This is a genomic window from Proteus sp. STS61-E (assembly GCF_040932335.1).
GTDB lineage: Bacteria > Pseudomonadota > Gammaproteobacteria > Enterobacterales > Enterobacteriaceae > Proteus > Proteus mirabilis_B.
This window is the reverse complement of the sequence record NZ_JBFQGE010000002.1, coordinates 288358-403700: the sequence shown is the minus strand read 5'-3', so window position 1 is coordinate 403700 and position 115343 is coordinate 288358. Positions and strand designations below refer to the sequence as shown.

General features: G+C 38.5%; 104 protein-coding genes, 1 riboswitch and 1 other annotated feature (1 of these 106 running past the window's edge). Of the genes, 43 read left to right on the top strand and 61 right to left on the bottom strand.

Annotation, left to right across the window (positions count from 1 at the left end):
* Positions 1-136 precede the first annotated feature (136 nt).
* Complete coding sequence (gene uvrB, locus AB4J89_RS07665; protein ID WP_088493382.1) at positions 137-2146, top strand: excinuclease ABC subunit UvrB; 2010 nt, start codon at positions 137-139, stop codon at positions 2144-2146.
* A 188-nt stretch (positions 2147-2334) separates the two neighbouring features.
* A complete protein-coding gene (locus tag AB4J89_RS07660; protein WP_088493381.1) occupies positions 2335-3285 on the top strand; it encodes a DUF1266 domain-containing protein in 951 nt (316 codons plus the stop codon).
* A gap of 105 nt (positions 3286-3390) precedes the next feature.
* Here the strand turns inward: AB4J89_RS07660 and yvcK are convergent, their stop codons facing one another.
* Positions 3391-4329, bottom strand: a complete 939-nt coding sequence (gene yvcK / locus AB4J89_RS07655; protein WP_088493380.1) for a uridine diphosphate-N-acetylglucosamine-binding protein YvcK — start codon at positions 4327-4329, stop codon at positions 3391-3393.
* Positions 4330-4608: 279 nt separating this feature from the next.
* Positions 4609-4751, top strand: a riboswitch (molybdenum cofactor riboswitch).
* Between yvcK and moaA the strand changes: the two genes are divergently transcribed.
* From moaA to AB4J89_RS07630, 5 genes are all read left to right on the top strand, one after another.
* Positions 4741-5721: a GTP 3',8-cyclase MoaA gene (gene moaA / locus AB4J89_RS07650; protein ID WP_368468800.1), complete on the top strand. Its 981-nt coding sequence runs from the start codon at positions 4741-4743 to the stop codon at positions 5719-5721. Its footprint overlaps the riboswitch before it by 11 nt.
* Positions 5722-5760: 39 nt before the next feature.
* Positions 5761-6240, top strand: coding sequence for a cyclic pyranopterin monophosphate synthase MoaC (moaC, locus tag AB4J89_RS07645; protein ID WP_072062889.1), 480 nt, complete (start codon positions 5761-5763; stop codon positions 6238-6240).
* A complete protein-coding gene (gene moaD / locus AB4J89_RS07640; RefSeq protein WP_023581222.1) occupies positions 6237-6482 on the top strand; it encodes a molybdopterin synthase sulfur carrier subunit in 246 nt (81 codons plus the stop codon). Before moaC ends, moaD begins: the two co-directional genes overlap by 4 nt.
* Before the next feature lies 1 nt (position 6483).
* Positions 6484-6945, top strand: a complete 462-nt coding sequence (gene moaE, locus AB4J89_RS07635) for a molybdopterin synthase catalytic subunit MoaE (RefSeq protein ID WP_088493378.1) — start codon at positions 6484-6486, stop codon at positions 6943-6945.
* A gap of 194 nt (positions 6946-7139) precedes the next feature.
* Positions 7140-7850 (top strand): Bax inhibitor-1/YccA family protein, encoded by a 711-nt coding sequence (locus AB4J89_RS07630; RefSeq protein ID WP_088493377.1) that lies wholly within the window; start codon positions 7140-7142, stop codon positions 7848-7850.
* Positions 7851-7956: 106 nt separating this feature from the next.
* On the opposite strand, the gene AB4J89_RS07625 is transcribed toward AB4J89_RS07630, so the two are convergent.
* Positions 7957-8610: a transcriptional regulator gene (locus AB4J89_RS07625; protein ID WP_368468797.1), complete on the bottom strand. Its 654-nt coding sequence runs from the start codon at positions 8608-8610 to the stop codon at positions 7957-7959.
* A 189-nt stretch (positions 8611-8799) separates the two neighbouring features.
* Here AB4J89_RS07625 and AB4J89_RS07620 point away from each other — a divergent pair, with 189 nt between their 5' ends.
* From AB4J89_RS07620 to AB4J89_RS07610, 3 genes are read left to right on the top strand one after another with little or no spacing between them, the layout of a single operon-like run.
* Positions 8800-9174 (top strand): RidA family protein, encoded by a 375-nt coding sequence (locus AB4J89_RS07620; protein ID WP_368468881.1) that lies wholly within the window; start codon positions 8800-8802, stop codon positions 9172-9174.
* A gap of 12 nt (positions 9175-9186) precedes the next feature.
* The gene (locus AB4J89_RS07615; protein WP_368468795.1) at positions 9187-10425 is read left to right on the top strand and encodes an MFS transporter; all 1239 of its coding nucleotides are present in this window, start codon (positions 9187-9189) and stop codon (positions 10423-10425) included.
* A 46-nt stretch (positions 10426-10471) separates the two neighbouring features.
* On the top strand, positions 10472-11446 hold the full coding sequence (locus AB4J89_RS07610; protein WP_368468793.1) for a sugar phosphate isomerase/epimerase family protein: 975 nt from the start codon (positions 10472-10474) through the stop codon (positions 11444-11446).
* Positions 11447-11637: 191 nt separating this feature from the next.
* On the opposite strand, the gene AB4J89_RS07605 is transcribed toward AB4J89_RS07610, so the two are convergent.
* From AB4J89_RS07605 to cecR, 8 genes are all read right to left on the bottom strand, one after another.
* The gene (locus tag AB4J89_RS07605) at positions 11638-12072 is read right to left on the bottom strand and encodes a VOC family protein (protein WP_368468791.1); all 435 of its coding nucleotides are present in this window, start codon (positions 12070-12072) and stop codon (positions 11638-11640) included.
* A 16-nt stretch (positions 12073-12088) separates the two neighbouring features.
* On the bottom strand, positions 12089-12724 hold the full coding sequence (locus tag AB4J89_RS07600; RefSeq protein ID WP_368468789.1) for a retron system putative HNH endonuclease: 636 nt from the start codon (positions 12722-12724) through the stop codon (positions 12089-12091).
* Positions 12699-14129 (bottom strand): AAA family ATPase, encoded by a 1431-nt coding sequence (locus tag AB4J89_RS07595; protein WP_368468787.1) that lies wholly within the window; start codon positions 14127-14129, stop codon positions 12699-12701. Before AB4J89_RS07595 ends, AB4J89_RS07600 begins: the two co-directional genes overlap by 26 nt.
* Before the next feature lie 65 nt (positions 14130-14194).
* Positions 14195-15304, bottom strand: coding sequence for an ABC transporter permease (locus AB4J89_RS07590; protein WP_368468785.1), 1110 nt, complete (start codon positions 15302-15304; stop codon positions 14195-14197).
* Positions 15305-15317: 13 nt separating this feature from the next.
* Positions 15318-16469 (bottom strand): ABC transporter permease, encoded by a 1152-nt coding sequence (locus AB4J89_RS07585; RefSeq protein WP_088493373.1) that lies wholly within the window; start codon positions 16467-16469, stop codon positions 15318-15320.
* Positions 16462-18231, bottom strand: coding sequence for an ATP-binding cassette domain-containing protein (locus AB4J89_RS07580; RefSeq protein WP_368468782.1), 1770 nt, complete (start codon positions 18229-18231; stop codon positions 16462-16464). Before AB4J89_RS07580 ends, AB4J89_RS07585 begins: the two co-directional genes overlap by 8 nt.
* 13 nt (positions 18232-18244) lie before the next feature.
* Positions 18245-19231: a secretion protein HlyD gene (gene hlyD / locus AB4J89_RS07575; RefSeq protein ID WP_088493371.1), complete on the bottom strand. Its 987-nt coding sequence runs from the start codon at positions 19229-19231 to the stop codon at positions 18245-18247.
* Positions 19232-19242: 11 nt separating this feature from the next.
* On the bottom strand, positions 19243-19941 hold the full coding sequence (gene cecR, locus AB4J89_RS07570; RefSeq protein WP_088493370.1) for a transcriptional regulator CecR: 699 nt from the start codon (positions 19939-19941) through the stop codon (positions 19243-19245).
* Between the two features lie 372 nt (positions 19942-20313).
* Between cecR and rhlE the strand changes: the two genes are divergently transcribed.
* From rhlE to AB4J89_RS07555, 3 genes are all read left to right on the top strand, one after another.
* Complete coding sequence (gene rhlE / locus AB4J89_RS07565) at positions 20314-21729, top strand: ATP-dependent RNA helicase RhlE (RefSeq protein WP_368468780.1); 1416 nt, start codon at positions 20314-20316, stop codon at positions 21727-21729.
* 9 nt (positions 21730-21738) lie between these two features.
* Entirely contained in the window at positions 21739-22671 is a 933-nt protein-coding gene (gene dusC, locus AB4J89_RS07560) for a tRNA dihydrouridine(16) synthase DusC (protein ID WP_088493368.1), read from the top strand.
* A 201-nt stretch (positions 22672-22872) separates the two neighbouring features.
* A complete protein-coding gene (locus AB4J89_RS07555) occupies positions 22873-23121 on the top strand; it encodes a GlsB/YeaQ/YmgE family stress response membrane protein (RefSeq protein WP_088493367.1) in 249 nt (82 codons plus the stop codon).
* Between the two features lie 76 nt (positions 23122-23197).
* On the opposite strand, the gene sseA is transcribed toward AB4J89_RS07555, so the two are convergent.
* The 4 genes from sseA to metC form a co-directional block, all read right to left on the bottom strand.
* Positions 23198-24040, bottom strand: a complete 843-nt coding sequence (gene sseA, locus AB4J89_RS07550; protein WP_088493366.1) for a 3-mercaptopyruvate sulfurtransferase — start codon at positions 24038-24040, stop codon at positions 23198-23200.
* A gap of 13 nt (positions 24041-24053) precedes the next feature.
* The gene (locus tag AB4J89_RS07545; RefSeq protein ID WP_174704117.1) at positions 24054-24242 is read right to left on the bottom strand and encodes a hypothetical protein; all 189 of its coding nucleotides are present in this window, start codon (positions 24240-24242) and stop codon (positions 24054-24056) included.
* Between the two features lie 282 nt (positions 24243-24524).
* Positions 24525-25892 (bottom strand): C4-dicarboxylate transporter DcuC, encoded by a 1368-nt coding sequence (gene dcuC / locus AB4J89_RS07540; RefSeq protein ID WP_098943813.1) that lies wholly within the window; start codon positions 25890-25892, stop codon positions 24525-24527.
* A gap of 34 nt (positions 25893-25926) precedes the next feature.
* Entirely contained in the window at positions 25927-27102 is a 1176-nt protein-coding gene (gene metC, locus AB4J89_RS07535; RefSeq protein WP_088493364.1) for a cystathionine beta-lyase, read from the bottom strand.
* Positions 27103-27505: 403 nt separating this feature from the next.
* On the opposite strand from metC, the gene purB reads away from it, so the two are divergent.
* On the top strand, positions 27506-28873 hold the full coding sequence (gene purB / locus AB4J89_RS07530) for an adenylosuccinate lyase (protein WP_088493363.1): 1368 nt from the start codon (positions 27506-27508) through the stop codon (positions 28871-28873).
* Positions 28874-28954: 81 nt separating this feature from the next.
* Positions 28955-30343, top strand: coding sequence for an MmgE/PrpD family protein (locus tag AB4J89_RS07525; protein WP_368468776.1), 1389 nt, complete (start codon positions 28955-28957; stop codon positions 30341-30343).
* 100 nt (positions 30344-30443) lie between these two features.
* On the opposite strand, the gene fabZ is transcribed toward AB4J89_RS07525, so the two are convergent.
* The 3 genes from fabZ to AB4J89_RS07510 form a co-directional block, all read right to left on the bottom strand.
* Positions 30444-30869: a 3-hydroxyacyl-ACP dehydratase FabZ gene (fabZ, locus tag AB4J89_RS07520; protein WP_368468774.1), complete on the bottom strand. Its 426-nt coding sequence runs from the start codon at positions 30867-30869 to the stop codon at positions 30444-30446.
* Positions 30870-31054: 185 nt separating this feature from the next.
* Positions 31055-31936 carry a dihydrodipicolinate synthase family protein gene (locus tag AB4J89_RS07515; protein WP_088493360.1) on the bottom strand — a complete coding sequence of 294 codons (882 nt, stop codon included), beginning with the start codon at positions 31934-31936 and terminating at the stop codon, positions 31055-31057.
* A 74-nt stretch (positions 31937-32010) separates the two neighbouring features.
* Positions 32011-32919 carry a LysR family transcriptional regulator gene (locus AB4J89_RS07510; RefSeq protein ID WP_088493359.1) on the bottom strand — a complete coding sequence of 303 codons (909 nt, stop codon included), beginning with the start codon at positions 32917-32919 and terminating at the stop codon, positions 32011-32013.
* 252 nt (positions 32920-33171) lie between these two features.
* Here AB4J89_RS07510 and dinG point away from each other — a divergent pair, with 252 nt between their 5' ends.
* Positions 33172-35286: an ATP-dependent DNA helicase DinG gene (dinG, locus tag AB4J89_RS07505; protein WP_102949392.1), complete on the top strand. Its 2115-nt coding sequence runs from the start codon at positions 33172-33174 to the stop codon at positions 35284-35286.
* A 63-nt stretch (positions 35287-35349) separates the two neighbouring features.
* Here the strand turns inward: dinG and dps are convergent, their stop codons facing one another.
* Together dps and rhtA are read right to left on the bottom strand one after the other, a co-directional pair.
* Entirely contained in the window at positions 35350-35856 is a 507-nt protein-coding gene (dps, locus tag AB4J89_RS07500; protein WP_023581243.1) for a DNA starvation/stationary phase protection protein Dps, read from the bottom strand.
* Between the two features lie 274 nt (positions 35857-36130).
* On the bottom strand, positions 36131-37021 hold the full coding sequence (gene rhtA, locus AB4J89_RS07495; RefSeq protein ID WP_088493358.1) for a threonine/homoserine exporter RhtA: 891 nt from the start codon (positions 37019-37021) through the stop codon (positions 36131-36133).
* A 329-nt stretch (positions 37022-37350) separates the two neighbouring features.
* On the opposite strand from rhtA, the gene AB4J89_RS07490 reads away from it, so the two are divergent.
* Complete coding sequence (locus AB4J89_RS07490; RefSeq protein ID WP_088493357.1) at positions 37351-37929, top strand: TIGR00730 family Rossman fold protein; 579 nt, start codon at positions 37351-37353, stop codon at positions 37927-37929.
* Between the two features lie 9 nt (positions 37930-37938).
* Positions 37939-38403, top strand: coding sequence for a GNAT family N-acetyltransferase (locus AB4J89_RS07485; RefSeq protein ID WP_088493356.1), 465 nt, complete (start codon positions 37939-37941; stop codon positions 38401-38403).
* An 89-nt stretch (positions 38404-38492) separates the two neighbouring features.
* Here AB4J89_RS07485 and AB4J89_RS07480 read toward each other — a convergent pair whose 3' ends face one another.
* From AB4J89_RS07480 to moeA, 3 genes are all read right to left on the bottom strand, one after another.
* Entirely contained in the window at positions 38493-40193 is a 1701-nt protein-coding gene (locus AB4J89_RS07480; protein WP_311755138.1) for an amidohydrolase, read from the bottom strand.
* A 268-nt stretch (positions 40194-40461) separates the two neighbouring features.
* A complete protein-coding gene (gene moeB, locus AB4J89_RS07475; RefSeq protein WP_368468769.1) occupies positions 40462-41229 on the bottom strand; it encodes a molybdopterin-synthase adenylyltransferase MoeB in 768 nt (255 codons plus the stop codon).
* 5 nt (positions 41230-41234) lie between these two features.
* Positions 41235-42476: a molybdopterin molybdotransferase MoeA gene (moeA, locus tag AB4J89_RS07470; protein WP_368468767.1), complete on the bottom strand. Its 1242-nt coding sequence runs from the start codon at positions 42474-42476 to the stop codon at positions 41235-41237.
* 209 nt (positions 42477-42685) lie between these two features.
* Here moeA and AB4J89_RS07465 point away from each other — a divergent pair, with 209 nt between their 5' ends.
* The 3 genes from AB4J89_RS07465 to yeiB all read left to right on the top strand — a co-directional run bounded on the left by AB4J89_RS07465 (position 42686) and on the right by yeiB (position 45830).
* Complete coding sequence (locus AB4J89_RS07465; protein WP_368468765.1) at positions 42686-43855, top strand: YbfB/YjiJ family MFS transporter; 1170 nt, start codon at positions 42686-42688, stop codon at positions 43853-43855.
* Positions 43856-44003: 148 nt separating this feature from the next.
* Positions 44004-44663: a GTP cyclohydrolase I FolE gene (gene folE / locus AB4J89_RS07460; protein ID WP_023581251.1), complete on the top strand. Its 660-nt coding sequence runs from the start codon at positions 44004-44006 to the stop codon at positions 44661-44663.
* A gap of 15 nt (positions 44664-44678) precedes the next feature.
* Positions 44679-45830, top strand: a complete 1152-nt coding sequence (gene yeiB / locus AB4J89_RS07455) for a DUF418 domain-containing protein YeiB (protein WP_368468763.1) — start codon at positions 44679-44681, stop codon at positions 45828-45830.
* Here yeiB and sanA read toward each other — a convergent pair.
* From sanA to metG, 6 genes are all read right to left on the bottom strand, one after another.
* Positions 45827-46558 carry an outer membrane permeability protein SanA gene (gene sanA / locus AB4J89_RS07450; RefSeq protein WP_088493350.1) on the bottom strand — a complete coding sequence of 244 codons (732 nt, stop codon included), beginning with the start codon at positions 46556-46558 and terminating at the stop codon, positions 45827-45829. The two genes, yeiB and sanA, sit on opposite strands and share 4 nt — an antisense overlap.
* A gap of 141 nt (positions 46559-46699) precedes the next feature.
* Positions 46700-48397 (bottom strand): NAD-dependent malic enzyme, encoded by a 1698-nt coding sequence (locus tag AB4J89_RS07445; protein ID WP_088493349.1) that lies wholly within the window; start codon positions 48395-48397, stop codon positions 46700-46702.
* 213 nt (positions 48398-48610) lie between these two features.
* Positions 48611-49495, bottom strand: a complete 885-nt coding sequence (gene cdd, locus AB4J89_RS07440) for a cytidine deaminase (RefSeq protein WP_088493348.1) — start codon at positions 49493-49495, stop codon at positions 48611-48613.
* A 199-nt stretch (positions 49496-49694) separates the two neighbouring features.
* A complete protein-coding gene (locus AB4J89_RS07435; protein WP_102949522.1) occupies positions 49695-50390 on the bottom strand; it encodes a CidB/LrgB family autolysis modulator in 696 nt (231 codons plus the stop codon).
* A 2-nt stretch (positions 50391-50392) separates the two neighbouring features.
* A complete protein-coding gene (locus AB4J89_RS07430; protein WP_088493347.1) occupies positions 50393-50866 on the bottom strand; it encodes a CidA/LrgA family protein in 474 nt (157 codons plus the stop codon).
* A 134-nt stretch (positions 50867-51000) separates the two neighbouring features.
* On the bottom strand, positions 51001-53028 hold the full coding sequence (gene metG / locus AB4J89_RS07425) for a methionine--tRNA ligase (protein WP_311755143.1): 2028 nt from the start codon (positions 53026-53028) through the stop codon (positions 51001-51003).
* 204 nt (positions 53029-53232) lie between these two features.
* Between metG and apbC the strand changes: the two genes are divergently transcribed.
* From apbC to dcuC (AB4J89_RS07400), 5 genes are all read left to right on the top strand, one after another.
* A complete protein-coding gene (gene apbC, locus AB4J89_RS07420) occupies positions 53233-54345 on the top strand; it encodes an iron-sulfur cluster carrier protein ApbC (RefSeq protein WP_075672537.1) in 1113 nt (370 codons plus the stop codon).
* A 220-nt stretch (positions 54346-54565) separates the two neighbouring features.
* A complete protein-coding gene (gene udk / locus AB4J89_RS07415) occupies positions 54566-55207 on the top strand; it encodes a uridine kinase (protein ID WP_023581260.1) in 642 nt (213 codons plus the stop codon).
* A gap of 67 nt (positions 55208-55274) precedes the next feature.
* Positions 55275-55856, top strand: a complete 582-nt coding sequence (dcd, locus tag AB4J89_RS07410) for a dCTP deaminase (protein WP_006537532.1) — start codon at positions 55275-55277, stop codon at positions 55854-55856.
* Positions 55857-55902: 46 nt separating this feature from the next.
* Positions 55903-57837 (top strand): outer membrane assembly protein AsmA, encoded by a 1935-nt coding sequence (gene asmA / locus AB4J89_RS07405; RefSeq protein ID WP_311755144.1) that lies wholly within the window; start codon positions 55903-55905, stop codon positions 57835-57837.
* Between the two features lie 275 nt (positions 57838-58112).
* The gene (gene dcuC, locus AB4J89_RS07400) at positions 58113-59474 is read left to right on the top strand and encodes an anaerobic C4-dicarboxylate transporter DcuC (RefSeq protein ID WP_088493344.1); all 1362 of its coding nucleotides are present in this window, start codon (positions 58113-58115) and stop codon (positions 59472-59474) included.
* 113 nt (positions 59475-59587) lie between these two features.
* Here dcuC (AB4J89_RS07400) and AB4J89_RS07395 read toward each other — a convergent pair whose 3' ends face one another.
* Both AB4J89_RS07395 and AB4J89_RS07390 read right to left on the bottom strand, forming a co-directional pair.
* Entirely contained in the window at positions 59588-59887 is a 300-nt protein-coding gene (locus AB4J89_RS07395) for a hypothetical protein (RefSeq protein WP_368468758.1), read from the bottom strand.
* Positions 59888-59963: 76 nt separating this feature from the next.
* The gene (locus tag AB4J89_RS07390) at positions 59964-61544 is read right to left on the bottom strand and encodes a TerC family protein (protein WP_088493342.1); all 1581 of its coding nucleotides are present in this window, start codon (positions 61542-61544) and stop codon (positions 59964-59966) included.
* A 244-nt stretch (positions 61545-61788) separates the two neighbouring features.
* Here AB4J89_RS07390 and gndA point away from each other — a divergent pair, with 244 nt between their 5' ends.
* The gene (gene gndA, locus AB4J89_RS07385) at positions 61789-63195 is read left to right on the top strand and encodes an NADP-dependent phosphogluconate dehydrogenase (RefSeq protein ID WP_023581264.1); all 1407 of its coding nucleotides are present in this window, start codon (positions 61789-61791) and stop codon (positions 63193-63195) included.
* 206 nt (positions 63196-63401) lie between these two features.
* Here gndA and AB4J89_RS07380 read toward each other — a convergent pair whose 3' ends face one another.
* The gene (locus tag AB4J89_RS07380; RefSeq protein ID WP_075672530.1) at positions 63402-63770 is read right to left on the bottom strand and encodes a helix-turn-helix domain-containing protein; all 369 of its coding nucleotides are present in this window, start codon (positions 63768-63770) and stop codon (positions 63402-63404) included.
* A gap of 98 nt (positions 63771-63868) precedes the next feature.
* On the opposite strand from AB4J89_RS07380, the gene nfsB reads away from it, so the two are divergent.
* Positions 63869-64522, top strand: coding sequence for an oxygen-insensitive NAD(P)H nitroreductase (gene nfsB / locus AB4J89_RS07375; RefSeq protein ID WP_088493341.1), 654 nt, complete (start codon positions 63869-63871; stop codon positions 64520-64522).
* A 145-nt stretch (positions 64523-64667) separates the two neighbouring features.
* Here the strand turns inward: nfsB and AB4J89_RS07370 are convergent, their stop codons facing one another.
* Together AB4J89_RS07370 and AB4J89_RS07365 are read right to left on the bottom strand one after the other, a co-directional pair.
* A complete protein-coding gene (locus AB4J89_RS07370; protein ID WP_193775118.1) occupies positions 64668-66020 on the bottom strand; it encodes a dicarboxylate/amino acid:cation symporter in 1353 nt (450 codons plus the stop codon).
* Between the two features lie 648 nt (positions 66021-66668).
* Entirely contained in the window at positions 66669-67166 is a 498-nt protein-coding gene (locus AB4J89_RS07365; protein ID WP_088493340.1) for a YbaK/prolyl-tRNA synthetase associated domain-containing protein, read from the bottom strand.
* 313 nt (positions 67167-67479) lie between these two features.
* Here AB4J89_RS07365 and yiaY point away from each other — a divergent pair, with 313 nt between their 5' ends.
* Positions 67480-68631: an L-threonine dehydrogenase gene (gene yiaY, locus AB4J89_RS07360; RefSeq protein ID WP_088493339.1), complete on the top strand. Its 1152-nt coding sequence runs from the start codon at positions 67480-67482 to the stop codon at positions 68629-68631.
* A gap of 126 nt (positions 68632-68757) precedes the next feature.
* Here yiaY and nadS read toward each other — a convergent pair whose 3' ends face one another.
* From nadS to hisG, 10 genes are all read right to left on the bottom strand, one after another.
* Positions 68758-69060, bottom strand: coding sequence for a NadS family protein (gene nadS / locus AB4J89_RS07355; RefSeq protein WP_088493338.1), 303 nt, complete (start codon positions 69058-69060; stop codon positions 68758-68760).
* Between the two features lie 37 nt (positions 69061-69097).
* Positions 69098-69421 carry a type II toxin-antitoxin system RelE/ParE family toxin gene (locus tag AB4J89_RS07350; RefSeq protein ID WP_368468753.1) on the bottom strand — a complete coding sequence of 108 codons (324 nt, stop codon included), beginning with the start codon at positions 69419-69421 and terminating at the stop codon, positions 69098-69100.
* A 146-nt stretch (positions 69422-69567) separates the two neighbouring features.
* Complete coding sequence (gene hisIE, locus AB4J89_RS07345; RefSeq protein ID WP_088493336.1) at positions 69568-70188, bottom strand: bifunctional phosphoribosyl-AMP cyclohydrolase/phosphoribosyl-ATP diphosphatase HisIE; 621 nt, start codon at positions 70186-70188, stop codon at positions 69568-69570.
* Positions 70185-70958 carry an imidazole glycerol phosphate synthase subunit HisF gene (hisF, locus tag AB4J89_RS07340; RefSeq protein ID WP_368468751.1) on the bottom strand — a complete coding sequence of 258 codons (774 nt, stop codon included), beginning with the start codon at positions 70956-70958 and terminating at the stop codon, positions 70185-70187. Before hisF ends, hisIE begins: the two co-directional genes overlap by 4 nt.
* The gene (gene hisA, locus AB4J89_RS07335; RefSeq protein WP_088493335.1) at positions 70940-71677 is read right to left on the bottom strand and encodes a 1-(5-phosphoribosyl)-5-[(5-phosphoribosylamino)methylideneamino]imidazole-4-carboxamide isomerase; all 738 of its coding nucleotides are present in this window, start codon (positions 71675-71677) and stop codon (positions 70940-70942) included. The genes hisF and hisA overlap by 19 nt, the downstream gene beginning before the upstream one ends.
* A gap of 6 nt (positions 71678-71683) precedes the next feature.
* Positions 71684-72274, bottom strand: coding sequence for an imidazole glycerol phosphate synthase subunit HisH (gene hisH / locus AB4J89_RS07330; RefSeq protein WP_088493334.1), 591 nt, complete (start codon positions 72272-72274; stop codon positions 71684-71686).
* The gene (gene hisB, locus AB4J89_RS07325) at positions 72274-73341 is read right to left on the bottom strand and encodes a bifunctional histidinol-phosphatase/imidazoleglycerol-phosphate dehydratase HisB (protein ID WP_088493333.1); all 1068 of its coding nucleotides are present in this window, start codon (positions 73339-73341) and stop codon (positions 72274-72276) included. Before hisB ends, hisH begins: the two co-directional genes overlap by 1 nt.
* Positions 73342-73390: 49 nt before the next feature.
* Positions 73391-74473 (bottom strand): histidinol-phosphate transaminase, encoded by a 1083-nt coding sequence (gene hisC, locus AB4J89_RS07320; RefSeq protein WP_088493332.1) that lies wholly within the window; start codon positions 74471-74473, stop codon positions 73391-73393.
* On the bottom strand, positions 74473-75792 hold the full coding sequence (gene hisD, locus AB4J89_RS07315; protein ID WP_368468748.1) for a histidinol dehydrogenase: 1320 nt from the start codon (positions 75790-75792) through the stop codon (positions 74473-74475). The genes hisC and hisD overlap by 1 nt, the downstream gene beginning before the upstream one ends.
* A gap of 6 nt (positions 75793-75798) precedes the next feature.
* Entirely contained in the window at positions 75799-76698 is a 900-nt protein-coding gene (gene hisG, locus AB4J89_RS07310) for an ATP phosphoribosyltransferase (protein WP_088493330.1), read from the bottom strand.
* A gap of 44 nt (positions 76699-76742) precedes the next feature.
* Positions 76743-76872: a sequence feature (His leader region), on the bottom strand.
* 357 nt (positions 76873-77229) lie between these two features.
* Here hisG and AB4J89_RS07305 point away from each other — a divergent pair.
* The gene (locus AB4J89_RS07305) at positions 77230-78051 is read left to right on the top strand and encodes an SDR family oxidoreductase (RefSeq protein ID WP_088493329.1); all 822 of its coding nucleotides are present in this window, start codon (positions 77230-77232) and stop codon (positions 78049-78051) included.
* Between the two features lies 1 nt (position 78052).
* Here the strand turns inward: AB4J89_RS07305 and AB4J89_RS07300 are convergent, their stop codons facing one another.
* The gene (locus AB4J89_RS07300) at positions 78053-78673 is read right to left on the bottom strand and encodes a glutathione S-transferase family protein (RefSeq protein ID WP_088493328.1); all 621 of its coding nucleotides are present in this window, start codon (positions 78671-78673) and stop codon (positions 78053-78055) included.
* 157 nt (positions 78674-78830) lie between these two features.
* On the opposite strand from AB4J89_RS07300, the gene AB4J89_RS07295 reads away from it, so the two are divergent.
* Positions 78831-80033 carry a serine hydrolase gene (locus AB4J89_RS07295; protein ID WP_311755148.1) on the top strand — a complete coding sequence of 401 codons (1203 nt, stop codon included), beginning with the start codon at positions 78831-78833 and terminating at the stop codon, positions 80031-80033.
* Positions 80034-80183: 150 nt separating this feature from the next.
* On the opposite strand, the gene AB4J89_RS07290 is transcribed toward AB4J89_RS07295, so the two are convergent.
* The 4 genes from AB4J89_RS07290 to ybjG all read right to left on the bottom strand — a co-directional run bounded on the left by AB4J89_RS07290 (position 80184) and on the right by ybjG (position 86549).
* Positions 80184-81854, bottom strand: a complete 1671-nt coding sequence (locus AB4J89_RS07290) for a formate--tetrahydrofolate ligase (protein ID WP_368468745.1) — start codon at positions 81852-81854, stop codon at positions 80184-80186.
* A 363-nt stretch (positions 81855-82217) separates the two neighbouring features.
* A complete protein-coding gene (locus AB4J89_RS07285; RefSeq protein ID WP_088493325.1) occupies positions 82218-83582 on the bottom strand; it encodes an L-serine ammonia-lyase in 1365 nt (454 codons plus the stop codon).
* Positions 83583-83707: 125 nt separating this feature from the next.
* Entirely contained in the window at positions 83708-85024 is a 1317-nt protein-coding gene (locus tag AB4J89_RS07280; RefSeq protein WP_311755150.1) for an HAAAP family serine/threonine permease, read from the bottom strand.
* Positions 85025-85937: 913 nt separating this feature from the next.
* Entirely contained in the window at positions 85938-86549 is a 612-nt protein-coding gene (gene ybjG / locus AB4J89_RS07275) for an undecaprenyl-diphosphate phosphatase (RefSeq protein WP_194952129.1), read from the bottom strand.
* Between the two features lie 238 nt (positions 86550-86787).
* Here ybjG and AB4J89_RS07270 point away from each other — a divergent pair, with 238 nt between their 5' ends.
* Positions 86788-87213, top strand: a complete 426-nt coding sequence (locus AB4J89_RS07270; protein ID WP_088493322.1) for a secondary thiamine-phosphate synthase enzyme YjbQ — start codon at positions 86788-86790, stop codon at positions 87211-87213.
* A 253-nt stretch (positions 87214-87466) separates the two neighbouring features.
* On the opposite strand, the gene AB4J89_RS07265 is transcribed toward AB4J89_RS07270, so the two are convergent.
* A complete protein-coding gene (locus tag AB4J89_RS07265) occupies positions 87467-87730 on the bottom strand; it encodes a GrxA family glutaredoxin (RefSeq protein ID WP_088493321.1) in 264 nt (87 codons plus the stop codon).
* 171 nt (positions 87731-87901) lie between these two features.
* Between AB4J89_RS07265 and AB4J89_RS07260 the strand changes: the two genes are divergently transcribed.
* From AB4J89_RS07260 to AB4J89_RS07245, 4 genes are all read left to right on the top strand, one after another.
* Positions 87902-88204 (top strand): YbjC family protein, encoded by a 303-nt coding sequence (locus AB4J89_RS07260; protein WP_088493320.1) that lies wholly within the window; start codon positions 87902-87904, stop codon positions 88202-88204.
* Positions 88205-88371: 167 nt separating this feature from the next.
* Positions 88372-88890: a YbjN domain-containing protein gene (locus tag AB4J89_RS07255; RefSeq protein ID WP_368468741.1), complete on the top strand. Its 519-nt coding sequence runs from the start codon at positions 88372-88374 to the stop codon at positions 88888-88890.
* A gap of 30 nt (positions 88891-88920) precedes the next feature.
* On the top strand, positions 88921-90054 hold the full coding sequence (gene rlmC, locus AB4J89_RS07250) for a 23S rRNA (uracil(747)-C(5))-methyltransferase RlmC (RefSeq protein ID WP_368468739.1): 1134 nt from the start codon (positions 88921-88923) through the stop codon (positions 90052-90054).
* 105 nt (positions 90055-90159) lie between these two features.
* Complete coding sequence (locus tag AB4J89_RS07245; protein WP_088493317.1) at positions 90160-91359, top strand: multidrug effflux MFS transporter; 1200 nt, start codon at positions 90160-90162, stop codon at positions 91357-91359.
* Between the two features lie 118 nt (positions 91360-91477).
* Here AB4J89_RS07245 and artM read toward each other — a convergent pair whose 3' ends face one another.
* The 6 genes from artM to AB4J89_RS07215 all read right to left on the bottom strand — a co-directional run bounded on the left by artM (position 91478) and on the right by AB4J89_RS07215 (position 96870).
* Positions 91478-92146, bottom strand: coding sequence for an arginine ABC transporter permease ArtM (gene artM / locus AB4J89_RS07240; protein ID WP_075672481.1), 669 nt, complete (start codon positions 92144-92146; stop codon positions 91478-91480).
* Entirely contained in the window at positions 92146-92850 is a 705-nt protein-coding gene (gene artQ, locus AB4J89_RS07235) for an arginine ABC transporter permease ArtQ (protein ID WP_088493316.1), read from the bottom strand. The genes artM and artQ overlap by 1 nt, the downstream gene beginning before the upstream one ends.
* Positions 92851-92867: 17 nt before the next feature.
* Complete coding sequence (gene artJ, locus AB4J89_RS07230) at positions 92868-93602, bottom strand: arginine ABC transporter substrate-binding protein (RefSeq protein WP_023581291.1); 735 nt, start codon at positions 93600-93602, stop codon at positions 92868-92870.
* 14 nt (positions 93603-93616) lie between these two features.
* A complete protein-coding gene (gene artP / locus AB4J89_RS07225; protein WP_088493315.1) occupies positions 93617-94345 on the bottom strand; it encodes an arginine ABC transporter ATP-binding protein ArtP in 729 nt (242 codons plus the stop codon).
* A 112-nt stretch (positions 94346-94457) separates the two neighbouring features.
* Entirely contained in the window at positions 94458-95915 is a 1458-nt protein-coding gene (locus AB4J89_RS07220; RefSeq protein WP_368468735.1) for a DUF2867 domain-containing protein, read from the bottom strand.
* A 52-nt stretch (positions 95916-95967) separates the two neighbouring features.
* Positions 95968-96870 carry a lysine exporter LysO family protein gene (locus AB4J89_RS07215; protein WP_075672475.1) on the bottom strand — a complete coding sequence of 301 codons (903 nt, stop codon included), beginning with the start codon at positions 96868-96870 and terminating at the stop codon, positions 95968-95970.
* 342 nt (positions 96871-97212) lie between these two features.
* Between AB4J89_RS07215 and AB4J89_RS07210 the strand changes: the two genes are divergently transcribed.
* From AB4J89_RS07210 to macB, 3 genes are all read left to right on the top strand, one after another.
* Positions 97213-98889 carry an ATP-dependent endonuclease gene (locus AB4J89_RS07210; RefSeq protein ID WP_088493313.1) on the top strand — a complete coding sequence of 559 codons (1677 nt, stop codon included), beginning with the start codon at positions 97213-97215 and terminating at the stop codon, positions 98887-98889.
* A 129-nt stretch (positions 98890-99018) separates the two neighbouring features.
* The gene (gene macA, locus AB4J89_RS07205) at positions 99019-100128 is read left to right on the top strand and encodes a macrolide transporter subunit MacA (protein WP_102949391.1); all 1110 of its coding nucleotides are present in this window, start codon (positions 99019-99021) and stop codon (positions 100126-100128) included.
* Entirely contained in the window at positions 100128-102074 is a 1947-nt protein-coding gene (gene macB, locus AB4J89_RS07200) for a macrolide ABC transporter ATP-binding protein/permease MacB (protein ID WP_088493312.1), read from the top strand. The genes macA and macB overlap by 1 nt, the downstream gene beginning before the upstream one ends.
* Before the next feature lie 139 nt (positions 102075-102213).
* Here macB and cspD read toward each other — a convergent pair whose 3' ends face one another.
* The gene (cspD, locus tag AB4J89_RS07195) at positions 102214-102423 is read right to left on the bottom strand and encodes a cold shock domain-containing protein CspD (RefSeq protein ID WP_023581298.1); all 210 of its coding nucleotides are present in this window, start codon (positions 102421-102423) and stop codon (positions 102214-102216) included.
* A 288-nt stretch (positions 102424-102711) separates the two neighbouring features.
* On the opposite strand from cspD, the gene clpS reads away from it, so the two are divergent.
* A complete protein-coding gene (gene clpS, locus AB4J89_RS07190; RefSeq protein ID WP_075672467.1) occupies positions 102712-103026 on the top strand; it encodes an ATP-dependent Clp protease adapter ClpS in 315 nt (104 codons plus the stop codon).
* A gap of 30 nt (positions 103027-103056) precedes the next feature.
* On the top strand, positions 103057-105348 hold the full coding sequence (gene clpA / locus AB4J89_RS07185) for an ATP-dependent Clp protease ATP-binding subunit ClpA (RefSeq protein WP_102949390.1): 2292 nt from the start codon (positions 103057-103059) through the stop codon (positions 105346-105348).
* 122 nt (positions 105349-105470) lie between these two features.
* Here clpA and infA read toward each other — a convergent pair whose 3' ends face one another.
* From infA to trxB, 5 genes are all read right to left on the bottom strand, one after another.
* A complete protein-coding gene (gene infA / locus AB4J89_RS07180) occupies positions 105471-105689 on the bottom strand; it encodes a translation initiation factor IF-1 (protein WP_004244560.1) in 219 nt (72 codons plus the stop codon).
* Positions 105690-106028: 339 nt separating this feature from the next.
* Entirely contained in the window at positions 106029-106721 is a 693-nt protein-coding gene (gene aat, locus AB4J89_RS07175) for a leucyl/phenylalanyl-tRNA--protein transferase (RefSeq protein ID WP_088493311.1), read from the bottom strand.
* Between the two features lies 1 nt (position 106722).
* Positions 106723-108474, bottom strand: a complete 1752-nt coding sequence (cydC, locus tag AB4J89_RS07170) for a cysteine/glutathione ABC transporter ATP-binding protein/permease CydC (protein WP_311755159.1) — start codon at positions 108472-108474, stop codon at positions 106723-106725.
* Between the two features lie 2 nt (positions 108475-108476).
* Positions 108477-110246: a cysteine/glutathione ABC transporter permease/ATP-binding protein CydD gene (cydD, locus tag AB4J89_RS07165; RefSeq protein ID WP_088493309.1), complete on the bottom strand. Its 1770-nt coding sequence runs from the start codon at positions 110244-110246 to the stop codon at positions 108477-108479.
* A gap of 140 nt (positions 110247-110386) precedes the next feature.
* Entirely contained in the window at positions 110387-111346 is a 960-nt protein-coding gene (gene trxB, locus AB4J89_RS07160; protein ID WP_023581304.1) for a thioredoxin-disulfide reductase, read from the bottom strand.
* A 543-nt stretch (positions 111347-111889) separates the two neighbouring features.
* Here trxB and lrp point away from each other — a divergent pair.
* Together lrp and AB4J89_RS07150 are read left to right on the top strand one after the other, a co-directional pair.
* Entirely contained in the window at positions 111890-112384 is a 495-nt protein-coding gene (gene lrp, locus AB4J89_RS07155; protein WP_004244566.1) for a leucine-responsive transcriptional regulator Lrp, read from the top strand.
* 132 nt (positions 112385-112516) lie between these two features.
* Positions 112517-115343, top strand: the 5' portion of a protein-coding gene (locus tag AB4J89_RS07150; protein WP_368468726.1) for a DNA translocase FtsK 4TM domain-containing protein. It continues 884 nt past the right edge of the window; only the first 2827 of its 3711 coding nucleotides appear in the window; it begins with the start codon at positions 112517-112519; its stop codon lies off the right edge, out of view.

Here is a 115343-nt window from a genome sequence, read left to right as displayed (position 1 = left end):
GTTGCTTTTTGGAAAAAATCCCAGTTCCAAAACTGGGGATAACTTATGCTAATTATTCATACAAATTTTATGAGATAGAGATTGAAGCTGGATTTTTATCCAGTATCATAAGGAGTGTCAGCGAGGAGAAGAAAATATGAGCAAAGATTTTAAACTGCATTCTGAATTTAAACCGGGTGGCGACCAACCTGCCGCTATTACCTCACTTTGTGAAGGATTAGATGATGGTCTTGCTCATCAAACTCTTTTAGGGGTAACTGGTTCAGGTAAAACCTTTACGATTGCCAATGTGATTGCCAATCTAAATCGTCCGACTATGGTGCTTGCGCCAAATAAAACATTGGCAGCACAGCTTTATAGTGAAATGAAAGAATTCTTCCCTGAAAATGCAGTGGAATACTTTGTTTCTTATTATGATTATTATCAGCCTGAAGCGTATGTTCCAAGCTCTGATACCTTTATTGAAAAAGATGCTTCTGTTAACGAACATATCGAACAAATGCGTCTATCAGCCACTAAAGCCTTGCTAGAACGTAAAGACGTTATTGTTGTGTCATCAGTTTCTGCTATCTACGGTTTGGGTGATCCTGATAGCTATTTAAAAATGATGCTTCATTTGACTAACGGCATGATAATCGACCAACGTGCCATTTTACGTCGCCTCGCTGATTTACAATATACACGCAATGATCAAGCCTTCCAGCGCGGTACATTTCGAGTTCGTGGTGAAGTGATTGATATCTTTCCTGCTGAATCTGATGATTATGCATTACGTGTTGAGCTCTTTGATGAAGAAGTTGAACGTCTTTCACTGTTTGATCCTTTAACTGGGCAAATTCACTACAATGTGCCTCGTTTTACTGTTTACCCCAAAACGCACTATGTCACCCCGCGTGAGCGTATTCTTGAAGCGATGGAAGAAATTAAAAAAGAACTCGCAGATAGACGCAAAGTACTTTTAGCTAACGATAAACTTGTAGAAGAGCAACGTGTGACACAGCGTACTCAATTTGATCTCGAAATGATGAACGAATTGGGATATTGCTCCGGTATCGAAAACTATTCCCGCTATTTGTCAGGTAGAGGTCCTGGTGAGCCACCTCCAACCCTGTTTGATTACCTTCCTGCTAACGGTTTATTAGTGATTGATGAATCACACGTTACTATTCCTCAAATTGGTGGAATGTATAAAGGCGACCGCTCGCGTAAAGAAACCCTAGTTGAATATGGCTTCCGTTTACCTTCTGCTCTTGATAATCGCCCATTACGTTTTGAAGAGTTTGAGGCGTTAGCACCACAAACTATTTATGTTTCGGCAACGCCGGGTAAATATGAGCTTGAAAAATCAGGTGATGAAATTGTCGAGCAAGTTGTAAGACCAACAGGTTTACTTGACCCCATTGTCGAAGTGCGACCAGTTGGAACGCAAGTTGATGATTTACTTTCTGAAATTCGTATTCGTGCGGCAAAAAATGAACGTGTACTGGTCACAACACTGACAAAACGAATGGCTGAAGACTTAACAGAATATCTTGAAGAGCATGGCGAGCGTGTTCGCTACTTACACTCTGATATTGATACTGTTGAACGTGTCGAAATTATTCGTGATTTGCGCCTAGGTGAGTTTGATGTCTTAGTGGGTATCAACTTACTTCGAGAAGGTTTGGATATGCCTGAAGTCTCTTTGGTGGCGATTTTAGACGCTGATAAAGAGGGCTTCTTACGTTCAGAGCGCTCATTGATTCAGACAATTGGTCGTGCAGCACGTAACCTAGAAGGTAAAGCGATTTTATATGGCGATAAAATTACTGATTCAATGGCGAGAGCCATAAGTGAAACAGAACGCCGTCGTGAGAAACAGCAACAATTTAACCTTGAGCATGGCATTGTGCCTAAAGGGTTAAATAAGAAAGTGGGCGATATCCTTAAGATTGGTCAGCCTTCTCAAGGACGTAATAAGAAAGGGCATAAAGCAGCGGATATTCATGAAAATTATCCGTTGTTGTCAACGGCTGAATTGGAGAAAGAGATCCAACGCTTAGAAGCTGAAATGTATCAATATGCAAAGGATCTTGAATTTGAGAAAGCGGCGAGTACTCGTGATAAGTTGCAAGCATTACGGGCTCAATTTATTGCTAACTCTTAATCAGAGAAATTAATCTCACAAATTGATAAAGGGATATCCGTATTTTTACAGGGATTATCCCTTTTTATCTTCTATCTTCCATTTTTTGCCTTGTTTGATATTCCCTTAATGGCGTTCAACTGTTTAAATACCACAACAAACAAAGCGTCAATTATTTACAAAGATAAAAAAGACATTAAGGACAGTGAATGAGTGGTTATGTTTATGCAGGGTTTCCCAGCTCTGCAGGGGTAATTCTTGGTGTTATTCTTCTTATTATGCTTTTTAAATGGCTACGCAGATTTGCTGTACAAGATAGTGAGTTGCAAAAACCATCAACAGCAGGGCAGGAGCCCATTTTATCTGAAGCAGAAAATACGTCAGGTCAGTTGTTGCCCAATGAATGGGGTTTATATGTTGCAGCACCTTATGCCGCAATGAATGAGTGGGCATATAACGAATACGATCAAGGTAAAGATGATGGTGGATTATCAGCAGGTTGGGGAATTAACGACCGTTGGGATTTAGTCTATCAACTATTTTGGTTGCTCACTCAAGGTCACACTAATGATTTTTATCAGCTACGTGACCAAATTTTGGACGGCAAAGAAGACGATGTTCAGTCATTAAAAAATGACATTTTGCTTTCTGAGTTAACTGAACATGATAAAAATGAGCGTTTATGGCAAATCGATATGATGAGCACAAATCGCATGAATATCCAAAATGTGAAATATCTTATTTGGGATCTCTGCCGTTTTAACAAGCTCTGTTTAGAAGGTTGCCAGCAAGGTTATATTACTCAACAAGAAGCCCAAACATGGTCATTAATGAGCGCATCAATGTTGCGTCGAATTTATGATGGTTGGGAAGATATGTGGAGAAACTTTATTGCAGCTCGTTGGTTTTGGGCAAGTGGTGATCAAGATTGGGTATCTTCTCATCAAGCGTTTACGGATGTTATACAAAATATTCTAAATGCTGAAGATACACTGGCAACAGAAGAGAATTGGATCATGGATTTACCGCCATTAGATTTAATGTCGTTTTCTCGTACTGTGGCGGGTCTTGGTCTGATGAAAAATGATGTACCAATGACACTTGATGAAATTGAAGAAGCGATTAGCCAGCGTATTACATTAAAACAGCTTAATAGCTAATAACGTATTGAAAACCAATAGTGATATTGTGTTTTTATCGACAAAAAACCGCACTCGCTGTTTATTGCAGATGCGGTTTTTTTAATGGAAATAGGTAGTTAAATTCTATTTAACGGCTTGAGCTGATGCATTACGTTGCCCTAATTGTTGCAATGTTAACTCAATAGCTTTACCTAATAGATGGCGGTCGTGACGATACGGAATATCTTTGGCTTCCAATTGCGCTTGTACAATTAATCGACCTTTCATCGATTCATATTGAGTTTCAGGGCTAATAATCACTGCATCTATTGTTTGTAAACCAATATAATTCTCCATCATGGCGATTTTATCAGACATCGTCATACTGGCAGCCGCAGGGCTTAGCTCTTTGCCTAAATTACCAATATAAATCGTTGTTGCACTGCTACGGCGCAATGCTTGTGCCAGTTCTGGCAGTAATAACAGAGGCATTAAGCTGGTAAAAAAGCTACCCGGACCAATTAAGATCAAATCTGCTTGTTCGATTGCTTCAATGGCTTCTCGAGTAGTCGGAACTTTAGGGTAGAGATCAAGCTTTTGGGGGATCTTAGGTAAAATATCAACATTGACCTCACCATAAATCTCATTTCCTTGGTCGTCTATAGCCATAAGATCAACGGCTTGTTCAGACATAGGAATAAGGTGAGCATTCACTCTTAATAATCCACGAATAAGATTAATGGCTTCCAAAGGGCGAACACTTAAGTTATCTAGGGCTTTAAGCATTAGATTACCTAAATTATGTCCAGCCAGCTCACCTGTACCAGAAAAACGGTATTCGAACATCGCAGAAGCAACAGAAGGCTCAGTAATTAACTGATTAATACAATTGCGCATATCTCCCCACGCAATCCCTCCTTCTTCTTGGCGAATACGGCCAGTAGAACCGCCATTGTCTGTTGTTGTAACAATACCAGTAAGACGAGAGCCTAAGTAGGAGAGTGCTGAAAGCACACGTCCAAGGCCATGACCACCACCAAGGGCAACAACACGATCTAAATCACTTAGCGTGCGATTTCGCATATTTGTTCTACTCATCTTTAAAAATTTGCCGCTAATTTATCACAATTAAATTTTAAGCCTATGATCACGACGTGATTTCATCACATTCCTAGTTTAATTTTACTTTTGATAGCCTAATATTTAATCAATGAAAGTGTTTTTACTTATGTTATTAGAGTGACTAAAGTGTCGTAAGTCGTTGTATTATAAATTATATAGCGAAAACATTATTCGCTTTTTGAAAAATTAGCAGGTAGAATCCACAATAAATATATAGGTATTAGAAACCTGTGAAAAACAGGTAAAGATTAACTCCTAGCCTTAACGTCTAAGTCGTGTGTTTACAAGATATGATGTTCTGGCCGTGACGAAACAAGTCACCAGGGTGCAAGGTAGAAATGCCAGCATCTCCCGATTTGGAAAGGTGTTACTATGCAACAACTCGTTGATGCGTTTTCCCGCAAATTTTTCTATTTACGTCTTTCAATTACAGACGTGTGTAATTTCCGTTGTACTTATTGCCTACCTAATGGTTATAAGCCTAACGGTCATAAATCATTTCTTTCGTTAGATGAAATCAGCAGACTGACACAATCTTTTGCCGCATTAGGGACAGAAAAAATTCGCCTAACAGGTGGTGAGCCTACAATGCGTCGTGACTTTACTGATATTATCGCAACCATTAAAGACAATGCGGCTATCAAAAAAATCGCAGTAACAACCAATGGCTATCGTTTATCTCGAGATGTTGCCCAATGGCGTGATGCCGGTTTAAGCGCAATTAATGTGAGTGTTGATAGCCTCGATCCTCGTCAATTCCATGCTATTACTGGGCAAGATAAATTTAGCCAAGTGATGGAAGGGATTGATGCTGCATTTACTGCGGGTTTCGAAAAAGTAAAAGTTAACGTTGTGCTAATGCGCAATGTGAATGATAAAAACCTCCCTGATTTTCTTAATTGGATCAAAGACAGACCTATCCAACTGCGCTTTATCGAATTAATGGAAACTGGCGACGGTAGTGATATTTTCAACCGCTTTCATTTATCTGGTGAAGTTATTCGCCAACGCTTACTCAATGAAGGTTGGTTACAAACTCCTCGCGCTCGTAGTGACGGGCCAGCTCAAGTATTTACCCATCCTGATTATCAAGGTGAAATTGGTCTTATCATGCCTTATGAAAAAGACTTTTGTTTAACTTGTAACCGTTTACGCGTTTCCGCTATTGGTAATCTCCATCTTTGCCTATTTGGTGAAAATGGTATTCCTCTACGCGACTTACTTGCTGATGATAGTCAACAAGAAGCATTACAACAGCGTATTCAGGGTGGTCTTCTTCATAAACGAGAAACCCATTTTCTTCATCAAGGCGATAGCGGTATTACACCGAACTTATCTGTTATTGGTGGGTAGTTTTTCGCTCTGTTATTTCGTTAATTTCAGGAGTTGTGCATGTCTCAACTAACTCATATTAATGCTGCCGGTGAAGCTCACATGGTGGATGTTAGCGCTAAAGCTGAAACAGTGCGAGAAGCGCGTGCTGAAGCCTTTGTTGAAATGTCAGCAGAAACATTAAGCATGATCACCGAAGGCAAACATCATAAAGGTGATGTATTTGCGACTGCAAGAATCGCAGGTATTCAAGCAGCAAAAAGAACATGGGAATTAATCCCGTTATGCCATCCGCTGTTATTAACTAAAGTTGAAGTACGTTTAGAAGCACTCACTGAATCTAACCGTGTACGCATTGAATCTGTTTGTCGTTTAACGGGTAAAACAGGCGTTGAAATGGAAGCATTAACTGCGGCATCAGTAGCAGCATTGACCATTTATGATATGTGCAAAGCTGTTCAAAAAGATATGGTGATTGGGCCTGTACGTTTATTAGAAAAAACAGGTGGCAAATCTGGTCACTTTAAGGTGGAAGCATGATTAAAGTTCTTTTTTTTGCTCAAGTCCGTGAATTAGTTGGCGTTGATTCTCTTGAATTAGATTGTGAATACCACACAGTAGATGATTTACGTAAAGCATTAATCACCAAAGGTGAACGTTGGTCACTCGCGTTAGAAGATGGCAAGTTACTCTCTGCGGTAAACCAATCCTTTGTTCAAGGCTCTCACGTTATTAATGATGGTGATGAAATCGCTTTTTTCCCACCTGTTACAGGAGGATAAGATGAGCGCATCAACTCGTATTTCAGTACAAACCGAAAATTTTAGCGTTGGTGATGAATACCAATGGCTTTCAGAGTGCGACAGCGATGGCGCTGTTGTGACCTTCACCGGTAAAGTTCGTAATCATAATCTCGGTGATAAAGTGAGTACGCTCACACTTGAACACTATCCGGGAATGACTGAAAAAGCACTGACAGATATTGTAAACGAAGCCCGCTCTCGCTGGCCTTTACAGCGTGTCAGTGTTATTCACCGCGTAGGAACTTTGCATATTGGTGAAGAGATAGTGTTTGTCGGTGTAACCAGTTCTCATCGTAATAGCGCCTTTGAATCCGCCGAATTTATTATGGATTTCTTAAAAACACGCGCGCCATTTTGGAAAAAAGAAGGGCTTTCTGAAAATAACGATAGATGGGTTGATGCACGTCAAAGTGATTATGACTCGGCTGAGCGCTGGGAATAAATCACCACACTCAATTAAACACTACATTACTTTACCTAAATTTATTTTATGGTGACATTTCATACAGTTTATTTCATGGAAATGTAAAATCAGTGTGATAAAATTAAATTCTAATGAGCCCATAATGGGCTCTTTACTGAAATAAACGTTATCGTTAAACCTAACGTTATCACTATGATTAAAGGGTAATCATCATGGATCGATTTTCACGTTCAAATGATTCAATCGTACAGCGCACAGGTTCTGGCCTACAAACCTTTATGGCTCAGGTTTATGGTTGGATGACTGTAGGTCTGTTATTAACTGCATTTGTTGCACTCTACGTTGCATCAAGCTATGAATTACAAGAAATGATTTTTTCTAGCAAGGTCGTCTTCTTTGGTCTGATCATTGCTCAATTAGGGTTAGTTTTCGTGTTATCCGGTATGGTTCATAAAATGAGTGGTGCAATGGCAACCTCATTATTTATGCTCTATTCCGTGTTAACGGGTGTGACTATCTCGAGCGTATTACTGCTTTACACCAAATCTTCAATTGCGAGCACATTCTTTATTTGTGCGGCAATGTTCGGCGCATTAAGCATTTACGGTTATACGACTAAGCGTAGCTTAACGGGTATGGGTAGCTTCCTGTTTATGGGGCTTATCGGTATCATTATCGCTTCTATCGTTAATATCTTTATGCAAAGCTCAATGATGAGCATGGTTATCTCTTACGCAGGTGTGTTAATTTTTGCAGGTTTAACTGCTTATGACACACAAAAATTAAAAGATATGGGTAATGAGATTAACCAAGAAGATAAAGAAAATATGCGCCGTTACTCAATTATGGGTGCATTAACGCTTTATTTAGATTTCATCAACCTGTTCTTAATGTTACTGCGTATTTTAGGCGACCGTCGTTAATTTTAACGATATTTGCGGATAAACGTAGTTTAAAAACAGCATAAAAAATAAATCCCATAACTTTATAAGTTGTGGGATTTTTTTATGTGAAATAACATTAAGAATACTATTCTTGAGAATTTATTTTTCTAATATGCTTATAAATTGTCGCAGAGCTTATTCCTAATTCTGTTGATACAATTTTATGTGCAGCTGAAAATTCAAACATACCGCTATCATGCAACTCTTTGATTATTTCGTAATTTTTATTCTTGCTAGGTATGTTTTTATTAGAATAAATCGTATTTTTGATAGGCTCTAAGTGATCTAATATGAGTTTATTAACATCTTGAGAGAAGTTTTCATTTTTGGAATTATTATTTGAATTCATTAATTCCACCATCGCATTTAAAGGCATGTCCACTGCCAAATTCATACATACCATACCGATAGGCTTATCATCTAGGTTTGTAATTAGCGTTGATGAAGAGCGGAAAGGGCGAATATTTTTCATATTAAAATAAACTTCCCAAGATGAATGTTTCTTTTTAAATCCCGCTAATTTTTCTAGCGCAATATTGGTAACAGGGGCTCCTATGGTTCTCCCTGTAATATGCCCATTAGCAATATGAATAACAGAACTGTGTAAATCTTCAAAGCTATGTAAAACAACTTCACAGTAAGGACCAAAAAACTCCCCTAAACAATCGATCATAGGGATATAAGATCGTAAAATTTTACGGTCATCTTCTGTAAATACATGATTTATATTCATATCCATATCAAATTACCAGTTTGAATTTTTTATAATTCTATAAAAAACGGTCAATTTATTCAATACTAAGATTATAAAAACACTATTGAGTAAAGTATTTTTTTACTAAATCAAAAAATTGACGCCAATCACAGATGTTAAGTAATGACTATGGTTTAATGCATTCCAATGAAAACACATACAGAAGGTTCAAAAATGATTATCTCAACAGAAAATGCACCAAAAGCGATTGGCCCTTATTCACAAGCAAGAAAAGTTGGCTCAACACTGTATATATCAGGTTGTTGTCCTTTTTCTCCAACTGATGGTTCTGTAGTTGGTGAAAACATTGTTGAGCAAGCTCATCAAGTGATGATGAATTTACAAGCGATTGTGGTTGCTGCGGGTTATTCGATGAATGATGTTGTTAAGACAACCTGTTTTATTAGTGACATGAGTAACTTTGTCTCTTTCAACGAAACATATAAATCTTACTTTAATGAAGGTGTTTACCCAGCACGCTCTTGTGTAGAAGTTTCTCGGTTACCAAAAGATGTATTAATCGAAGTCGAAGCTGTTGTTGCAAATTAATAGGGTAGCCTTATGAACAAGTGGATAAAACTCAGTTTTCTAATTTTAGGTGGCGGAACAATTTTTAAATTGTCTAGTATGAAAGACGTTTTTTATGTTCCGATGCAGCAAGATTGGGGGCTGACAAATGCTCAAATTGGTTTTGGTTTTACCGTTTACACCATAGTCCAAACTATAGGTCTTTTTTCATCACTCTATATTGCGGATAGATTTTCTAAAAAGATCTTGCTACCCGTTGGCCTTATCGGGGTTGGATTATGTGGAGCATATTTATCCACTCTTCCTTCCTTTACGGGGTATCTTATCAGTTTTGCCGTAATGGCACTTTTCGCTGATGTCATATATTGGCCAGTGTTATTGAAGGCAGTTAGACTATTAGGCAATAAAGAGGAACAAGGGCGCTTATTTGGCTTTTTAGAAGCAGGGCGCGGTATTGTCGATGTTATTATTGCCTCTGGTGCTCTCTATGTTTTCGTCTTATTTGGCGAAGGTAAAGAAGGGATGCAAGCAGGTCTTATCTTCTATACGGTAATAACGATTGTTATTGGTATTATTACTTATTTTATTGTTGATGATGATAAAAAAGTGTCTGATAACACGGCTGATGCTAATAAAAAAGTCTTAGAAGGGATTAAAAGTGTAATTAAATGCCCTAATTTATGGCTTGCATCAATGACCATATTTTTCATTTACTCAGCATATTGCGGTTTAACTTACTTTATTCCATTCCTCAAAGATATTTATGCATTACCAATCGCGTTAGTTGGTGCGTACGGAATTATTAACCAGTATGCATTGAAAATGGTCGGCGGACCAGTGGGTGGATTTTTATCAGATAAAGTATTTAAATCACCCACTAAGTTTTTACAGTTCACATCATTACTTGCCGCTGTTGCAATGGGTGTCTTCATGTTCTTACCACATGAAACCATGAATGTTTATTTAGGTATGGCAGCAACATTAGGATTTGGGGCAATTATTTTCTCACAAAGAGCAATATTCTTTGCACCAATGGAAGAGATTGGAACTAAACGTGAATATGCAGGTTCTGCAATGGCATTCGCTTGTATTTTAGGTTATATGCCAGCAATGTTTGCTTATGCTATTTACGGTTCATTCTTAGATAACTATCCGGGAATTAAAGGCTATAACTTTGTTTTTAGTATGATGATCATGTTTAGCTTATTAGCATATACAACAGCAAAAATATTATCTAAACGAATTAAAGTAAGAAATGAAATTCAGTCATAATAAAAAATAACGACGAATTAAAGTAAAAATATTTGAGGTAAATACCATGACACCGATTGAAGCAAAAAAAATAATTGAACGAGCAGACACTATACCTTTATATTTACACGCTTATGCTTTTCATTTAAATATGAGAAAAGAACGTGTTTTACCTAATGATTTATTAGAGATTGCTAAACAAAATTCACTTACAGGTGTAAAAATTCATGTTGAAGATGGCGAAACTCAATCTTTATGCATGATGAATGATGAACAGCTAAATGCTTTTGGTGAGAAAGCCCAAAAATACGGTTTAGATCTTAAAATTGAAACCAGTTCTTCAGAAGCAAAAGCAATAGATAAAGCAGTTGATATCGCATTAAAAACAAAAGCAAGTTCCATTCGTTTTTATCCACGATATGAAGGGTACTTGAAAGATGTTTTAGCAAAAGTGAGCTCAGATATTCAGTATATTAAAAAACAATATGAAAAAACGGGATTAAAATTTGTTATTGAACAACATGAAGATTTAAAAAGTTATGAATTAAATCAACTTGTTGAGGAAGCTAATTTCCCTAATTTTTCATTGTTATTTGATTTCGGTAATATGTTTAATGCGAATGAACTGCCTTTAGAAGCATTTGATAATATGAAAAATAATATCACTCAAGTGCATATGAAAGATGCGGTGCAAGTACCTGAAGGAAAAGGTTTTGGACATAAAGCAAGCCTTTCTGGAGAAGGGGATGTTCCTGTTAAAAAGTTACTACAACAATTAATTTGTTTAGGTGAAGATAAACCTCAAGTTGAATCATTTGGTTTAGAAGAAGAAGTTGATTATTACGCACCTGCATTTCGTTTTGATGATGAAGGCGATAATCCGTGGATACCTTACCGCGGTGCGAGCGAAACACCAATGCCAGTAGAAGGTTTAGATGCTCGTTTAGAAAAAGAAATTAAAGACGCAATGAATCAAATTAGTTTTATTCGAAATATTGTAAAAGAATTAAAAGCTGAGGCTAAAAACGAATTAAATATGTAATTTTTCACTTTTAATTTTAGAGATGAGTTAAATCTGTAGTATCGTTTTTCACTTTATTGAAATAATTCTATTCTATATATAATTGTTTCTTCTGGCTGTTATTTTGCACTATCAATATATCGTACTCACTATATTGATAGTGCTTTTTTATTATTAAGATAAATCAACATGTAATTTATTTTAATAAATATTTATCGCAGCCAAGGTGTAATAGTTAAACCGACTAAAGCGCCTTCTGGACTTAATAAACGAGTGACTGTTTGCCCCCAAGGTTCAACGCGATTATCAACCAGCATTTGATAGCCTTTTTGCTTTAGAGCCTCAGTCGCACTATCAATATCTTCCACTTCAAACTCAACCCAATATTGTGGCACAGGTAGAGTGTCAGTCCATTTATTGCTACCGAAGCAAGACATTGCCGCTTGATCTAAAGGCCATAGTGCAAAATGTTTAACACCTTTTAACTCACCTTCTGATATTGATAAATAATCACTATTACCTTCCATTGGTTTTAACGGCAGATTAAGTGCATCTTTATAAAATAGCTGGCTTTGTGCATTATCATGCGTAATCGGACCAAAGCCAGCAACAAAGAGAATGTTAATACCAGAAATAAAAGGAGTCATAAAAATACCCTTATCATTAAGTTAACCACTGTTTCAATATATTGATAATAATGGGTGAAAAGCTTTCTAGTTTTCCATCATCATTAGGCTTTGCTAGCTCTACAATTAAATCATTAAGTAAATCGTCATCTTCTAACCCTTCACTAGGATTAATTCCATTAATAAAGAGGATTTGCTCAATAGCGTTTTTTCTTTTATTGATTAATAAGTTATTGGGATGAGTGCTAGAGCCTAAATTTAATATTTCAATTGCCTTTTCAGCACGGGAAGTTACACCGTTAACTCTACCACTAATTGAAAACTTTAATTCAGTCTCACATTCATCCATAAGTGGAGTGAGTGGAAGAGAGTGATGTTTATGAGAATCACCGCACTGTTTCTTAGCATTACAACTGGCGATAAGATTAGTAAAATCAAGCGTTCTTTTTTGTGCTAATTGTTGTGGTTCAATATGTTCATTGTGACAGTCATGAACTGATTTTATTTGCTGGCAACAATGACCACATAAATAGAACTGCTCTTCTAGCAACTCTTCTCTTATTTCTGTTCGAATTTCTGAGGTTAAATCAGCGTATTTTTTATGTTTATTTTGCCTTTTCCATTGAGTTAAACTTGCGGGTTCATAATCATTTCTTTTGCTGATCCTTCTCAAGCTGAACTTCCTTTTTCTTTAGTAATAATCGTGCTTTAACTAGCTCAATATTATTTGTTGAAACATCTTGTTCTAATTCAGCTAATAAATTTTTTGCTGTTGCAATATCGGCATTTTGAATCGCATCAAGAATATCGCCGATTTGGCTTTGCACTTTTTGATTGATAAAGTCAGTATCCATAATTTCTGACAGTACGCTATTGATATCTTGCCCATAAAGTGAAGAGACTTCTTCAACCTGACCTTTTTCAATGCTATAGACCAAAATATCTTTATGATCACTGATTAATAATGGTGAGTGTGTTGTTAATACAAATTGGCAATTTGGAAAAGTTTTATCCAATAAGGTGATTAATCGACGTTGCCATTGGGGATGTAAATGTACATCAGGTTCATCAATTAAGATAATACCTTTGCCTTCTAAAGGATTATTCAACGTTGGATTTAAAAGCGTTAAACGGCGCGCTATATCTCCAATCATTGCTAGCAACGACTTTTCACCATAAGAGAGTTGATCAATAGAGAAATGTATGCCGTCTTTTACCACTTTCATGGAAAGATCGGGTGTACGCTCAATATAGATATTTTCAATCGCAGAACTATCATCAGATAAGAAAATTTTAATGGCTTCACGTACAGCAGTTAGTGCTTTATCTTGCAGTTTTTTCTGCTCAGCCAACATACTTTGATAGATTTCACTGTTTACATCGGTGTGTTTTTCTAGCAACTTCATAATGCTAGTGTGAGGAGCCGTTTCATTCTCTACATCTTCCCGATAACGAAACCAAGCAAAGAAATCAGCATAATCTGTTTTAGCCTCTAAAGCCCCTTTATAGGCGGATAAAATGTCAAATTGATGGCTATTATTAGGCTGAATTGCACTATTGATTGTTGAGTCATAAGTATGGCGAGTTGCACCATAGTAGGCAGCAATAGGAAAATTTTTTTTAGATTTTGATATTGGCGTTATAGCGCCACGAAAAGGTATGGTAAAAGAGATTATATCTGAGTCTTCGCATTTATTATGATTCTTATCATCTTTAATAGCATTACGTATAGTTTTTAGTTCTAAAGATAAATCATCTGGATACATCGATATAAAAGATGTATTCATCATAATAGGTTCGAGGTTTCTTTTTTCAAAAGAAATAGAACAGTAATTTGCTGATAAATTTATTTTAGATTTGTTTGCAAAATTACCTTTAGCCTCTTTATCTTCCAACTTTGCTACAAACCAACTCAAACCTGTTGCGATCGCATCTAAAATACTGGTTTTACCTGAACCATTATTACCAATAAACACTGTAATATTAGAACCGTCCTCTCTACCATCCTTTGTGGCTAACGTGAATTCAGCATCAGTAAAAACACCATAATTTTCAAGTCGTAGTTTGCTGATTTGCATATTGCATGCCTATTGATTTTTTCTTTGGGATCAGTCTATTAGAGTTAGTTATCAAAGTACAGATTTTAAGCAATTTTCCTTTGAAAAAGATAATATGCAAAAGTACCAGTACCTGCGGCAATCACCAATAAAGGCCATAAACTGTGCCATATAACGGTGATATCAGCATTTTTAAGGTAAATCTGTTTTGTGATATCAGTGAAATGACGAATTGGGTTTATCCATGTGGCATGTTGTAGCCAAACGGGCATATTTTCTACCGGTGAAATATAACCTGATAATAAAACCGCTGGCATCATAAATACGAAGACACCAATAAAAGCCTGCTGTTGGGTCGAACTTAATGCCGATATTAATAAGCCAAAACCCACCAGCGATAAGCCATAAATAAGCATGGTAAAGTAAAATAGGACTAATGAACCTGAAAATGGAATTTGATAACCGAATATCCCAATAATTAATACGATGGTACCTTGAACAGCGGCAACAACCATTGCTGGAATCGCCTTGCCGACAAAAATTTGCCATGTTGATAGTGGCGAAACTAACAGTTGATCTAATGTGCCTTGTTCGCGCTCTCTAGCAACAGAAAGTGAAGTGACTATCATCACGCCAATGGTAATAATCAACGCCACTAAAGAAGGCACAATAAACCATTTGTAATTTAAATTCGGGTTATACCAATTACGAACAACAAGTTCTGTTTTATTCAGTAAAGAAGGTGTATTACCTACTAATTCAGTTTGATAGTTTTGTACGATTTGTTGCACATAATTAGCGGCAATTTGAGCACTATTAGAATTTCGACCATCTAGGATTATTTGCAATTTAACAGGAACCTGGCTTTCTAGATCAGCACTAAAATTCTGCGGAAAACGAACTAATAAAAGCGCTTTGCGGTTATCAATCGTCTCTTTTATTTCATGTTCATTTTTAAGTAAAAGAGTTTGAGAGAATGCACTCGCTTTGGCGATACGTTGGGTTAACTCAATAGATTGTTTACCATTATCCTCATCAAAAATGGCAATAGAAGCATTGGTAACATCTAACGTCGCGGCAAAAGGGAATAAGATCATCTGAAAGATAACCGGCATTATTAAAATAATACGCGTTTGAGGCTCTTGTAATAATGACTGTAACTCTTTCATTATCAGGGTGAGAAGGCGATAAAACATGAAGACTCTCCCTTTAATCTAATCGACGACGTGTTGCTAACGCCGTTAATCCAATAAAAAATATTGCCGATACAATTAATAGCCACATATCTAGCATCAATATCAACGGAATATCGCCAGCTAAAAATAGCGTTTGCAAACTACTCACAAAATAACGCGCAGGAATAAAATAGGTCACCACTTGAATAAAGATGGGCATACTATCAATTTCAAAAACAAAGCCTGATAACATAATTGCGGGTAAAAATGCGGCATTTAACGAAATCATCGCGGCATTAAATTGATTACGTGTTAGCGTGGAAATAAGTAATCCCATCCCTAAAGCAGTAGCTAAAAAGAGCGATGTGATCCCGCCTAAAATCCACAACGAACCTCGATAAGGCACGCCAAGCACAAACACGGTGACGACCATACATAACACCATGACAAAACTACCTAACACTTGGTAAGGAATAAGCTTTGAAAGTAAGAGTTCTGTGCGTGTTATTTGGGTGGAAAGTAGGGCTTCCATAGTGCCTCTTTCCCATTCGCGAGCAATCACTAACGAGGTAAGAATAGCGCCCACTACCGTAATAATAATAGTGACAGCACCCGGAATAATATAATGCTGGCTAATTGCTGCTGGGTTAAACCAATAGCGAGGCTCTATTTCAATTAATGGTGTAGTATCAATCCCTTTACTGATAGCTTGCTGTTGCAACCAAATTTGCCAAACTCCTTTGGTATAAGCTTGAACAAAGTTTGCAGTATTGGGCTCGCTGCCATCGGTGATCACTTGAATGGGGGCTTTAGTATCTTGCCGAGCGAGTAATTCGGCAAAATTAACAGGAATAACCACAATGCCTCGAATTTGTCCTGCCTGCATTTTATCAATGAGTAATTGTCGATTATCGCTAATAGTTGCATTGATATACGGTGAATTAGTGAAGGTATAAACCAGCTCTTGCGCAGGTTGGCTTTGTTGATTAGTTAAAATACCAATATTTAATTTGCTTGAGTCTAAATTAATGCCATAACCAAAGATAAACAGCAAAGTAAGTGGGATAACAATAGCAATTAAGGCACTACTGGGATCACGAGTAATCTGCTTTGTTTCTTTTAAGCATAGGGCATATAAACGTCGCCAAGAAAAGCGAGCATGAGATGATTGAGCTGAATTACGCATGTTTTTCGCTCCCTTTATCATTTTCACTTTCAAGTTTTTTATCGTAATCCAGCACTAAACCAATAAAGGCATCTTCCATTGAAGGGGTTGGATTATCGTTACTAGCAACCATTTTTTTGAGAGAATCAGGCTCGCCAGCCGCAATGATTTTTCCGCGATAAACCAAACCAATACGATCACAATATTCTGCTTCATCCATAAAGTGAGTGGTAACCATCACGGTCACTCCTTTATCAACCATGCCATTAATATGTAGCCAAAATTCTCGTCGGGTTAGTGGATCAACCCCTGATGTGGGTTCATCTAAAAAGAGAATATCAGGCTCGTGCATTAATGAGCACGCAAGGGCAAGGCGCTGTTTATAACCTAAAGGCAAGGTTTCAGTGATTTGGTTTACCATCGGCTCTAAGCCAAAGGCAGTTATCATATCGTTGATTTTATCTCGCTGTTGTTTGCCATGTAAGCCATAGACACCAGAGAAGAATTTCAAGTTTTGTCCCACTTTTAAATTGCCATAAAGTGAGAACTTTTGTGCCATATAACCTAAATGTTGACGTGCTTTACCTGAGCTCTCTTTTAAATCCATACCTAACACAAGTGCTTTGCCACTAGTGGGGACTAATAAACCACACATCATTTTGAAGGTTGTCGACTTGCCTGCACCATTAGGGCCCAGCAAACCGAAAATTTCACCACGCTTAACTTGGAAATCAACATGATCGGTTGCTGCAAATTGACCAAACATTTTGGTTAATTGTTGTGCTTCAATTACCGTTTCATTAGGTGCAGGAGGGATCTGCGGCATAATTTCAGCTAATTCAGATTTATGAGAAGGACCGCCTCCTAATAAATCTATAAAAGCATCTTCAAAGCGTGGTGTTGCGGGAATAAGCTTCGCATCAGGTTTACCCAAAGCGTTCAGTAATTCAGTTTGATTACTCTGTTTTTTCAAGATCAAACGAACGGATTGCCCTTGAATAACGCCATCAGTAACTTGAGGTTGAATAATTGCTTGTTGCAATACTTTTCTACGTTGATGACCTTCAACATTGAGCAAAAAAGAACGACCTTCCATTTTTGCTGTTAAATCTTGAGGAATACCACTGTAAAGCAGCTCTCCTTTGTTAAGTAAGAGAATGTTTTTACATTGTTCTGCTTCATCAAGATAAGAGGTGCTCCACAGTATCAACATACCATCGCTGGCTAAAGCATGTACCATTTGCCAAAGTTCACGGCGTGCAATGGGATCGACCCCTACGCCGGGCTCGTCAAGAAGCAGAACTTTAGGGTTACCTAATAAAGTACAAGCAAGACCCAGCTTTTGTTTCATCCCTCCGGAAAGGTTTCCTGCAAGGCGAGAGGTAAAGCGAGTGAGATCGGTAAAGGTGAGCAGTTGGTGATAAACTTTTTTGCGCTCATCTCCGATGACATTTTTTAAGTCAGCATAAAGATTGAGGTTTTCTAATACCGTTAAATCTTCATAAAGACCAAATTTTTGTGGCATATAGCCAAGAATAGCTCTGACATCAATACTCTGCTTTTGCGGGTCCATTCCTAAAATATGAATATCACCCGCATCAGGCTTTAATAAACCTGCAAGCATACGGATTAGGGTTGTTTTTCCTGCACCATCAGGGCCAACTAACCCCGTCACAGAGCCACCGGTAATGGTGGCTGTTAATGACGAAACTGCGGGGCTTTCCAGTCCTGCAAAGCATTTCTCAACACCTTGAAGCTCAATAGTGTAATTAGTGTGTTCCATTTTTCCCCCACACTTAATGAGAGGAGGCAAATTTTAAGGTGACAGGCATACCTTGGCGCAGAGCGTCATCAGCATCCGTTACAACTACTCTGAGACGATAAACTAAATCCGTTCTTAACTCCGGTGTTTCAACACTTTTTGGGGTAAATTCGGCTGTTGGTGAAACAAATCCAATCGTACCGTGATAAGGCTTATCTTTACGCCCATCGGTGTATAGATAAACTTCTCGATTAGGAACGGCTTCGCTTAAATGAGTTTCGCTGATATAAGCTCTGACCCAAACAGGGTTAGTTAATGACACCGTAAATACAGGGCTTCCAGCGGATAATATCGTCCCTGGCTCTACTGCTCGAGTTAATACAGTACCTTGTGATGGAGAGATTAATTGCGTGTCTTGGAGGTTTAATTCAGCTTGAGCAACAGCGGCTTTAGCTTGCATAACTTGTCCTCTCGCTGCATCAATGTCTTCTTTCCGATAACCATTTTGATACTGATTTAGCTTATCTTGCGCCGCTTTCAATGCCGCTGCCGCTTGATTGCGATTATTTCTTGCGCTATCTAACTCATTGGCTGAAATGACTTTTCGGTTAGCAAGATCTTGCTGGCGTTTATAAAAGCTATCTGCGTATTGCCAAGCGGCTTGCTTTAATGACACATCAGATTGCGCTTGCGCGATTTCCTCAGCGCGGTATCCCGCTTCCATTAAAGATAGCGAGGCAATGGCACTATCACGCTCACCATAAGCTTTATTTAGTGCATTGCGATAGGGCGCATCATCAAGCTTGCCTAATAATTGCCCTTTTTGGACAGGAGCACCTTCATCAACTTGTAATGTGTCTAATCTTCCAGCAACACGAAAACTAAGGTTGACTGTACGTATATCGACATTGCCATAGAGTACTAATTCAGACTCTTTGTTTTCTTCGTAATAATAGATACCTGCAACAATACCGATAATAATCATTAAGATAATAAAGAAACTGACTTTTTTAGTTTTCATAATAACTCTATTTATGCGTGATGAGTGTTAGTGTAAATCTCTCTTAATCCATTGAGTAATAAAGTAATATGAGTTTTTAAGGTGTTGGAGATAATCTGATACTCATTTTTACCAATTCTATCCCATCCAGTTTGTCTTAGGATAGTTTCCCTAACTAAACGAAATGATAACACTTCTCCCAATATAGCGTGAGTATGTAACATTGTTGTAGGTAGTGTGGCATCTAAGCCAATATAGATAGCTAATAGTTTGTTTACACGCGTTAAAAGAGGCGATAACGCTTGCTGGTGGATCAAGGAATATGCTTCGGTTGGAACAAGCTGTTCTCTTGCCATAATGCGGCTAAGATGAATATTGGCTTTATCAAGTACCAGTTGAGCATATTGTAAAAAGCTATCTGTGATCAGCGTTTGTAGCAATGGTAGATGCTCTGTGGGATTGGGCCGCTCAAGAAATTCGTCAAGAATGGCAACGGTAGGCTCAAAATCAAGGCGAATAAGATCAGCAATATGTTGTGCAACGGCGAGATATAACCCTTCTTTGGAACCAAAATAATAAGCGATAGCGGCAATATTTTGTTGAGCAGCTTGTGCAATTTGGCGTGTTGTGGCGGCATCTGGCCCATTTTTACCAAAGATCTCACATGCCGCTTCCAATAATTGTCGTTTTGCTAGTTCACCGCGCGTCGTCTTCTGTTGGGTGTCTGACATAATAGAAGATACCTTACTTAAGTAAAATGTAACAAAACCAATGATATTAAAAACAGCGATAACAAGGCGTATTATATTAGATGATATTGAACAATAGGGAAAATTTGTGATAAATAATCGAATAAAGGTGATGTGTAATAAAAAAAGTGCAATCTATTATTGAAAATTATTTTTGTATTCTGAATACAGCAAAAACTGTTAGAATAGGGGTTATTAGGTTAACCTAACAAGGTTCATTCTCTTTCATCACTGTCTATATCGAGAAATGATAGTACCTATAGAGTAATATTACCTATAGATTGACAGTATGAAAGCCCGTCATTTTAATTTCAATCACCGTGTTATACGTTCTGGTTGTAGGAGACTACTGTTTTGACCGATTTTACATCGCTTGGTTTAAGTGAGGCGCTTCTCCGCGCTATTGATGAACAAGGGTATAAAACCCCAACCCCTATTCAACAACAGGCGATTGAGCCGATTTTGGCGGGTAAAGACGTATTAGCGAGTGCACAAACGGGCACAGGTAAAACAGCAGCTTTTACATTACCAATATTGGAAAAGTTGTCTCAATCAGCAGAAAAAACAAAAGGTCGTCAACCGGTTAAAGCGCTGATTTTGACACCAACACGTGAGTTAGCAGCTCAAATTGCTGAAAACGTAAAAGCGTATAGCCGTTATATTCCAATTCGTTCGTTAGTCGTTTTTGGTGGAGTAAGCATTAATCCACAAATGATGAAATTACGCGGCGGTGTTGATGTACTGATTGCAACACCGGGACGTTTACTCGATCTTGAACACCAAAATGCGGTTGATCTTTCTCGCGTTGAAGTTTTAGTGCTTGATGAAGCTGATCGCATGTTAGATATGGGCTTTATCCACGATATTCGCCGTGTAATTAATAAATTACCGAAAAAACGTCAAAATTTACTATTTTCAGCGACATTCTCTAAAGAGATCACTGGTCTTGCCAATTCGCTATTAAATGATCCTGTGAGTATTTCTGTTGCACCAAGAAATTCAGCTGCTGAATCTGTTGATCAACATGTGCATTTAGTTGATAAAAAGCGTAAAACCGAGCTGTTATCACATTTAATTGGTTTAGAAAATTGGTCCCAAGTACTGATTTTCACTCGTACTAAACATGGTGCGAATAAACTTGCTGAACATTTAAATGCAGATGGTATTAAATCAGCTGCTATTCACGGCAATAAAAGCCAAGGTGCGAGAACTCGCGCATTAGCTGATTTTAAAGATGGCAAATTAAAAGCATTGGTTGCAACAGATATTGCTGCTCGTGGTCTTGATATCGACCAACTGCCATATGTCGTCAATTTTGAATTACCGCAGGTCGCAGAAGATTATGTTCACCGTATTGGTAGAACGGGTCGTGCTGCCGCAACGGGTAAGGCTATTTCACTTGTTTGTGTTGATGAACATGGTTTATTAGCTGATATTGAACGTTTATTAAAACGCGAGATCCCACGTTTAGCGTTAGAAGGTTACGATCCTGATCCTTCAATTAAAGCAGCACCTTTGCATAAAAAACCAAAGAATAATGCACCGCGTAGAAGTGGTGGTCGTGCAGATATTCGTGGTAAAGACAATCGCAACGACAGTCGTAAAGACGGCGATAGCGAAGGTAAAGAGTCTGGACGTAATAAAAGCAAAGAAAACTACCGTAATAAAGATGGTTCTCGTACCGGAAAATTAGGGCCTCGCCGTTCACGTAAAAGTGATGAAGGTAGTGATAATCAAAGCCCTTGGTCGAAAGCTAGAAAAGAGTTTTGAGGTTAAAAAGTGCGAGTTCTATTAGCGCCAATGGAGGGGGTTTTAGACCCCCTAGTGAGAGAATTACTCACCTCGATTAACGATTACGATCTCTGTATTACAGAGTTTGTACGAGTTGTAGATTCATTGCTGCCCACGAAAGCCTTTTACCGCTTATGTCCTGAATTGCAGACAGAAAGCCGTACTAAAAGTGGAACACTGGTGCGAGTGCAATTATTAGGACAACACCCACAATGGTTGGCTGAAAATGCTTTTAGAGCCGTATCTTTAGGCTCTTGGGGTGTTGATTTAAATTGTGGTTGCCCTTCAAAAACAGTCAATGGTAGTGGTGGTGGTGCTTCTCTTTTAAAACAGCCAGAAACGATTTATCAAGCAACAAAAGCAATGCGTGATGCCGTGCCTTTAGAGTTGCCTGTATCTGTTAAAGTGAGACTTGGCTGGGATTCTTCTGCGTATAGCCATGAGATTGCAGATGCTGTGGTACAAGGTGGTGCTACGGAAATCACCGTACATGGCAGAACAAAAGAAGATGGCTACAATGCTGAAAAAATTAATTGGCAGGCGATTGGAGATATTCGCCAAAGACTTTCAATACCAGTGATTGCTAATGGCGAAATTTGGGATCGTGAAGATGCATTAGCCTGCTTAGCCACAACAGGTTGTGATGCGATAATGATTGGTCGCGGTGCAATGAATACCCCTAATTTAAGCCGTGTTGTGAAAGGCATAGAAGCTAGAATGCCTTGGCAAGAGGTTATTGAATTATTAAAGCGTTATGTTCGATTAGAAAAGCGTGGAGATACGACGATTTATCATGCATCACGTATTAAGCAGTGGTTTAGCTATTTACGAAAAGAATATCCAGAGGCAGATGAGTTATTTAGGCAAATTAGAACATTAAAAACCTCGCCAGAAATTGCTGTGGCAATAGAAGCGTTATAGTTTAAAAATAATCTTATCCGATAAAAAATAGCGCTAATTAATCAGCGCTATTTTTGTTTATTAAGAAATAATCCATCTATTTATCCTAAATATTATGTAATTCATTCCTAATAATTGGAAAAAATCACTCTTTCGACTTACACTCAATAAGTGACATTTTTGGATATGTTGTTTATATCATGACTATTTTTAGGGGGAAATATGGGGATTATTGCTTGGATCATCTTTGGTCTGATCGCAGGTATTTTGGCGAAATTCTTAATGCCAGGCTCTTATGATATTGGTCTGATATGGACTTGTATTCTGGGTATTGTGGGTGCTGTTGTTGGTGGTGCGATTAGTAACTTTTTTGGCAAAGGTAAAGTTGATGGGTTTAACTTTGGTAGCTTTGTGGTTGCTATCATCGGTGCCATTGTCGTGCTCTATCTTGCAAAAATCTTCGCAAGTTAATACCTTCACACCCAATAGATATTGATAATAAACCCGCATTATGCGGGTTTACTTTTTTAAAGCATCAACAGATTAATTAGCATTCACAAGGAAGGGCACTTTCAGCACCCCATTGCGCCCAAGAGCCGTCATAGAGTGCAATAGATTGGCAACCCAATACAGTTAACGCTAAAAATAAAATTGCCGCAGTCATACCTGAGCCACAGGTAACAATAATAGACTGTGATAAATCAACACCTGCTTGTTCAAATATCTGCTTTAATTCAATTTTTTGTTTTAATTGCCCATTAATAACTAACTCATTCCACGGAACGTTTTTACTGCCGGGAATATGCCCACTGCGCAAGCCCGGGCGAGGCTCCGGCGCTCTACCATAAAAACGATCAGCAGAGCGAGCATCGATCATCTGTTTTTGCTTAGTCTCTAAATTATCAAGAAGTTGCTGTTTATTGGCATAACGTTGTGCGTGACGTTCAACCACAAAAGGAGACTGAGCAGGTACTTTTATTGCCTCACCTTGTTCTGTTGTAAATCCAGCATCAACCCATGCTTGTAAACCACCAGCAAGAATACGCACATTACGACAACCTAGTGTTGTTAATGTCCACCAACCTCTTGGTGCTGAAAATAAGTTACCTTGATCGTAAATAATTACGGTCGAAGTATTGGAGATCCCTAATTGCGTCAGTGTTTCTGAAAACAGTGCATCAGAAGGGAGCATATGTGGTAGTGGCGTGGTTTTATCTGCGACTTCATCAAGATCAAAAAAATGGGCATGTGGAATATGACGTTCAAGGTAAAGCGCTTGATAGTCAATCTGTTGAGTTGGCATTGGTGCGCTTACATCAAGGATCACAAGATCAGCATCATTTTGATGTTCAAATAACCATTGGGGAGTAACAAAGTAATCGTATTCCACGGTGCGACCTCATTTATTTAGCAGAAGGTGAGCTGTCTGGGATAGCCGGAAATTGCTGTGTAGGTGATGTTTCAGGTTGAGTCTGCTCTGTTTCTATTGGTGTCGTGGAGCGTGTATAGATATTTAAGCCCGCAAGGAAAACACCACCGATAGAACCAAAGGCAAGTAGCGCGATAATCACAATAATTATTTTTTTCATAATGTTCATTTGCAGATGAATGTTGCGCAAAAGTATATCGAGATATGAAGTTGAAACAAGTACTAAGTCGGTTTAATCAGCAAATGATAGTAGCTAAAACGTCTTATTTTTAGGCAAAAAAAGGAGTGGATAGATAAATAAACAGGCTATTTACTTTTTATAAATAGCCTGAGTAGAGTTAATGTTGACGTTAATTATTTCAATCAAAGGTTACAGTCAATGATAAGAAAAAATCCCTTAAACTCAGGAGTAAATGAGTTTAAGGGCAAGGGTAACGCAACTTAATTAGGAATATAAAAACCAGAATGTCATTGCTAAGTTCACAATAGCCGCGACAGCCATAGGAATGGCGGTACGTTTAACTATTTGGAAAGGTGAGACATTCGCAATACCTGCAATGGCGACAATGGCTGCGGTAATGGGTGAAACAGTACGGCCAAAGCTGGTCATAATTTGCATTGGTAAAATCAAAGTAATGACATCGACTTTTAAGAAAGCGGCAATTTTGGGTGTTAAGGCGGCAAATGAGAAGAATGCTGCATTACCTGAACCCATTAAAAATGCCGCTAATGCAAGAATGGCACTCATTACAATGATCATCGCTGCAATACCAAAACCTGCGTCTTGAGCGGAGCTAATTAGCGTATCGACGGCACCACTTTTAAGTAAACCATTGGCAAAGAACTCACCAGATACAATTAACGATACCACTAAGACAAATTGCTTACCCATTCCTTCAAAGAACAACATAAAGCTATTCATTACGGCTTTTGCATCGCGTAAGCGAACATATTCAAAAAGAAGTGCAATCACGGTACTAATAATCATTGCTGTGGTGACTTCTAATTTAATATACGGGTGTAGCAAAGGGCTGAAGCCAATAATCAGAATTAAAGGGATCACCGGTAATAAGGCATAAGACAGTGGAATTTTATTGCCTTCTTCTTTTACGGCATCGATGGTTGTTGGGTCAAAAACAAATCCTTCACGTTTATCCCACCAGCGTTGAATAAAGAAATGAGTGATCGCAACAGCAATAATAATAGGAATAGTGATCGGTAGCTGGTGCTGAACAAAATAGACTGCCGGTTCAATATCTGCTGTTTTTGCCGCCATAATCACGTTACCAGAGCCGGGACCATGGTCGATAAATTGGCAGCATCCAATGACGGCTAAAGCAGAAAGTGGACTAATACCAGAACGAATTAATATCGGATACATGGTGACCATTAACAGCATACCTAAACCTGCATGGCTAGGAATAAAGATAACCAAGATTTGAGTAACTAGAAATGAAATCACTAATAATAAGTAAGGCGATTTTATCGCTTTTAATGGTCTTTCAAAAATAGCGAATAAAGCACGGCTTGCGCCAACGTGTTCCATATAACGAGAGAAACCCGCAATTGCCATTAATGTTAAACCAAGACCCGCTAGGCGAGAACTCATAATATCCGTAAAGATTTGGAAAATATCAAAATATTTAAATTGAGTAGATTTATTTTCTGGCAATAACGGATTAAGGTCGAGAGATGCTGTTAAGAGCAATAGCAATAATCCGCCGAGTAATAATACTGGCTGAGGTTTATAACCTCGCGCCAGTAAATAAACCACCAACGCTGTTACCAGCGCGGCAATGATTAAACCTGTCATAGTGAATTCCCCGGTAATGATGCAATATTTTTTGTTATTGGTTTAATGCTGAAAAAGCTTGTGTAATATCTGCAATAAGATCATCCGTTGCTTCAAGACCAACATGTAAACGGACAAAAGGACCATGACCTTCACGCCAATCAGATGCTGTTCTCGCACCGACAACATTGGCAGGTAAAGCGAGGCTTTCAAATCCACCCCAAGAAGCACCGATACCAAAAAGTTCAAGCGCATCAATAAATTGCTCTGATTGTTTAGTGGTGTATTCTTGTTTAAATTCAATGGTTAATAGACCGTTACTGCCTTTGCAGTCACGTTTCCATAAATCATGACGAGGGTGATTAGGTAATTCAGGGAACCAGACTTTTTCAACTTCAGGGCGAGTCTCTAACCACTGTGCAATGGCGAGTGCTGATTTACCATGTGCTGCGATGCGTTGACCTAAGGTTCTCATACCACGAAGAACTAATGCTGCATCATCTGGGCTACTGGCTTGACCTAATGCTTCAGGTAAAGCACCAATTTTTTTCCATGCTTTTTCATTCGCAACCATAATGCCCATCATCACATCAGAGTGACCGCATAAATATTTAGTTGCCGCGATAACAGAGACATCTGCGCCTAATTCCAGCGGGTTATAAAGCCATGCAGAGCCCCAAGTATTATCAACACCAACAGGTATATCTCTCTCATGAGCAATACGGCAAATTTCAGGTAAATCGAGCATTTCATACAGTAATGAACCCGGTGATTCGACAAAAATAAGCTGTGTATTTTCTTGAATTTTTTGTTCAAAATCAGAACCATCGGTTTTAAAGAAACTATAAGCGATATTATTAGGTTCAAGAAAAGCCGATGCAATTTTACGAACAGGCTCATAAACAGAATCAGCAAATAAAACATGTCCACCACTGCGGGCATATCCCATAATAGTGACCGCAATAGCCGCTAATCCGGTAGGGAATAACTGCGCACGATGACCGCCTTCTAATTCGGTTACTAAAGCTTCAAGGGCAAATGCGGTTTCTGTACCACGTGCGCCGTAGCTTAAAACACGCTCTGTTGCACGACGATCACGAACATCACGCCAGCTTTTAATAGAATCAAAAACGATGGTGCTGGCTCTCATTACGGGTGGATTAATGGGACCTGACGTTTTGATTTCTTGGCGTCCACTGTGTATCAGTTTTGTTTGTTTATTTTGTTTCATTATTAATATCTCCAAATATAGAAATAGAGTTCCCCGGTAATTAAATAAAAGGATTAATTACTGTTTGCGCTTATTTTGTTTCTATTATTTATAACAAACTTATTTATTTTTAAAATAGCTATTTTCTAAAAATGATGATCTTCCTCTAACTTTTTAGCATTAATTATTCTAATTAAATCTTAAATGTTATTTAAGATTCAAAAGTTATAACTAATAAATAAAGAGTTATTTATAACGTATTGAATTAATGTTATTTTTTAATTGATTAGAAATATTTGAAATTAGATTAAAATTATCAAAGTGTTTTTTTTGAGATTATATTGCATAAATAAAATAACAATCTAACAAGTCGTTTGATTAAGAAAACGATTTTTTTATTATTTTTTTAACAGGGGAAATAATTATGGGAACCAGCGTTTTTGATTCGGTTTTATTAAAGAATTTATGGTCAACAGAAGAAATGAGAACTATTTTTTCTGATAAAACCAGAATGCAAAATTGGCTTGATTATGAAGCGGCATTAGCGATTGAACAAGCCGAATTAGGTTTGATCCCAAAAGAGGCTGCAAAAGTGATTGCAGATACTGCGAAACTTGAAAAGCTCGATATGGATTATGTATTAGAACAAGTGCGTCTTACTCGCCATCCATTAGTGCCAACAATTCGTGGCTTAGAGCATGCTTGCCCAGAACACTATGGGGAATATGTTCACTTTGGTCCAACAACACAAGATGTTATTGATACAGGCCTCGTACTGCAACTAAAAGATGCCCATCATACTTTTTTACGTGATATCAAAGTATTAGGTCGTGCATTGCTTTCATTAAGTGAACAACATCGCAACACACCAATGGTTGGACGTACATTAGCCTTACAAGCTCTGCCAATTACATTTGGTCATAAAACCGCAATTTGGCTAACTGAGTTAGCGCGTCATTATCAACGTCTTAAAGAGATTGAACCTCGCTTATTTGTGGGTAGTGTTGTTGGTGCTGTGGGGACAAAAGCCTCTTTAAGTGATAAAGCTGATGAATTAGAAGCTCGAGTATTAAAACGCTTAGGCTTAGGTGTACCTGAAATTTCATGGCAACCTGCGCGTGATAGATTCAGTGAGTATGGCATGCTAATGGGCTTAATTAGTGGAACTTTAGGTAAAATTGCCAATGAAATCCTACTGTTAGCGCATAACGAAATTGATGAGCTATCTGAGCCTTTCAGCAAAGGACAAGTAGGCTCTTCGACCATGCCACATAAGCGTAACCCTGCCATTGTTGAAAATGCGGCCTGTGTGAGTAATACACTAAAAGCGAATCTTTCTGTTTTAACAGATATGATGAAACACCAACATGAGCGCGATGGTGCAATCTGGAAAATGGAATGGAAGATCATGCCAGAAATGTGCCTGATGTTGTCTGTTATCTTCGACAATATGAAAACAGTAATAGGCGGGCTAAATGTGCATGTTGAGAAAATGCGCAAAAATATGGATATTCTTGGTGGCTTTATGCTGGCAGAGCGTGTGATGTTTGCATTATCTGATAAAGCAGGTAAACAAACCGCGCATGAAATTGTGTATGAAGCATCAATGTCTGGACAAGAAGAAGGTATAACCTTCGTTGAAGCGATTAACCGTGATACCCGTATTCGTGATCACATTACTCAAGAAGAGCTTGATGCACTTTTAGATCCAACGACATATGTCGGTAATGCACCTGCCCAAGTTGATCGTGTTGTCGCACAAACCAAAGCCTCTGGCTGGTTAAATGACTAAGTGACTTAATTACATCCAACCTTCTTATTATCTAAAAGCCGGTGATATTACTGGCTTTTTCTTATCTATTTCGAGGTGTTTATGACATTGAGTCAGCAGTTAGCCCAATTTATTACGACAACCACTTTCTCTGATTTACCTGCTCAAGTTGTTAGCCGAGCCAAAATTCATTTATTAGATACATTAGGTGTCGCACTTGCTGGAAGTGTGCAACAAAGTGCTATTCAAAGCCGTCAAGGTGTGGCTTTTTTACCTGATAGCCAAGGCAACATTCCGATTTGGGGAAGTTCGCTAACAGTAAGTACTACGGTGGCTGCACTTACAAATGGTATTGCATCACATGCCTTAGATTTTGATGATACACACACTGATTCGATTGCACATGGTAGCGCGGTATTAACGCCGATTGCTTTTGCATTGGGGGAGTCAATTGGTGCGTCATCAAAAGATATTCTAACGGCGTGGGTGATTGGCTGGGAAGTTGCTGCTAGAGTCGGCTTAGCAAGCCATAGTGGATTTCATCAGCGAGGTTTTCACGCTACAGCAATTGCAGGAATTTTTGGCGCTACGGCTTGTGCCGCTTCACTATTAAAGTTAACGCCAGAACAAACTGTGAATGCAATTGGCCTAACAGGAAGCCAAGCAGGAGGCGTAGCAGAATATCTTACTAACAGTTCATCTTCTAAATGCTTTCATGCGGGATGGGCTGCACAATCAGGTATCATCGCAGCATCATTAGCAAAAGGCGGAATGACAGGCCCTGAAACAATATTTGAAGGTCGTTATAGCCTTTATCAAACACATGGTATTAAAGAGCAAGCACAACCAGAACAAGTGGCATTAGGATTAGGTGATGTATGGGAATTTTTAAATGTTTCCATTAAGCCTTATCCGGTGTGCCATTTTGCTCATGCGACTGTGGATTGTGGGCGTAATTTGCTGAAAAAAGGGATCACGGCTGATGATATCGATAGTGTTGAGTGCGTTGTTGATCCAGTCGCGGCAGCCTTGATTTGTGAGCCTCCTGAAACAAAATGGGCACCTCAAACAGCCTATGGCGCTAAATTTAGTTTGCCATGGTTATTTGCTGCAGGTTTTTTAGATAACGCTTTAACGCTCTCTTCATTATTACCTGAAAACCTACAACGGGAAGATATCCAATCATTAGCAAAGCGTGTAAGTTATCGTTATCCCGAAAAAGGGGAGATCCCATTTCCTACCTATTTCCCCGGATTAATTTTCGTGACATTAAAAAATGGCGAGAAGATCACAGAGAGATTAGATATTCAATATGGTAATCCGAAAAATCCAATGACAGATAAAGATGTGATCAGTAAGTTTTACGATAATGCATCTTTGGCGATAGAAGCAGAACAAGTAGCACAATTAGTTGAAAAAATACTGCATTTCGACAATGCCACTATTTCAGAAATAACACAATTATTACGTATTAAAGAAATAGAAGGTTAGGCAGAAATAAAATAGACAAGATGATTATGTAAAAGCTTGATGTGAAAGGGCAGTGTAAAAGATGAGTGTAAAGGATTGGTTTTAGCTACCAATCCTTTACTTATTGTCTCGCACACATAAATTCAGATGTACAAACTATCTTCTCACCAATTCTCACCGTACCTGAAAAGCTAACAATGGTACGTCGCTGTCGGCGAAATCGGATCTCAATATGTAGCTGATCGCCCGCTTTTACCACATCATAAAAACGCGCGTTTTTTATACTGGCAAAATAACATTGCTGATCTTCACCCATTGGTGAAAGGTAGTAATGTGCAAGAACACCAGAAGCTTGAGCCATGCTTTCAAGTAGTAATAAAGGTGGATAGAACTCACCAAAAACAACCGTATCATTGGTTGTGATATTTTTAATCGCTATTAATTTGCCACTGGCAAGTTCATCTGGCTCAGAAATAACGCGATCAATTAATAAGAATGGATAACGATGAGGCAATATTTCCATTATTTCACTGACGGAAATGGGCATATATTTTCTCCTCGTTATGGTGATAGGGCAAACTTGTTTTACAACAACGGTGGTTATTATTTCATTCTTATTCAAGATCGTACAGCATTGACCTGTATTTTAGATGAGAAAATTGAGTTAAACAGATAACAAAGACCAGAATAGGAAAAATCTAGCCTTTGTTATTTCTAAATAAGAATCGTTTATTAATCAAGGCGAGCAATAATTTGGCGTAGATCGTTCATTGCTGCTTCATTTAGAGGCTCTTGCGGTAAAATAGGAGAGCCCACTTCGAAGCCTTGAATATTTAGGGATGCTTTAATACATGATGCGAGCGAGTATTTTGTAAATGCTTCATTGATTTGCCACATCTCTTTTTGTTTTGCTAAAGCTGTATCAAAATCGCCTTTTGTTGCTAGCTCATACAGTTCAACACATTGCTTTGGCAACACACATGCAGGACCTGCCATCCAACCTACACCACCAAGTTTTAGCACTAACAATGGAATATGAGCTGAAGCACTAAAGATTTTAACGCGCTCACCAAACGTATTGATCATGGTGAGTAGGCGACCTGTATTGCTTGAGGCATCTTTAATATATTCAATATTCGGGATATAGCTAAGTTCATTGAATAAAGAGATAGGAAGAACATCGCCCAAAAGCCCCGGATTGGTATAAATTGTCATGGATTTTTCAGGAAACGCTTCGGCGATAGTTTGGAAATAACCAGCTTGTGCGGTTTCGCTTAACGGGTACATTTTTTGTGAAATTAAGACCATGCCATCGACGCCTAATTGAGCATATTGTTCAGCTTGATGGCAGGCATCTGCGGTTGAAAACCCTGCAACACCCGCAATAACGGGAACCCGACCTGCGGTTTGATCAACGGTAATACGCACAATTTCATTGCGTTGCGCTTGAGAGAGATAAGCGTATTCACCTGTGCTACCTAATGGACTTAAACCATGAACTCCACACGAAATTAAATGTTCGACTAATCGACGTAATGAAGCTTCAAGGATAGTACCTTTAGTTTGATCAACAGGGGAAACAAGGTAAGGAAAAATGCCATGAAATTGGGTCATAATCGGTGTCCTGTTTTATGGTTTTAATCTTTTATTACTTTGGTTATCTACACGATTTAAGGGTTTTAAAATCTCTACTCTTGTTGAAGTGTTATGTCGGCATGATTAATCACTTCATTTTGTTCATTTTTTAATGAATCAAACAGTATTTGGGCTGCTTTTCCAGGGCTGTTGGCATTGAGATATAGGTTATAACTAATAGCAGGTAAAGCCGGTAAGCCTTCTTTTTCGCCTAAAATACGCAAATCATCACCTGAAAGCTCAATTGAACGCGCCATAATGCCTAAGCCTGCTCGTACTGCGGCTCTAGCGCCTGAAAGTGTTGTAGCAACATAAGCGATTCGCCAACGAATACCTTGTTGATCAAGGTGATTTATCATCATATCGCGGTATGTGCTGGGTTCATCTAATACAACTAATGGTAAGGGTTCATCAAGATCAAATCTGAAGTGTTTTCCGCAATACCATAAAGAGGGAGAAACACGTAATACAATTTTGGGATAACCCACATGTTCTTCAGTGGAAATGGCTAAATCAAGCTCGTTATTCTCTAACATAGACATTAAAAACGGACTACGTTTAACAATAATTTCCATGATAAGGCGAGGATAGGCTCCAGAAAAACGCGCGAGAAGATCAGGTAAAATCGTGTTTGCCGTATCATCTGGAGAGCCAATTTTTAAGATCCCATCAATTTCTTCATGCATCAATGAAAGACAGGCTTCATCATTCAGACGCAAAATACGGCGAGCATAATTAAGCAGTTGTGTACCCGCTTCTGTCAGTGTTTTGTTTCGCCCTTGGCGAGCAAACAGCTCTTTGCCTATCAACGATTCAAGTCGTTGCATTTGCTGGCTTACGGCAGATTGTGTACGACAAACAGATTCAGCTGCCGCTGCAAAGGTATTTCCATCGACAACAGCAACAAAGGTTCGGAGCAAATCAAGTTCTAAGTTAAAAATAGGGCGTTTTGCGGAGGTCATTATAGATATCTCTTAACTGGTGTTGTGTTTAATAAAACCAATAAATCATATTTTTTATAAGACTATTTTAGATGTTACGTAATGAATACTCATACTATGAAGAGTTGAATTAATAATCTATAACAAAGCTCAATAATTTCGAGGTGTTATCCATTCTTTGATGAAAAAGGAGAGCAAATGAAGGTAACTACTGATTTTTATACAGTGTTATGAGACAATAGCGCCTTTCTTAAAATCAGTTACAGAGTGGTTATGTCCCTTTCTCAATCAGTTAAAAATCAAATAAGTCAGTGGTATAAAGCCCTACCAGAGCATATCGAAGGGTTTATTCCGCGTGCGCCACAGCGTGAAATGATAGCTGAGGTGGCTAAGACTTTTTCTGATGAAATGGGACGTCATTTAGTGATAGAAGCCCCGACTGGCGTGGGTAAAACACTCTCTTATCTTATTCCGGGTATTGCTATTAGCCGCGATGAGAAAAAACCACTGATAATCAGTACAGCCAATGTGGCACTGCAAGATCAAATTTATAGCAAAGATCTTCCATTACTTAAAAAAATCATTCCTGATCTCACGTTTACAGGCGCTTTTGGTCGTGGACGTTATTTATGCCCCCGCAATTTAGATGCGATTTGTGCAACAGAAGGTGAGCAGATTGACTTAATGTTTTTGCTTGAAGATAAAGTTGATGTGGCGACGAGTGCAGAAAGAGAAATTTGCCAAGAGCTTAAAAATGATTTCACTAGTTTTGGCTGGGATGGTTTGCGTGATCACCATAAACGTGCACTAACCGATAGTTTATGGCGCAAGATCAGCACGGATAAAATGAACTGTTTAGGGAGAAATTGCCAATATTATCATCGCTGTCCTTTCTTTATTGCTCGTCGTGAAATTGATGAAGTGGATGTGGTTATTACCAATCACGCTTTAGTGATGGCGGCAATGGAAAGTGAATCTGTATTGCCTGACGCTAAAAATCTACTTTTGGTACTTGATGAAGGGCACCATATTCCTGATGTTGCGCGAGATGCCCTTGAAGTTGAAGGAGAAATAACCTTAGTTGCTCTCAATAATCAGCTTGATAATATCACTCGTCATGTTAGCCAGTATTTAGCGCAATTTATTCCAGTAAGGCCGCCTAAATTGGCTGATCCTATTCGTTTTGATGCACATATCGCTAAGTTACGTGAAGCTTATCAAGAAGTTGATACATTCACGCGCGCACTATTACCAGAACGTAGTGAACAAGATGAATATCTCTTCCCATTAGGTGAACTGCCTGAACAACTTCTATTAAGTTGCCAGACATTATTTAAGCTAACAGATGGTTTAAAAATGTTGGGCGAAGCTATTTTAAATGATTTAACAGAGCGTACGGCAAAAGAAGATGTTGTGCGTTTACATCGTGCTATTTTAACGACCAGTAGAATGGTGGGGTATTTAGAAAACATGGCGAAATTGTGGCGCTTGGCAACATTAGAGCAAACCTCAAAAGCGCCTGTATCCAAATGGCTAACGCGTCGTTACGATAAAAAGCAATCTCATCTCTATTTTCATTGCGCTGGTATTCGTGTTAGCGAACAGCTGACGCAATTGTTATGGAAAAATATCCCGCATGTGGTTATCACATCAGCGACATTACGATCATTAAATAGCTATTCTCGTATTCAAGAATTAACGGGGTTAAGTGAGCATTTTGATGATCGCTTTATTACGTTGTCTTCGCCTTTTGAACATAAAGAGCAGGGTAGATTAGTTATTCCTAAAATGCGTTATGAACCGACCATGAGTCATGAACGTGAACATTTGAAAGAGATGGCGCGTTATTTTCGACACTGCATGGAAGAGAATAACCACAGAGGTCAATTGGTTTTATTTAGTAGCCAACGGGCAATGGAAGGTTTTTTAGAAGAAGTGAAAGATTTGCGTTTGTGTTTATTAGTGCAGGGCGATCAGCCACGCTATAGATTAGTCGAAACACATTGTAAGCGTATTGATGCTGGTGATAATAGTGTGTTGATAGGTTTGCAATCTTTTGCAGAAGGGCTCGATTTAAAAGGCGATTATTTAACGCAGGTGCATATTCATAAAATTGCTTTTCCACCTGTGACAGATCCGGTGATTGTGACAGAGGGCGAGTGGCTTAAATCGCTAAAGCGCTATCCTTTTGAAGTACAAAGCTTGCCAAGCGCATCATTTAATTTAATTCAGCAAGTTGGACGTCTTATTCGTAGTCATCATTGTCACGGTGAAATAGTGATTTATGACAGACGCTTGCTAACAAAAAATTATGGTTCGCGTTTATTAACTGCGTTACCTATTTTCCCTATTTATCAACCTGAGATGCCTAAAGAAAAAGATAAATAAAAAAGACTACCTAGAGAAAGAAAGGTAGCCTTTTAGCATCATAATTGTAATTTTTTATAAGAATTAATTCTCAATATTGGCTTCAATAAACCATAAGAATTTATCAAGATCACGCGATGCGGCAGTAAACATATCTGCGGTATCTTCGTCTTCAACTTCGTCAATGGCTTTACGAATATCATTGGCAACAACTGCATAACGATCAGCCAGTGCTTTTAAGTGATCTTGCACATCATGAATATCCAGAGGATAAGCTTTTAATGGTGTTTTCTTACTCACCACTTGTGCGGTGCCTAATACAGTGCCACCTAATTGAACAACACGCTCTGCAAACTCATCGGTATGCTGATTAATGGTATCGCGGAAGCCGTCAACCATCTCATGGACAGAAATAAAGTTTCTGCCACGCATATTCCAGTGCGCTTGTTTTGTGATGAGAGATAAGTCGATAAACTGCGTCACCATCTGTTGCAATAATTCGATAGCATGTAGTTTTACGCTGTCATCAAGGTTATTACGGGTATAAAGCAGAGTTGAAGGTGTGGATTTGACTAATTTAGCAGTACTCATAATCGTTCTCCCTAAATAATTAATAACTCAATATCTTAATTTCTGTTAATTATGATAGTAAATTATTAATGGTTAGTCTTATCGATTGATACTATTAAATTGATAGGTCATCTATTAAAAAAATCTAATCTATCGAAATAACCTATTTAGGGTAAGACAAAGTGTGCAAAATAGCAATGATAGGCAAGTAAAGTTATTATTTAATAAGTAAAAAGGATCATAAGACCCTTTTTAAATAAATATTTATTTCTTATGAATAAATACGGTTAAATAATTATTTAACCTCTTCAATTTTGGTTTTGCTTTTTATGGTTGCCGTTGAACCAATAGAGGCTAAAACAATAAAGGCTAAGGCAACCCATTGAATTAAAGTCAAATGTTCATGCAAGAAAATAATACCAATAAAAGCACCCATACAAGGCTCTAAGCTCATTAAAGTCCCGAAGGTTTTAGCCGGTAAACGTGTGAGAGCAATCATTTCTAAAGTATAGGGGAAAGCGGTTGATAGAATCGCAATAGCTAATGCAACAGGTAAGATTGACCAGCTAAACATGATATCTGGGCTACTCTGTAACATACCAATAGGAACGAAAATAAAGGCAGCAACTAATGAGCCAATTGAAACCGTTGCCGCGCCGTAGCCTTTACCTGCACGTTGTCCGAATACAATATATAATGCCCAACCTACACCAGCACCCAGTGCATAAAGGATACCTAGAGGATCTAATCCATGAATATTATCGCCAATAGGTAGCAATAATCCTAAACCAGCAATGACTAAAATTATCCATAAGAAGTCGATGGCTCTGCGCGATGAAAACATAGCAACAGCTAAAGGGCCTGTAAATTCAAGGGCAACAGCAATGCCTAAAGGAATGGTTTCAAGGGCGAGGTAGAAAAGGTAATTCATCATCCCTAAAGATAAACCATACAAAAACAGTGGCATAATCGATTCTCGAGTAAACTTAAGTCGCCACGGTTTAAAAATAAAAAAGAGGATCAAAGTACCCAATAGCAGGCGTAACGCCGTTACAGCGGGGGCACCAATAACAGGAAATAGGCTTTTAGCAAGGGATGCGCCGCTTTGAATTGAAAGCATGGAGAGAAGCAAAAGAAGCACAGGGTAAAACACCTGTAATTTAGCTGAGTGTCTGGCTGACAACATCCTATAAAACCTCGTCAATAATCAATCGTATGTGTTCTCTGTTAGCAGATAACAAAGGATCGCATAATATAAAATAAAATCACCTGCTTTAATATAGTTATTCCTTAATAAATATTTTTATTTTAATTTGATTGAGCTAAATTAGCTTAAATATAAATTAGTTTATTTTTAATAAAATAAAAAATAGCCTCTTATAAATATAAGAGTTAATAATGATTAAATATATATGTGCGATAAAAAGCGTAAAAACACTTTTTTTAACCTTTTTTATTAAAAGTACCTTCAGTATAATTCCAAGCTCGTTTTAACTAGCTAAAAGAGAATAAAAAATGAGTAAAATAAAATCTATCGCAGTGTATTGTGGTTCTAGTTTAGGGGCTTCACCTATTTATAAAGAACAAGCAATTATTTTTGCCAAAGAGCTGGTTAAACGTAATATTACCTTAATTTATGGTGGTGCAAGTGTCGGTATTATGGGAACACTCGCCGATACTGTCTTAGCCGAAGGTGGAAAGGTAATTGGTGTTATTCCTACGCTATTAGAAGGGCGTGAAATTTCACATAAAAATCTGACTGAACTACATGTTGTTGAAACAATGCATCAGCGTAAAAGCAAAATGATTGAATTAGCTGAAGGTTTTGTCGCTTTACCCGGTGGCTTTGGTACATTAGAGGAGTTTAGTGAAGTCTTTACATGGAGCCAAATTGGGTTACATCAAAAACCACTAGGCTTACTTAATATCAATCAGTTCTATTCTCCATTATTAATGATGATTGATAAAATGGCTGATGAACAATTCTTACATGAAAAATACCGGAATATGGCGATTGTGGAACAATGTCCTATTCAACTTTTAGATAAATTTGAAACGTACACCGCACCTCCTGTAAAAACCTACAACAAATAAAGGTAAAAAATGATAATAATAAGAAAAGCAATTTTGTCTGATGTAGAAGAAATTAATACGCTTTACACTTATTTATTTAATGAAATGGCGAATTTACAACCCGATCGATTAAAGCCGGGTAAGCAAGATGAAGCTTTTATTATTAATGGAATAAAAAATAATAAGTTTCATCTTTTAGTGGCAGATTTAGACGGTAAAGTAGTTGGATTTAGCATGGCGCAAATCCAAGAAACACCAATGTTTAACTGCTTAGTTCAGCGTAAATATGCTTATATTTATGATATTGTTGTTGACCCTTCAGTACGTAGCCAAGGCGTAGGAAGTTTATTATTAACAGCAATGAAAGAGTGGGCTAAATTAGAGAAAATGACTCATCTTGAGTTATCTGTATTAGCTGAAAATGGTGCTGCTAAACGTTTTTACGAGCGTGAAGGATTAAAAGAAGTGAGCACAGTAATGGCGATTGCTTTATAGCATGCTGAATTTACGTTAATTCTCATAGGATTAAGTGCATAGATAAAAATAAACCCGCTCAACGCGGGTTTATTAATTATATTATTCAGCTAAATTGTGGGTTTCCCCGCAATGATCGTACACAATACCCTGACATTTTCAACATCTTCTGCCGATATTTCAAACAGGTTTCTATCTAATACAATAAAATCGGCAAATTTTCCGACTTCTAATGATCCAATTTGTCTATCCATATCCAATGCTTGAGCAGCATTAATAGTGGCTGCGCGTAGGACTTCAATTAACGTTAGGTTACGATCATTATCAAGACGAGGGCTTTTTGCATCTTTTTGACGAGTCATTGCGACTTTAAAATCGTACCATTCATTAAGTGGATCAATCGGCCAATCGCTACCAAAAGCAACAGTAACGCCCGCATCAATAAACTTGCCAGCAGTTTCTAAATAATCACAGCGAGATTTACCCAGCATTTCAATATCTTTTTCGATATTGCTCTGTTCTGCTGCCGCCCATTGGAAGGAGAGAAAAGGGTAGGTTTTTAGTTGTGCAAAACGCACATAATCTTTTTCACACATCAATTCATTATGTGCAAGCCCCGGTCTTATGTCTTTTTCAGGTAGGGCTTCACGCATCGCACTAATAGCATCAAGTGCCGTGCTAATTGCACCTTCAGCAACAGTATGAATATGAGGATGATAACCCGCACGGGCAATTTCTGTGACTAACGGCGTTAAAATTTCAGGTGAGAAATAGAGATCGCCAATATGTTCAGAGTCTTGCCAGTGTGGCGTGTCATCGGTGCCAACATTGATACGATAAGGCGAGTGTAAACGGGCTGTCATAATCGGCGCTTGTAATACACCATCAAGGAAAAGTTTGATATGGCGGATCGCAACACTAGGTTGCGCTCCATCGCTGATTTGATGCCACTGTGAAAAACGAGTAGCAGCATGATGTACAGCATTTGGAATATCTTCAATACAAGGTACATCATCCGGCGTGATTTCAACGGCATTCTCTACGCGAAGAGTCAGTTCGCCAGCTCTTCTTAACGTATTAAAGGCGCGTAATTGAGGCTCGCCTACACGCGCATCCATTATGGTGGTTACGCCTTGCTCATTTAATAATTTTTGAACATGACGGGCGATTTGTAGGTTTTGTGCTTCAGTCAGTGGAGGTAGGCTGTCAATGGCTTGCATTGCTGGTGCATCTTCAAGAATACCAATAGGGGTTCTATCACCATCACGTTCAATGTTTCCATCCGGCGGATCAGGTGTTTCAGCGGTGATATTTAACAACTCTAAAGCACGAGAATTGGCAAGAACGCTATGACAATCGCTAGAAAAGAGCAAAATAGGGCGAGTCGTATTTAAGGTATCAAGGTGATAACGTGTCATTTGCACGCCTTCAGGTTGCATACCTTCACGATACCATGCGGAGACTTTTAGCCATTCGGTATCACTATCAATAAAGTTTTCATCAAGGTATTTCTGAATACGCAATAAAATGTCATCGATAGAGAGCGATTGATAATCAAGATGGCAGCCCGCTAATGTTGCGCCTCCCCAAAATGGATGCATATGTGCATCAATAATGCCCGGCATGACCATTCTTCCCTGTAAATCAATTTGTTCAGTATTTTCATTACAGTAAGAAAGTAACACCTCTTTTTTACCTGAAGCAATAATTACACCTTGGCTGATCGCGATAGCATCAACAATATTGTTATTATGATCAGCGGTATAAATAAGTCCGTTGTAATAGAGAGTGTCTGCAATTTGAAATGTCATTCTTCTACCTTGTATTGCTTTTTTAGCACATAAAACGCGTGCTTAAATGATTATTCTGCTTATAGGGCATCCTGTTGCGTTTTGACGCGGGCGGTCATAGTAGAATTAAATTAGAGTGAATACTACAAGCTTGTTACATCAACTTAACGAAAAATACGACTTAGAGGGTAATTAAAATGCTTAAAAAACAGATTAATACCTCTCTCTTCGAAAGGTGATAAGGTAAGTTTAAAGAAGTTAGACTTACCTTATCTAGGATAGAAAGCGGTTAGTTATCGGGTGAATTGGCAGAACACACTTCACAATGTGGATTTTTAGGTAATTTGAATTCACGAAATTGCATTCTCATTGCATCAAACATTAATACCTTACCATGTAAATTTTCACCATAGCCGGTGAGTAATTTAATGGCTTCAACTGCTTGTAATGTGCCAATGGTACCGACTACAGGTGCCATTACACCCGCTTCAACACAACTTAACGCATTATCACCAAAAAGATGGCTTAAACAGCGGTAGCAAGGCTCATCATCTTGGTAGGTGAATACACTGATTTGACCTTCCATCCGAATAGCGGCACCAGAAACGAGAGGCTTTTTCTGATGAAAGCAGAGACGATTAAGTTGCTCACGTACTGTCACATTATCAGTACAATCCATAACAATATTATGTTGGCTAATAAGCTCTGCTAAAGCCTCATTTTCAAGTAATGCATCGACGGTTTCTATCGTGACATGGGGATTAATTGCTTCTAATGTCGCTTTTGCAGATAGCACTTTAGGTTGACCAATCGTGGCGTCACGATGAAGAATTTGGCGCTGAAGATTAGAAAGAGAAACTGTATCAAAATCTAATAACGTGAGTTTTCCCACACCTGCGGCTGTAAGATATTGCGAGGCACTACACCCTAACCCACCTGCGCCAACAATCAATACAGAAGCACTTTTCAGTGCCTCTTGACCATCAAAATCAAAACCTCTTAATACAATCTGGCGATTGTAGCGCAGCATTTCTTCATCGGTTAATTCAATACTCATAAAGGCTATTCACTTTTTAATAGAGAATTAAATAGCTCAATAGTCACAGTTTCGCCAGCTGCGACTTTACCGCGTTCACGCTCTAAAACGATAAAGCAATTAGCGACACTAAAGGAGCTATAAACGTGTGAGCCTTGATGACCACTTGTGTCTACTTGCCATACACCTTCGGCATTAATACTTGCAATACCACGTTGAAAATCAAGGCGACCTGCTGATTTTTTCAATGATGATTGAGCAATGGCTTGAAAACGTTGCGGTGCTTTCCAATGACTAAAACCTGATAGACGAGCAATTAAAGGCTGAACCAATTGATAGAATGTCACGGTTGCTGACACTGGGTTACCTGGCAAACCGCAGAACCATGCATTATGTAATCGACCAAAGGCAAAAGGTTTTCCCGGTTTAATGGCAAGTTTCCAAAAACCAATTTCACCAATTTCATCAAGAATTTGTTTGGTGTAATCGGCTTCACCCACAGAAACACCACCACTGCTGATCACTAAATCTGCTTCTTGATCCGCCTTTTTAAAGGTTTCACGTAGTTTTTCTGGTGAATCAGGAATAACGCCTAAATCTAAGACTTCACATCCTAGTTTTTCAAGCATTAAACGTACCGCAAAGCGGTTGGTATCATAAATTTGACCCGCTTTTAATGGCTGTCCAATGGTTTGTAATTCATCACCCGTAGAGAAAACAGCTACTTTTAAACGACGATAAACTTGTACCGTTGCCACACCTAAAGAGGCGATTAAAGGTAATTGTGCTGTTGAAAGTTTAGTGCCAGCAGGTAATACAATATCGTTTTTTTTAATATCTTCACCAATACGGCGAATGTTCTGGCCTTTCTTAGCTGGGTGTGGAAAACGAACACCATTTTCAGTCACTTCAGCTTCTTCTTGCATTATGACAGTATCAACACCAGCAGGAACCATTGCCCCTGTCATAATGCGTACACATTGCCCAGCAGGAAGTTCTCCCTCAAAAGGAATACCGGCGAACGATTTACCTGCAACAGGAAGTGGAGTTTGAGCTTCTAAGTCAGCGTAACGAAGTCCATAACCATCCATTGCCGAATTATCAAAAGGCGGAACATTCAGTGGAGATGTAATGTCTTCACTTAGAATATAATCTGCGGCGTTATTTAATGGAATGTTAAGGGTATTGGTAATTGCCAGCGGTTTTTCAAGTAGTTTTTCTAGCGCTTCATCAAGAGATAATAAACCGCTAACGTGACATTGACTCATCATATACTCCAAGATCTATCGAAATGTTCTGTTTTATTTCATGATACTAATCTATCACGATGAACATCATCATGTCAGAGATCATCTTGTGAATAGAAAGAAATGAAACTTCTTATTGCAAAAATGTTAACTGTCTGAGGTTAATGTGTTACTTGTTCTGTTATTAATGGACAGCACATTAAAATGATAAAACAAAATAATGGATATCCATGAATACTTCAAATCACCAAAGTCATTCAGCACAAGCTTTTCATATTGCTTTTAGTGGGTTTCTTGCTTTAGTGGTTGCAATGGGGATAGGGCGCTTTACATTTACACCTCAAGTGCCGTTGATGATTGCAGAATATCAATTAACGCTAACAAGCGCGGGTATTGTTGCTGCATTTAATTACCTTGGTTATCTCGCGGGATCTTATGATGCGATGAAAGCCGTTAAAGGTGTGGGATATCGTTTATGGGCGGGTCTTTGGGGTGCGGTGATAATCACTCTGTTGTCTGCTTTTTTAAATGATGCTTTTACACATAGTATTGCGCGCTTTTTTATTGGCTGGGCAAGTGGTTGGACGTTAGTGCTGGTGGCTTCATGGGCTAATGAGTTACTGGCTCGTCTTAATCGACCTGCATTAAGTGTGGCTGTTTATGCAGGAACAGGTGCTGGTATATTTATTAGCGGTATTCTTGCCGTGCTAATTATGAAATGGCAAATGAGTGCGACGATGGGATGGTTAATTTACGGCTCTCTTGCTTTTATTTGTGCCATATATGTGAGCTACCATCTTCCAAAACCGTGGAAAATGAGCAGAGAAGAAGTAAAAGTTGCACCTTTAACGCTCACGCCAGCGATGAAAAAGTTGATTTGGGGTTATACCTTCGCCGGATTTGGCTATATTTTACCTGCCACATTTCTTTCTCAAATGGCGGCAGAACGCTTTCCGGGTAGCTTGATCGCGCAGTTTGTTTGGCCTGTTTTTGGTGCTTCAGCTGCATTGTGTATTGGGATCGCTATTTTAACGCGTAACATACTAAACACGCAGTTACGCCTAGCCATTACGCTTTGGTTACAAGCATTAGGTATTTTGATTGCAGAATGGGTCCCAACGATAACAGGGCTTGCGATTGGCGCTTTCTTAATTGGTGGCGGTCTTATGTGCGCTGTACAACTTGCTTTTTTACGAGGCAGAGAACTAGCACCGGATCATGGGCGTTATATGGCGGGTTTACTTACCACTTTTTATGCCATCGGACAATTAGTTGGTCCCGTAATTTCTTCACTTTCAACCGCATTAACAGGGAAATTAGAACCTGCACTTTATGTTGCTTTTATTGTGTTGATAATCGGTGGTTTTCTAGTGTGCTTAAAAGAAAAAGAACATCAGTAAACTAAAAGTAGCTCATACAAAAATGCAATAATTTCATAACGAAAAATGCGGTATCGCTGGATAATGTGATTGAGGTCATCTAAAGTGTAGGTTGTTGTTGCTAAGTGCGATAACAGCTACTTAATTAATGTGTTTATCGGAGAGTCCAATGTCATCATTAAGTAAAGAGGCGCAATGGGTGCATGCTGCGTTAGTTGAACGCGGTTTGGAAACGCCTCTTCGTGAACCAAAACTCTCTCCAAGTGAGAGTAAACAGCAAATTGAACATCATATGACAGAAGTGATGAAGCTGTTAAATCTGGATTTAAGTGACGATAGTTTAGCTGAAACACCTCGTCGTATCGCAAAAATGTATGTTGATGAAATTTTCTCAGGGCTGGATTACCACAACTTCCCAAAAATCACGCTAATTGAAAATAAAATGCAAGTTGATGAAATGGTGACAGTGCGAGATATCACATTAACAAGTACTTGCGAACATCACTTTGTTACTATTGATGGTAAAGCGATTGTGGCTTATATCCCGAAAGATAAAGTGATTGGGCTATCTAAAATCAATCGTATTGTGCAATTCTTCGCTCAACGCCCTCAAGTTCAAGAACGCTTAACACAGCAAATTCTTATCGCATTACAAACGTTACTAGGCACAAAAAATGTGGCTGTTTCTATTGATGCGGTTCACTATTGTGTTAAAGCTCGTGGTATTCGTGATGCAACTAGTGCAACCACCACCACTTCATTAGGTGGGTTATTTAAATCTAGTCAAAATACGCGTCAGGAGTTTTTGCGCGCTGTTCGTCATCTTTGAGATTTTTAAATAAAAATGAATGAATCGTCTCGTCAACGTATCGAAGCTCTCGATGCGTTGAGAGGAATGGCGATCCTTGGCATTTTATTGCTCAATATTTCAGGTTTTGCATTATTAAGAGTGGCTTCATTTAACCCATTACATTCGGGAGAAGCCTCTTTTGGTGATCGTATAACATGGATGGCATTAAATCTGTTTGCTCAAGGAAAATTCCTCTTTATTTTTGCGTTGCTATTTGGTGGTACGCTTTATCTCCTTTTATATAAAGGAACGCGTTTTAATATATCGCGGTTAGTTGTGCTGGCATTGATTGGCCTTATTCACACATTATTTATTTGGGAAGGTGATATTTTATTTCCATATAGTATATGTGGTTTATTTGTTTTTGCGTTTATTAAATCAATAGCGACAAAACACCAGCTTATATTGGGAGCAATACTCTATTTTTGTGGCGCATTTATTTTAGGTGCGTTGTTTTACTATTATCGTGACTTTATTGATACCGTTTGGTACAGCACGCCATACTCTCAATTGGCTGAATCAGATTGGAAAACAGGACCTTATTTAAATAGTGTTTATTATCGTTTGAATGAGCTAAGTCTTTTTGTTTTTAATCTAGTACGTCAATACAGCTGGTTTTTGTTCGGTGCGATGTTGATGGGCTCTGCGTTAATGGCGTCAGGTTGGTTGCAGCAAAAATTTAGCCGTACTCATTATGGCTATGTGGCGCTTTATTTTCTTTTAATTAGTTTAAGCTTACAAACAGTTATTGTGCTGGTGGATTATTACCTTGATTGGGATTATCGCTGGGCGGCTATTTGGGCACAACCTTTAACCATGTTGATCCAAGTAATGCAAAGTTTGGGGTATATTGCGCTGTTTTATTGGAGTTGGGATATTATCCAACACTCTTATCTTGCTTATGCTTTACGCTGTGTTGGTAAAATGGCGTTAACAACCTATTTAATACAAAGCCTTATCGGTATTTATTTATTTCAGCGTATGGGGCTATTTAATCAATTTACTCTACCTGAATTGATGCCTTTTGTTGTCGCTATTTGGGCAATCAATATTGCTTTTGCAATGATTTGGTTACGTTATTTTCCACAAGGGCCAATAGAATGGATTTGGCGTAAATCAGCCTCAAAATTAGCACAATTCTTTTAGGTTTTTTCATGATTATTTTCATTCAGAGGAAGCGATTCGACTTCCTCTGGTGAAACCGCAGGGTAACCTTTAATGCCTTCAGGAATAGATTGCATTGCAGGAATAGTTTCTGGTGGTCCTAAAAAGCGTGGTTCACGGTTTAGAATATATACATCAATCATTGCACCTGCTCTGGCAAATACTTCGCGTACACGTACTTTAAACATGCTTTTAGGGGATGCAACCGCAAAGCATTGTGCGTCAATTCCTTTTTCTAATGCGATAAAAACGGCACGTTCACAGTGAAAACGCTGAGTGATAATGGTAAATCCGTCTGTACCAAAGACCTCTTTTGTCCGTACTACTGAATCAAGTGTTCTGAAGCCTGCAAAATCCATCACAATTCGAGATGCTGGAATACCTGCTTTAATGAGATCTTTACGCATGGTATTGGGCTCATTGTAGCTATGTTTTGCATTATCACCGCTGAGTAATAAATACTGAATTTTGCCACTATTATAAGCATTAACAGCGCCTTGGATGCGGTATTGATAAAACTGATTTATATAACCGCTGGTATAGTACTTCGATGTGCCTAACACCATGCCCACTTTTTTAGCTGGTAACGTATCTACATCTTCAAAGATATAAGGATTGGTTTTCCAGCCGATCCAGCGATCGCAGGCAATCAAAGTGACAGCAAGCAGAATAAAAAGTGTGAGAAAGAGATAAATGAGGCGTTTTAGCATTTCCTTGCCTTAATGACGCAAATAACGAATGACTTTCATAATGCTTAAGGCTACTTGAGCAGAGATAGGGAAGCAAGAAAAAAGCGCCTCATATTAAGTAATGACGCGCTTTTCAGAATGGTACTTAGTGTTTCAAGCTACTTAGAACGAGGTTCTTTTGTAAATACGGTACTCTGGTGACCAATAGTTACGTTCAATCGCTTCTTCTAATGCTGAATCAGAAGTTACGGTAGCAACACCTTGTACTTGAGCTTCTTTTGCAACTTGTTTTGCGATATAACGCGAAACTTGCTGAATATCAGCCAGTAAAGGTAATAGTGAACCATCACCATCTTTTGCCATTGGTGAGCAATCTGCTAATGCGCGACTTGCAACCATTAACATGGCATCAGTAACACGTTTTGCACCACATGCGATAACACCTAGTCCAATACCTGGGAAGATATAAGAGTTGTTGCATTGTGCAATTGGATATTCTTTATCTTTGTATTTAACTGGTGCAAATGGGCTACCTGTTGCGACTAAAGCTTGTCCATCAGTCCAGTTGATAATATCTTCAGGACGCGCTTCTACACGAGAAGTTGGGTTAGATAATGGCATTACGATAGGGCGTTCACAGTGTTTGTGCATTTCACGAATAATTTCTTCAGTGAATAAACCTGCTTGTCCTGAAACACCAATCAAAATTGTTGGTTTTGCATTCTTAACCACTTCTAACAGTGAAATTGCATCGCTTTCAGTTTCCCAATCAGCAATGGTTTCACTTTTTTGGATAAGTTTGCTTTGGAAATCAAGTAGATTTGGCAGTTTGTCTGTTAATAAGCCAAAACGGTCAACCATAAAGATACGTTCACGCGCTTGCTCATCACTTAAACCTTCAGATTTCATCTGGGCAATGATTTGCTCAGCAATACCACAACCTGCAGAGCCTGCACCTAAGAAAGTGACAGTTTGGTCTTTTAATTGGCGACCAGCAGCACGACTTGCTGCAATTAGGCTACCTAAAGTAACAGACGCTGTACCTTGAATATCATCGTTAAAGCAACATAGCTCATCACGATAACGGTTTAATAAAGGCATCGCATTTTTTTGTGCGAAATCTTCAAATTGCAGTAAAACATTTGGCCAGCGACGCTTAACAGCTTGAATAAACTCATCAACAAACTCGTTATATTCATCACCTGTAATACGAGGATGACGCCATCCCATATACAGAGGATCGTTTAAACGTTGTGGGTTGTTAGTACCAACATCAAGTACAACAGGCAGTGTGTACGCTGGGCTAATACCACCACACGCGGTATATAAAGAGAGTTTACCGATAGGAATACCCATACCACCGATACCTTGGTCACCTAGACCAAGAATACGCTCGCCATCTGTTACAACAATAACTTTTACGTTCTGTTTAGTGGCGTTTTGTAGCATATCGTCGATATTGGCGCGGTTAGGGTAAGAGATAAATAAACCACGAGCACGACGATAAATATCAGAGAAATGTTCACAAGCTTCACCCACTGTTGGTGTGTAAATGATTGGCATCATTTCAGTTAGGTGAGATTCCAATAGACGGTAAAACAGGGTTTCATTGGTATCTTGGATATTTCGTAGGTAAATATGTTTATCGTTATCGTTTTTGAAATCAAGATATTGGCGATAAGCGCGTTCAACCTGCTCTTCGATGGTTTCAACTGCTTCAGGCAGTAAACCATGTAAGTTAAAGGTGCTGCGTTCTTCTTCGCTGAAAGCACTACCTTTATTTAACAGGGGAAATTCAAGCAGGATTGGACCTGCATACGGGATGTAGAGAGGGCGTTTACTTTCGTGTTCCAGTTCCATGAAAAATACTCTTGTAAGGCAGTTAGTCACATGACAATTGTAGATCCTACAAAATAATAAAAATATGTACAGCTTATGTTATTTTTTTATGATTTTTATGCTTAGAAATGAGAGATAGATACGGTTGTTACAACTTTTTCTGGTAAGCATCAGCAAAATTTACATGCTGATGCTTTTTTAGGAGAGATTTTTAGAGGAATAAGTTAAAACTTTTTACAAAGTGATGCGCTGCATTTGGCGACAACCTAAAGCAGTTAATGTTGCTTGTGTTGCATCCCATTGCGTTAAAATTGTCTCTGCTTTTTCAATTAAGACAGCAGATTCAATATCCATCACACTCTCACCTGCCATATTTAATAAAATTAATGCGGCTTGTAATGGCGGTAAACTTGGATTGAATGCGGCGTTTTCTGCGTAACTACCTTGGAAAATTTTGCCATCTTTCATTTGAACAGCAATACCACTGTGTGACTCACTATAAGGAGCATGGCTACGGTTAGCGGCTTGTAGCGCCTGTTGTGCTAATTCACTAGGGTTATCAATTTTGTAACCGTGATTAACTTTGTCCATTAATAAAGAGGTGATATTGAGATCTTTCGGGCCAAAGCTATCAGGTAAATAATCACCTAATGTTGCCATTTTTCTACCCGGTAACTGAATTTGAATATGGGTGCCACTGTTCAATTCGTTCATAAACTGGCGACAATGACCACAAGGTGTATAGTTAACGGTGACGGAGATCAAGCGAGATTCACCACGTAACCATGCATGAGTCACTGCACTTTGTTCAGCGTGAACAGTTTGTTGTAGTGGTGCGCCAGCAAATTCCATATTGGCACCGAAGTAGAGATTACCACTTTCACCACGCGCAACTGCACCAACTTTAAAATTAGAGATTGGTGCAACAGCACAAGCGGCAGCAACGGGTAAAAGTGCTAGGGCTAAGGCATCATCATTACATTGTAACTGTGTTTTTATGGCATTGACCTGCTCTGCCGTAAACATTGCAGGGAATTCATCCTGCTCAAGATAAGGAGCAAGTGCTTGTTGTAACTGAGGGGATAAATCTGACCAAACTGCCTGAAAACGAGTATGCATACATGAGTCTCCCATTAATCTTTCTGTATTATAAGATTCTAGGCATCTTTACCCATTCTTATATGTGATGAAAATCATATTTTCAATGAAACAATTGCAACAAATTCATTAATTGAGAGATGTATCTCAAATTTATAGCAAAAATCCCCGAAGTAAAATTAATTAAATCGGGGATTTGAAAGGTAGAGTATAAAAAATATTAACTATAAAGATGCAAAATAATAGGGAAGATAAATGGTGCAGTAAGGGATGTAATAATCCCGCATGTCATTAATGCCAATGAACTGTAAGCACCTTCTATATAATCAACTTCTGCAGCTCTTGCTGTGCCGACTGCGTGAGAAACCGTACCCATTGCTAAACCACGAGAGGCGTGAGTAGGAATACGTAGTATTTTAAATAACGAGTGACCAAAAATAGCCCCTAAAATACCCACGGCAATAACACATGCCGCACTGATAGCAGGAATGCCCCCAATAGAGTCTGCCACAGCCATCGCAATAGGTGTTGTCACTGATTTAGGTAAGATTGATGCAGCAATCTCAGGTGTTGCTCCTGCCCATAATGCAATGGCAGTGCCACTAACCATCGCAGCAATACTACCAATAAAGCAAATACTGATTAATGATTTCCACTGTGCGCGAATTTGGTGTAATTGCTGATAAAGCGGTATAGCTAAAGCGACAACGGCAGGTTGTAATAAGTCATTTAAAATACGACTACCTGCAAAATAATTTTCGTAAGGTATTTTGGCTATCAATAAAATAGGGATAATCACCACAATCGCAATTAAAAGCGGATTTAAAATAGGTAATTTAAATCGAGCTGCAAGTTTACGAGCTAAGTAAAAAATAAAAATACTTAAAGGAAGTGACCACCAAATATTCATCAACATGGCTAACATTTTTTCTTCTCACTTAACGCTTTATCGTCGTCTTTCTCTTTTGTTTCCACAATATCTTCAACTTGGTCTGGTTTCGAACCCACGATAACGCGCTCACGATGAACGTAGTGTGAGCAATATGCAACGAGTGCCATAACACCAAAGGTACTCACTACGCAGGCTAAAACGATGGGGAAAAGTTGCTGACTTAACAAATCATAATAGTTCATTACACCAACACCGATAGGGATAAAGAGTAATGACATATTTTTTAAGAGGATATTGGCACCGGGTTTAACCCAACGCAAAGGGATAAGCTGGAAAGCAAGTAAACCAAAAAGGATCAGTAAGCCAACAATACTGCCTGGAACCGCAAAGGGTAGAAGGGCTGAAATAAGATTACCAGCAAAGAGACAAAGATAAAGTACCAAAAAAGATCGTAGATAATGCCAAAGTGTAATCTGCAATCGTGCCCGTTTAGATTTCATAAGTAAGTGTCCCAAATCAACTAACAGAATTATCATACACCGATTTTGAAAGTGTGCTATGGATCACAATAAAAAAAGAGCGGGGTTCTAATAGAACCCCGCCATTTATTTACTTGGCAAATGAATCTTGGTTGTTATTTCACTTGCTGACCCGGTTTTGCACCAGAATCTGGGCTGAGTAAGAAGATATCTTTATCGCCAGGGCCTGCTGCCATTACCATGCCTTCTGAAATACCAAAACGCATTTTACGAGGTGCTAAGTTTGCCACCATTACCGTTAAGCGACCTTCTAACACTTTAGGATCTGGGTATGCAGTACGAATACCTGAGAATACTTGGCGAGTTTCGCCACCTAAGTCCAAAATTAATTTCAGCAGTTTGTCTGAACCTTCAACAAAATCGGCTTGTTTAATTTCAGCGATACGCATGTCGATTTTCGCAAAATCATCAAAGTTGATGGTTTCTTGGATCGGTGAATCTGCTAATGGACCCGTCACTTCTTTTACCGGTGCAATGGTGCTTTTTGAGGCTTCAACCATTGCATTGGCTTTATCCATCTCAATACGGTTAAACAACGCTTTGAATTTAGTGATCTCTTGGCCTAACAGCGGTTGCTCAAGTGCATCCCATGTTAATTGGGTTTGTAAAAATGCTTCTGAGCGCTCTGTCAGTGAAGGTAATACAGGTTTCAGATAAGTCATCAGTACGCGGAATAAGTTGATCCCCATCGTACAGATTGCTTGTAACTGAGCATCTTGACCTTCTTGTTTTGCCACTACCCAAGGCGCTTTTTCGTCGATATAGCGGTTAGCTTCGTCTGCTAATGCCATAATTTCACGAACAGCTTTACCAAACTCACGATTTTCAAATGACTGGGCGATGGTTTCTTTCATATCAACAAAGTGTTGATAAAGCTTAGCATCATCTAAAGAATTAGCTAATTTGCCATCAAAACGCTTGCTGATAAAACCAGCTGTACGTGATGCAAGGTTAACCACTTTATTAACAATGTCGCTGTTTACACGTTGAACAAAGTCTTCTAAGTTTAGGTCAATATCATCAATGCGTGATGAAAGTTTTGCTGCATAGTAATAACGCAGGCAATCCGCATCAAAATGGTCAAGATAAGCGCGAGCAGTAATAAAGGTGCCACGAGATTTTGACATCTTCGCACCATTTACTGTGACATAACCATGAACAAATAAGTTTGTTGGTTTGCGATATTCGCTGCCTTCTAACATTGCTGGCCAGAATAAGCTGTGGAAATAGACGATATCTTTACCAATAAAGTGATACAGCTCAGTTTTGCTGTCTTTATTCCAGAACTCATCAAAACTTAAATCACCACGTTTTTCACATAAGTTTAAGAAAGAGCTCATGTAGCCAATTGGTGCATCTAACCATACATAGAAATACTTACCCGGTGCATCTGGAATTTCGAAACCGAAATAAGGCGCGTCACGAGTGATATCCCACTGTTGTAAACCGCTGTCGAACCACTCTTGCATTTTATTCGCAACTTGCTCTTGCAGTGCACCAGAGCGTATCCACTCTTGCAACATGTTGCTAAATGCAGGTAAGTCGAAGAAATAGTGTTCAGTTTCACGCATAACAGGCGTTGAACCTGATACGACGGAGCGTGGATTAATTAATTCTGTTGGGCTGTAAGTTGAGCCACAAACTTCACAGTTATCACCATATTGGTCTTGCGCTTTACATTTAGGGCAAGTGCCTTTTACAAAGCGGTCAGGCAAAAACATGCCTTTTTCTTCATCATAAAGCTGAGAAATAGTTTTGCTTTTGATGTGACCATTCTTTTTCAGTGCAAGATAAATTTTAGTCGATAATTGGCGACTTTCTTCACTGTGTGTAGAGTGATAATTGTCATAACTGATATTGAAGCCAGCAAAATCCTGCTGATGCTCTTTGCTCATTTCTTCAATCATTGCTTCTGGCGTAATACCCAGTTGTTGAGCTTTCAGCATAATTGGGGTGCCGTGAGCATCGTCAGCGCAGATGAAATGAACTTCTTTGCCGCGCATTCGTTGGTAACGGACCCAGATATCTGCCTGAATGTGCTCAAGGATATGACCGAGATGAATTGAACCGTTAGCATAAGGTAACGCGCAGGTTACCAGTAATTTATTCGCGACGTGAGACATAGTAAGGATCTTACTTCCATAAAATTAATAAAAGGGACTTTGATGTTAACCGATCCGTCATGATGTCGCTAGGGCAATAATCGAGTTTTTGCAAGAGAAATTTCAGTTGGCAAATTGAGGTAAGGCATTATCGTAGTCATCTACTATCTGATATGATAGATGCACTCATATATTTAATAAATAATGAAAACGAGAGGAGCCGGGATGAGTGATAAATCCCCCGAGCAGACCACCCCTGAGATTCTGAACGAAAAAGTTTCAGGTGTCTTGTCTACTTTTGAACACCCGACATTGAAACGTAATCTGCTTTCTCTAAAAGCATTACATCAATGTGCGATGATTGATGATGTTCTTCATATCGAATTAGTGATGCCATTTGTTTGGAAAAAACCTTTCCAAGTCCTAATCGAAGAAAAAACAGCTGAACTTCGCAACATCACTGGCGCGAAAGCCATTGAATGGAAACTCAAGCACAATATTTCAACCTTACGTCGCGCAAATGATCTGCCTGGTGTTAATGGTGTTCGTAATATTCTTGCAGTGAGCTCTGGTAAAGGTGGCGTAGGTAAATCAAGTACAGCAGTGAACCTTGCATTAGCACTTGCACAAGAAGGCGCTAAAGTAGGTATTCTTGATGCTGATATTTATGGCCCGTCTATTCCTAATATGTTGGGTACCACAATGGAGCGTCCAACGTCTCCTGATGGACAACATATGGCGCCAATTATGGCTTATGGTTTAGCGTCTAACTCTATCGGTTATTTAGTCACTGATGATAATGCGATGGTATGGCGTGGTCCTATGGCGAGCAAAGCATTAATGCAAATGCTCCAAGATACGCTGTGGCCTGACTTGGATTATCTGGTTATCGATATGCCGCCGGGAACAGGTGATATTCAATTAACCTTATCTCAAAACATCCCAGTAACCGCTGCTGTTGTAGTAACAACACCACAAGATATTGCTCTGGTAGATGCGATGAAAGGGATCGTCATGTTTAAGAAAGTCAATGTGCCTGTATTAGGTATTATTGAAAACATGAGCGCACATATTTGTAGCAACTGTGGTCACCTTGAACCTATCTTTGGTACAGGTGGTGCGGCGAAATTGGCTGAGAAGTATCATTGCGAACTATTGGGTCAAGTTCCTCTTCATATCTCTTTACGTGAAGACTTAGACCGCGGACAACCAACAGTGATGCGTGATCCTGAAGGCGAGTTTGCTGATATTTATCGCGAAATCGCGTCAACAGTTTCAGCTCAAATGTATTGGGATGGCGATGCAATCCCAACGGAAATTTCTTTCCGCGCAGTGTAATTGCAGTAAAATAATACGTTGAATTATTTGCTGATTTAAATGGAGAGTCATTTGGCTTTCCATTTTTTACATGCGATTTCCGACTGTTTTTGATAAAAAACAAATAGATTTCTGGTTTTACGCTGGAACCAGAGTGATTTCAAAACTATAATCTGCGCTAGCGTAATATTTACATATTATTACGTTATCCCTCTTTTTATTTCAAACCAGGTTTTTGATTATGGCTGACACAGCACATCAGTGCACAATTGTAGGTATCGCTGGAGCCTCTGCTTCGGGTAAAAGTCTTATTGCAAGTACACTTTACCGCGAATTAAGAGCGCAAGTAGGTGATCATAATATCGGGGTGATACCAGAAGATTGTTATTATCGTGACCAAAGTGATTTAACGATGGAAGAACGATATAAGGTCAATTATGACCACCCAAATTCGATGGATCACGCACTTTTATATCAGCATTTGTGTGAACTTAAAGCAGGAAAAACCATCGAACTCCCTCAATATGACTACGTTGCTCACACTCGCAAAGCAGAATCCATTCCTTTTCAACCCAAAAAAGTTATTATCATTGAAGGCATCTTATTATTAACAGATAAACGCCTGCGTGAAGAGATGGATTTCTCTATCTTTGTTGATACGCCGTTAGATATTTGCTTAATGCGTAGAATTAAGCGTGATGTGAATGAACGTGGACGTAGCTTAGACTCAGTCATTGAACAATATAATAAAACCGTTCGTCCTATGTTCTTCCAGTTTATTGAACCTTCTAAACAATATGCCGATATTATTGTCCCTAGAGGGGGTAAAAACCGCGTTGCGATTGATATTCTGAAAGCAAAAATTGGTCAGTTCTGCGAATAATAGGTTCATTTGTGGGCAGCTTTCATGCATGATGAAACTGCCTGTTTAATTTGAAGAAGGAAATAAAATGCGATTATGCGACCGTGATATTATTCAGTGGCTGGATGAAGGTAAATTAGTCATTGAACCCCGCCCGCCCGTCGAGCGAATTAACGGCGCAACAGCAGATGTTTGCTTAGGAAACCAATTTCGTGTTTTCCAAGGCCATACTGCAGCTTATATTGATTTAAGTGGTCCTAAGGCTGAAGTGAACGCTGCGCTAGAGCGTGTAATGAGTGATGAAATTGTTTTACCTGAAGGTGAGGCATTTTTCTTACATCCTGGTGAATTAGCGTTGGCTGTAACACTTGAATCAGTCACCTTGCCTGATAATGTTGTTGGATGGTTAGATGGACGCTCATCATTAGCTCGTTTAGGTTTAATGGTGCATGTTACCGCTCATCGTATTGATCCCGGCTGGCATGGACAAATCGTATTAGAATTTTTTAATTCAGGTAAACTCCCTCTTGCATTAAGACCGGGTATGGTTATTGGTGCATTAAGCTTTGAACCGATGTCTGGTTCTGCTGATAGACCTTATAACCGTCGTCAAGATGCAAAATATAAAAATCAACAAGGTGCGGTTGGTAGTCGGATTAGTGAAGATTAACTATCTTTATAATCATCATTATCATGTTCACTAAGCGGGTAATTATATGAAAAGGTTTTTGACAACACTGGCTATTTTGCTTGTGGTTATTTTGGCAGGTTTAACAGCACTAGTTTTACTCATTAACCCAAATGATTTCCGTGGATACCTTGTTGAAAGAGTAGAAAAACAAAGCGGTTATAAACTCACATTACAAGATGATATGCGTTGGCATGTATGGCCAAAGTTAAGCATTATTAGTGGTAAAATGTCATTGACAGCTCCCGGTGCTGAAATGCCTTTAATTACAGCCGATAATATGCGTCTTGATGTTGAGTTATTACCGCTACTTTCTCATCAACTTGAAGTAAAAGAAGTCATGCTTAAAGGTGCCGTAGTTCGCCAAACACCTGAAAGTAAAGCTATCCCTAAAATATCACCACCTTCTACACCTCGAGATATTTCTCGACCAGTCATCGAGCCTAGAGCCAATAATTGGCAATTGAATATCGCCAAAGTAAAAATTTCAGACAGCTTAATTATTTGGCAAATGAAAGATGGCGAGCAGCTTAATTTACGCGATATTAATTTATCGTTGAAAACAGACGAGAAAAAACAAGTTAGTCTTGAGATGAGCACGAAAGTGAATCGTGACCGTCGTGAGATCACACTAAATGTTGCCGCTAATGCGGATATGAACAGCTATCCTTACCGAATTGCAGGTAATATCACACAGTTAGATTATGCTTTATCAGGAATAGGTATCCCTGAAAATGGCATAGCAGGAAGTTTAACTTCAGATTTTACTATCCAAAATGAGGGCGTGAGAAAAGTTTCACTTGATAACTTAAATCTCACTGCTAATGATAGCCAACTGCAAGGTAATATCAGTGCGGAATTTTCAGGTAAAACACGTTATCAAGTTGACTTAAAAGGTGAACAATTAAATTTAAATACGTTGTTACCAGAGTTAGCCGAGGCTAAAACAACTGAAACCGCATTATTGACCCCTAAAGATAATAAGACGCCATCATCGTTTTCATTATTTAATACTGCACATGCAGCACCAGCGCCAAATGCCACAATTATGGCAAAGCCAGTTATTACTTCAGTGACTATTGAAAATAAAGAATATGATTTAACGCATTGGGGTGATATTGAATTTACGCTGAAATTGGCATTGAATAAGCTGCTTTATAAAGAGTTAGAGATTAATAATTTTAAACTTGATGCTCTAAATAATCCTAATTCGCTAAATATTCAAACCTTGACAGGACAAGTCCTTCAAGGTGATTTCTCACTTCCAACAGTTATCTCTACAAGCATTGTGCCAGCACATATCAGCATGGATGTCACAATGAATAATATTCCATTACAGCCACTATTGCGTGTGTTTAATCAACCTGAAAATTTCAGTGGATTAATTTCGGCAAAAGGGAATTTAGAAGGTGCAGGATATAACCGAAAAGCCTTTTATAATTATTGGCAAGGTACGCTCAATACATCTGTTAGCCAATTTAAAATGCAGGGATTAAATGTACCGCAGGTTATTCAGCAATCAGTTGCTCAAGCTACTGATAAAGTAATTTACCCTGAAGATATCGAAAGTTACACCCAAGCAGATAATGTAATTGCTCAATTCAAGTTAGCGCCAAAAGGGAAAGTCGCCGTTAATTCACTTGATGCTCAAGCAGAGGCCTATCAAATTAAAGGGCAGGGCAAAGTGGATCTTCAACGCCATGATCTTGATGTGATGTTACTTGTTAATATCAAAAAAGGTTGGGGTAAAGAAAACGAATTTATCCGTCAATTAGCTAAAATTGAAATTCCATTAAGGCTTTATGGTGATTGGAATGCGATTCAATATGAACTTAATATTGAAAAATTACTGCGTGATCAATTACAGCAAAAAGCCAAGCAAGCTATCGATAATTGGTTAAATAAACAAGATGCTGAAAGCCCAGAAGTAAAAGCACTTAATCAGCTATTGAAGAAAATCTAATTTCACGATTTTTAACTTCATCACATTCTTAATAAAAGCACACTATTTTGATAATTGTGTGCTTTTTGCTTTATATCTATCATTTAATTTATGTTTTGAATGAAAAGTAAGCATTCGTGCTATGTATATGTAAAAAAATAGTCGTTTTTTTTGATATATGTCATACACTGCAACGTTGCCTTTGGGCAGAGTGTGTCAATCGCACTAAACGCAAAAATGATGATAAAAATAAAAAACTTCATTTTATAAATGACTACTTTAGACAGGATAAATAAATGATTGAAATTCTTATCGGCGCCTTCGTTGCTGTAGGTGTTGGACGTTATATTGTAAAAGGCTATTCACCAACAGGTGTCTTAATGACTGGTGGTCTGTTATTACTGATCATCAGCGTTATTATGGGAAGAGCAGTTTTACCTGCAAGCGCAACTGCGACAGGTTATGGTTTAATTGATATTGTTGAGTATGTGAAAAATCTACTAATGAGCCGTGGTGGCGATTTAGGTATGATGATCATGATACTTTGTGGTTTTGCTGCTTATATGACACACATCGGTGCTAATGATGTTGTTGTTAAATTAGCATCACGCCCACTAAAAATGATTAACTCACCCTATCTTCTGATGGTTGCGGCTTACATTGTTGCATGTTTGATGTCACTGGCTGTTTCATCGGCAACAGGTTTAGGTGTGTTATTAATGGCAACGCTGTTCCCTGTCATGGTCAATATGGGTATTAGTCGCGGTGCTGCTGCTGCAATTTGTGCGTCTCCAGCCTCAATTATTTTAGCGCCAACATCAGGTGATGTTATTTTAGCCGCTGAAGCGTCTCAAATGCCGCTGATTGATTTCGCATTTAAAACCACATTACCTATCTCTATTGCTGCAATTATTGGTATGTGTATTGCTCACTTCTTCTGGCAACGTTATCTTGACCGTAAAGAACACATTGAAACTGAAATGTTAGACGTGAATGAAATCAAAACTCACGCACCAAGTTTCTATGCAATTTTACCTTTTACACCAATTATCGGTGTTCTCGTTTTTGATGGTAAATGGTTACCAGAGCTTCATATTGTTGCCATTATTATTATCTGTATGATTTTAGCAGCTGTGATCGAATTTATTCGTAGCTTTAGCGCAAAACAAGTTTTTGAAGGTTTAGAAGTTGCTTACCGCGGTATGGCAGATGCATTTGCTCAAGTTGTTATGTTATTAGTCGCAGCAGGGGTATTTGCTCAAGGTTTAACAACAGTTGGCTTTATTAATGCATTAATCGAAGGTGCTCAGTCATTAGGTTCAGGTGCGATTGTGATGATGATTGCACTGGTATTAATTACCATGTTAGCGGCGATGACAACAGGCTCTGGTAACGCGCCATTCTATGCTTTCGTTGAATTAATTCCTCGTTTAGCAAGCAATATGGGTGTTAACCCAGCTTATTTAACTATTCCAATGCTACAAGCTTCAAACTTAGGCCGTACATTATCACCGGTTTCTGGTGTTGTGGTTGCGGTATCAGGTATGGCAAAAATTTCACCATTTGAAGTGATGAAACGTGTTTCTGTTCCTGTATTAGTTGGTCTTGTTATTGTTATTGTTGCTACTGAAATTCTTGTACCAAGCACATTGGGTTAATTTTTATTGTACTTAATTAATCTAGAATTATTGTTTTAAATTTTATTGGCGGGCTTTGTGATAAAACAAAGCCCGTTTTTTTATTTGTTTAAGAAAAATCGTATAAAAAATAATTAGTTAAACTGAATAAAAACATCAGCGACTTTTTTAGCGCCTTCATAAATTTCAAATTTTTCTAATTCTTCTAATAAATGATGAGGGGCATGTTCAACTAAAAACTGCATATTACCCTCACTTACCCAATGTTCTGACTCTTTCTGTGTGTGAGTGATTTCAATTGCAAGGCTCCAACTATTTGGTTCATAAGGTAGTTGAATGGTTGGATAATAAAAACCACTCAAAGGAGGTGGTGATTGCCTTCCTCCTTCAATAGAGGTTAACCAAACGATTTTAACGCTGACATTGGTATGCATATTATTTTCCAGTAGACACAATCTTCAGATAAAAAATATCCGCCATAAAGGCGGATATTTTGCTATTTGACAGAGATTACGCTTCGTCAACGTTTTCTTCGTCTTCAGGTGTCGGTTCTACAATACGTACTTTATTAATTCGATGGTTATTCACTTCTAATGGCTCAAACTCAATACCATCAATCAAGATTTTTTCACCAACGGTTGGTACGCGTTGTAAGTGTTCCATTAATAAGCCCGCTAAGGTTTCATACTCACGTTTTTCATCCAATTTGATTGGAATATAAAGCACTAAGTCTTCAAGTGGTGTAAAGCCGTTAACTGTCCATGAACCATCTTCATTTTGAACCAAGTCGTGACGAGAATCGTTTTCTTCAGAACTGACTGGTAAGTTACCTGCGATGGTTTCCATAACGTCAGTCAGTGTCACGACACCTTCTACTGAACCAAATTCATCTACAACAAAGGCGAAGTGAGTGTGAGCACTACGGAACTGTTCTAACGCTTGTAGTAAAGATAAACCTTCAGGGAAGATCAACGGTTGTGTGACCAGTAAACGTAAGTTTAGAGGTTCATTACGCAATTGTTGATTCAACAATTGAATAATATTAACCACACCAACAGGTTCATCACTGTGTTGTTCATCAGTAATCACTAAGCGAGAGTGGGGGTCCTTTTCCAACAATTGGCGGATATCATCTTGTGTTGAATTTAAGTCTACATATTCAACATCATGGCGAGACGTCATGATACTGTTCACATTACGTTGGCTTAAACCAAGCACACGCACAATCATTTGGCGCTCTTGTGGATCAAATACCTCTTCAGCATTAGAGACTAAATCAGATGTGTGATGATCTAATTCGGATGATTCAGGCTTACCATTAATAATACGTAACACCGCTTCTGCTGTTCGTTCACGTAAAGAACGAGAAGCTGATAAGAATCGGCGACGGTTAAATTGTGCTAACTGATTAAAGACTTCTATCATGATAGAGAAGCCAATCGCTGCATACAGGTAACCTTTTGGAATGGCGTAACCAAAGCCTTCGGCAACTAATGCAAAACCAATCATCAGCAAGAAGCTTAAACACAAGATAACAATGGTTGGGTGGTTATTGACGAAGTTTGTTAAAGGCTTACTTGCAAGGATCATCAAGAACATTGCAATAGTGACAGCCGCAATCATAACGCCTAAATGATCAACCATACCCACAGCGGTTATCACTGAGTCAAGCGAGAATACCGCATCCAGTACGATAATTTGTGCAACGACAGACCAAAAGCTGGTCGTTTTACGTTGTTTCCCTTCGTTGTGATCTTTACCTTCTAGCCGTTCATTAAGCTCCATAGTGGCTTTGAACAGCAAGAATATCCCTCCGAGCAGCATAATTAAGTCTCTTGCACTGAAAGGATGATCAAACAGTGTAATAAGAGGTTTTGTCAGAGTGATAAGCCAAGAGAGGCTAAATAACAACACAACTCGCATAACAAGGGCACACAATAAGCCAGTTATACGTGCTTTATCTCTTAGTTTCGCTGGGAGTTTATCTGCCAGAATAGCAATGAAAACAAGGTTATCAATACCAAGTACGATTTCGAGAACAATTAGGGTGGAAAGTCCTACCCAGATCGTCGGATCTAAGATCCATTCCATACAGTTTGTTTTACCTTCTATAAAGACGGCATATGCCGACTTGGGAATAATGAGCAATTTGAAGGAAATTTTCAATAATTTATTATCGATCGCAGGGGAATAATTTCATTTTGTCTAAAAGATTGTGATACCAATTACATCAATAACTACCACCAAGTGAGAGAGTGAGTTACTATGTGATCAGGTTAACAAATTGTCAGTACATTGATACTGGCAGGTTTATTTTCAGACGGGAGTTATTTTCATGTCAAAACAGCAAATCGGCGTGGTTGGTATGGCAGTTATGGGACGTAACCTTGCGCTAAATATTGAAAGCCGTGGTTATTCTGTATCCATCTACAACCGCTCAAGCGATAAAACCAACGAAGTTATCGCTGAAAATCCAGGTAAAAAACTGGTTCCGAATTATTCTATTGAAGAGTTTGTTGATTCGTTAGAAAAACCGCGCCGTATTTTATTAATGGTAAAAGCGGGTGAAGCAACGGATAAAACAATTGCTGCATTGACACCGCATTTAGATAAAGGCGATATCCTTATCGATGGCGGAAATACTTTCTTTAAAGATACTATTCGTCGTAACCGTGAATTGTCAGCACAAGGTTTTAACTTTATTGGTACTGGTGTTTCTGGTGGTGAAGAAGGTGCGTTAAAAGGTCCTTCAATCATGCCGGGTGGACAAAAAGAAGCTTACGAATTAGTTGCTCCAATCCTTGAGAAAATTGCAGCTGTTGCTGAAGGTGAACCTTGTGTGACTTATATCGGTGCTGATGGTGCGGGTCACTATGTAAAAATGGTTCACAACGGTATCGAATATGGCGATATGCAACTGATTGCAGAAGCGTATTCAGTATTAAAACACTCTTTAGGTCTAACTAATGAAGAATTAGCAGAAACCTTTACCGAGTGGAATAAAGGCGAATTAAGTAGCTACCTGATTGAAATTACCGCTGATATTTTCCGTAAAAAAGATGACGAAGGTAAATACCTTGTTGATGTTATTCTTGATGAAGCAGCAAATAAAGGTACAGGTAAATGGACTAGCCAAAGCTCTTTAGACTTAGGTGTACCAGTTACTCTTATCACTGAGTCTGTATTTGCACGTTATATCTCTTCATTAAAAGATCAACGTGTTGCTGCATCTAAAGTGTTATCAGGTCCAACACCTAAAGCATTCTCTGGCGATAAAAAAGCCTTTATTGAAAATGTTCGTCGCGCACTGTATTTAGGTAAAATTGTCTCTTACGCTCAAGGTTTCCAACAACTGAAAGCCGCATCAGACGAATATAACTGGGATTTAAACTACGGTGAAATCGCGAAGATTTTCCGTGCGGGTTGTATCATTCGCGCTCAATTCCTGCAAAAAATCACAGATGCCTATAACGAAGATGCAAGCATTGCAAATCTGCTGTTAGCACCATACTTCAAACAAATCGCTGATGATTACCAACAAGCTCTGCGTGATGTTGTTTGTTATGGCGTACAAGCAGGTATTCCAACTCCAACATTCTCTGCGGCTATTTCTTATTACGATAGCTATCGTGCAGAAGTGTTACCAGCAAACTTAATCCAAGCTCAACGTGACTATTTTGGTGCGCATACTTATAAACGTACTGATAAAGATGGCGTATTCCATACAGAGTGGATGGAATAAAGCTTTAAAAAAATAAGTTAAAATCTTTTGAGGTGCTGGTAATACAGCACCTTTTTTTATTTAATAAAAACAAATATTCAATTATTTATATTGCAGAGTATAAATAGCACTACTAGTAACTTTACCAGCAGTTGTTGTGCTCGTTGCATAATATTCAATAGCATAAGGTAATGTTGTTGAAAAAGTGTCGACATCACTCTCTAATGTTATTTTCTATTGGCAGATCTTTCTAATAGGGGGATTGCTCTTTCCTCTCCCCAGCTTTGTAGTGCCGCTAAAACGTGAGAAAGTGATTCTCCATCTTCGCTTAGTTTATATTCAACTTTAGGCGGAATTTCAGCATACACTTTGCGCTCAATAAGCCCATCAGATTCAAGTTCACGTAACTGTTTAGTCAGCATTCTAGGTGTTATTGAAATAAGTTTTCTTTTTAGCTCATTAAATCTCAGTATTTTTCCCTGTAAATGGTAAAGGATCATGCCTTTTCCTTTACCTCCCATCAGCTCTAAAGACGCTTCAACAGGGCATCCATCATAGGTATAGTCGTTATATCTATTCTTTTTGACAGTATCCATTTGTATCCTATATACATAAATTGTACGTACTTGCCAGATGGTAAATTATAATTAAAATGATCCCGATACAAGTGTCTTATTTGGAATAGGTGTAATAAATGAATTTATTAAAGATATTGAAAACACGTTATGCGACAAAACATTTTGATAAAAACAAAGTGATCCCTGAGCAAGAATTAGAACAAATTAAAGCATTATTACAACTAAGCCCATCAAGTGTGAACACTCAACCATGGCATTTTATCATCGCGAAAACTGATGATGCTAAGCAGAAAATTGCTGGCTCAACAGAGGGTGGATATGAGTTCAATAAAGAGAAAATATTAAGTGCTTCACATGTTGTGGTTATGTGTGCAAGAAATACATTGTCTGAAGAATATCTCTCTCATTTGCTTGAATTAGAAGATAAAGCAGGACGATATCCAGCAGCCGAATTTAAAGAGCAAAATAATCTCGCAAGATCATTTTTTGTTAATCTACATGAAAAACAACTTGGTGATTTATCTCATTGGATAGAGAAGCAGGTTTATTTAAATATGGGATCACTATTACTAGGCGCAGCAACGTTAGGAATAGATGCTCTTCCAATGGAAGGTTTTGATTTATCCAAAATAGATTCAACATTTTCTTTAAATGATAAAGGTCTTCATGCCGTGACAATTGTTGCATTAGGTTATAGAGAAGAAGATGATTTCAATTACAATTTACCAAAATCAAGATTGCCACAAAGTGAAATTATCACAGATATTTAGATTTTAAGTTTTTGATTTAAACCTCACTTTATTGAGTGAGGTTTTTTCATTATGGTTTTTATTTTATCTAATGACTATCGTTGTTTAATAAGCTTAGTAATTAAATACTCTCTTTTTATTTGTTTTTTATTAAAAAATATAAAAACTACTGTTCAGATGCTTTTATATAATGTGTTTTTTCATTTATTTTATCTGATGTAAAATCAATATCTAAGTGAGCCTCTTCGGATATTTTTCCACTAAAAACATCATTCATTCTTTGTTTATCTAATGCATTTTCCCAGCGAGCGACAACAATACAGGCGCAAGCATTACCGACAAGATTGGTTAATGCGCGACATTCTGACATAAAACGGTCGATACCTAGGATTAGCGCCATACCTGCGACAGGAACGCTAGGCACAACCGATAATGTTGCCGCTAGAGTAATAAAACCAGCACCAGTGACACCTGCTGCGCCTTTTGAGCTAATCATGGCAACAAAGAGTAATGTAATTTGTTCTGTTAATGACAAATCAACGCCCGTTGCTTGTGCAATAAACAGGGCTGCCATGGTCATATAAATATTAGTACCGTCTAAATTAAAGGAATAACCAGTAGGAATAACTAAACCGACGACGGATTTTTTACAGCCCAATTTCTCCATTTTACTCATTAATGTAGGTAGTGCGGCTTCAGATGAAGAAGTACCTAACACTAACCAAAGTTCATCTTTTATGTATTTAATTAAAGAGAGAATAGAAAAGCCATTATATTTAGCAACCGCGCCCAAAACGACCAATACGAAAAGTAATGCTGTTAAATAAAAAGTAATTACCAACAACATTAAATTTCCAATGGAAGAAATACCATATTTACCTATCGTAAAAGCCATTGCACCAAAGGCACCAATAGGCGCTAACTTCATTAGCATACCAACCATCTTAAAGACAGGTTCACAAAGATGCTGTAAGAATTTTAATACAGGCTCGCCTCGTGAACCTATTGATGCTAACGCCAGACCAAAAACGACAGAAACAAACAGCACTTGTAAGATATTACCGTTAACTAATGGGCTAACGATAGTATCAGGGATGATATTCATAAAGAAATCAACAAGAGAAGAGCTGTGCGCCTGAGTGACATACATTTCTACTCGGCTACTGTCTAATGATTCAGGAGAGATATTTAAACCATCACCAGGGCGAATGATATTGGCAGTGATTAATCCAATAACCAATGCAATTGTAGAAAATGTAAGAAAGTAAATCATTGATTTACCAGCTACTTTTCCGACGGCCTTCATGTTGCTCATACCAGCAATACCTGTTACTACAGTTAGAAAGATAACAGGTGCGATGATCATTTTTACTATTTTGATAAATCCATCACCCAAAGGTTTGAATGACTCACCAATATCAGGGTAAAAATGCCCTAATAGAATACCGAAAATGATAGCAATAATAACTTGGATATATAACACACGATAAAAGGGGAGCTTGCGGGATGAAGTCTGCATAAAAATTCCCTGTAACTGAAAGATATTGACTAAATAAAAGAGAAGTTATGATGTAAATTATTATTTACATTTATTTTGTTGTGACAGGTAACTTAAAGGTATGCGCAAATCAGGTCAATAAAATAAAGTTGATTTTATCAAATATTGTGCTCTTCATCTAAAAAATTAGATTTAATTTCAATTTATCGATATTTGTGGAATTTATTTTTCTTAAATCAATAAGTTAATGAAATTATAATTTGTTTTAATTTATTGTATTTCTTTAAAATCATGTGTATTTGGTTTTGATTTTTGGTAAATAAAATAATTTAAATGTAAAAAACATGGATAATGAGAAGGAGAGGGTGAATTGAGTTTCAATTATTTGTTTTTATTATATTTATTGTTAAGGAAAAAATGAACCACTGATAAACCCTTCAATATAAATAAACTCTAACCAACAAACAAATAAGCATTCAGAAAGAACAATAATAAAGGCGAGTATTGTAGGAAACTCGGAAGTATCTCTTATCGATGAATTGGATAAATCATAGAAGTAAGTAAAGGACAATCAATGAGAAAAAGACACGATAATAACTATCATGATAACAATTACCCTTAGCTGACTTATGACTAGGGTAATTGTTAAAAATGAATCAGTTGTTTTTATTACTCGCTTTCTTCATCTCGAATAAAAGAGATTAATTCAGGTTGTGCAATACGTTTGTAATCTTGCGTATTAAGAATAATTGAACGCTCTAATGTACCTGCATTAAAAGCTAATTCATCAAAACGTTCAAAAAGTAGCGGGTCAGCGACAAGCTTCAGTGCAGGATGAAAACTAAAAGGGGGGATTGCACCAAAGACGCATTGAGTAAGATCATCCACTTCTTTAGGGCTTGCTAGAGATGCTCTTGTTCCACCAATTTGGTGAGCGAGTTTTGATAGATCAGCTTGTTTATCGGCGGGTAGTATTGCAAGAACATGTTGTTTAATGCCGTTACCTTTTATATGACAAACAAGTCCTTTTGCTCCCTGTCCTAATTGTGTTCCTCTGATTTTTGCAACTTCTTCAGAACGACCTGCGGTAGGGTGTTCCATAACACGGTAAGTAGCGTGGTTATTATCTAATAAAGCAGTAAGTTGCTCAAAAATAGTCAAAGACATCAATGACTCCTGATTTAATAAGTTATTTCTTTGAGGTCATTATACGACTTTAAAAAAAATATTCTGCTGTGATGTTTACGGCTGGTTTTGATTATTTTGATAAGCTTTTCAAATTATTTTGTTACAAATGATAATATGTTAATAGTATTATCCTATTGAATTAATAGGGTAATTGGGCTTCTTTATTTAATTACCTGTAATAAAATGATAAACAAATTGATATTTATTCATTATTTTGATGATGATCAATTTAAGAACAAAAAGAATAGAACATATTAAAACGTAGATTTAATTACTAAAAAGGAAGTCAATAATGGCAGTTTCAACATTCTATATCCCTTCTGTAAATAAAATTGGTGCTGGTTGCCTTGCTGATGCTGTAAGTTCAATGAAAGACTTCGGTTTTCATAAAGCGTTGATCGTCACTGATAGCATTTTAAATCAACTGGGTGTTGTTGATAAAGTCAGTAAGTTACTGACAGAAGCTGGTATTTCTAGCGTAACTTATGATGGTACTGCACCTAACCCTACAGTTGAAAACGTAGAAGCGGGTTTAGCTCTGCTGAAAGAAAATCAATGTGACTGTGTAATTTCTTTAGGTGGTGGTTCTCCACATGACTGCGCGAAAGGCATCGCGTTAGTAGCTTCGAATGGTGGAAAAATTGCAGATTATGAAGGTGTTGATCGTTCGGCAAAACCTCAATTACCACTGATTTCAATTAATACCACAGCAGGTACAGCTTCAGAAATGACACGTTTTTGTATCATCACAGATACTGCGCGTCATATCAAAATGGCTATCGTTGATAAAAACGTCACCCCAATCTTATCTGTAAATGATTCAGAATTAATGATTGGTATGCCAAAAGGTTTAACCGCTGCAACAGGTATGGATGCATTAACTCATGCTGTTGAAGCATATGTTTCAATCGCTGCAAACCCAATCACTGATGCGTGTGCATTAAAAGCAGTTACTATGATCAGCGAATCTTTACGTAAAGTTGTTGATAATGGTGGTGATGCACAAGCTCGTGAAAATATGGCTTACGCTCAGTTCTTAGCCGGTATGGCATTTAATAATGCTTCTTTAGGTTATGTACATGCTATGGCTCACCAATTAGGTGGTTTCTATAACTTACCTCATGGTGTGTGTAATGCGGTTTTATTACCACATGTTCAAGCTTATAACATTCAAGCAGCTGCGGGTCGTTTAAAAGATATCGCACAAGCAATGGGTGTTGATGTTTCTGCAATGAGCGATGAGCAAGGTGCTAAAGCATGTATCGAAGAAATTCGTAAAATGGCTAAAGATGTTGGTATTCCAGCAGGTCTGAAAGAATTAGGTGTGAAAGAAGAAGACTTTAAAACATTAGCTGAAAATGCGCTGAAAGATGCTTGTGCGATCACTAACCCAGTTCAGGGTTCTGAAAGTGATGTTATCGAGTTATTCCGCCAAGCAATGTAATGTGTAAGGAATAAATGACAACTAATACTTGTTATTTTATCTCTTAATAAAGTAATAAAAAAGCACCTCAAAATTTATGATTGAGGTGCTTTTTTATCTATATATTTATTTTTACGTATATGTTTTTTATATATGTATTGTTTGTAGTACATTGATTATGCTGGGTTGTTTTTCAATAAGGTAAAGTATTTTTAGTGCAATGCCTGAGGGCGTTCTGCGTTTTTGTTCCCAACTACGAATTAGGTCAACACTTAATCCAATAGCATCCGCAAATTCTTGTTGTTTCATTCCACTATGTTTTCGTATCGCTTTCACATCTGGTAGTTCTATGCGATGGACATTTTCATTGGCAGGGGATATTTCACCATTTTCAATGGCAACCATCTCTTCCATGCTGCTAACGAGATCATCAAATAGTTTTTTATCCATTATATGTTTCCATTAAAGGTAATAAATTATTTAATTATTATTTTAATTTATCACTTAAAGATTTTAGAATGTTTTTTTCTTGAGCACTTAGGTCGTCTTTACTATTTTTAGGATAGATAAGAAGCAAATATAATCTTCCTGTGATCGTTCTTGTATAATAAATAATCCTAACTCCACCACTTTTCCCGCTCCCCGCTCGATACCAGCGTATCTTTTTGCAACCACCAGTATGGGCAATGGTGTCTCCATTTTCATAATTTTCTAACATATAAGTTTGAAGTGATCTAAATTCATCATCATCCATGAGCTTTTTTCTGTCTCTGCTGAAAACCATTGTTTCAATAAACTCTAAATAGTTCATCTAGGTTCCATCCATTGATCCTATCATAATAGTACTCAGTACTAAAAACAAACTTAGATTAGTACTATGTACTAAATTTAATGTATAAAAAAAGACTAAGGTTAAGAATAAAACTCAGTCTTTAGAGTGTGTTAATTACCTAGAAATCACTCTGCTTTTTTATGGCGCTCTTGAAGGCAACCTATTACATCAGAGAGTGATAATGATTGATCTTGTAATAGCACCATTAAGTGATAGAGCAAATCAGAGGCTTCATTTTTTAGCTCTTCTCTGTCATTAACAGTGGCAGCTAACGCGGTTTCTACACCTTCTTCACCCACTTTTTGAGCTATACGCTTTGTACCACTGGCATAAAGGCGGGCAGTATAAGAGCTATCTGGTGAGGCATTTTTGCGTTCACGTAATAAATTCTCAAGCTCATAGAGAAATCCCCATTGGCTCTGTGCTGGAGCAAAACAACTTTCAGTGCCGTTATGGCAAGTTGGGCCAATAGGATTAGCTAAAATAAGTAAAGTATCGTTATCACAGTCAGGATAAATATTGACTAATTTTAGGAAGTTGCCTGAGGTTTCGCCTTTTGTCCATAAACGCTGTTTAGTGCGTGAATAGAAGGTAACATTCCCACTTTCTAGAGTGACATTTAATGCTTCTTTGTTCATATAGCCTAGCATTAATACATCACCTGAAATGGCATTTTGGATAACCACAGGCATGAGATTATCGACTTTTTCCCAATCTAATTGCGCGACTTTTGCACTATTCATTATATTCTTACCTTAACGTCATTCTTTGCAAGATACTGTTTTAGTTCGTTGATATTAATTATTTGTTTATGAAAAACAGAGGCTGCAAGAGCGCCATCAACATTGGCTAATTTAAATGCATCAAGAAAGTGTGACATTTCGCCTGCTCCTCCTGATGCGATAATAGGAACATCTGCAACTTGACGTACTAGAGCAAGTTGTTTTAGGTCATAGCCTTGTCTCACGCCGTCTTGGTTCATCATATTTAAAACAATTTCACCGGCACCAAGTTGCTGAACTTCGCGTACCCAATCAAGGGTTTTCCAGTGCGTTTGTTGTGTACGTTTTTCATCGCCTGTGAATTGATAAACTAAATATTCTCTTGTTTTTTCATCGAACCAAGTGTCAATACCCACAACAACACACTGTACACCGTAGCGATCTGCTAAACGAGATATCAGTGAAGGATCGGAAAGTGCAGGGGAGTTAATCGAAATTTTATCTGCACCAAATGAGAGAATTTTCCCCGCATCTTCAACAGAGCGAATACCACCCGCAACACAAAAAGGAATATCAATCACTTCAGCGACACGCGATACCCAGCTTTTATCAACAACACGACCGTCAGAAGATGCTGTAATATCATAAAATACCAGTTCATCAGCGCCTTCTTTGGCATAGCGTTCAGCGAGAGGAACAATATCACCAATGATTTCATGATTACGAAATTGAACACCTTTAACAACTTGTCCATCTCGAACATCAAGACAAGGAATTATGCGTTTTGCCAACATGATATCGCCTCTTTTAATGTAAATTTGCCTTCTAATAATGCTCTACCAACAATAATACCGGCAACACCTGATGCTGGAAGATCTGCGATATCTTGTAAATCACCAATACCGCCCGACGCTTGGAATAAAATATCGGGGAAACGCTGGCTAATTTCTTTATATAGTTCGACGTTAGAACCCGCTAATGTGCCGTCACGAGAAATATCAGTACACAGCACATGCTTTAAACCCACACTTTGATAAAGCTCGATGATATCTTCAAGTGTATAGGATGAGTTTTCTTGCCAACCGCTGACAGCTACCCATTTTTTACCTTGTTTATCAATACGAACATCGAGGGCTAACACAATGGCATCTGCGCCATAGCGCTCAAACCATGTTTTTACCATTTCAGGTTGGCTGACTGCGGTTGAGCCAATAACAACTCGGCTTGCTCCTGCATCGAGTAGCGATTTCACATCATCTTCTGTGCGAATGCCTCCACCCACTTGTACTGGTACATTGACACAAGCAACAAGCTCTTTTAGTAGTGAAATTTGGCGAGCAGAAGGATCTTTTGCACCTGTTAAATCCACTAAGTGAAGTAATTTTGCGCCATCTTTTTCATATTGTTGGTAGCGAGTCAGCGGATTATCATCATAATCACGCTGTTTTGCATAATCACCCTGATGTAAACGAACTACTTTTCCATCAATTAAATCTAATGCTGGAATAATCATAATGGGTTACATCTCCAAAAAGTTCTTGATAAGTTGAGCACCTGCTTTCCCGGAACGCTCTGGGTGAAATTGCACACCATAAAAATTATCTTTTTGAATTGCGCTACTAAAACGCGAGCCGTATTCAGTTTCAGCAATCGTCGATTCATTGAGCGCTAAAGCGTAGCTATGAACAAAATAGAACCAAGCATCATCACCAAGATCACGAAAAAGAGGATGTCCTGGTTTTGCTAATACTTGGTTCCAACCCATGTGAGGTAGTGGTAATCCTGCCGTATCAAGCTTATCTATGGTGCCATCAACTAAACCTAATAAAGGAATATCTTTGCCTTCTTCGCTTAGTGAAGCCAATATTTGCATGCCTAAACAAATACCTAAAACAGGTTGTGTTAATGCTTTAATTAAAGGAATTAGCTCACGTGCTTTGAGTTGTTCCATTGCTGCTCTAGCAGTTCCTACACCGGGCAAAAAGAGCTTATCCGCAGATAACACAACGTTTTTTTCATAGGAAACAATGGGATCATAACCAAGTCGCTTAACGGCGTAAGCGACAGAGGCTAAATTGGCACAACCTGTATCAAGAATAACCACTTTCATCACAAAACACCTTTTGAGCTGGGTAAAGTATTGCCTTCGACACGAATGGCTTGGCGTAATGTACGGCCAAAGACTTTAAATAAGCTTTCAGCTTTGTGGTGATCGTTTTTGCCTTTCGATTTCAGGTGTAATGTGCAACCCATCGTATAAGAGAGTGAACGGAAAAAGTGTTCAATCATCTCTGTACTTAAATCACCGACACGCTGGTATTTAAATTCGGCTTTGTATTCAAGGTGTGGACGACCAGAAATATCTAACGCACAACTTGCAAGGCATTCATCCATTGGTAATGTAAAGCCGAAACGAGCAATACCTCGTTTATCGCCTAGTGCTTCACGTAATGCTTCACCCAAAGCAAGACCGGTATCTTCCACCGTGTGGTGATCATCAATAACTAAGTCACCTTTAACATTGATGTTCATACGAAAGCCGCCGTGTGTGGCAATTTGATCAAGCATGTGATCAAAAAAACCGACACCTGTGCTGATCTGGCTATTGCCTTCACGATCAAGCCAAACATCGATCGCAATTTGTGTTTCTTTGGTTTTTCGCTCAACGTGGGCATAGCGATCTTTTTTCGTTAGTTGCTCTGTGATAATCGCCCAATTGAGCTTATCGGTATTATAAAGCAGGCCTTTGATACCCATATTTTCAGCTAACTGAATATCAGTTTGTCTATCACCAATGACATAGCTGTTATCTTTATCTAGTGCACCATCAACTAAATACTGGGTGACAAGCCCTGTTTCTGGTTTGCGACAAGGGCAGTTGTCTTCAGGTTTATGAGGACAAATTAACACATCATCAAATGAGATCCCTTGAGATGAAAAAACTTGCATCATTAAATTATGAGGAGGATCGAAATCTGCTTGAGGAAAACTTTCTGTGCCTAATCCGTCCTGATTTGTGATCATAATGAGTTTATAACCCGCTTTTTGCAGAGCAGTAAGTGCGGGGATCACGCCATTTTCAAAGGCTAGTTTATCAAGTCTATCAACTTGGTAATCTGTTGGTGGCTCAGTGATTAAAGTACCATCACGGTCAATAAAAAGAATTTTTTGGCTCATGGTTGAGATCCCTCAGTTGCGATTTTTTGTTGTTATCGTTTTTAATGTTTTATACGTTTGCAGTTTGAATATTTTTTATGGCATTAATCACGCTATCACATTCTTCTGCGGTACCGATAGAAATACGCAAACAGCCATTAAGCCCATATTGACGCTGTTGATCGCGCAAAATAATCCCTTGTTCCCATAATGTACGGAAAACTAGAGTTGCATCAGTGAATTTCACTAAAATATAGTTGGTTTCACTGTTATAAACCTGTTCAACATTAGGCAGTTTTTTTAACGAATCAGATAAAATGGCTCTGTTGCGTGAAATTTCTGCTACTCGTTTTTTCATTATCTCAATACCTGCTTCTGTTAATGCTTGCGCAGCAATATCTGCAACAGGTGTTGAAAGCGGGTACGGAGCGATCACTTTTAGTAATAATTCAATGACTGGTGGGTTGGCAAGCGTAAATCCACAACGAAGCCCTGCTAAAGCGAAAGCTTTCGATAAGGTTCGCAAAATAACTAAATTCGGATAATCTTCAAGCCATGAAACAATTGATGCTTGTGGGCAAAATTCAATATAGGCTTCATCTACTGCAACAATGGCTTTATCTTTAGCCAACGCTAATACATCACGAATAAGCGAAGGATCAACAAGATTTCCTGTCGGGTTGTTAGGGCTGCACAGATAGATAAGTTTTACATTATCAAGCTGTGATGCGATGGCTTTGACATCTGGACTCCAATCAGCAAGTGCAGGGACAACACGCTGTTCTATACCGAAAGTTTCAGCACTAACGCTATACATTCCATATGTCGGTGGGCAATAAAGTACGGCGTCTTTACCCGGCTCGCAAAACGCACGAATAAGAAGCTCAATCGCCTCATCTGCGCCACGGCTCACTAAGACTTGATTAGTCTCTACACCGGCATATTTTGCGTAACGGTTAATGACGTTAACAGGTTGACATTCAGGGTAACGGTTTAAGTTTTTTTCATTAAAAGTAAAGTCAGGTGCGATAGGGTATTCATTGGCATTTAACCAAACAGAACCATTTCCTCCTAAGCGCCGAGCAGACTGATAAGGTGTTAATTCACGTACATTTTTTCTTGCAAGTGTATTGATATCAAATTCAGTTTTCATCACTCTTTTTTCCCCTGAGCTAAAGCGTTAACGCGAAGTGTGACAGCATTTTTGTGTGCAGTGAGTTGTTCTGCTTGCGCTAATGTTTCAATGGTCTGTGCTAAATCAGATAAACCCTGTGCGGTGAGTTTCTGCACTGTCATACGTTTCATAAAATCAGCTAAGCCTAAGCTTGAGTAGGTTGCTGTATAGCCATAAGTCGGTAGAACGTGATTCGTACCAGAAGCATAATCCCCCGCAGATTCAGGTGACCAAGCACCAAGAAAAACAGAGCCGGCGCTGGTAATGCTATCAACACGGGTATCAGCATCATTGGTTTGAATAATTAAGTGTTCTGGACCATAACTGTTACTGATTTCAATACACTGGTCGAGATCACGAGTAATAATGACACGGCTTTCTGCAAGTGCTTGTTTCGCGATTTCAGCACGGCTTAATAGTGCTAGTTGTGTTTCAGTTTCAGCAATAACAGCTTTAGCAAGTGTTTCATCCGGTGTTAATAATACAACCTGTGAATCAGGGCCGTGCTCAGCTTGCGACAGTAAGTCAGCGGCAATAAATGCAGGATTTGCGTCCGCATCAGCAATCACTAGTACTTCAGAGGGACCTGCTGGCATGTCAATTGCGGCACCTTGTAGCGATTGACTTGCTTGGCGTTTTGCTTCAGTCACATAAGCATTACCGGGTCCAAAAATTTTATCAACTTTAGGTATAGATTCAGTACCAAACGCCATAGCTGCAATTGCCTGCGCGCCACCGACTTGAAAGACTTCATCAATACCAATTTGTTGAGCAATATATAAAATTTCATCAGCAATAGGGGGCGGTGAGCAAAGAATAACTTTGCGACAGCCAGCAATACGGGCTGGAATACCTAACATCATTACCGTTGATAGTAATGGTGCTGAACCTCCAGGAATATAAAGACCTACTGCATCAATGGGTCTGCTGACTTGCTGACAAAATACACCGGGCTGTGTTTCCACGTTGATAGTGTTAGGAATTTGCGCTTCATGAAAGCGACGAATATTATTCATCGCTTGTGCTATTGCCTGTTTTATTTTGCTATCAAGTCTTGATGAGGCTTCATCGATTTGCGATTTTGACACCAAAACACTTTCCGGCGCTGCCTTATCGAATTTTTGGCTAAGTGCTTTAAGCGCTTTATCCCCATCATTGCGTACCTGTGAAATGATGCTAGCAACTTGTTCTGTAATTGAACCTGATGCAGAAATAGCAGGGCGAGTTAATAGCACTTGTTGCTGTTCTTTAGTGCATTTATTCCAGTAAGTTAATGTATTAAAACCCGTTTTCATCATTTCACCTTATTCCATCATTTTTTCAATTGGTAAAACAAGAATTGAACTTGCACCTAATGCTTTAAGCTTTTCCATTGTTTCCCAGAATAGAGTCTCGCTACTTACCATGTGCATTGCGACGCGATTTTGGTCACCTGCCAGAGGTAAAATAGTCGGTCGTTCAGCCCCCGGAAGTAATGCAATTACATCTTCAAGGCAATCACTTGGCGCGTGTAACATAATATATTTTGATTCTCGAGCTTGAATAACACCTTGGATACGTGTCAGTAAGCGGTCGATGAGTGCTTGTTTATCGGCTTCCATTTCACCGTCACGTTGGATCAAGCATGCTTTTGAGCGATAAATCACTTCAACTTCTTTTAATCCATTCGCTTCTAATGTTGCACCAGTAGAAACTAAGTCACAGATGGAGTCAGCAAGGCCCGCACGAGGGGCGACTTCAACAGAGCCATTTAATAAACACGATTTAAATTTGATATCTTTTTGGTCTAAATAACGTTTGAGCAGGTTTGGATAGGAGGTTGCGATACGAGTATTATTTAAGCATTCCACACCTTGATAATCGAAATCGACAGGTGTTGCGAGAGATAAACGACAGCCACCGAAATCAAGACGACGTAGCGTCAGATAACTTGGGTTTTCACCTTGAGAACGACGTTTTAATAACTCTTCTTCTAAAACGTTTTCACCGATGATCCCTAAATCAACAACGCCATCCATTACTAACCCCGGAATATCGTCATCTCTAACACGCAAAATATCGATTGGCATATTTTCAGCGTAAGCAATCAGGCGCTGTTGATTTAAGTTAATTTTGATGCCACAACGCGCTAAAAGGGCGCGAGACTCATCACTTAAACGACCCGATTTTTGCATCGCAATTCTTAATCTTGCTTTATCTAACATAATATTACCCTATCATTGTCCATATTTTTGTGATGAAAATTAGCTATAAAAAAACCCCGGAAGTTGCCTTCCGGGGTTTTAGTTGTTATCTGCATTCAGACCACCGGAAGCGTTTCTTAAACGTCTTCCAGCACTCATCGCCTGAAAGACTAGTCAGGGTGATGGTGATGATGGTGGTTTAGTTGAATGCTATACATAATTATTTTCCTAGCTAATAACACTATTTGTTATTTAATAATGCCCGTTACTGTTAATCTGTATTTAGTAACCTGCATTTAGAATTTGTCTGCCTTTCAACCTACATGATTTACAAAGCAGAAAGCAACCTATTTTTTAATAATAATTTAATTATTTTGTAACCTTTTGTTTTTAATGTAATTTTAATATTTCTCTTATTTACTTAATGGGACAAGTAGGCGAGTATATAGGGATATGCTAAACGTTCACGAAATATAAGTAGTATTTATAAGTAATGGCGAAACGAAAATTTTATAGCATACTTTGACTAAGCCATTTAAGTAGGGGAGCAAAATGAAACGAATAACCATCGTAGGATTAGGTTGGTTAGGTTTACCACTTGCCGCTGCGTTGCGTGATGCAGGCTATCAAGTTAAAGGGACTAAAACCACCGAAGATGGCGTAGAAGCAGCAAGAATGAGTGGCGTTGACTGCTGTTTAGTGAATTTAACACCCGCAATTGAATGTGATAGAGATGATTTTGATTACTTAATGGAAACGGACGTCCTCATTATCACGTTACCGCCAAGTGCGGCTGGTGGTGGTTATGATTATGTTGAAGCCATTCAAACGCTGGTGGATAGCGCAATGTCTCGCCATGTTACGAGAGTCATTTACATTAGTTCTACTTCTGTATATGGCAATCAAACAGGCAATATCACGGAAGAAATGGATATTCGACCAGAAACACAATCAGCAAAAATGTTAGCAGAAGTTGAGAACTGGCTACATCGTTTACCATTAACTACGGTTGATATTCTTCGATTAGCTGGATTAGTCGGGCCGGGTCGTCATGCAGGACGTTTTTTATCAGGTAAAAAACAGGTCAAAGGCGCTCATCAATGCGTTAATTTAGTCCACTTAGATGATGTGATTTTTGCTGTCGAGCAACTTCTTGCGCAGAATGAAGGTGGCCATTTATATAATTTATGTGCCCCAATTCATCCTAAAAAGAAAGATTTTTACTCAAGAGTGTCAAATCAACTCGAACTTATTCCGCCGGAATTTGCTGAGGAAGAGAAACCTTTAATACGAGAGATTGATGGTCAGGAGATCTGTCGAGATCTTGGATTTCATTACCATTATCCAGATCCCGACAAAATGCCAATGAATTAACTTAATTTACAGGCAGTAACACGATATCACGGAAAATAGATCTTTCACTTAATTGTGCAAACCAACGCTCAATGTGAGGGAAGTCTGGTCTATCTTTGCAAACTTCTAGCCATGGATAGACCAATGGTGCGATCGCTATATCAGCAAGAGAGAATTCATCTCCTGCAAAATAAGTTGTTTTTGCAAGTTGGTCGTCAGCAATTTTAATTAATTTATTAAGCTTCTCTTTCAATGCGTTAACAATCTCAGGGTTTTGCTGCTCTTTAGGTGTGCGAACAATCATGATCATCATTTGTTGAATGGGCGCAAATAGGCTGCCATTTGACCAATCCATCCATTTTTCTACATTTGCTCGTTGTTTAGGATCAATGGGATAGAGTGTGTTATTTTCATATTTCGCACATAAATAACGAATAATGGTATTAGACTCCCATAAAGCAAAGTCATCATCTTGTAAGGTTGGAATTGAAGCGTTGGGATTCATAGTTAAATAATTTGCTTCATTGAGTCCACCAAAAGGGCCTCCAACATCGATTTGTTCATAAGGAACATTTAATTCCTTTAAGCACCAAAGAACTTTTTTAACGTTAGATGAGTTTTTTCTACCCCAGACTTTTAACATAAAGGTCTCCTAAACCACGATAAGTAATAAAATTTCCCTCTATAGGGCGCTAAATATGAATATAAGATAAATCTCTATATATCAATGTTGGCGTCTTATTCCAGAAAGCCATATAGTAGGAAAGCTTTAACAAATTGATATAAAAGGGTGATCGGTAATGAAAAAAAATATTCCATCTGTTCTGGGTAAGGTTACCGCGGGAATGGGTTTACTGCTAATTATTTCTAGTCCTTCATTTGCGGTAAATAATCCGGTACCTCCTCAAATAGAGGCAAAATCTTATGTATTAATGGATTACAACAGCGGAAAAATTCTGGCATCAGAAAAACTTGATGAGCGTTTAGATCCCGCCAGTCTTACAAAAATCATGAGTAGCTATGTTGTTGGACAAGCTATCAAAGAAGGTCGTATGTCACCTGACGATATGGTTATTGTTGGGCGTAATGCATGGGCAACGGGAAATCCGGTATTGAAGGGATCATCATTGATGTTCTTGAAACCGGGTGATCAGGTTAAAGTGATTGATTTAAATCGCGGTATGGTTATTCAATCTGGTAATGATGCCAGTATTGCATTAGCAGAACATGTTGCGGGCAGTCAAGAAACCTTTGTTGATTTAATGAATTCCTATGCTAAGAATCTCGGTTTAAAAAACACACACTTTAAAACCGTTCATGGGTTAGATTCTGATGGACAATATACCACTGCACAAGATATGGCATTACTTACGGCTGCCATGATCCGCGATGTACCTTCAGAGTATGAAATTCATAAAGAAAAAGAATTTACCTTCAACAATATTCGTCAGCCAAACCGCAACCGTTTATTGTGGAATAAAAATATGAATGTCGATGGTGTGAAAACAGGTCACACCAATGGAGCAGGATACAATCTTGTTTCTTCGGCAACTGAAGGTGATATGCGCTTAATTGCTGTTGTTTTAGGAACACCATCAGATAAAGTGCGTTTTGCTGAAAGTGAAAAATTATTAGGTTGGGGTTTCCGCTTTTTTGAAACGGTAACACCAGTAAAAGCAGCTACACCACTGACAACTCAAAAAGTGTGGTACGGCGATAAAGGCGAAGTGGCGTTGGGGGTTGCTAATGATGCCTCAATTACTATTCCTAAAGGTGAATTGAAAAACCTTAAAGCCTCTTTTACTTTAACCAATCCTGTATTAGAAGCGCCGTTAACTCAAAATCAGATTGTCGGTACAGTTAACTTTTTATTAAATGATGAAGTGATTGAACAGCGCCCATTGGTTGTAAAAGAAGCGGTTGAAGAAGGTGGGGTCTTTAGTCGTATCTGGGATTTTGTTGTTAAAACAGTATCTGGTTGGTTTAATGCTATTTTTGGTTAATACACTAATAATGGTTCTATCAAAGCGTTACTGAGTTTTTCACCCAAAAAGAAAGACTAGCTATTATTTTTATAGAGAAAATCCGTAATTATTTAATGATTACGGATTTTTTATATTCAATAAAGTAAGGGAATATCTCTAGTTTAGAACTTAAATAAGCCCATCGATTTTACCTTGATTATCAACATTCACAGCGATAGCGGCAGGGGTTTTCGGTAATCCAGGCATTGTTGTGATAGAACCCGTTAAAGCGACAACAAAACCAGCACCCGCAGAAACATATACTTCACGAACGCTGATTGTAAAATCAGTAGGGCGGCCTAATAAGGTGGGATCATCGGAGAGTGAATATTGAGTTTTTGCCATACAGACAGGGAAATGAGCAAAACCCATACTTTCTATCTTTTCCAACATTTTGCTAGCGTGTTGGCTGTAGGTCACACCATTTGCTCCATAGATCTCTTTTGCGACAGTATTAATTTTTTCACTAAGTGAGGCATTATCAGGATAAATTAATTGGAATTGGCTCTGTTCATTTTCAAGTGTATCAATCACTTGATTCGCTAATTCAATACCGCCTTCGCCTCCTTTCTCCCACACTTTGGTAATTGCAAATCGGCAAGCTCTATCTTGGCAAAATTGTTCGATAAACTGGTGCTCTGCAATACTATCAGTGACATAAGCATTAAGAGAGACAATCACCGGTAAGCCATATTTTTTAAGGTTTTCAATGTGTTTTTCAAGATTTACAATCCCTTTTTCAAGGGCAACTAAATCTTCATTGTTCCATTCACCTTTGCCTAAACCACCGTTATATTTTAGCGCTTTAGTGGTTACAACAATGACAGCACAATCTGGGCGTAATCCACTGATCCGACATTTTATATCAAAGAATTTCTCAGCACCTAAGTCAGCACCAAAACCGGCTTCTGTCACGGTAATGTCTGCAAGTTGAAGTGCCAATTTTGTTGCTCTTACACTATTGCATCCATGAGCAATATTAGCGAAAGGGCCTCCATGAATAATGGCTGGCGTATTTTCGAGTGTTTGTACTAAATTAGGATTAATTGCATCTTTTAATAAACTTGCCATTGCTCCAACAGCTTGCAGATCGCTAGCTGTAATAGGATCACCATTATAAGAATAGGCAACAATGATACGAGAAAGTCGCTGTTTTAAATCATCAATATCCATTGCCAAACAAAGGATAGACATAATTTCAGAAGCAACAGTAATAACAAAGTTATCTTCTCTTGTAATACCGTCTTTTTCGCCACCTAATCCCACAACAATATTACGTAAAGCGCGATCGTTCATATCCATACAACGTTTAAACACGATTTTTTTAGGATCGATATTTAAAGGATTACCCTGATAAATTGAATTATCAAGCATGGCTGCAAGTAAGTTATTGGCAGAAGTAATAGCATGAAAATCGCCAGTAAAATGAAGATTGAGATCTTCCATTGGAACGACTTGCGAATACCCACCACCTGTGGCTCCACCTTTAATACCAAAGCAAGGGCCTAAAGAGGGTTCTCGCAATGCAATAATGGCATTTTTTCCAAGATGATTAAGAGCTTGCCCTAATCCAACAGTGACCGTTGTTTTACCTTCACCAGCAGGTGTTGGATTAATTGCTGTAACTAAAACTAACTTTCCGGGCTTTTTTGTCGCAATTTTTGACCAAATGCTGTGGCTAAATTTGGCTTTGTATTTGCCATAAAACTCGATATCGTCTTGATCAATATTTAAATTTTTAGCAATGTCCTGAATAGGTAAGAGGTGTGCTTCTTGGGAGATTTGAATATCTGATTTCATTTTAGTTCTCTTTTTATCCCGCTTATGATGCTCTAGTGATCTTTACTTATCAACTTTAGACAATAATCTAAATATCGCCAATAGATTGATTAATTTATAGTTATTTACTTTAGATAACATGTTCATCGTCTCGCCATTTTAATAATTTTTGTTGTTAGCTCCTACTTTTTCTTTAAATTATCACTATTGAGTGATGCTTTGCTTTTTTGAAAAAACATATTTTAACTAAGGATGATAATTTAATCTCATACAAAAAAGATGACATTAAAAAAAGAAGGGTATTGAGATTGATGTTAATAAATAAAAAAGGCGCTGATATCAGCGCCTTATCTATCATAAATATCTGTATTGAGACTCTCTGGTTTAGTCACAAGAAATTTTAATGGCTAATCCGCCTTGAGAGGTTTCACGATATTTAGCGTTAATGTCTTTACCTGTTTCGTACATTGTTTCAATGACTTTATCTAAACAAATACGAGGATCACTGACACGACGTAAAGCCATACGAGATGAGTTTACGGCCTGTACGGCTGCGATAGCATTACGTTCAATACAAGGAACTTGTACTTGTCCTGCCACTGGGTCGCAGGTAAGTCCTAAGTTATGCTCCATCGCAATTTCTGCCGCAATACAAACTTGTTCTGGGCTACCGCCTAAAAGTTCAGTTAATGCGCCAGCTGCCATTGAACAAGCAACCCCGACCTCGCCTTGGCAACCCACTTCAGCACCCGAGATAGATGCATTCATTTTGTAAAGTGAACCAATAACACCAGCAACTAAGAAAAAGCGAGTGTAAGAGTTTTCATTTACAGGACGAATAAATTTATCATAGTAAGACAATACGGCTGGAATAATGCCACAGGCACCGTTTGTTGGTGCTGTTACAACACGTCCACCAGCCGCATTTTCTTCATTTACGGCAAGGGCAAACATGTTAATCCAATCAACAACTGTCATTGGATCGGTTGTGGTTTTATCTTCGGTTACTAACATACGGCGTAATGCAGAGGCACGGCGAGGTACACGTAAAGGCCCCGGTAATAAGCCTTCAGTATTTACACCGCGCTCAATACCTGACTTCATCACTTCCCAAACAGCCGCAAAATGAGCTGAAATCTCTTCTTTACTGCGTAATGCTAATTCGTTTTGCATCACTAATGCAGATAAAGAAAGCCCAGTTTCTTTGCAATGGCGACGTAAGTCAGCCGCATATTGATAAGGATAAGGAACTTGAACCGCATTTTCTTCAGGTTGACCAAAATGCTCTTCATCAACAATAAAACCGCCACCAATTGAATAATAGGTTTTCTTCAATAAAACCTGTTCACCGTTATAAGCGGTAATGGTCATGCCATTTTCATGGAGAGGTAGATTGGTTTTATGAAAATTCATACCGCCTTCAACCGGAAAATCGACTTCTTTTATGCCATTTGCCAGCATTAAGCGACCGGTTGTTTCTACTTGTTTGATAAACGGGGCGATAGAATCAATATCGACAGTATCAGGTAAATTTCCTGCGAGTCCCATAATAATAGCAATATCAGTTGCGTGACCTTTACCTGTTAAAGATAAAGAGCCATAAACATCAACGATAACGCGGGAAACAGAAGAAAGGAGATTTTTTTCAGCAAGTAAATCAACGAATTCTTTACCTGCTTTCATTGGACCTACAGTGTGTGAGCTAGAAGGACCGATACCAATTTTAAAAATATCAAAGACGCTAACCATAATATTCGCCTCCCTAATTAATTTAAAGGCGCAACTGTGTGATTATTAGAGTGTTAAGTGTCAGTTTTGAAACCTAAAGCTGCAGTGGCTACTTCCGGTTAAGAAAGTAGCCACGAGATGTCTTATTAGCTCATGAAAGAGTTAGCTAAGCTATAGAAAACAGCTGAGATTGCGATAAGACCCATAATTACAACAAATACGTTGCTGATATGGCCTTCATATTTCTTCATCGCTGGTACTTTACGGATTGCATACATTGGCATCAGGAACAGTAACATTGCGATAACTGGGCCACCTAATGTTTCAATCATACCTAAAATGCTTGGGTTTAATGTTGCAACAATCCAAGTTGTAACCAGCATAAACAGTGCAGTGATTTTGTTTAAACGATCTTTCTCGATTGTTTTACCTTTTTCACGCAGTGATTTGATGATTAAACCGTTGAAACCTTCACGAGCACCTAAGTAGTGACCTAAGAAAGATTTAGTAATTGCAACGAAAGCAATAAATGGAGCGATATAAGCGATAATAGGTGCTTCAAAATGGTTAGCAAGGTAAGACAGGATACTGATGTTCTGTGCTTTTGCTTCAGCTAAGTTTTCTGGTGTTAAGCTAAATACACAGCTAAACACGAAGAACATTACAGTGATAACCATCATGATGTGCGCATAAGCTAAAATGCGTGAACATTTTTTCTCAGCGTTTTCGCCGTATTCTTCACGTTTTGCAACAGCAAACGCAGAGATGATTGGAGAGTGGTTAAAAGAGAACACCATTACAGGGATAGCTAACCATAAGGTTACTAATAGGCCTTGACCCATGCCTGATGTTGTTGCGTGATCAAAAGAGAGAGTATCAAGAACCGCACCATTCCACTCAGGGATAAGATACAGAGCTAAAACCATTAGAACTGCAACAAACGGGAATACTAATACGCTCATTGCTTTAACGATAGCTTGTTCACCAAAGCGAATAATCGACATGATACCGACAATCAGTATCAGCGATAAAATTGCGCGAGGTGGTGCAGCCATGTGCATTTGGTTCACAATAAAGCTTTCTACTGTATTGGTGATAGCAACACTATAAACCAATAGAATAGGATAAATTGCGAAGAAATAGAGCAGGGTGATTAATTTACCTGCTGTTTTACCAAAGTGTTCTTCAACAACTTCAGTGATATCTTCACCTGGGTTTTTACCTGATAACACAAAGCGGCACATACCACGGTGTGCAAAGAAGGTCATTGGGAATGCAAGTACTAACATGATCAACAGAGGAATTAAACCACCAATCCCTGCGTTGATAGGTAAAAATAGGACGCCAGCACCGATAGCTGTACCGTATAAACCTAACATCCATACTGTATCTGACTTACGCCATGCTTTGTAATCACCTTGGGTGTTACCCGACGCGATAGAACCAACTTTGGTTGTATCCATAATACTCTCCGAAATAACGCGGTAAAAAAAATAATGAATAAAAAATAAGAGCGTGATTGTATTTCTTTTTAGAAATAATCACGGCATAAATTTAATTATGAATAAATGAGTGCATTGAGTACCTGGTGTTATCTCAATATCTTCAATTACCACAGATAAAAATCTTTAAATTTCAAAAGAATTAAGCTCTTTCAAAATTTGAAAAAATATTCAATAAGTTTATATCCAGACTTAAGAGGTGCAGAATATAGTGTTTTTCAGGATAAACTACCGTGATCACCATCTCAAATGCTAAATATAACTGAAAAACCTGAAAATGTAACATTTTTTATATTTTGTGTTTTTAGAGGGGGTTTTTAAAACATTTTGAAATAACTTTCCAGTTTTAAAGTAAGTATAAAATAAAGCTAAATACTTAAATATTCATATGTTAATGATTATTTTTAGGTATTTTTATTATCTAGAAAATAAATGATTAAAATCAATTAGGTTATTTTTATTTACAATTAAAACATTGTGTTAACCATGTATCTTATTGAAATAAAACAATAAATAAATTTCTTTAATTAATGTTTAAAACTAGACAAAAGAATATAAAAACGATGCAATATGATTATTTATTAATGAATTTCTTTTATTTTATGAAATGAATATAGCTATATTTCGTTTATAAGTAGAATATTGTTTATAAATACGACAGTGAATTTGTTAATAAATGAGTTTGGTAGGTCGTTATATAACGAATATAAAAGTTTTATTTTGATTAAAATAACAACATATTTATTTTTGGACAAATAATATAATAATAGAGAATATTTTTATTTATATATTAATATATTGAAGGGCGATGTTACTTAAGCTAAATATAAAAAAAAGACCACAATAAATGTGGTCTTTTTCGGCATTAGAAAGGTTAGGCTTTTGTCCAACCTTTACGAATAGGATAGGCAAAACAGAGCTGATAGAGCCTCTGTACCCATTTTTGGAGTATATCGCCACCTTTAGACCAAAAGATCTGGCAAAGGCCACAAGAAAGTAGAGCAACGATAAAGGCACCAATCATATCGATTGGCCAATGCACGCCAAGATAGATACGCGCCCAAGCAATCGCAAGTCCTAAACCAAGCATAATATAGCCAATACGTTTGCTGTTATGCCAAAAGAGATAAGCTAAAGCAATGGTGAAAACAAACGTACCATGGTTACTTGGGAATGAAGGTGTCGCATCATGGTCGAGAAAGTTGTAGCCAATGTTAGCTGCAAAAGGGCGTTCATGAGGCGCAATTGCTCCAATCATCCAAGAGATAGAAAGTGCAATACCTAAAGAGACGGCAGCTTTGCACACTAATGTTCTTTGCTGACTAAGATGTTTTTCATTACCCCATAACCAATAGAACACTAAAGATAACGGAAAAAGATAGACAAGGTACTTAGCAATAATTATCGCCGTACCGATTTCTAAAGGAGATGCCGCAGGTGTTGCATTCATCATTGAAAATACGGCTAAATTGAATTGTTCCAGCAAAGTAGGCTCCATACATGTCGTACTGATAAGCGATGTTTATGATACATAATACGCAAGTTTTTAAGGGTAAATGAGTGAGTAATAGGGGTAAAGTGTTTTTTTCTTATTTAATTGTGCTTTTTTAAAAGATTTGTCAGTTTCATATCAAACTGAGCTAAAGCACTCTTAAAAAGAGTATTGCGCTTATGTTATTGCTCTCACATCGTTCTTTTTCTTATCTTCAACGAGGTATAACTTTATGTGGTTCCAGAAAAATATTGTCCTTAATGAAAGGCCAAGAGGATTTCACTTAATTACACAAGCATTGATTCAAGAATTACCAGAGCTAAGACAATATAAAATCGGAATTGCTCATTTTTTTATTCAACATACATCGGCATCATTAACAATTAATGAAAATGCGGACCCGACAGTTCGAAGTGATTTTGAAAGCTTCTTTAATCAAAGCGTAAAAGAAGATGAAGATTACTATCTTCACACCTATGAAGGCAGCGACGATATGCCAGCGCATATTAAAAGTAGCTTACTTGGACAAAGTGTTACGGTTCCTATTAGTCAAGGTGAGTTGAATTTAGGGATTTGGCAGGGAATTTATCTTGGTGAACATCGAAATCATGGCGGTAGTCGTCGTATTATCGTGACCTTGCAAGGTGAGTGTTACTAAATTCCAGGCAATAAAAAACCCGACAGTTATTTCACCAAAAGGGTTGAAACTATCGGGCTCCTCAATATTTGGGGACATCAAAGAAAAGCAGTGGCACTAATTCAGACTCCGAGTTAGAAAGAAAGTTCGCTGACTAATGAAAATAAATAGAATTTTTTTTTAAAAAGAAAGGAAAGATAAAGAAAATATGAGGGATAAAAAAAGAGAAAGCGCTAAAACATATTGATAAATAAACTGTTTTAGCGCTTTTGAATTAGTTGTAGATGCCTAAGTTTTCTTTAGCATAAGCTTCAAAATCTGTGCAACCACCAATGTGTTTTTCATCAATAAAAATTTGTGGCACAGTTTCAACTTCTTTTCCGACAGTTTTAGATAAATCAGCTTTTGTAATTCCTTCAGCTTGAATATCTACATAGCGGAAATCGAAATCGTCACGTTTTTCAGATAAAGTTTCAGCCAGTTGTTTCGCACGAACACAATATGGGCAACCAGGGCGACCAAAAATGACAACAAACATACGACACTCCTTATTGAGGAAATAAAATTCAGGCATAATAGTTTCTATTGGTTGTTACTATGCCCTTTTATTAGGCTAAACAAAAACAGTTATTGCCTTTTAGTGTGATAAATTATACCAATTTGCCGAATAATGAGATAGGACTGTGACACAGCATTTAGCGGAGAAATAATGGAAAAGCCTTCAAATCGAGATATGAAATCACTGTCGGATATGCCAAAACCCATTATCATCATTGAGATAATCGGTATTATTTTATTAGTGGTTGCTTATCTTTATATCAATCAATATATGACCTCTCCGCAGTGGCTAGGAACATATACAGGACAATTAACGCTAGTTGTTTTGGGCGTTATCTGCATGATCCCGCCTGCTATCCATATTGTATGGCGTGCTATTTATCGATTAACTTTTTTAGGGATTGATCATAAATCCACAAAGAGTAAAAAGAAAAACGAGAATAACGAAGAATAGTTGACTGTTTTTTCTCAAAAATGCATTAGAAACTAAGAAAAACCAATATGTAAATTGGCTTAATTTTCTTAGTTTTTCTATTTATTAGTGCCTTCAAGATAGAAAAAGTGGCAAAATAGCATCAATGCCAACAGGCACTCTTTTTTTTGCGCGTAAAGGTTATTTGAATGAACGCTGTTGTGACTACCGATCTGGAGCAGCTAAAGTCTTGGCTTGATGAACTACAGATTGCTTACTATGAATGTGACTCTTGTCAGGCGTTACATTTACCGCATCTTCAATATATCAGTGGTATTTTTGATGCCAAAATTGATATTCTTGAAGATGTACTTGTATTTACCGCTATCGCTGAGCTAAAGCCGTCAGCAATAGTGCCATTAATGGCAAATCTAAGCCAAATTAATGCAAGCTCTTTATTTATTAAAACATTTCTAGAAATTAGTGATGAGAATTTACCAAAATTAGTTTTCTGCCAATCATTCCCGGTTGCAGCTGGTATTTCACTGAATCAATTCGACCTGTTCTTACAAAAAGCAGAAGAGCAATCTGCTGAAGTCGTTAGCGAAATTTTTAATAACGGTTTCTTGTATGGTGAAAAACAAGAAAGTGAAAATGAAGAAGAAGATGAAGACGAAGATGTTGAGATAAATAGCGCATCAACCGACTCCTCCTATACTGTACATTAATATTAATCTCCATAACGGTCACAAAATCTTATGCAATGCGCACGATTTAGTGCGGGTGAATGTCATTCTTGTGAATGGCTTTCTCTTGCTTATCCTGAACAAATCAAGAAAAAACAGCACAGCTTATTAGCATTACTTCCAGAAGATTATGCTTTTGATAAATTAGCGCCTGTTGAAAGCGAACAAGCGCAGTTTCGTAATAAAGCAAAAATGGTAGTCAGCGGGAGTGTTGAAAGACCCGTCTTGGGCTTAAAAACCAAAGAAGGTGTTGCTGTCGATTTATGCGAATGTCCACTGTATCCAGTTTCTTTTGCACCCGTGTTTTCTATTTTGAAAACATTTATTGCAAAAGCAGGGCTAGTACCTTACGACATCGAACGCCGTCGTGGTGAACTCAAGTTTATCTTATTAACTGAGAGCCGAAGTAATAACACCATGATGTTGCGCTTTGTTTTGCGTTCAGAAAAAAAACTAGAACAACTTCGTAAAGCACTTCCTTGGTTACAAGAACAGTTGCCTCAATTAGCGGTTATCTCCGTTAATATTCAACCTGTGCATATGGCTATTTTGGAAGGTGACCAAGAAATTATTCTGACAGAAAAAACGTTCTTGGATGAATCATTTAACCAAATTCCATTACATATTCGCCCTAGAGGTTTTTTTCAAACTAATCCAGCGGTGGCTTCATCACTTTATGCCACAGCAGGTCGTTGGGTAAGAGAATTAAAAATCACGCATTTATGGGATATGTTTTGTGGATCAGGGGGTTTTGGGTTGCATTGTGCAGACAAACTAACCCAATTAACAGGTATTGAAATTAGTCCTGAAGCTATTGAATGTGCACGATTATCAGCTCAGGAATTAGGGTTAGAGCATGTCGAGTTTCAAGCATTAGATTCAACAGGTTATGCATTAGCTAAAGGATCTGTTCCTGAATTAGTGCTTGTTAATCCACCAAGGCGAGGTATTGGTGAAGCATTGTGCGGTTATCTCAATAAAATGAAACCTCGCTTTATCCTTTACTCAAGTTGTAATGCTCAAACGATGGCAAAAGATATTCAGCAACTTTCTCATTATCGAATAGATAGAGTGCAGTTGTTTGATATGTTTCCTCATACTTCTCACTATGAAGTCCTTACGTTATTGGTATTACAAGACAGCTAAGATATTTATTACAAAATAGTGATTGAGTGTTAGTATAAATCAGCATTTAACGCTCGATGGATAACATCGGGCGTTTTCTTTTTTATTAGATGGGCATTCTATTTTATGCAGAATTTAAAAGCGTTGTTATTAGTGATGGTGTTATTGGGGCCTTTGGGAATCGATCTCTATTTACCGACGATACCTACAATTGCTCAAGATTTAGGAAGTAGCGTATCCCTTATTCAATCTACTATCGCTTTATTTATTCTAGTCCTAGGTGTAGGGCAACTTATATCGGGGCCTTTGGTGGATAAGTTCGGTCGTAAACCAATCGCTATCGCTGGGATACTTATCTATATTGTGGGTTCTGTCATTGCAACCATTTCGACAGATTCAACGCTTTTTATTATTTCACGATTATTACAAGCTTCAGCGGTGTGCTGTACTTCTGTTGTAGCTTTTACCTGCGTTCGTGACTGTTTTAATGGTAATGAAGCCGCCCGCGTTTTCGGTTTTTTAAATGGCACGTTAAATATTATTCCTGCATTAGCGCCACTATTAGGTGGATTATTGGCTGAATATTGGGGATGGCGTGCACCTTTTGGGTTCTTGATTTTCTATTCAGTGCTTGTATTAATCTTGATCACTCGTTTTTTACCAGAAACAAAGCCTGAAAATACAGCTCAATCAAAACAAAAATTAGGTAAAACATACCTTGAGATTTTATGTAGTAAACGTTTTTTAACTTTTGCATTAGTGAATGCGGGCACTATGGGAATGGCATTAACCTATGTGTCATTTGCCCCAATTGTATTAATGAATGATGCAAAATTATCAGCGCTGATTTTTTCTATTGTTTTTGGTGTAAATGGTTTTTGGATAATGTTTGTCAGTTTTTATGCAAACCGTGTTATTCACCGTGTTGGTAGACCTATTTGTTTGATCTTAGGAAGCGGGTTAATGGGGTTAGGCTGTGTGAGTTTGTTAGGTAGCTTGATATTTATCCCTGCTGAAATACAAAATCATTGGCTGATTTATATGCTGCCTGTGGCAAGTGCTTGCGCGGGTCTTGCTTTTATTATGGGACCAGCGACAAGTTATGCTCTTGAGCCTTATTCACAAACAGCAGGTATTGCCTCTGCATTAGTGGGTTTTATTCAAATGGCGGGTGGTGCAGCCTTTGGTTTAACGGCACTGGCTTCACCAGTACAACCTAAATTAGCGTTAGCTATTGTGATGTTACTGGGTAGTTTATTAGCGTTAAATGCTTATCGAGTGAGCTATAAAGAATCATTAATAGAAAAACAGGCTACACAAGAATAGAACATGTATTTGTTGTTTATTCAAACATAAAAAACACCCCAGAGCGAAAACTACTGGGGTGTTTTTTTATTGATAGCTTGGCTTGCTCGTTTGGCTTGCTTGTTTTGCTTGCTTGTTTTTAATTACGATGCTCAAACTCTAAGGCTTTCTTCTCAATTAATCGCATTAAGAGTGTCAGTATTCCGTTGATACACAGATAAATAATACCTGCTGCAACAAAAACCATCACATCATAGCTTTGACCAAAGACTTGTCGGCTATAACCTGTTAATTCAAGTAAGGTGATAGTACTGGCAAGTGAGGTACTTTTGAATATCAAAACTACTTCGTTTGAATATGATGAAAGCGCACGCTTAAATGCGTAAGGTAATATCACTCTTGCTGTTTGTACTGGTGACATTCCTAATGCTTGGCAAGATTGCCATTGTCCAGAAGGGATCGCCCTTACAGCACCATAGAAAAGTAAGGTTGAATAAGCTGCACTATTTAATGCTAATGTGACCATTGCACAGAACCACGGCGTTGATAATAACTCCCACATTGTTGGGAAATTTTTCAACACAGGAAATTGCCCTGGACCATAATAGATTAAGAAGAACTGCACCAATAAAGGCGTACCCGTAAATAAGGTAATATAGGCTTTGACTATTTGGCTAATGACAGGTGTTTTGAGTGCCAAAACAAAAGTCATTAAAACCGAAAGTGTAAATGCAACCAATAGAGCCACGACTGTTAAAGACAGGCTTGTTGGTAATCCCGGTAAAATATCAACAATATAATCCCACATTATGAGGCACTCCGTTCAAATCGAGTCGTTCTCATTTCTAACCATTTCAGGATATATTGACTGACCAAAGTAATTGCCAAATAAATCAATGCAACAATGCTATACCAAGTAAAAGGCTCTTGAGTTCGGTTAGCGATACTTTGTGTTTGTAACATTAAATCATTAACACTGATTAATGAGACTAAAGCGGTATCTTTTAATAGAACTAACCATTGATTACCTAAACCCGGTAAAGCATGACGCCACATTTGAGGCATGATAAAGCGGAAGAAAATAGTAATACGACCCATGCCTAATGCTTGGCCGGCTTCCCATTGTCCTGTTGGTACTGCTTTTAATGCGCCACGTAAAGTTTGTGAAGCATAAGATGCATAAAGAAGTGAAAGGGCGATAACACCGCAATAGAAAGGTAATGATTCAGTATCACCAAAATCAACTTGTAAGGTGAAAGCACCGAGATCAATTCCATCCATTAGCATCATGACACCTTGTAGGGTGCCATAATAGACAAAAAGAACCACCAGCATTTCTGGTAGTCCTCTAATTAGTGTTACCCAGCATGTTCCTAAGAAAGCAAAGGCTTTCCATCTCGCGGATTCCCAAGCTGTAAACAGCATGGCTAGAACTAATCCGATGATAAGAGCAGAAATAGCAAGTGAGACCGTTGTAACGGCCGCACCTGCTAGAGTTGTTATTTCATTCATTTATTAAGCTATTATTGTTATTCAAACCATTTTTTATAAATGACATCATAGGTGCCATCAGCTTTTACTTCAGCTAATGCTTTGTTTAATTTATCTTGTAAATCAGCATTACCTTTTCTTACCGCGATCGCAAGACCTGTACCAAAGTAGTTAGGATCTGCAACTTTGTCGCCTACAATACCTAATTCAGGATTCTTTTTCAGCCATTCATTAACAACAGCAGTATCACCAAAGATAGCTTCGATACGACCATTTTTAAGATCTAATACCGCATTTTGATAACTATCATAAGGAACAGTTTTCATCTCTTTGTGTTGTTCATTGATGAATTTCTGATGGGTTGTCCCATTTTGTACACCAATTTGTTTGCCTTTTAGGCTTGCTACATCAGAGATTTTACCCGTTACTGTGATAAATACTGCTGAGTTATCATAGTAAGAATCGGTGAAATCAACTTGTTTTTGACGTTCTGGCGTAATATCAATACCCGCCATTAACGCTTCAAAACGACGGAATTTCAGACTAGGAATTAAACTATCAAATGACTGATTGGTAAAGGTACAATCAGCATTAATTTTTGCACACATTGCATTGGCTAAATCAACATCAAATCCCACAATTTGATTATTCGCATCGATCATTTCAAATGGAGGATACGTTGCTTCAGTTGCAAAACGAATTGTCTCTTTCTCAGCCGCAGTTGCAGAAAGTGTAATACTGGTCAGAAGTGCTGCAAATAATATTTTTTTCATTGTCTGATCCTGATTTAGTGTGACAAGTAATTAGCAAAAGCTTCCGTTTGTGGAGCAGTGAAATGATAGTTATCACCTTGCTCTATAATACGGCCGTTTTCCATATATACAACTTTGCTCGCGGCTTTGCGTGCAATTTCAACTTCATGGGTCACAATGACTTGTGTAATACCCGTTTCAGATAGCTCTTTAATAATATCAACAACTTGAGCTGTAATTTCAGGATCTAATGCTGCTGTAGGTTCATCAAATAAGAGAACTTGAGGCTCCATCATTAATGCTCTTGCAATAGCAACACGTTGTTGTTGTCCTCCAGATAAATGCAGAGGAAAACGTCCTGCATAATCACTTAAACGTAAACGCTCAAGCAATTTCATCGCTTTTTCTTTGGCTTGTGGTTTTGATAAACCTAATACACGACAAGGCGCTTCAATTAAATTATCAAGAACCGTTAAATGTGGCCATAAATTGTATTGTTGAAATACCATGCCCACATTTTGGCGTAATGAACGAATTGCCTTTGCATTAGGCTGTTGGCTAAAGTCAAAATGTAGACCCGCAATTTCTAATTCGCCTGAACGTGGCATTTCTAATAAATTAAGAACTCTCATTAGTGAGCTCTTACCTGCACCACTTGGTCCTAATAGAACCATTGTTTCACCGGCAGAGCATTCTAGATTAATATCATAGAGTGCTTGGTGCGAACCGTAGAAACAATTTATATTTTTTAATTGAATACTCATGCGTTTTTTCTGAATAGTCATTAACTGGTTCAAATAATAAAACGGTAAGAATAATTATGCAACTAAAACTGCATAATAAAGTGGTTTTTTTACGTAAAAATGGGTAATTTGGCTATTTTTTTTCACCGCTAGGTGAATTTTTATCCAGTTTGTAAGCGTTAGTACTTATGGTTTTAGCCATACCTTTGAAAATAAATAAGTGCGCAGGCATCATGGCGAACCAATAAAGTAATCCACTAAAACCTGCTGGGTGCCACCAAGCGCGAACATCTATTGAGCGAAGATTGCCACTGTCGTGGATCGTGAAAGAGAGTCTGCCTAAACCGGGAGCTTTCATTCCAAATAATAGAGTAAGCTGTTTTTCAGGCTCTAGTTTGATTACTCGCCAGCCATCAATCATATCGCCAAGTTCTAACGTTTCTCTAGAAGGGCGTCCGTAAGTGACCTTATTTCCAGCAATATCATCCATAATGGCGCGAGTTTTCCATAGCGCATTGCCATAAAAATAGCCTTGCTTTCCGCCGATTTGTTGCACTGTATGCCAAAGTGATGCTGCGCTTGCCGGTGTAGATACTGTACAACCTGCATTTTTAGGGTAATAGCCATAACCGGGTTTCCAGCGACTACGAACAGCCGGAGAGTAACCCCAGTCTTGGTTATCTAAAGCGGCTTCTTCATCTGCGAGTGTTTCTTTTACCGCATCATCAAATTTAATGAGAGTCTGAGGAATAAGTTTGCGTAACGGCTCATCGTTGGCAGGGAGATCGTATTTAAGCCCTTGAATAAGCTCTTTAGCAATTGAGGTTGGTACAGAGGTTATCATACTGATAAAGCCCGCAGAAATAAGACTTCCCGGCATAGGTAGCGGGATCAGCACTCGCTTTTTACCTGAGATTTTAATAAAGCGCTCAAAAAGAGTTTGATAGCTAATGTATTCCGGACCACCAGCATCAAAAATACGATGTTGATGAGTGGGGTGATGAATAATTTCAGTTAAATAGTGAATTAAATTTGTGAGAGCAATAGGGGAGGATTTAGAACGAACCCAACGTGGTGGCGTAAGAATAGGAAGGTTATAAACCATATCACGCATAATCTCAAAGGCAGCAGAGCCGGGTCCTACAATCATTGAGGTGCGGATTTCAGTCACAGGAACAGCGCTGGTTCTTAACACTTCACCCGTAAGTTTTCGGGCAATAAGATGAGGTGAATATTGTTGATCTTCATGCTGTAAGGCACTTAAAAAGATAATTTGTTTAACATCGGTGCCTTCTAACGCTTCTACAACGTTAATTGCCGCTTTACGCTCTTGTTCAACTAAATTATGTGCATCACCCATGCTATGAACAAGGTAATAAACGATATCTGTATCATGCATTACTTTGTTTAAGGTTTCTGGATCATGTAAATCAACAAAGATACAGCGTGTATTTTCCCAACCTTGAGACATCATCCAGTCAACTCTACGGGCACCTGCGGTGACCTGATGACCTTGTTTTATCAGAGCTGGAATAAGATTTTGACCAATATGTCCACTTGCACCAAGTACTAATACACGCTGTTGATTCATTGTTAATCCATTGTAAAAAGAGAACGTTATCGCTCTATTGTTACTGATTTTTCTATGAAGTAAAGAACGCCATCAAGATTGGTGTGATTAAACTTAAAACGAATCCATGCACAATAGCTGCGGGAACGATGGATACACCGCCACTTCTTTGTAATACAGGTAAGGTAAAGTCCATGGATGTTGAACCACAAATCCCTAATGCCGTATTTCTATAACGATTGACAATGATAGGAATAAGCATGATTGCTGCTAATTCACGCATTAAATCATTGAAAAATGCAGTACTACCAATAACGGGGCCAAATGCATCGGTAAGTACAATACCCGATAATGAATACCAACCATAACCGGATGCAATGGCTAATCCCATTTTCATCGGTAATCCTAGTAAGTAAGCCGCTAATGCTCCTCCAGCAAGTGCGCTAACACCCATAACGACGGCAACAGTTGTTCCACGACGGTTGATAAGAATTTGCTTTGGGCTCATTCCGCTATTGCGTAATTGTAAACCGACTAACCAAAGTAAGAAGATAAGTGCGCCTTGGCTGGCATGAGAGGCATAGTGGAAAATTGACCAGCCTGTTAAACCGACAAAGAAACCTACAACAACAACACCGCATAATTGCAGTGATTCAAGTACCATTTTTATGCGTGAAGGGGGCTTGGACTGTTTATGGGCAGGGACATGCCAAGGATCTTTTTTATCCAGTAGCCATAAAAACAGTAAATTAGCGCCAAAGGTACATAAAAAGAAAACACTGGCATAAGAAAGAATTGAGACTAAGTTTTCACCAATATTATCTAGCATGGCTAAACTTACGCCCATTAGAAATAGGATAACGTAAACCATCGCGCTAAGTAGGCGGTTTGCCAGATGAAGTAATGGGCGATTGTTTAACTTAATCAAATACCCTACAAAAAGCGGAAGTAGGATAATCAATAACCCTGATAGCATTTCTATTCCTTACTGAGTGTGCTCAAATTATAAAATAAACTAATAACGTGAATCGGATTATAACATTTACTTATGATGTTGTGGATACAGAAATTAAGATAAATATAAAATATTTATTGAAGGTAACGAGCCTACCACGTTTAGGTGTAAGAGGCTTTAATTGATTGAAAAGCGAACAAAATGGGTATATATCGAATAGTTGAGTAAATTTTATTACGGCTATCTTGAACTATGATTTAATGAAAATATCCATTAAGTGAAATTATTAGCTGATTAAGCATAAAATGAAGATAGGAAGAATAAAATAAAACCATAGCTTAGTCGTAACTAACGAGGGAATTTATGTATTTAGAAAGAGTGGAAATAGTTGGATTCCGTGGACTTAATCGTCTCTCATTACCTCTTGATATGAATACAGTCTTAGTGGGTGAAAATGCGTGGGGTAAAAGCTCATTACTTGATGCGTTAACACTCAGTTTGGGTATTGAAACCTACCAATATGCATTTACACCTGATGATTTCCATCGTTTGCCGAATGAGCCGGAAGAAAATGGCAAAAAAAGCCTACAAATTATTTTAACGTTTACCGAGTCTCGCCCCGGACGTCATCGATCTTACCGTTTCCATAAAATAGCGCCTGTGTGGGTTGAAAATGGTGATGATCTTAAACATATTTATTACCGAATTAGCGCTGAATTAGATGAGCAGAAAAATGTAAAAACATTCCGCTATTTTCTTGATAAAGAAGGAAAGCAAATTCGCTTACCTAATGGACAAACTCAAGAAATTATTGCAGAGATTGTTAGGCTTTATCCGGTTCTTCGCTTACAAGATGCGCGTTTTGTTCGTGATCTTGCCTCTGACGTTATCGATTCTCATAATAATCCTCATCGAGAAGCGTTTAATAATAAAATGAGCGAGCTAACCAAAGCGTTAGTCAAAAATCCTGACGAGTTGTCAGATGATGATTTACGTGAAGGTCTTGATGCAATGCAACAACTGCTAGGGCACTATTTTGCCGATCACGGTTCGTTGCTGTTTAAATCTCGCTCTCGTCATCGAAAAGTCAATGAGCCTCATGTACGTGGCTGGCATGCCTTAGAAAATATTAATAAAGTGTTGGCAAAACCCAATCAGAGAAGTATTCGATTAATTATCTTGGGAATGTTTTCTTCTATCTTGCAGTCTCGTGGTAGTGTCGCGCTTGATCCTTATGCAAGACCTATCGTGATTGTTGAAAACCCAGAAACACGTTTGCATCCTATTATGCTTTCGGTGGCTTGGGGATTACTCAATCTTTTCTCATTACAACGGATCACAACCACAAACTCGGGAGAGTTACTGTCACTTGCTCCATTAGAGAGTGTTTGCCGTTTAGTGCGTGATACCGATAAAGTTGCCGCTTATCGCGTTGGGGATCAGCAACTGCATTCTGATGAAGAGCGACGTATCTCTTTTCATATTCGTTATAACCGACCCTCTGCACTTTTTGCTCGTTGCTGGTTATTGGTTGAAGGTGAAACGGAAATTTGGCTAATGAACGAGTTGGCAAGGCAATGTAATTATTTCTTTGAAGCTGAAGGAATAAAAGTCATTGAGTTTGCTCAATGTGGACTTAAGCCATTATTAAAGTACGCAACCTATATGGGCATAGAATGGCATACCTTAGTGGATGGTGATGAAGCGGGTAAAAAATATGCCGCAACCGTTAAAGATTTTGCATCAAAAAGTAATGATGCAGAGCGTGATAGATTAACAAAGCTTCCAGCCTTAGATATGGAACATTTTTTATATAAAGAAGGCTTTCGCAATGTATATCATGATGTTGCAGGTGTGCCAGATAATGAAAAATGGCCAACTCGACGCGTGATCATTAAAGCTATTCAACGTTCATCCAAGCCTGATCTAGCACTAACGGTGGCTAACAATGCGGCTCAACGAGGAGTAGACTCCATCCCTTCCATACTGAAAAGTATGTTTTCTCGTGTGGCATGGCTTGCAAGAGGTAAAGCGAATTAATTCGCAACACTTGTATAAGCAAGATAAATCCACGAGACCTACACTTATTTTATTTAGCTATGAGAATAAAACCTCATGGCTAATGCTTTGTATGATTTATTGCATCTTTATGTTTAAGAAGGAAATTTTATGGCTTTTTTATCTTTAAAAAAGCGAGGGAAAGTTCTCACCCTTATTTTAATTATTGTAGCAATTGCTACGTACTTTTTTTTGCCAAAAGAGAAAGCGCCAATATATCAAACTCAGCAGATCACAAGAGGTGATCTGTCAAAAGAAGTCACTGCAACGGGTAAGCTTGATGCTGTGCGTAAAGTTGATGTGGGTGCGCAGGTCAGTGGTCAGTTACAAACTTTGTTTGTGAAAGAGGGCGATGTGGTTAAAAAGGGGGATTTACTCGCCATTATTGATCCTAAGAAAGCGCAAAACGAAGTCACTGAATCGCAGGAAACCAATAATGAGCTTAAAGCCAATCTTCAACAAGCACAGGCGGAATTGCGCTTAGCTCAATTAACTTATCAACGCCAATTAAAGCTCATTGGAACTCATGCGATTGCACAAGATGAACTTGATCGTACTAAAACTGATGTTGAAGTAAAAAAAGCACGCATCATCACTTATCAAGCACAAATTAAAAAGAACCAAGCTACGCTAGATACGGCGAGAACCAACCTGCAATATACGCGGATAACCGCACCTATGGATGGGGTTGTCACTTTTATTAAAACCCTTGAAGGCCAAACGGTAATTGCCGCGCAAGAAGCACCGACTATTTTAACGTTAGCTGATTTAGATACGATGCTGGTAAAAGCAGAAGTATCAGAAGCTGATGTCATTTATTTAAAGCCTGAGCTTAGTGCCTCTTTTACGGTTTTAGGTGCGCCAGATAAAGCGTTCAGCGGTAAGTTGAAAGATATCCTACCTACCCCCGAAAAGATTAATGACGCTATTTTTTACTATGCCCGTTTTGAAGTACCTAATGAACAGCATTTACTACGTTTACAAATGACAGCACAAGTTAAAATTCTTATCGAAAATAAGAAAGATGTGCTTCTCGTTCCGCTTTCTGTATTAGGCGATGATGCAGGAATTAATGAATATTATGTTGATGTATTAGTTAATGGTCAGCCAGAAAAACGCACAGTAAAAATAGGTATGCGTACTGATGTTTATGCAGAAGTTCTCAGCGGATTAAAAGAAAACGATGAGGTTATTCTGGGTGAAACTTCAGGAGACGCATGATGCCTGCATTATTAGAGCTCAATGAGGTTAGCCGTTTATATACCAATGGTGAAGAAGAAACTGTTGTTCTCAATAAAGTCTCATTAACAATTAATGCTGGCGAAATGGTGGCGATTATAGGGGCTTCAGGCTCCGGTAAATCGACTTTAATGAATATTTTAGGCTGCTTAGATAAACCAAGTAGTGGTGAATATAAAGTTGCTGGTCAAAGTGTTGCGAAAATGGAAAGCGACCAACTTGCTGCATTACGCCGTGAGCATTTTGGTTTTATCTTCCAGCGCTACCATTTAATGTCGCATTTAACTGCAGAGCAGAATGTTGAAATTCCTGCGATTTACGCAGATAAAAATGCTACCCAAAGAAAAGAGAGGGCACGCGAATTATTAGCACGCTTAGGATTAGGTGATCGTGTTGATTATCGTCCTAATCAGCTCTCTGGTGGTCAGCAACAGCGTGTAAGTATCGCTAGAGCATTAATGAATGGCGGTGAAGTCATTCTTGCTGATGAGCCAACAGGTGCATTGGATAGCCATTCTGGCAAAGAAGTTATGTCTATTCTTAAGCAACTCAATGAGCAAGGGCATACGGTGATTATCGTAACCCATGATCCTTTAATTGCGGCACAGGCTGAACGAATTATAGAGATAAAAGACGGTAAAATTATTAATGATAATTGCCATCAAACAACGGCAAATAAAGTTAAAAAAGAGACAACAACCGTCTTAGCTTCTTCTTATTTGGGGCAAATATTTGGGCGTTTTACACAAGCATTAGATATGGCTTGGCGTGCAATGGTGGTGAACAAAGTACGCACTTTGCTAACGATGCTTGGCATTATTATTGGTATTGCCTCTGTCGTTACGATTATTGTGATTGGTGATGCAGCTAAAAGCATGGTGTTGGCGGATATAAAAGCGATTGGCTCTAATACTATTGATATCTATCCCGGGAAAGATTTTGGGAGTGATTCACCAGAAGATAGACAAGCATTGACGCTGCAAGATGTCTTCGCTTTAAAGCAGCAGTCATATGTACAAGCTGTTACACCACAAGTTCAATTTAGTACTCGATTACGTCGTGGAAACCAAGATTCACCAGCATCTGTTGCGGGAGTTAGTGACGATTATTTCACAGTGTATGCCATGAAGTTTTCGCAAGGTCGCTCGTTTACATCTGATATGATCCAACGCCAAGCTCAAGTTGTTGTTATTGATGAAAATACGCGTCAGCGGTTCTTTCCTACCAAAAAAGAGGTTATTGGTGAACAAATCATTATTCGCAATATTCCCTCTACGATTGTTGGTGTCATTGCTGAGAAAAAATCGGCTTTTGGTAATGGTCAATCTCTCAAAGTATGGGTGCCTTACAGTACACTAAATAGCCGCATTTTAAATCGAAGCTATCTTGATAGTATTACAGTAAGAGCAACTGAAGGTTATGACGCCAGTGTTGCAGAACAACAAATTATCCGTTTATTAACGATTAGGCACGGTAAAAAAGATATTTTTACTTATAACCTTGATAGCTTTATTAAGGCAGCCGAAAGTACCACTCAAACCATGCAACTGTTTCTCACTTTAGTGGCCGTTATTTCATTAGTGGTAGGTGGGATTGGTGTAATGAATATTATGCTGGTTTCAGTAACAGAAAGAACGAGAGAAATTGGTATTAGAATGGCGGTTGGTGCCAGAGCGAGTGATGTGATGCAGCAATTCCTTATAGAGTCGGTATTAGTTTGTTTAGTCGGCGGATTATTGGGAATTGGTCTTTCATTTGGTATTGCTATGGTAGCAAGTATTATGTTGCCTGATTGGCATTTTGTATTCCAGCCTATCGCATTAGTGAGTGCTTTTATTTGTTCGACTGCCATTGGGGTTATTTTTGGATTTTTACCAGCAAGAAGTGCGGCAAAAATGAATCCAATAGATGCCCTAGCGAGAGAATAATCCAAACTATAAGATAAAAGCCCTTAGAATATAAAGGGCTTTTATTTGAATGAATTAGGCATTCTATTTAACTAAAAATACCCAACTATTGAGAGTAAAAGGTATTTTTATCGGGTTTATCTATACTGTAAATTATCTTCTATTCAATGATAGGAATGATAAGGTCAGCATGATCACCTTTAGGCCCTTTTATCGTGCTATAATTAACTTTCTGCCCCGCTTTAAGTGTGCGGTAACCTTCCATTCTGATTGTTGAATAGTGGGCAAAAATATCATCGCCACCTTTTGCAGGGGTAATAAAACCAAAGCCCTTAGCATTATTGAACCACTTTACTGTACCTGTCTCCATACTTAGCTTCTCTCATATACTTGTATTTATTTGTTTAACATCACTTTCAGTATATTTACTGAGCTGTTCATAAAACATACTCTATTTTATTGTTTCAATCGTCAAGAGGTGAGGGGGATAGAAAGTGTTTCGAGTAGGTGAAATTTTGATGTAGCTAACGCTTTGTAATTTTTTGAATGTAAAAAGTAGGAATAAAAAAGCGTTGATAGGCAGACTTTCCTGTGAGATGGTAAACTAAATGTCATAATTGAAAGTGGCGTTTAACAAAACTATGAGTAATACAAAACAATGGGTCAGTTTGATTTTTTAACAGAAACCACGTTAAGGGAAGATGTTCATCAGAAAAATGAGCCACCAGCAATGTATAAGGTGATCTTGAATAATGATGATTACACCCCCATGGATTTTGTTGTAGAAGTGCTTACGATGTATTTTTTCCTTAGCGAGGAAAAAGCAACACAAATTATGTTGGACGTTCATCATAAAGGAAAAGGAGTTTGTGGGGTTTATAGTGCGGATATTGCCGAAACAAAAGTGGCTCAAGTTAATCTGTATGCGAGAGAAAACGAATACCCACTTTTGTGTACTCTTGAACAGGCATGATCCGGTTAGTCTTTTAAGGAGGAGGTGCTTATGCTTAATCACGAATTAGAGCTGAGTCTTAATGTTGCATTCGCGAAAGCCCGTGATAACAGACACGAATTTATGACTGTAGAGCACCTGTTGTTGGCGCTATTAAGTAATAAATCGGCACGCGAAGCATTGGAAGCTTGTAAAGTCGATCTGGCAGTCTTACGCGAAGAACTTGAAGTCTTTATTCGTAAAACAACCCCAATTTTGCCTGAAAATGTGGACAGAGAAACACAGCCAACGCTGAGTTTTCAGCGTGTATTACAGCGCGCTGTTTTTCACGTTCAATCATCAGGCAAAAATGAAGTCTCTGGCGCTAATGTGTTGGTGGCTATTTTTAGTGAACAAGAATCTCACGCAGCTTACTTATTACGTAAACACGACGTTAGTCGCCTTGATGTCGTTAATTTTATTTCTCATGGCATTTCGAAAGAAGATCAACAAAACGAAGATCTTTCTGACATGAATGATATGAATGCGCAATCTCAACAAGAGATGCCGCAAGGCGACGATCATATGGATAATTTTACCACTAACCTTAATCAGTTAGCACGCCAAGGTAAAATTGATCCCCTAATTGGGCGTCAAGCTGAATTAGAAAGAACAATCCAAGTGTTATGCCGTCGTCGCAAAAATAACCCATTATTAGTGGGTGAATCTGGTGTCGGTAAAACAGCTATCGCAGAAGGGCTTGCATGGCGTATTGAGCAAGATGATGTGCCTGATGTGATGAAAGGCTATACCATTTACTCACTTGATATTGGTTCGCTCTTAGCGGGAACTAAATACCGTGGTGATTTCGAAAAACGTTTTAAAGCATTACTGAAAACCCTGGAAAAAGATGAAAAAAGCATCTTATTTATTGATGAGATCCACACCATTATTGGTGCGGGAGCAGCATCGGGTGGACAAGTTGATGCGGCAAACTTAATTAAGCCATTATTATCTGGTGGTCGAATTCGCGTTATAGGCTCTACGACCTATCAAGAATTTAGCAATATCTTTGAAAAGGACAGAGCGCTTGCGCGTCGTTTCCAAAAAATTGATGTGACTGAACCCTCTCCAGATGAAACGGTCTTGATCATCAAAGGATTGCGCCAAAAATACGAAGCGCACCACGATGTACGTTATACCAATAAAGCCATTCAGGCAGCGGTGGACTTATCAGTTAAGTACATCACAGATAGACATCTACCTGATAAAGCTATTGATGTTATTGACGAAGCGGGTGCAAAAACACGTTTAGTTGCACCAAGCAAACGTAAAAAAACCATTAATGTCTCAGATATTGAATCTGTTGTGGCTAAAATTGCACGTATTCCTGAAAAAACAGTTTCTAGCAGCGATAAATCAATGCTGAAAAACCTCGATAACCAATTAAAAATGTTGGTATTCGGTCAGGATCAAGCGATCCACGCCTTGTCTGAATCGATAAAGATGAGTCGTGCAGGATTAAGCCAAGATAATAAACCTGTGGGTTCATTCTTATTTGCAGGCCCTACTGGGGTAGGTAAAACGGAAGTCACTGTACAGCTAGCGAAAGCGTTGAATGTGAAGTTGCTACGCTTTGATATGTCTGAATATATGGAAAGACATACGGTCAGCCGTTTAATTGGTGCTCCTCCTGGTTATGTTGGTTTTGATCAAGGTGGATTATTAACAGATGCTGTTATTAAAAATCCATATTCCGTAGTGTTACTTGATGAAATTGAGAAAGCACATCCTGATGTGTTCAATATTCTGTTACAGGTAATGGATAACGGTACATTGACGGATAACAACGGTCGTAAAGCAGATTTCCGTAATGTTATTTTAGTGATGACAACCAATGCGGGTGTACGTGAAACACAACGTAAATCAATTGGGTTTACAGAGCAAGATAACAGCACTGATGCGATGGTTGAAATCAAAAAGGCCTTCTCACCTGAATTCCGTAACCGTTTAGATAGTATTATTTGGTTTAATGCATTATCACCAGAAATTATCTCTATGGTCGTGGATAAATTTATTGTCGAACTACAAGTGCAGTTAGATGATAAAGGGGTATCGCTAGAAGTTAGCCAAGAAGCACGCCAATGGTTGTGTGATAAAGGCTATGACAGAGCGATGGGCGCAAGACCAATGGCGCGTGTCATTCAAGAAAACTTGAAAAAACCATTAGCTAACGAAATTTTATTTGGTTCTCTTGTCAATGGTGGCTCGGTTTCTGTGACACTAGATAAACTGGCAGGCAAATTGAATTATGAGTTTGTTAGCCAAGAAAAACTGGCGAAGAATGAAGATACCGTTATCTAAAGATAGCGGTTAATTTCACTAAGCTATAAAAGCATACACCACAGGTGAGCATCAATAAATGCCTTGCCTGTGGTGTTTTTTTCACCCGTTATATGACAATAACGGGAGAGAACAGATTGGGATCAACGGCTACGGAAGATGATACGGCCTTTGCTCAGGTCATATGGGGTCAGCTCAACGGTAACCTTGTCGCCTGTCAGGATACGAATATAGTTTTTACGCATTTTTCCTGAGATATGAGCGGTAACGACGTGTCCGTTTTCTAATTCTACGCGGAACATCGTGTTTGGCAGAGTATCCAGTACAGTGCCTTGCATTTCAATGTTGTCTTCTTTGGCCATCTAATCCTCTAAGTTTTAATAACCATATTTTTTAAACGGCAAGATAATGCCGAAAATATTGTCCTATGTAAAGGAATGTTATTGGATAGCAATGGTGTCCACCTTGCTATTGCACTTAACATCCTTACCGCAACTTGCGTTTTACTTTGCTAAAGTAAAAGTAATAACAGAAGTCGTAATTCTTTATTTTGTGGTATTTGTAGCAATAAAATAACAGCACCCCAACCACATAATGGGTGTGTAAGATAAAATTTTTGTATAAACCTTTTTGCATAAATAACAGAATATCATTCTTAATTCTGTCTTAAATAAGAAGGGCTTTACAAAAACAAGCAGTGATTATAATTCCAACGATTGCTGATACCAACACTTTTTATCAATAATCACTTTTTTCCAACGAGATAACGCAACTAAATAATGTTCACGTGAGATCTCAGAGGCACCTAACGAGGCAGTATGAGAGTTTAGCACCTGACAATCAAATAGTTGACCCCCATAACGAAGAAAATGGTTATAAAAAGCAATAAAGGCACATTTAGAAGCGTTATCTCTGCGACTAAACATCGATTCACCACAAAAAACCGCACCGATATTGACTCCGTATAAGCCACCTACGAGTTCATCGCCTTCCCAAACCTCAACAGAATGAGCTTCACCTTGTTGATGGAGAGCTTCATAACCTGCTTTTATATCAGGACCTATCCATGTTCCTTCTTCACGTACAGAACATGCCTCAATTACTGAAGCAAAGGCATGATTGAGTGTGATTTTATAAGGCTGGTGGCGAATAAATTTACGCAAACTACGCCCAATATGCAAATCACCAGCGGGTAAAACGGCTCTTGGATCGGGTGACCACCATAGTGGTTCTTCATTAGGGAAGTACCAAGGAAAAATACCCGATTGATACGCAACACGTAATCGCGAAAGGGAGATTTCTCCCCCTATCGCTAATAAGCCGTTGGGCTCTTTTAAGGCTAAATGAGGCTCAGGAAAATCCAAATCACAATCATCTAATTGAAACAACGGCATATTATGCCTCGTGAGTTGGTGTTAATAGAGCCTGTCTTTGATGAAATTTAGCATAATGCCCCTGTTGTTGTAATAACGAAGCATGAGTGCCTGTTTCAACGATTTTTCCGCCATCCATAACGCAGATTTTATCCATTTTATCTAAACCGTGAAGTCTGTGAGTTATCATTAATACAGCTTTACCTTGGCAATGCTGATGCAAGAGTGCAAGGATCTGCTGTTCTGTATCGGCGTCAAGGCCTTCTGTTGGCTCATCAAGCAATACAAGAGGTGCATTGTGGAGTAGGGCTCTTGCAAGTCCTAAACGTCGCTGCTCGCCACCAGAGAGCTGTCTACCACCATCGCCCATCCATGCATTTAAGCCTTCATCATTTTCAAGTAGTTGCCCAAGGCCAACCTGTTGAAGAACATGTTTTAATTCTTCATCTGTTGCCTGTTCTTTTGCCATCAATAGATTTTCTCTTAATGTGTGGCTAAAGACATGAACACGTTGAGGGACAACGGACATCATTGAACGTAATGTTGCTTCATCATAATCAGCAATAGGTAAATTATTTAAGCGGATAGTGCCGTGAGTCGGATCAAAAGCGCGATTAATCAACTGCAATAGTGTCGATTTACCACAACCCGTTTTTCCTAGTAAGGCAATGTGTTGTCCTGCTTCAATCGTTAAATCTACGTGATTGATGACTTGCATTGGTTGGGTTGGATAAGTAAAGCAAATATTGTGCATTGTAAGCGTGGCACTATTGTTTGTTTCGCCCCCTTTTTCAGGAAAAGTGACATCAGGTTTTTGCTCAATTAAATGAGAAATACGTGTTGCTGATGTCATTACTTGCCCTAAATGCTGGAAAGCGACAGTAACAGGGGCTAAAGCCTCAAAGGCTGCTAATGCACAAAATGTAAATAAGGCAATTAACGCTTCAGGCATAAAGCTATTGTCTATACCGCCAGCGGCTAACCACAAAATTAATGTTGCTGTTAGCCCTGATGCAAGGATCATCAATGATTGCGATAAACCAGTTAAATTTGCCTGTTGTGCTTGTCTGTGTAGCCATTTAGCTTCAAGTTGCGCTAAATTTTGTCTAAAGCGAGGTAATGCGCCAAAAACAGTTAGCTCAGCTTGTCCTTGTAACATGCTAGTTAACACGGTGCGATATTGACCTCGTAAATCAGTAAGATCACGGCCAATAGGTTTACCTGCATAATAGAATACGAAAGGTAAAACAATCAGCAAGGTAAGCATAATGCCGCCTAGCGTATTGGCTAAACGTGCATCAATTAAACCAAGGCCAAACATAATTGCCATAATGACAACAAAAGCGGCAATGATAGGAGAGATAACGCGAATATAGAGGTGATCTAGCGTTTCAACATCAGCAACTAAGCGGTTAAGCAACTCACCTTGACGAAAACGTGCAATTCCACCCGGTGAAAGAGGAAGGATCTTTTTAAAGGTGAATACACGTAAGTGCGACAATACGCGAAACGTAGCGTCATGACTGACAAGCCTTTCAAAATAACGACCTGCGGTACGAAAAATTGCTGCACCTCGAACACCGGCTGCAGGTAGCATATAGTTAAAGCTATAAATACCAGCAAAACCTGCAAGAGATGTACCCGCTAAAAACCAGCCTGATAGTGTTAAAAGACCAATACTCGCCAGTAAAGTCAGAATAGCAAGAATAATCCCCAGCAATAACATAAACCAGTGACGGCGATAGAGCGCAAGAAAAGGAAGCAATACTCTCATGATTAAAGTTCCTCTTTACGATGAGCAAGAAGGCGAGCAAAAGTGCCGTTCTGTTGGCTTAACGATGCATAAGTGCCTGTTTCAATAATTTGACCTTTTTCCATCACCCAAATTTGGTCATAACCCAAAGTCTCTTCGAGTAGATGAGTAATAAGCAAGGTCGTTTGATTTAATGAGGCGTTATTAAGCGCATGCATCACACGTTGTTCGCTATGAGAATCAAGGCTTGCTGCGGGTTCATCTAATAACAAAAATTGACAAGGTGATAATAAAGCTCGAGCAACAGCAACACGTTGAGCCTGACCAACAGAAAGGCGTGCGGCACTATCGCCAATAATCGTATCTAAGCCGTCAGGTAATTCATTAATAAAATCGCTGACATAGGCTTTTTCAATAGCAAGATTGATTTGTTCATCGCTGGCATTAGGATTGCTTAAGCGAATATTATCTAGCAAGCTTTGTTCGGGTAAATTAGGATTTTGACCAACCCAGCTTAAACATTGACGCCATGCTTCAGGTGAGAGCTGTGTTAATTCAATACCATTAACTTTTAATGAGCCACGATAAGGTAAAAAACCGAGTAGCGCATTTAATAACGAGCTTTTGCCAGCACCACTTTGACCCACAATCGCAATCCGCTGATTAGGGGTAATGGTAAAGTTTAATGGTCCTGCTAGTTTGACACCTTGATGAGATAGAATTTCTAGCTCATGAGCTGTTATCTCAATACTGTCCGTTGTATTGATACGCTCATTGCCTGTGAATTGCGGTTTTTCACCTTCAGCTTCTAAAAATTCAACCAGAGACTCAGCCGCACCAATCGCTTGTGCTTTTGCATGATAGTAAGTTCCTAAATCACGCAACGGTTGGAAAAATTCAGGGGCTAAGATCAATGCTAAAAAGCCTGAGAAAAGAGTGACGCCTAAACCATAACTACCAAAATTAAGTTCGCCTAAGTAAGAAAAACCAAAGTAAACAGCCACAACAGCGATAGAAACAGCAGTAAAGAATTCCAATACGCCTGATGAAAGGAATGCCATTCTTAGCACTTCCATTGTCCGTTTGCGGAAATCTTCTGTTGCTTCAGTAATCTGTTTAACTTCTGCATTACCACGGTTAAATAACCGTAATGTATCTAATCCTCTTAATCTATCGAGGAAGTTACCACTTAAACGACCTAATGCAAGGAAGTTTCTACGGTTAGCATCTGCTGCACCTAATCCAACTAATGCCATAAATAGCGGGATCAGTGGAGCCGTGAAAAATAGGATCAAGCCAGCAGCCCAGTTAACAGGGAAGATGGTGATAAGGATAAGAATAGGCACAATAGTGGAAAGATACATTTGCGGAATATAACGCGCATAGTAATCTTGCATATCTTCTATTTGTTCTAGAATAATTGTTGCCCAACTTCCTGCGGGTTTACCTTTAACCCAAACAGGGCCTAGCTCTTCAAGTCTATCAAGAACAATTTTACGAATTTGTTGCCTGACCGCCATACCACAGCGATAACCTACACGCTCTCGTATTGCCATCACCACAGCGCGTAAGATAAAAATACCAATAAGGGTGAGAAAGGTAGGTATATGCGTATCACGACTTAGACTGTCCATGATAAATGCTTGAAGTAAAACAGCTAATAACCATGCTTGCGCGATAATTAATAGACCGCTTACAACACCTAGGATCATTGATAGCCGCAGCCATCGACGGGCTGGAGCACTTTGCTGTTTCAGCCATCGAACCAATTCACTTTGTTTAGTTTTATCCATAAGAAAAGATTCAAATCTGCAGGTGAGATACAAAGTATCAGAAAGGCCAAGGGTAAGTAGTTATACGCTTTGGCAACCAGACTGTATGTTACATGGTAAAAGGCGCTACTGAAATAGCGCCTTGAAAGGAAGTGATGATTTTAGTTGGATTTTAGTGCGTCTAAGTAACGTTCTGCATCTAAAGCAGCCATACAGCCTGTGCCAGCGGAGGTAATTGCTTGACGATAAATGTGATCCATTACGTCACCAGCTGCAAAAACACCCTCGATAGAGGTTTGTGTTGCATTACCTTGAGTACCTGATTGTACTTTGATGTAACCGTTGTCTAATTCTAATTGACCATCAAAAATAGCGGTATTAGGGCTATGTCCAATCGCAATAAAGACGCCCATAACATCTAATTCTTCGGTTTTATCACTCTTAGTGTCTTTTAAGCGAACTTTCGTTACACCCATATCGTCGCCAAGAACTTCGTCTAAGGTGCGATCAGTATGCAAAATAATATTGCCACTGTTTACTTTATCCATTAAACGGTTAATTAAGATCTTTTCAGAACGGAAAGAATCACGACGGTGGATCAAATGAACTTCAGATGCAATATTAGCTAAATAAAGAGCTTCTTCTACCGCAGTATTTCCGCCACCGACAACAGCGACTTTTTGGTTACGATAGAAAAATCCGTCACAGGTTGCACAAGCAGAAACGCCTCGACCTTTAAACGATTCTTCTGAAGGTAAACCGATATAGCGTGCAGAAGCACCTGTTGCGATAATTAATGCGTCACAAGTATATTCTTGTTCATCGCCAAATAGGCGGAATGGGCGGTTTTTCAGATCGACTTTATTAATATGGTCAGAGATAATCTCTGTATTAAATTTTTCAGCGTGCTGAAACATGCGGTCCATTAAGCCAGGACCTGTTAGCCCCTCAGGGTCTCCGGGCCAGTTTTCGACTTCTGTTGTTGTTGTCAGCTGACCGCCTTTTTCAACACCCGTAATCAGTACTGGTTCTAAGTTTGCTCTTGCAGCATAAACGGCGGCGGTATAACCCGCAGGACCTGAACCTAAAATAATAAGTTTGCTATGTTTGATGGTGCTCATGTATACCTCATCTCTGATTAGGCGTGATGCGAATTGAGGGATTGTAGGAGAAATAAGACGTTAAAAAAAGCCAATGACGAGAAATAGACATAATATTTTAGCTATTTTAGCAATAGTTAATACTAATATAGTTTAATAATTATAGAGTTATATTGGGCTAACATCATCGAATTAACCTGAAACATTTTGCTTTACAATTGATGTTTATCTTGCGTATATAGAGAATAACATAGCGCCTTGTTCTGATTTTTACTCATTTGCTTTGACAATCCGCTGTACATTTGCGAAAACATGATTGTTAAAGATAATTATCCTCGGATGTTATACGTAATATTTTTAGACAGACAGGGTATAGGATAGTTACTTTACGATATTTGCTAATGAGTATTTGGATAAAATAGAACTTTTATCTGGCATTAAAAGAAAATAGATTGGTAGTTTGCTCTGACCGTTTGATACCGAAGTTTCGACAGTGATGCTGATGGTGTACAGGTATGGGTATAGGAAAATAAAGTAAGAGAAAAAGAGAAAGAGAGTATAGAGATGATTGATAATAAAAAACGTCCGGGTAAAGATCTTGATAGAATAGACCGGAATATTCTAAATGAGCTTCAAAAAGATGGTCGTATTTCAAACGTTGAGCTATCTAAGCGTGTAGGTTTATCACCAACGCCTTGTTTAGAGCGTGTACGTCGTTTAGAGCGCCAAGGATTTATTTCTGGTTATACAGCACTGTTAAACCCACATTACTTAGATGCATCATTATTAGTATTTGTGGAAATCACACTAAACCGTGGTGCACCAGATGTTTTTGAACAATTCAATATGGCTGTTCAGAAACTTGAAGAAATCCAAGAATGTCATTTAGTTTCTGGTGATTTTGACTATCTGTTGAAAACTCGTGTACCTGATATGTCCGCTTACCGTAAATTACTAGGCGAAACACTGTTACGTCTTCCGGGTGTTAATGACACACGTACATACGTGGTTATGGAAGAAGTTAAACAAAGCAACCGCCTTGTAATTAAAACTCGCTAAGCCAACTTAATAGGTTGGTGCAAAGCAGGAAAAAGTTAGGTACACTCCTGTTTATGCATACAGTTTCAACGCTGGGATATCTCAGCGTTGTTCCGTTTTAATTCACCCTAAGTTAAACCTGGAGAGCCCTCTTTGAGCCAGGAATATACAGAAGATAAAAATATTCGTTTAACAAAGATAAGCAACCGTCGCCGTATTTGGGAGGCTATTCTCATCCTTATCGGTATTGGCGCTGTCTTTTTAATGGTTTCATTACTTAGCTTTCATCCCTCTGATCCTAGCTGGTCACAAACCACTTGGAATGAGCCTATCCAGAATTTAGGCGGCAGTATCGGAGCATGGTTAGCTGATATTCTATTTTCTGCATTTGGTTTACTTGCCTATGCAATTCCTGTCGTTGTGGTTTTTGGGTGCTGGAATTCTCTACGCTACCAACAAAACCGTGAATATACCGACTTCTTTTCCCTTGCACTTCGCACGATTGGTGCCTTGGCTCTGATCTTTACCTCTTGTGCATTAGCTGATCTTAATTTTGATGATATCTATAATTTCAGCTCTGGTGGTGTTATTGGAAGCTTGTTTAGCAAAGCTCTATTGCCGTGGTTTAATGTTTTAGGTGCTACTCTTGCCCTGTTATCTGTTTGGGCAATTGGCTTTACTCTGTTTACTGGTTGGTCTTGGTTAACAATCACAGAAAAAATTGGTGCCGTTATTTTGGGAGGTGTTGGTTTTATTACCAACAGAGGCCAAAATGAAGCTGATTACGAAGATGAAGAAGAGGAAGATGACACTCAAGATGTTGTTACAGAAATAGCTGAAAATTCAAATCAAAAAGAAAATCAGCAATCTGAATTAGCAACAGAAGAGAGTGATGATATTCTATTTTCTGCGCCTTCAGCGCTTGAACTTGCTCGTCAGCAAGAGCAAGAGATAGATATGTTGCAATCTAAAGCAGAACAAGAAGATGATTTGCCGTCTTTCTCTGCAACAAATGACATAACAGATGAACATGCGCAAACATTGGCACAAACAGCTCCTCTTGTGTCAGCACCAGTTTCGCAACCAACTCATACAGAAGAACCAGAACATTATCGTTTTGATATTCCAGAAGCATTCTTGAAAAAAGAAGCTCAATCAGAAGCCAATGCTTCTCAATGTTCTACTGATCCCTCAATATCAGAAGAGAGTACACCTTCTGTAATGCCATATGTTGAAAATGAACCTATGGCACAGCCATCGTCCTTATCAACATCAACAGATAGTTTTATGCCTGCTGGCAGAGCGGAGCCTACATTCTCGCTAGCACCTGATACAGACTCTTTAACGCAAGCAGCTACGGTGGCAGCAGGAGTGGCAACGAGTGCTCTTGTTAGTCATGGCTCTCAAGTTAAACAAGGATTAGGTCCTGAATTACCGCGCCCAAATCCAGTGCGATTACCAACACGTCGTGAGCTTTATGGTATTCATATTCCTTCACAACGCGAAGCTGAATTACGTCGTCGTGAAGAAGCTGTTCAATCTGAGCCTGAAGATGAGTTAGCTGATATTCAAGAACAAGCGAATTTTGAACAAGAGTTGCGCCAGCAATTTCTCGAACAGCAACGTGAACGTTATGGTGAGAACGATAGTACTGATCCTGAAGATATTATTGAGCCTCATCAGCCAAGTATCACAACACCAATATCTTCATTTAGTCATCAACAAGATGATTATCGTGATGAGCCAACAGTTACGGCGAATACATTCTCTTCTACAGAAGAGAATAACAACGATATTGATGAAGATGAGCAATATCAGCAACAGTTGGCAGCACAATTTAAGCAACAATTGCAGGATCGTTATGGTGATGATGTTTCGTTAGATGATGACGAAGATGAGGTTTTGCCTCAACTGTCAACACCTGCTCCTTCATTGCAAGCAACAACGGGTTATCAACCTCATATTCAACATTCGTTTGCCTCACAATCAGCACAACCGACACAAACTATTGAGAAAAAAGTTGAATACCCAGCCAGCAATGCATTCCTACAAATTTCACCTCGTGATGAAGAAGAGGAAGAGTACAGCCCTAAAATTGAGCTAGAAAGAGAGCTAACTGCATTAGAGGCATTCTCGCCAATTGATGATCTATTGGATGAAGATCCGATAGAGCCAGTATTTACACCGATTGTTTCTGAACCTGTTACACCACAAGTTGCACCTCAATCACGTATTGAGCCACAGCCTAATATGGCGCAGCATTTTGCACAGCAACAGCAACAGCAACAGCAACAGCAACAGCAACAGCAACAGCAACAGCAGCAATCTTTAATTCATCCATTGTTGATGCGTAATGATAGGCCGTTGCAAAAGCCAACAACACCAATGCCTTCTCTGGATTTACTAACAACACCGCCAGTAGAAGATGAGCCTGTTGATATGTTTGAGCTTGAACGTATTGGTACACTTATTGAAGCGCGTCTTAATGATTATCGTGTTAAAGCCAAGGTTGTTGGTATTTCACCGGGGCCTGTTATCACTCGTTTTGAACTTGAACTTGCTCCGGGTGTAAAAGCTGCACGTATATCAAATTTATCCCGCGACTTAGCGCGTTCATTATCTGCTATTGCAGTACGTATTGTTGAAGTTATTCCAGGAAAACCTTATGTAGGACTGGAATTACCTAACAAAAAACGCCAAACCGTATATATGCGTGAGTTACTTGATAGTGATGCATTCCGAGATAGCCGTTCTCCACTAACCGTTGTTTTAGGTAAAGATATTGGCGGTCAGCCAGTTGTTGCCAATCTAGCTAAAATGCCTCACTTACTTGTTGCTGGTACAACAGGTTCAGGTAAATCTGTCGGTGTGAATGCGATGATCATCAGCATTCTCTATAAAGCGAAACCAGAAGATGTTCGCTTTATTATGATTGACCCTAAAATGCTTGAGCTTTCGGTTTATGAAGGTATTCCACATC

What these genes read in the sequence shown, in the direction of transcription:
- AB4J89_RS07525 (WP_368468776.1), top strand. Translation starts at nt 28,955, where the DNA reads ATGACATTGAGTCAGCAGTTAGCCCAATTTATTACGACAACCACTTTC.
- AB4J89_RS07435 (WP_102949522.1), bottom strand. Translation starts at nt 50,390, where the DNA reads ATGTTGATGAATATTTGGTGGTCACTTCCTTTAAGTATTTTTATTTTT.
- AB4J89_RS07270 (WP_088493322.1), top strand. Translation starts at nt 86,788, where the DNA reads ATGTGGTTCCAGAAAAATATTGTCCTTAATGAAAGGCCAAGAGGATTT.
- moaC (WP_072062889.1), top strand. Translation starts at nt 5,761, where the DNA reads ATGTCTCAACTAACTCATATTAATGCTGCCGGTGAAGCTCACATGGTG.
- AB4J89_RS07490 (WP_088493357.1), top strand. Translation starts at nt 37,351, where the DNA reads ATGAGTAAAATAAAATCTATCGCAGTGTATTGTGGTTCTAGTTTAGGG.
- AB4J89_RS07215 (WP_075672475.1), bottom strand. Translation starts at nt 96,870, where the DNA reads ATGCTATCAGGGTTATTGATTATCCTACTTCCGCTTTTTGTAGGGTAT.
- moaD (WP_023581222.1), top strand. Translation starts at nt 6,237, where the DNA reads ATGATTAAAGTTCTTTTTTTTGCTCAAGTCCGTGAATTAGTTGGCGTT.
- AB4J89_RS07370 (WP_193775118.1), bottom strand. Translation starts at nt 66,020, where the DNA reads ATGCAGACTTCATCCCGCAAGCTCCCCTTTTATCGTGTGTTATATATC.
- AB4J89_RS07395 (WP_368468758.1), bottom strand. Translation starts at nt 59,887, where the DNA reads ATGCATACCAATGTCAGCGTTAAAATCGTTTGGTTAACCTCTATTGAA.
- lrp (WP_004244566.1), top strand. Translation starts at nt 111,890, where the DNA reads ATGATTGATAATAAAAAACGTCCGGGTAAAGATCTTGATAGAATAGAC.
- hisC (WP_088493332.1), bottom strand. Translation starts at nt 74,473, where the DNA reads ATGAAAACTGAATTTGATATCAATACACTTGCAAGAAAAAATGTACGT.
- metC (WP_088493364.1), bottom strand. Translation starts at nt 27,102, where the DNA reads ATGAAACAAAATAAACAAACAAAACTGATACACAGTGGACGCCAAGAA.
- aat (WP_088493311.1), bottom strand. Translation starts at nt 106,721, where the DNA reads ATGCCGTTGTTTCAATTAGATGATTGTGATTTGGATTTTCCTGAGCCT.
- AB4J89_RS07555 (WP_088493367.1), top strand. Translation starts at nt 22,873, where the DNA reads ATGGGGATTATTGCTTGGATCATCTTTGGTCTGATCGCAGGTATTTTG.
- AB4J89_RS07260 (WP_088493320.1), top strand. Translation starts at nt 87,902, where the DNA reads ATGGAAAAGCCTTCAAATCGAGATATGAAATCACTGTCGGATATGCCA.
- macB (WP_088493312.1), top strand. Translation starts at nt 100,128, where the DNA reads ATGCCTGCATTATTAGAGCTCAATGAGGTTAGCCGTTTATATACCAAT.
- moaA (WP_368468800.1), top strand. Translation starts at nt 4,741, where the DNA reads ATGCAACAACTCGTTGATGCGTTTTCCCGCAAATTTTTCTATTTACGT.
- AB4J89_RS07430 (WP_088493347.1), bottom strand. Translation starts at nt 50,866, where the DNA reads ATGAAATCTAAACGGGCACGATTGCAGATTACACTTTGGCATTATCTA.
- hisG (WP_088493330.1), bottom strand. Translation starts at nt 76,698, where the DNA reads ATGTTAGATAAAGCAAGATTAAGAATTGCGATGCAAAAATCGGGTCGT.
- AB4J89_RS07300 (WP_088493328.1), bottom strand. Translation starts at nt 78,673, where the DNA reads ATGTTAAAAGTCTGGGGTAGAAAAAACTCATCTAACGTTAAAAAAGTT.
- artQ (WP_088493316.1), bottom strand. Translation starts at nt 92,850, where the DNA reads ATGAATGAAATAACAACTCTAGCAGGTGCGGCCGTTACAACGGTCTCA.
- AB4J89_RS07465 (WP_368468765.1), top strand. Translation starts at nt 42,686, where the DNA reads ATGAATACTTCAAATCACCAAAGTCATTCAGCACAAGCTTTTCATATT.
- udk (WP_023581260.1), top strand. Translation starts at nt 54,566, where the DNA reads ATGGCTGACACAGCACATCAGTGCACAATTGTAGGTATCGCTGGAGCC.
- apbC (WP_075672537.1), top strand. Translation starts at nt 53,233, where the DNA reads ATGAGTGATAAATCCCCCGAGCAGACCACCCCTGAGATTCTGAACGAA.
- AB4J89_RS07445 (WP_088493349.1), bottom strand. Translation starts at nt 48,397, where the DNA reads ATGGAACTGGAACACGAAAGTAAACGCCCTCTCTACATCCCGTATGCA.
- clpA (WP_102949390.1), top strand. Translation starts at nt 103,057, where the DNA reads ATGCTTAATCACGAATTAGAGCTGAGTCTTAATGTTGCATTCGCGAAA.
- AB4J89_RS07595 (WP_368468787.1), bottom strand. Translation starts at nt 14,129, where the DNA reads ATGCAAATCAGCAAACTACGACTTGAAAATTATGGTGTTTTTACTGAT.
- trxB (WP_023581304.1), bottom strand. Translation starts at nt 111,346, where the DNA reads ATGAGCACCATCAAACATAGCAAACTTATTATTTTAGGTTCAGGTCCT.
- hisH (WP_088493334.1), bottom strand. Translation starts at nt 72,274, where the DNA reads ATGAAAGTGGTTATTCTTGATACAGGTTGTGCCAATTTAGCCTCTGTC.
- AB4J89_RS07610 (WP_368468793.1), top strand. Translation starts at nt 10,472, where the DNA reads ATGACACCGATTGAAGCAAAAAAAATAATTGAACGAGCAGACACTATA.
- AB4J89_RS07390 (WP_088493342.1), bottom strand. Translation starts at nt 61,544, where the DNA reads ATGGAATGGATCTTAGATCCGACGATCTGGGTAGGACTTTCCACCCTA.
- cspD (WP_023581298.1), bottom strand. Translation starts at nt 102,423, where the DNA reads ATGGAGACAGGTACAGTAAAGTGGTTCAATAATGCTAAGGGCTTTGGT.
- AB4J89_RS07245 (WP_088493317.1), top strand. Translation starts at nt 90,160, where the DNA reads ATGCAGAATTTAAAAGCGTTGTTATTAGTGATGGTGTTATTGGGGCCT.
- AB4J89_RS07515 (WP_088493360.1), bottom strand. Translation starts at nt 31,936, where the DNA reads ATGACCCAATTTCATGGCATTTTTCCTTACCTTGTTTCCCCTGTTGAT.
- AB4J89_RS07630 (WP_088493377.1), top strand. Translation starts at nt 7,140, where the DNA reads ATGGATCGATTTTCACGTTCAAATGATTCAATCGTACAGCGCACAGGT.
- dps (WP_023581243.1), bottom strand. Translation starts at nt 35,856, where the DNA reads ATGAGTACTGCTAAATTAGTCAAATCCACACCTTCAACTCTGCTTTAT.
- dcd (WP_006537532.1), top strand. Translation starts at nt 55,275, where the DNA reads ATGCGATTATGCGACCGTGATATTATTCAGTGGCTGGATGAAGGTAAA.
- moaE (WP_088493378.1), top strand. Translation starts at nt 6,484, where the DNA reads ATGAGCGCATCAACTCGTATTTCAGTACAAACCGAAAATTTTAGCGTT.
- AB4J89_RS07485 (WP_088493356.1), top strand. Translation starts at nt 37,939, where the DNA reads ATGATAATAATAAGAAAAGCAATTTTGTCTGATGTAGAAGAAATTAAT.
- fabZ (WP_368468774.1), bottom strand. Translation starts at nt 30,869, where the DNA reads ATGCCCATTTCCGTCAGTGAAATAATGGAAATATTGCCTCATCGTTAT.
- rhtA (WP_088493358.1), bottom strand. Translation starts at nt 37,021, where the DNA reads ATGTTGTCAGCCAGACACTCAGCTAAATTACAGGTGTTTTACCCTGTG.
- nadS (WP_088493338.1), bottom strand. Translation starts at nt 69,060, where the DNA reads ATGGATAAAAAACTATTTGATGATCTCGTTAGCAGCATGGAAGAGATG.
- moeB (WP_368468769.1), bottom strand. Translation starts at nt 41,229, where the DNA reads ATGAGTATTGAATTAACCGATGAAGAAATGCTGCGCTACAATCGCCAG.
- purB (WP_088493363.1), top strand. Translation starts at nt 27,506, where the DNA reads ATGGGAACCAGCGTTTTTGATTCGGTTTTATTAAAGAATTTATGGTCA.
- clpS (WP_075672467.1), top strand. Translation starts at nt 102,712, where the DNA reads ATGGGTCAGTTTGATTTTTTAACAGAAACCACGTTAAGGGAAGATGTT.
- hisD (WP_368468748.1), bottom strand. Translation starts at nt 75,792, where the DNA reads ATGATGAAAACGGGTTTTAATACATTAACTTACTGGAATAAATGCACT.
- hisB (WP_088493333.1), bottom strand. Translation starts at nt 73,341, where the DNA reads ATGAGCCAAAAAATTCTTTTTATTGACCGTGATGGTACTTTAATCACT.
- artP (WP_088493315.1), bottom strand. Translation starts at nt 94,345, where the DNA reads ATGAGTATTCAATTAAAAAATATAAATTGTTTCTACGGTTCGCACCAA.
- artJ (WP_023581291.1), bottom strand. Translation starts at nt 93,602, where the DNA reads ATGAAAAAAATATTATTTGCAGCACTTCTGACCAGTATTACACTTTCT.
- infA (WP_004244560.1), bottom strand. Translation starts at nt 105,689, where the DNA reads ATGGCCAAAGAAGACAACATTGAAATGCAAGGCACTGTACTGGATACT.
- AB4J89_RS07625 (WP_368468797.1), bottom strand. Translation starts at nt 8,610, where the DNA reads ATGGATATGAATATAAATCATGTATTTACAGAAGATGACCGTAAAATT.
- AB4J89_RS07290 (WP_368468745.1), bottom strand. Translation starts at nt 81,854, where the DNA reads ATGAAATCAGATATTCAAATCTCCCAAGAAGCACACCTCTTACCTATT.
- dcuC (WP_088493344.1), top strand. Translation starts at nt 58,113, where the DNA reads ATGATTGAAATTCTTATCGGCGCCTTCGTTGCTGTAGGTGTTGGACGT.
- AB4J89_RS07605 (WP_368468791.1), bottom strand. Translation starts at nt 12,072, where the DNA reads ATGACTCCTTTTATTTCTGGTATTAACATTCTCTTTGTTGCTGGCTTT.
- AB4J89_RS07590 (WP_368468785.1), bottom strand. Translation starts at nt 15,304, where the DNA reads ATGTTTTATCGCCTTCTCACCCTGATAATGAAAGAGTTACAGTCATTA.
- yiaY (WP_088493339.1), top strand. Translation starts at nt 67,480, where the DNA reads ATGGCAGTTTCAACATTCTATATCCCTTCTGTAAATAAAATTGGTGCT.
- hisF (WP_368468751.1), bottom strand. Translation starts at nt 70,958, where the DNA reads ATGTTGGCAAAACGCATAATTCCTTGTCTTGATGTTCGAGATGGACAA.
- asmA (WP_311755144.1), top strand. Translation starts at nt 55,903, where the DNA reads ATGAAAAGGTTTTTGACAACACTGGCTATTTTGCTTGTGGTTATTTTG.
- AB4J89_RS07220 (WP_368468735.1), bottom strand. Translation starts at nt 95,915, where the DNA reads ATGAATCAACAGCGTGTATTAGTACTTGGTGCAAGTGGACATATTGGT.
- sanA (WP_088493350.1), bottom strand. Translation starts at nt 46,558, where the DNA reads ATGCTAAAACGCCTCATTTATCTCTTTCTCACACTTTTTATTCTGCTT.
- cdd (WP_088493348.1), bottom strand. Translation starts at nt 49,495, where the DNA reads ATGCATACTCGTTTTCAGGCAGTTTGGTCAGATTTATCCCCTCAGTTA.
- moeA (WP_368468767.1), bottom strand. Translation starts at nt 42,476, where the DNA reads ATGAGTCAATGTCACGTTAGCGGTTTATTATCTCTTGATGAAGCGCTA.
- artM (WP_075672481.1), bottom strand. Translation starts at nt 92,146, where the DNA reads ATGTGGGATTATATTGTTGATATTTTACCGGGATTACCAACAAGCCTG.
- AB4J89_RS07285 (WP_088493325.1), bottom strand. Translation starts at nt 83,582, where the DNA reads ATGGTTAGCGTCTTTGATATTTTTAAAATTGGTATCGGTCCTTCTAGC.
- AB4J89_RS07365 (WP_088493340.1), bottom strand. Translation starts at nt 67,166, where the DNA reads ATGTCTTTGACTATTTTTGAGCAACTTACTGCTTTATTAGATAATAAC.
- cydD (WP_088493309.1), bottom strand. Translation starts at nt 110,246, where the DNA reads ATGGATAAAACTAAACAAAGTGAATTGGTTCGATGGCTGAAACAGCAA.
- AB4J89_RS07510 (WP_088493359.1), bottom strand. Translation starts at nt 32,919, where the DNA reads ATGACCTCCGCAAAACGCCCTATTTTTAACTTAGAACTTGATTTGCTC.
- dinG (WP_102949392.1), top strand. Translation starts at nt 33,172, where the DNA reads ATGTCCCTTTCTCAATCAGTTAAAAATCAAATAAGTCAGTGGTATAAA.
- cecR (WP_088493370.1), bottom strand. Translation starts at nt 19,941, where the DNA reads ATGTCAGACACCCAACAGAAGACGACGCGCGGTGAACTAGCAAAACGA.
- cydC (WP_311755159.1), bottom strand. Translation starts at nt 108,474, where the DNA reads ATGAGAGTATTGCTTCCTTTTCTTGCGCTCTATCGCCGTCACTGGTTT.
- yvcK (WP_088493380.1), bottom strand. Translation starts at nt 4,329, where the DNA reads ATGCGAAATCGCACGCTAAGTGATTTAGATCGTGTTGTTGCCCTTGGT.
- AB4J89_RS07660 (WP_088493381.1), top strand. Translation starts at nt 2,335, where the DNA reads ATGAGTGGTTATGTTTATGCAGGGTTTCCCAGCTCTGCAGGGGTAATT.
- AB4J89_RS07265 (WP_088493321.1), bottom strand. Translation starts at nt 87,730, where the DNA reads ATGTTTGTTGTCATTTTTGGTCGCCCTGGTTGCCCATATTGTGTTCGT.
- AB4J89_RS07305 (WP_088493329.1), top strand. Translation starts at nt 77,230, where the DNA reads ATGAAACGAATAACCATCGTAGGATTAGGTTGGTTAGGTTTACCACTT.
- rlmC (WP_368468739.1), top strand. Translation starts at nt 88,921, where the DNA reads ATGCAATGCGCACGATTTAGTGCGGGTGAATGTCATTCTTGTGAATGG.
- hisA (WP_088493335.1), bottom strand. Translation starts at nt 71,677, where the DNA reads ATGATTATTCCAGCATTAGATTTAATTGATGGAAAAGTAGTTCGTTTA.
- yeiB (WP_368468763.1), top strand. Translation starts at nt 44,679, where the DNA reads ATGAATGAATCGTCTCGTCAACGTATCGAAGCTCTCGATGCGTTGAGA.
- dcuC (WP_098943813.1), bottom strand. Translation starts at nt 25,892, where the DNA reads ATGACAGGTTTAATCATTGCCGCGCTGGTAACAGCGTTGGTGGTTTAT.
- AB4J89_RS07620 (WP_368468881.1), top strand. Translation starts at nt 8,800, where the DNA reads ATGATTATCTCAACAGAAAATGCACCAAAAGCGATTGGCCCTTATTCA.
- metG (WP_311755143.1), bottom strand. Translation starts at nt 53,028, where the DNA reads ATGTCTCACGTCGCGAATAAATTACTGGTAACCTGCGCGTTACCTTAT.
- AB4J89_RS07350 (WP_368468753.1), bottom strand. Translation starts at nt 69,421, where the DNA reads ATGAACTATTTAGAGTTTATTGAAACAATGGTTTTCAGCAGAGACAGA.
- AB4J89_RS07295 (WP_311755148.1), top strand. Translation starts at nt 78,831, where the DNA reads ATGAAAAAAAATATTCCATCTGTTCTGGGTAAGGTTACCGCGGGAATG.
- AB4J89_RS07585 (WP_088493373.1), bottom strand. Translation starts at nt 16,469, where the DNA reads ATGCGTAATTCAGCTCAATCATCTCATGCTCGCTTTTCTTGGCGACGT.
- AB4J89_RS07255 (WP_368468741.1), top strand. Translation starts at nt 88,372, where the DNA reads ATGAACGCTGTTGTGACTACCGATCTGGAGCAGCTAAAGTCTTGGCTT.
- AB4J89_RS07615 (WP_368468795.1), top strand. Translation starts at nt 9,187, where the DNA reads ATGAACAAGTGGATAAAACTCAGTTTTCTAATTTTAGGTGGCGGAACA.
- AB4J89_RS07210 (WP_088493313.1), top strand. Translation starts at nt 97,213, where the DNA reads ATGTATTTAGAAAGAGTGGAAATAGTTGGATTCCGTGGACTTAATCGT.
- gndA (WP_023581264.1), top strand. Translation starts at nt 61,789, where the DNA reads ATGTCAAAACAGCAAATCGGCGTGGTTGGTATGGCAGTTATGGGACGT.
- AB4J89_RS07580 (WP_368468782.1), bottom strand. Translation starts at nt 18,231, where the DNA reads ATGGAACACACTAATTACACTATTGAGCTTCAAGGTGTTGAGAAATGC.
- nfsB (WP_088493341.1), top strand. Translation starts at nt 63,869, where the DNA reads ATGAATTTATTAAAGATATTGAAAACACGTTATGCGACAAAACATTTT.
- AB4J89_RS07380 (WP_075672530.1), bottom strand. Translation starts at nt 63,770, where the DNA reads ATGGATACTGTCAAAAAGAATAGATATAACGACTATACCTATGATGGA.
- macA (WP_102949391.1), top strand. Translation starts at nt 99,019, where the DNA reads ATGGCTTTTTTATCTTTAAAAAAGCGAGGGAAAGTTCTCACCCTTATT.
- uvrB (WP_088493382.1), top strand. Translation starts at nt 137, where the DNA reads ATGAGCAAAGATTTTAAACTGCATTCTGAATTTAAACCGGGTGGCGAC.
- folE (WP_023581251.1), top strand. Translation starts at nt 44,004, where the DNA reads ATGTCATCATTAAGTAAAGAGGCGCAATGGGTGCATGCTGCGTTAGTT.
- AB4J89_RS07280 (WP_311755150.1), bottom strand. Translation starts at nt 85,024, where the DNA reads ATGGATACAACCAAAGTTGGTTCTATCGCGTCGGGTAACACCCAAGGT.
- hlyD (WP_088493371.1), bottom strand. Translation starts at nt 19,231, where the DNA reads ATGAAAACTAAAAAAGTCAGTTTCTTTATTATCTTAATGATTATTATC.
- AB4J89_RS07480 (WP_311755138.1), bottom strand. Translation starts at nt 40,193, where the DNA reads ATGACATTTCAAATTGCAGACACTCTCTATTACAACGGACTTATTTAT.